This is a genomic window from Streptomyces flavofungini (assembly GCF_014650815.1).
GTDB classification, from domain to species: domain Bacteria; phylum Actinomycetota; class Actinomycetes; order Streptomycetales; family Streptomycetaceae; genus Streptomyces; species Streptomyces flavofungini.
The window spans coordinates 57,672-171,581 of the sequence record NZ_BMVR01000001.1; the positions used below are offsets into that span (position 1 = coordinate 57,672).

Consider the following 113,910-nt stretch of genomic DNA (forward strand, 5'->3'; position numbering starts at 1 on the left):
TCCAGCCCTGCTGGGGCGACGGCAGCGCGGTGCCCTCGTCGTCGACGGGGACCAGGGTCAGCCAGTCACCGGCGCGCTCGGAGCGCCAGCCGGCGGGGACGGCGCGGCGGGCGGTCGCGTACACCGTGCCGGCCTGTGCGAGCGCGGACAGCCGGTCCGGGGTCTCGTAGAAGTGTCTGTCGGCCAGACAGTAGACCTCGTACCGCTTGTCCATGGGTCCCCTCCCCGCGCTGTGTCGCGATGAGACTTCCAGGACACCCCGGGGGCCGGACAGTCACGTCTGTCATCGACTCACCGTGCGGAACTCATGCGTAAAGTCACGTTCGAGCGGACTTCGAGCATGTGATGGCGGTCCGGTGTACGGGGCCCGCGCAGGGCCGTGAGTGCCGGGTGCCGCACGGCGGGCGCGGGGCGGTGTCGGCGGGTTCTAGTCTTCCGGCGGGAACACCACCTCCCCGCTGCCGAGCAGCGTGATGGTGATGGCCTCGACCGGGCAGCTCTCGGCCGCCTCCAGGATCTTCTCGGCGGCGTCCGTCTCGGGGTGCGTGGGGTGCGACTGGCGGGCGGTGTCGAGGGTGAAGCCGTCCGGCGCGGTGCCCACGCACATCCCGGAGCCGATGCACACCGACCGGTCGACCTCGACGTGCCAGCGGTCGCCCATCAGGCACCGCCCCCGTCACCGGGGGCCTGGTACCCGGTGGGCAGGTGGATCATCTTGTGCTCGAAGTACTCGCCGTAGCCCTCGGGCCCGAACTCCCGCCCCAGACCGGAGTTCTTGTAGCCGCCGAACGGGCCGAGCATGTCGAGGCTGAAGGCGTTCACGGAGTACGTGCCGGTGCGCACCCGGCGCGCCACGTCGATGCCGCGCTCGACGTCGGCGGTCCACACGCTGCCGCTGAGGCCGTACTCGGAGTCGTTGGCGATGCGGACGGCCTCGTCCTCGTCGCCGTACGGCAGCAGACAGATGACGGGGCCGAAGATCTCCTCGCGGGCGATGCGCATGGAGTTGTCGACACCGCCGAAGAGCGTCGGCTCCACGTACCAGCCCTGGTCGAGCCCCGCCGGACGGCCGCCCCCGGCCAGGATCTTGGCGCCCTCCTCCTGCCCGATCCGGATGTAGTCGAGCGAGCGGCGCTGCTGCCGTTCGGCCACCAGCGGGCCGAGTTCGGTCCCGGGGTCCATCGGGTCACCGACCTTCAGGGCGGACGCGGCGGTGGCGAAGGCGTCGGCGAACTCGTCGTAGCGCGAGCGCGGGAGCAGGATGCGGGTCTGGGCCACGCACGCCTGGCCGTTGATCATCCACGCGAACGGCACGATCCCGGCGACGGCGCCCGCGAGGTCGGCGTCGGGGAGGATCACGGCGGCCGACTTGCCGCCGAGTTCCAGGGTGACGCGGGTGAGGTTGCGGGCGCAGACCTCCATCACCCTCTTCCCGGCGGCGACGGAGCCGGTGAAGGACACCTTGTCGACGCCCGGGTGCCCGACCAGGTACTCACTGACCTCGCGGTCGGCCGAGAGGATCGAGAGCACGCCGTCCGGGAGCCCCGCCGCAGCGGCGATCTCGGCGAGGATGTACGCGTCGAGCGGCGCCTCCGGCGAGGTCTTCAGGATCACCGGGCACCCGGCGAGCAGCGCGGGCGCGAGCTTGGCGGCGGCGGTGAACTGCGGGACGTTCCACGGCACCACGGCCGCGACGACGCCGACAGGCTCGCGCCGCACCAGGATCTTCCCGAGCACCCCGTCCCGCGCCTCCTCGTACGTGAAGCCGCGCGCGGTGGTGATCGCCGCGTCCCACACCATCATCGCCGACAGCGCCTGCACCATCACGGACGCGGTGTACGGGGTGCCGTTCTCGGAGCTGATGACGCGCGCGATGTCCTCGTGCCGCGCCGCGACCCCGTCCTTGATCCGCGCGACGACCTCGATCCGCTCGGCCAACGTCATGCGCGGCCAGGGCCCGTTGTCGAAGGCCTCGCGCGCGACGGCCACGGCCCGGTCGACATCGGCGGGCGCGGCGTGCGGCACCCGCGCGAACACCTCACCGCTGTGCGGCGAGACCACCTCGATGACGTCCGTGCCGAGCGGGTCGACCAACTCCCCGCCGATGAACAGCTGTCCGTGTTCCACGAGCTCGCTCATGACTGCCTGCCTCCTGCGAATGCTGCGGCTGCTGCTTGCGGCTGCCGAGGCCGCCGCGTGCGACTCCTGCGGCTGCTTGCGACTGCTGCGGCTGCTTGCGACTGCTGCTACGGCTCGGACGCCTTGCCGAGCAGTTTCTGACGCTGTTTCAGAACTGATACCAGTTCTAGTTATAGTGGGCAATGGCCGCGCGCCCGCGCCGAGTCGGGCTCGGCGGAGGCGGCGGGGCGAGGCACCCGGCGGCGAGGGGGAGCGGATGGCGCAGGCGAGCGAGGCGCGGGTGATCGCGCACGGCGGTGGCGTGTGGAGCATGCGGGTGCCCATCCCGGACAATCCGCTCGGGTACACCCTCGTGCACCTCATGGAGACCGACCGCGGGCCCGTCCTGATCGACACCGGCTGGGACGACCCGGGCTCGTGGGACACGCTGGTCGCGGGGATCGCCGCGTGCGGGGCCGAGGTCGGGGACGTGCACGGGGTGCTGATCACGCATCACCACCCCGACCACCACGGGCTTTCCGCGAAGGTGCGGGAGGCCTCGGGAGCGTGGATCGCCCTGCACGACGCCGACGCGGACGTCGTGCGGCGCACCCGTGAGCACGCGCCCGCGCGCTGGTACGGGTACATGGCCGACAAGCTCGCCGCCGCGGGCGCGCCCGCCGAGCACGTGGCCCCGCTGCTCGCCGCCCGGGACGCGGGCCGCACCCCGCGGCTCCCCGGCCTCGCCCCCGCCCTGCCCGACCGGTCCATCGTCCCCGGCGAACTCCTGCCCCTGGCCGGGCGCCGCCTGCGCGCCATCTGGACCCCGGGCCACACCCCCGGCCACGTCTGCCTGCACCTGGAGGAGGCCCACCCGGCCGGGCTCCCCGGGCACGGCCGCCTCTTCTCCGGCGACCACCTGCTGCCCGGCATCACTCCGCACATCGGCCTGTACGAGGATCCCGACGACGCCACCGCCGTCGCCCCTTCGCCGAGTTCCCGACCTCGCCCGAGCGGAGGCGACCCCCTCGGCGACTATCTGGACTCCCTGGAGCGGGTCGGACGGCTCGGCGTCGCGGAGGTGCTGCCCGCCCATCAGCACGCCTTCACCGAAGCCCGCCCCCGCGTACGGGAGTTGCTGACCCACCACGAGGAGCGCCTCACCCAGCTCCGCACCCTGCTCACCGAGCCCCGCACCCCCTGGCAGCTCGCCGAGCACATGCAGTGGAACAGGCCCTGGGCCGACATCCCCTACGGCTCACGGAACATCGCGGTGTCGGAGGCGGAGGCGCACCTGCGGCGCCTGGTGAAGCTGGGGCGGGCGGAGGCCGTGGCGGGGAGTGATCCGGTGACGTACGTGGCGTGCGGGGCGTAGCCCCTGACCGACTCGGCCACCGTCTCAGCCGGGCCCGGAGGACGGGGTCACCAGACCTCGTCGCCCCGCAGCACCGCGTCCGCGCCCCCGTCGATGAACACCACCTGCCCGGTGACGTGCGTGTTCTCCGGTGCGGTCAGGTGCTCGACCAGCGGCGCGACCTGTTCGGGGTCCGCGTAGCCGTGCAGGGGCATCGGTACGGCGCGGTCGGCGACGGCGCGCATCTCGGGGTTCTCGATGATCGCGCGGCTGAGGGGGGTGCGGATGATGCCGGGGGCGATGACGTTGAGGGGGATCCCGGCGCCCGCCCAGGCGTCGGTGATCGCGGCCCGGCGCACCCAGCGGACCAGGGCGCGCTTCGCGGAGGCGTACACGAGCCCGCCCTCGCCGCGGTCGACGGCGGCCTGCGCGGCGGCCACGGCGGCGTCCTCGTCGTCCGCGAGGACGGCGGCGACGATCGCCGGGTCCGTCTCGTGCACGGCGGCCACCGACGACACGGCGAGCGCGCGCGGGTCGCGGCCCGCGGCGAGCAGCGGCCGCAGGCCCGCCAGCGTGGCGATGGCGCCGAAGCCGTTGACCCGCACGGTGACGGGGTCGTACGCGCCGACCCCCGCGCACGCCACCACCGCGTCGAGCCGCCCGCCGCCCAGCTCGGCGGCGGCGTCGGCGAGCAGGGCCCGCCCGTCGGCGGTCGCCAGGTCGGCCTGGATGTCGACGCCGTCGGTGTCCTTGAGGTCGGCGCCGATGACGCGGTGGCCCCGGCCGGTGAGGCGGCGGGCGACGGCCCGGCCGATGCCGGACGCGGCGCCGGTCACGAGGCAGACCCGGGCACCGTCCCGCCCGCCCGGCCGTGCGTCACGTTCCGTCGCAGTGCCCGCCATCCGTGCTCCCCCTCAACTCCCGTACCCAGAGGCCCGAGCCAACGTAACGCCGCCCCGGCGGCCCCTGCCAGACCGCGCCGGGAGCACGGGCCCGGCTCCGGCGCGCGCCGGAGCGAGGGCGCCGGGACCCCGTGCCGGGCCCCGGGGCGAGGGCTACGGGCCGGTACAGTGGGCGGGTCGTCTCATGCGTGTACGAGGGGAAGCCGGTGGAAGTCCGGCGCTGACCCCGCAGCCGTGAAGCCGCGTGGCAGTCCGCCGCGGCAAGCCGGAACGCCTCGTACGCCGCATGACCGGCTCGCGTCATCGGAACGTGCCGATGGCCGGCACCGTCGAGGTATACGGAGCCGGAGCCGCCCGGTGCCCCTCCGTGCCGTGCTGCCCGGCCCCCCGCAGGGAGAGGCACCCGCCGCATCATGAACGTTCGCCGCAGCGCAGCTGCCCTGGCCGTGGCCGTCGCCGCCCTCGGCACCGCCGCCGCCCCGGCCGCCTTCGCCGACGACGACTCGCCGTCGGCGAAAGCCACCGGGGCGCCGCTCCCGTCCGGCCTGTACGGCAAGAAGGACCCGCAGTTCGACGGCGTGTTCCGGCAGTCGTACGCGCTGCTCGCGCAGAAGACGGTGGGCGTCACCCCGGCCGCGAAGGCCGTGGACTGGCTCACCGGCCAGCAGTGCACGAGCGGCGGCTTCGCGGCGTACCGCGCGGACGCGAGCGAGCCGTGCGGGTCCAAGACGCAGGTCGACTCGAACTCCACCGCCGCCGCGATCCAGGCGCTGCACGCCGTCGGCAACGAGTCGAACACGGTGAAGAAGGGCCTGGGCTGGCTGAAGTCGGTCCAGAACCAGGACGGCGGCTGGGGCTACAACCCGGGCCTGCCCAGCGACGCCAACTCCACCGGCATCGTCGTCGGCGCCCTCGCCGCCGTCGGCGAGAAGCCCGCGTCCGTGAAGTCCCAGAAGGGCAAGTCGCCGCTCGACGCGCTGACGAAGCTCGCCATGGACTGCGGCAAGGACGGCGGCGCGTTCGGCCTCGCCGACGCCAAGTCGGGCAAGCTCGCGCCGAACGCCGACGCGACCGCGGCCGGAGTGCTCGGCGGCCTCGGCCAGGGCCTCGTGCCCGCGAAGGGCAAGAAGGCCGACGCGGCGCCGAAGTGCGCAAAGCCGGACACGGCCAAGCAGGCCGCCGACAACGGCACCGGCTATCTGCTGAAGACCCTCGCCAAGACCGGCCACCTCACCTCCGCCATGCCCGGCGCCAAGGACCAGCCGGACGTCGGCAACACCGCCGACGCGGTGGTCGCGCTCGCCGCGGCGGGCCAGCAGGAGCAGGCGAAGAAGTCCGCCGAGTGGCTGTCGGAGAACTCCGCCGCCTGGGCCAAGGACAGCGGCCCCGCCGCCTACTCCCAGCTCGTCTTCGCCGCCCTCGCCGCCGACATGGACGTACGCGACTTCGGCGGCGCCGACCTCGTCAAGCAGCTCAACGCGCAGGGCCCGACGCCGAAGGCGATCTCGGAGACGACCGCCGCGGCCAAGGAGAAGGACGAGAAGGACGACGACGGGTCCGGCGTCAGCGTCTGGTGGATCGTCGGCGTCGGCCTGGTCGCGGGCGCGGGCATCGGCTTCCTGCTCTCCGGCCGCAAGAAGAAGAACCAGCTGTGAGCCGGCGCCACCCGGGGCGCGGCCGCCTCACGGTGGCCGCCCTGCTCACCGCGCTCCTCGCCCTGCCCGCCGCGCTCCTCGCCGGGAGCCCCGCCCACGCCGCCGACTACCGCTACTGGTCGTTCTGGCAGCGGGGCGAGGGCGGCGCGTGGGTGTACGCGACGCAGGGGCCCTCCATCGCCCGGCCCGACGACGGCGACGTGGAGGGCTTCCGGTTCGCCGTGTCCGCGAACTCCGGCAGCGCCGAGAAGCCGCGCGGCGCCGCGGACTTCGACACGATCTGCGCGGACACGCCCGCGCGGGACGGCCAAAAGCGCGTCGCGCTCGTCATCGACTTCGGCACGCGGGACGACGCCCCGGGTGGCGAGCAGCCCCCGAAGCGGCGTACGGCGTGCGCGCGCGTCGCCTCCGACGGGACCAGCGCCGAGGCGCTCGCCGCCGTCGCCGGGCAGCTGCGCTACAACAGCTCCGCGCTGCTCTGCGCCATCTCCGGCTACCCGAAGCAGGGGTGCGGCGAGCAGGTCTCCGGCAAGAAGTCGGACGACGCGGGCAGCGCCCGGCAGGACGGGGACGACGGCGGTCCCTCCGTCGGGCTGCTCGCCGGGATCGCGGCGATCGTCGCGCTCGGTGCCGCCGCCGTCTGGCAGGCCCGCCGCCGCCGTGGCTGACGCGGCCCCCGACCGGCTCCTCCCGCGCCGCCTGGCGCCCCAGGCGCACCGCTCCAACGCGCTGCACCCGGGCGCCTGGTGGCTGTGGGCGCTCGGCCTCGCCACGGCCGCGTCCCGCACCACCAACCCGCTGCTCATCGGGCTGCTCATCGGCGTCGCCGGGTACGTCGTCGCGGCCCGCCGCACGTCCGCGCCCTGGGCCCGCTCCTACGGCGCGTTCGTGAAACTCGCGCTCGTCGTCATCGGCATCCGCCTGGTCTTCGCGATCGTCCTCGGCTCGCCGATCCCCGGCACGCACCTCATCGTGACCCTGCCGGAAGTCCCGCTGCCCGACTGGGCGCAGGGCGTGCGCATCGGCGGCCGGGTCACCGCGGAGGGCGTGGTGTTCGCGCTGTACGACGGGGTGCGCCTCGCGGGCCTGCTGATCTGCGTGGGCGCGGCCAACGCCCTCGCCAGCCCGGCCCGCCTCCTGAAGTCCCTGCCGGGGGCGCTGTACGAGGCCGGGGTGGCCGTCGTCGTCGCGATGACGTTCGCCCCGAACCTGATCTCCGACGTCCAACGCCTGCGCGCCGCGCGCCGCCTGCGCGGCCGCCCCGACAAGGGCGTACGGGGACTGCTCCAGGTGGGCCTGCCCGTCCTCGAAGGCGCCCTCGAACGGTCCGTCGCCCTGGCCGCCGCGATGGACGCGCGCGGCTTCGGCCGCACCGCCGCCGTGCCCGCCCGGGTGCGCAGGACCACCGCCGTTCTGACGCTCGGCGGCCTGATGGGCGTCTGCGCGGGGGCGTACGGGCTGCTCACCGCGGACGGCTCGACGTACGGCCTGCCGGTGCTCGGCGCCGGGCTCGCCGCCGCGCTCGGGGGGCTCTGGCTCGGCGGGCGCCGCTCGGTGCGGACCCGCTACCGGCCGGACCGGTGGGGGGCGCGGGCCTGGCTGGTCGCCGGTTCGGGGGCCGCGGTCGCCGCCCTGATGATCGCCGCGAACTCCGCCGCCGCGGACGCCCTGCACCCCGGGGTGATCCCGCTGATCGCCCCCACCCTGCCCCTGCTGCCCGCCGCGGCGGTCCTCATCGGCCTGCTCCCGGCGTTCGTGGCACCGGTCCCCCCGCCCGCCGAGGCACCCGTGCCCGCCCGCGCCACCCGCACCGCCCGTACTGCCGCCGAGGAGAAGGCCTCATGACCATGACCCGGTCCATGATCCGGTTCGAGGACGTCTCCGTACGGTACGAGGGCACCGCCGCGCCCACCGTGCAGGGCGTCGACCTGAGCGTCCCCGAGGGCGAGCTGGTGCTGCTCGTCGGCCCCTCCGGTGTCGGCAAGTCGACACTGCTCGGTACGGTCAGCGGGCTCGTGCCGCACTTCACCGGCGGCACCCTGCGCGGCCGGGTGACCGTCGCGGGCCGCGACACCCGCACCCACAAGCCCCGCGAACTGGCCGACGTGGTCGGCACGGTGGGCCAGGACCCGCTCGCCCACTTCGTGACCGACACCGTCGAGGACGAGCTGGCGTACGGCATGGAGTCCCTCGGCCTCGCCCCCGACGTCATGCGCCGCCGCGTCGAGGAGACCCTCGACCTGCTCGGCCTCGCCGACCTGCGCGACCGCCCCATCACCACCCTCTCCGGCGGCCAGCAGCAACGCGTCGCCATCGGCTCCGTCCTCACCCCGCACCCCCGCGTCCTCGTCCTCGACGAACCCACGTCGGCCCTCGACCCCGCCGCCGCCGAGGAGGTCCTCGCCGTCCTCCAGCGCCTCGTCCACGACCTCGGCACCACGGTCCTGATGGCCGAGCACCGCCTGGAACGGGTCGTCCAGTACGCCGACCAGGTCCTCCTCCTCCCGGCGCCGGGCGAGCCACCGCTCCTCGGCGACCCGGCGGAGGTCATGGCGGTCTCCCCGGTGTACCCGCCGGTGGTGGGGCTCGGGCGGCTCGCGGGGGTGGCGCCGTTGCCGCTGACGGTGCGGGACGCCCGGCGGCGGACGGGTGGGCTGCGGGAGCGGTTGGCGGGGATGGCGCCTTCAGGGGTGGTGCCTCCGGGGGGTGAGCCTGCCGGGGTGGCGCCTGCCGAGGTGGCCGATGAGGGGCGTGCCGTCGTGGCTCCGGGGGCTCGTGCGGCCGAGGTGGACGCGCCCGGGCGCGTCTCGCGTTGGCGTCGTCACAGGGGTAAGCGCCATGAGGCCGAGGCCACGACGCCGGGTGCCGCGAGCCCGGCGGTCGCGCGGCCGGAGGGGACGGCGCCGGCCGCCGGTACGCCCGCCGCACGCGTCGCCGGGCTCGCCGTGCTGCGGGGCCGGGTCGAGGCCCTGCGCCGGGTCGACCTCGCCGTCTCCCCCGGTGCGACCGTCGCCCTGATGGGCCGCAACGGCGCGGGCAAGTCCACCCTCCTGTCCACCCTGGTCGGCCTGCTGCCGCCGACGTCCGGAACCGTGCGGGTCGGGGGTGCCGCGCCGCACCGCATGCCGCCGCGCGAGCTGATCCGGCACGTCGGCCTCGTACCGCAGGAGCCGCGCGATCTCCTGTACGCGGACACGGTGACGGCGGAGTGCGCCGCCGCCGACCGCGACGCGGACGCGGCGCCGGGCACCTGCCGGGACCTGGTCGCCGATCTGGTCCCCGGCATCGCGGACGACACGCACCCCCGCGACCTGTCCGAGGGCCAGCGCCTTGCCCTCGCCCTCGCGATCGTCCTGACCACGCGCCCGCCCCTGCTCCTCCTCGACGAGCCCACCCGCGGCCTGGACTACGCGGCCAAGGCCCGCCTGGTCACGATCCTGCGCGGCCTCGCGGCCCGGGGCCACGCGATCGTCCTGGCCACCCACGACGTGGAACTCGCCGCCGAGCTGGCCCACCGGGTGGTGATCCTCGCCGACGGCGAGGTGGTGGCCGACGGCCCGACGGCGGACGTCGTGGTGTCGTCCCCGTCGTTCGCCCCACAGGTCACCAAGGTCCTCGCTCCGCAGCGGTGGCTCACGGTGACGCAGGTACGGGAGGCACTGGAGGCGGCCGATGAGTAGGGCCCCGAAGGAGCACGGGGCGGGTCGTGACGCGGCTCCGCCGCATGGGCGCGCCCGGCCACCGGCGACCCGCGGCGGACAGCCGGTCCGGCAGGACGGGCAGGTCCGCCCCGTGCGGCTGGGGCGACGGTCCATCGCCGCGCTGGCCCTGGTGAGTGCCGTCGGAGTCGTCGCCTTCGGGTGGCCCCTGCTCGCCGGGTCGGACTCGGGCCTCAGCGCGCACGCGAAGGACGCACCGTGGCTGTTCGCGGCGCTCCTGCCGCTCCTCCTCGGCGTGGTCGTGGCGACGATCGCCGACGTCGGCCTGGACGCGAAGGCCATCGCGATGCTCGGCGTGCTGGCCGCGGCGGGGGCGGCCCTGCGGCCGCTGGGCGCGGGCACGGCCGGGATCGAGCCGATGTTCTTCCTGATGGTGCTGAGCGGGCGGGTCCTCGGGCCGGGGTTCGGCTTCGTGCTCGGGGCGGTGTCGATGTTCGCGTCGGCGCTGCTCACGGGCGGCGTGGGCCCGTGGATGCCGTTCCAGATGCTGGCCATGGGGTGGGTGTGCATGGGGGCGGGCCTGCTGCCGGGCGCCGACTCTTCCCCAGGCTCTCGGCTGCGCCCGAGCAGGGGCCCCCTTCGCGGACGGGGCGAGCTGTACCTCCTCGGGGTGTACGGGGCGGTGTCCTCCGTCCTGTACGGCACCGTGATGAACCTGCAGGGCTGGCCCTACATCGGCGGCCTGGCCACCGGCGTCTCCTTCGTCCCCGGCGACCCCGTCGGCGAGAACCTCGCCCGTTTCCTCGCGTACTGCCTGGCCACCTCCCTCGGCTGGGACCTGCCGCGCGCCGTCGTCACGGTCGTCCTCAGCGTCACGCTCGGCCCGGCCGTCCTGAAGGCGCTGCGCCGGGCCACCCGGCGGGCCGCGTTCGAGACGGCGGTCACATTCGAGCCTCCGCGGCGGTGAGCGGTCTTGCGCGTTCTGTGAGGAAACAGCGGGGTGGCCCGTGAGGCGGCCCACAGGACTTTGGTCCTCTACTACCGGGGGTCGGGGTCGCGTCACCTTGTCACGTACGCGCCAATCGCCGCGCTGACCTGCGGATTGAGAGCCAGATCACACGGGGGCCCTCCGGCACGGGTGCGACTGCCACTAGTAAGAGGGGTCATTGCGGCGGCGTAACAGCCCTGCTTCTCTGGATGAGTCGCACGGCGCCGACGAGCCCACCCGGGCCGCGGCGCCGAGGCATTCCCCCCACGGTCCGCGTGACCGCGGCGTGCCCCGCGACCGCCCTGTTCCCCACCGGAAGGTCCTCTGTGTCCGTCTCGCTCCTCCGCCGCATCGCTTCCCCGAAGAAGGCCCTCGCCGCCGGCGCCGTCGCGGCTGCCGCCACCGGCATGGTCTTCGCTGCGGCCCCCGCCCAGGCCGCTCCGGCGGCTGCGAACTCCGACTCGGCCAAGGCCGTGGCTCAGCGGATGATCGCCGACAGCGCGCAGTTCCAGTGCTTCGACCGCATCGTCGCCCACGAGAGTGGCTGGGACGTCAACGCCCAGAACGCCTCCTCCGGCGCCTACGGCCTGGTCCAGGCCCTGCCCGGCTCCAAGATGGCCTCGGCCGGCGCCGACTGGAAGACCAACCCCGAGACCCAGATCAAGTGGGGCCACGACTACATGAAGGACCGCTACGGCAGCCCGTGTGGCGCGTGGGACCACTGGCAGGCGAACGGCTGGTACTGAGCCTGGCCCCTGGGCCTTGACCGGTGAACGAGGGCGGCACCCCGCGCGGGTGCCGCCCTTCGCCGTACCCCGGCCCGGCTCACCCCCGATCGGCGCTCCGCGCCTCGTCCTCAATCGCCGGACAGGCTCTCCCCCACCCACCCGTCCAGACTTCCCCCGTCCCGAGCAACAGCCCGGCACCATCAGCCCGAACCCCTCACCCCAAGCACCACACCAGCCAGCCCTGCGGCGCCTCCCCGGCCCGCCCCGGCGAAGTACCAGCCCGTCCGGCGTTCGCGGACGAGGCCGTTCAGGCCGACAAGCGGGGGTCCAGGGGGCGGCGGCCCCCTGGACCCGGGAAGGGGCGGGACCGGGGCGCACCCCGCGAGGGCCCTACAGCCGCTGCAGAATCGTCGCCGTGGCCACCGCGCCCCCCGCGCACATGCACACCAACGCGAACTCCTTGTCCGCCCGTTCCAGTTCGTGGAGGGCGGTGGTCAGCAGCCGCGCCCCGGTCGCCCCGACCGGATGCCCCAGCGCGATCGCGCCCCCGTTGACGTTCACCTTCTCCAGATCCTGGTCGAAGACCTGCGCCCAGCTCAGCACCACAGCGGCGAACGCCTCGTTGATCTCGACCAGATCGATGTCCGCCAAGGACATCCCGGCCTTCCCGAGCACGGCCCGCGTGGCGTCGATGGGCCCGTCGAGATGGAAGTGCGGATCGGCCCCGACGAGGGCCTGGGCGACGACCCGTGCCCGGGGCCGCAACCGCAGGGCCCGGGCCATCCGCTTGGAGGTCCACAGCAGCGCGGCCGCCCCGTCGGAGATCTGGGAGGAGTTCCCGGCGGTGTGCACGGCGGTGGGCATGACGGGCTTGAGCCCGGCGAGCGCGTCCATGGAGGTGTCGCGCAGCCCTTCGTCCCGGTCGACGAGCCGCCACATCCCCTGCCCGGCGGCCTGCTCGGCCTCGTTGGTGGGGACCTGCACGGCGAACGTCTCGCGTTTGAACCGCTCCTCGGCCCAGGCGACTTGGGCCCGTTCCTGCGAGATGAGGCCGAGGGAGTCCACGTTCTCCCGGCTGAGCCCCCGCTTGCGGGCGATGCGCTCGGCCGCCTCGAACTGGTTGGGCAGGTCGATGTTCCACTCGTCGGGGAAGGGCTTGCCGGGCCCGTGCTTGGACGCGGCCCCGAGCGGCACCCGCGACATGGACTCGACGCCGCAGCTGATGCCGACGTCGATGACCCCGGCGGCGACCATGTTGGCGACGAGGTGCGCGGCCTGCTGGGACGACCCGCACTGGCAGTTGACGGTCGTCGCCCCGGTCTCGTACGGCAGGCCCATGGTGAGCCACGCGGTGCGCGCGGGGTTCGCGGACTGCTCGCCCGCCTGGGTGACGGCGCCGCCGACGATCTGCTCGACGCAGTCGGCGGGGATCCCGGTGCGCCCGAGCAGCTCCCGGTAGGTCTCGCCGAGGAGGTAGGCGGGGTGGAGGCTCGCGAGCGCACCTCCGCGCTTGCCGATCGGCGTGCGTACGGCTTCGACGATGACAGGTTCAGCAACCATGGGCCGTCCTCTCCCTCCACGTCCCGCGGGGCGTCCCGGCATCCCGCACACGAGAACTAGTACGCGTTCTAGTTCTACCGACCAGTCTGCTGAGCCCGACCCCACCCCCGCAAGGGTCGTGCACGCACCGCGCGCACAACCGGAGCCGGAAGGGATCCCGTCACGGGCCTTGCGACTTGTAGAACCCGTTACTACGTTGCGACGCATCTCCTGATGGACCGTCAGACATCACCGCAGTCGTGAGCGTCCCGAAACACCTGGAGCTGCCGATGCCCTGTCCAGCGCTGCCCGACGGGTTCGACTTCACCGATCCCGATGTGCTGCAAGACCGCGTGCCCTTCCCGGAGTTCGCGCGGCTGCGGCAGTCGGAGCCGGTGCGCTGGATCGCACAGCGGCCCGGCATCGCCGGTTTCGGGGACGCGGGGTACTGGGCCGTGACCCGGCACGCCGACGTCAAGTACGTGTCCACGCACCCGGAGTTGTTCTCCTCGAACCTCAACACCGCTGTCATCCGCTTCAACGAGTCGATCAGCCGCGACCAGATCGACGTCCAGAAGCTGATCATGCTGAACATGGACCCGCCCGAGCACACCCGGGTCCGCCAGATCGTGCAGCGCGGCTTCACGCCGCGCGCCATCCGCTCCCTGGAGGACGCGCTGCGCAGCCGCGCGCACCGGATCGTCACCACCGCCCTGGAGAACGCCGCCGACGACGGCTCGTTCGACTTCGTCACGCAGGTCGCCGTCGAGCTCCCGCTGCAGGCCATCGCGGAGCTGATCGGCGTACCGCAGGAGGACCGCTCGAAGATCTTCGACTGGTCCAACAAGATGGCGGCGTACGACGATCCGGAGTACGCGATCACCGAGGAGGTCGGCGCCGAGGCCGCCATGGAGATCGTGTCGTACGCGATGAACCTGGCCGCCACCCGCAAGGAGTGCCCCGCCAAGGACATCGTCAGCCAGCTGGTCGCGGCGGAGGACGAAGGCAACCTGTCGTCCGACGAGTTCGGGTTCTTCGTGATCCTGCTGGCCGTCGCGGGCAACGAGACCACCCGCAACGCGATCACGCACGGCATGCACGCCTTCCTCACCCACCCCGACCAGTGGGAGCTGTTCAAGCGCGAGCGGCCGGTGACGACCGCCGAGGAGATCGTGCGGTGGGGCACGCCCGTGGTGTCGTTCCAGCGCACCGCGACGCAGGACACCGAACTGGGGGACGCGCGGATCAAGAAGGGCGACCGCGTCGGAATCTTCTATTCCTCCGCCAATCACGATCCCGAAGTCTTCGCGGACCCGGACGTGTTCACCATCACGCGCGATCCGAACCCGCACCTCGGCTTCGGCGGCGGGGGCCCGCACTTCTGCCTCGGCAAGTCCCTCGCCGTGCTTGAGATCAACCTGATCTTCAACGCGATCGCCGAGGCGATGCCCACGCTCCGCCTGGTCGGCGACCCCCGCCGACTGCGCTCGGCGTGGCTCAACGGAGTCAAGGAACTCCAGGTCAGCACCCGCTGATCCCGCTGACGGGAGGCAGGGGCAACCCCTACGCCCCGCCCCTGCCTCTCCGGGGGAAACGGACCGAAGAAATCCGCCAAATGTTCACTTGATCGGCTTTCACCGCCAACGTTTTCGTCGAACACAGCGTCTTGGGAGGTGTACCTCACCGCTGCGACCCTCCAAGACTTCGAACGGAAACGGTGACCGTGGTCTCTGCCGACCTCTCGATCCTCCCGACCGGCAGTACACCCACCGAACGGAAGAATCCCTTCCGCCGCGCCGTCCGTTCCTTCTACCGCCGCCACCGGATACCGGTCCTCGCCACCGCCCCCACCCTGCCCCTGTACGCGGTGTGGGCGGCGTTCCTCGCCACCGGCGGCGGCGACCTGGCCGCCCAGCAGGCCTGGGCCGGATTCGCGTCCGAGCACGGCTCGGCGGCGTACAACCTCTTCTGGTACGGCGGCATGCACACCGCCAACTACAGCCTGATATCCCCGTACCTGATGGCCGCGATCGGCGTGAAGACCGTCACGGTCCTGTCCGGCGTCGCGGGGGCCTGGCTGGTCGCCGTGCTCATCGAGCGCTCCGGCGTGCGCCGCCCGCTGTGGCCCGCGGTCCTCGCCTCCCTCGCCGTCTGGTGCAACGTCGCCTCCGGGCGCACCACGTTCGCGCTCGGCCTCGCCTTCGGGCTCGGCGCGGTCCTCGCGGTGCTGTGCGGGCGGCGGCTCGCGGTCGCGGTGGTGTGCGCGGCGCTCGCCACCATGGCCTCGCCGGTGGCGGGCCTGTTCCTGCTCGTCGTGGGGTCGGGCTACTTCTTCGTACGGGAGTGGGGCCGCGCCGCCGCGCTGCTCGCGCCGCCGGTCGTGGTGGTCGGCGTGACGACCGTGCTCTTCCCGTTCAAGGGCGAGCACCTGATGTGGGCGGACCGGATCTTCCCGCCCGTGTTCTTCAGCCTGGTCCTGGTGGTGGCGGGCCCCCGGGAGTGGCGGGTGCTGCGGTGGGCGGCGGGGGTGTACGCGGCGGGGACCGTCCTGACGTATCTGATCCCCTCCCCCATCGGCACGAACGTGGAGCGGCTCGCCGAACTCGTCGCGCCCGCCCTGCTGCTCGCCGCGCTGCTGACCCCGGCGCTGCCCGTGATGCGGCGGATGGCGCTGGTGACGGCCCTGGTCCTGTCGACGGCGTGGGTCGCCCAGAAGACCGCCGACGACCTGGAGGTGTCCACGATCGTCCCGGCGTGGGCGACGGACACCCAGGCCGTCGTCCGCGAACTGGAGCGGCTCGGCGCCGACCGCGGCCGGGTCGAGGTGGTACCGGCCCGCAACCACCGCGAGGCCACCGCGCTCGCGCCGTACGTGAACATGGCCCGCGGCTGGAACCGCCAGCTCGACATCGAGCGCGGCCGCCTGTTCTACGACGGCTCGTTCTCCGCCGCGACCTACCGCGCCTGGCTCGACCGGTGGGCGGTCGGCTTCGTCGTGCTGCCCTCCGGCCGCCCCGACGGGCCCGCGCTCGACGAGGCCGCGCTGGTCAAGAGCGGCCCGAAGTGGCTGGAGCCGGTGTGGAAGGACGAGCACTGGCGGATCTTCCGGGTGCGCAACGCCGTGCCGATGGCGTCGGCGCCCGCGTCCGTGGTCCGCTCCACCAGCACCGACGTCGTGGTGCGGGTGCCGGAGCGGGGCGCGGTGACCGTGCGGATCGTGTACTCGCCGTGGCTGCGGGCCGAGGGTGCCTGCCTGAAGCCGAACGGCGAGTTCACGGAGCTGACGGTCGAGACGCCCGGGACGTACCGGATCAGCTCGGGGTACGGTCGGCCGTCGCGTCCTTCGACATGCTGACCGGGCCGTCCGGCTCGCCGGGGCCGCCAGGGTCGTCTGGGACATCCGAAGGCTCCCCGGCCTTCGGCTCCGGCACGGCCTGAGCGGGCGCCGCCACGGCCTCGGCTCCCACGGCCGCGGGCACGGGCACGGGGCCCTTCCCGAATCTCGCCGCGAGCCCCTTCACCAGCCCCGTCCCGCCCGTGCGAACCTGCCGCACGCGCGGCCCCTGCAGCAGATACGTCAGCCCGAACCCGGCGCCGACGACGGCCGCGCCGCCCACCGCGTCGAGGATCCAGTGGTTGCCGGTGCCGACGATCGCGCACACCGTGAAGAACGGGTGCAGCAGGCCGAGGGCCTTCATCCACCACTTGGGCGCGAGGATCGCGATGGTCAGACCGCACCACAGGGACCAGCCGAAGTGCAGCGAGGGCATCGCCGCGTACTGGTTGGTGAGCTTCGTCAGCGTGCCGTAGTCCGGCTGCGTGAAGTCCTGCACGCCGTGGATGGTGTCGATGAAGTTGAGGTCCTCCATCAGCCGCGGCGGCGCGAGCGGATAGCCCCAGAAGCCGACGAGCGCGAGGATCGTGGCGAAGCCGAGCGCGGAGCGCGCCCAGCGGTACTGGGCGGGACGGCGCAGGTACAGGATCGCGAGGACGCTCAGCGGCACCACGAAGTGGAACGACGTGTAGTAGAAGTTGAAGAAGCTCTCCATCCACGGCGTGCGCGCCGTCAGATGGTTGAACCAGTGCTCGATGTCGATGTGCAGGAACTGCTCGATGGAGTGGATCTGCTCGCCGTGCGACTCGGCCCGCTCCCGGCCGCCGGAGATGGTGCCGCCGGTCGCGGCGAGGCGGGTCTGCTGGTACGCGGAGTAGCCGACGCGGATGAGGAGCAGTTCGAGGAGCAGGTTCGGGCGGGTGAGCACGCGCCGCCAGAACGGGAACAGCGGCACCCACGTCCACTTCGCCGGTACGGGATCGGCGTACGAGGTGGGGATCGGCTTCTGGTACTCGGGCGCCGTGCGGGACAGGAACGGCACGATCAGCGCGGAGGCGAGCGCGGCGAGCAGGACGACGTTGTCGCGCAGCGGGTCCAGGACCGACATGTTCGGCAGCATCATCTTCGACGGCAGCGTCATCACCAGGACGACGGCGATGGGCCACACGTACCGGTCCGACGCGCGCTTGCCGACGCGGCCGACGACCGCGAGCAGCAGCCACAGGAGCTGGTGCTGCCAGCTCGTCGGGGACACGGCGATGGCGACGCAGCCGGTGAGCGCGACGGCGAGCAGCAACTGCCCGTCGCGCGCGTACCTCACGGCGCGGCGCAGCCCGAGGAAGGCGACGGCGGCGCTCAGGCCCAGGAAGAGCCCTATTTCGAGCGGTCCCTCCAGGCCGAGGCGGAGCAGCGCGCCGTGCAGCGACTGGTTGGCGTTGGCGTCCGGGTTGGCGCCGAGGCCCGCGCCCGCCAGGTGGTGGATCCAGTACGTCCACGAGTCGTGCGGCATGGCCGCCCAGGCGACCGCGGTGGCGGCGGCGAAGGCGGCGCCCGAGGACAGGGCGGCCTTCTTGCGGCCGGTGAACCACAGCAGCGGGGCGAACAGGAGCACGGTGGGCTGCAGGGCGGCGGCGAGGCCGATGAGGACGCCGCTGGCCCGCTCCCCCCGCACGGCGAAGCAGCCGAGCAGCACGAGCAGGACGGGGATGATGCTGGTCTGGCCCAGGTGCAGGGTGTTGCGCACCGGCAGCGACAGCATCAGGAGGGAGATCGCGAGGGGGGCCGCGAGCAGCGAGGTGCGGCGCGAGACCGGCTGCGGCAGCGCGCGGGCGGCGACCAGGCCGAGGACCACGACCAGGCCGAGGGTGCCGAACGTCCAGGCCCAGCCGAGGGCGTCCTCGGCGAAGCGGGCGAACGGCTTGAGGACGAGCCCGGCGAAGGGGGTGCCGGTGAACTTGTCCGCGTCGTACAGCGAACCGTTCACGTGCAGCACGCCGTTCGGCCCGACCCAGGTCTCCCAGTCGGTCAGGCGGTCGCCCTTGGGGGTGCGCAGGACGACGGCCGCCTGCCGCACGGCGAGGACGGCGGCGATCAGCCAGAGGGCGACGCGGACCGCTCCGATACGCCCGTCGGGTGTCCCGGGTGCGCCCGGGACCAAGGCATTCCCCGGCCCCCTGTGCTCAACATTCGCCACGCCCTGTCGGCCCTCCCGCCCCATCCGTCATCCTCGATCAAAGTGCCAGGAGATTCCTGATCTCACCCAAAGAGGCTCGCATGCCCCTGAGTGAGACGCGCGCAACCCTCATTTCACCTGGCAGCCACACCCGCTTTCTACCGGCTTTTGGGCCTCGGTGCCCAACCGCCCCGCGGCGGCGCCGGGCGCCGGCAGTCGTTTTCGGGGCGGGTGCCGGGGCCGCCGGGCGTGGCCGCACCCGGCCTCCGGCGCCGATTCGGGCAGGGACGGCGGGTACCCCCCTGGCCGGTTCCCCCGCCCGGACGCGACAAGGATCACATCAGGCCCCGGCCGTCCCCGCCGGAAGTACCCCCGTTTGGCCTGAATACAGCGCGATTGCGGACGCCGCGCGATCACTCCGCCACCCCCCGTAATGATGGTTACTGCACCTAAGGTCACCGGGTCCTTGTCGTCCACGAAAGGCAGGCGAGCGAGCCCTTGCCGACCGCGCAACACGTCGGACCCCGCCCCGCCGCGGCCCCCGCCCCCACCGGGCCGGACCCCGCCCCCACGGGCGCCCGCCACGCCCTCGCCGGGAGCCCCGCGGAAGCCACCGTCACCGACCCGGCGCTGGTCAAGCGCGCCGTGAAGGCCGCCGCGCTCGGCAACGCGATGGAGTGGTTCGACTTCGGGGTCTACAGCTACATCGCGGTCACCCTCGGCAAGGTCTTCTTCCCCTCCGGCAACCCCACGGCCCAGCTGCTCTCCACCTTCGGCGCCTTCGCCGCGGCCTTCCTGATCCGCCCGCTCGGCGGCATGGTCTTCGGCCCCCTCGGCGACCGCGTGGGCCGCCAGAAGGTGCTCGCCCTCACCATGATCATGATGGCGGCGGGCACGTTCGCGATCGGCCTGATCCCCTCGTACGCCACCATCGGCGTCTGGGCGCCGATCCTGCTGCTCGCGGCCCGCCTGGTCCAGGGCTTCTCCACCGGCGGCGAGTACGCGGGCGCGTCCACGTTCATCGCCGAGTACGCGCCCGACAAGAAGCGCGGGTTCCTCGGGAGCTGGCTGGAGTTCGGCACCCTCGCCGGATACATCGGCGGCGCGGGCCTCGTCACCCTGATGACGGCCCTGCTCTCCAGCGACGACCTGCAGTCCTGGGGCTGGCGCATCCCGTTCCTCATCGCCGGGCCCATGGGCCTCATCGGCCTCTACCTCCGCACGCGCCTGGAGGAGACCCCGGCGTTCGCCGCGCAGCTGGCCAAGGCCCATGAGGACGAGAAGTCCCGGCCCAAGGTGCGGGTCCGGGACCTGGTGACCGGCCAGTGGCGCGCCCTGCTCCTGTGCGTGGGCCTCGTCCTGGTCTTCAACGTCACCGACTACATGCTCCTGTCCTACATGCCGAGCTACCTCACCAGCGAGCTGAAGTACGACGAGACGCACGGCCTCCTCGTCGTCCTCGTCGTCATGGCCCTGATGATGTGCGCCCAGCCGTTCGTCGGCGCGCTCACCGACCGGGTCGGCCGCCGCCCTGTCATCGCCGTGGGCTGCGCGGGCTTCTTCCTGCTCTCCGTCCCCGCGCTCCTGCTCATCCGCGACGGCGCCCTGTGGGCCATCGGCCTCGGCATGGCCGCCCTCGGCCTGCTCCTGGTCTGCTTCACCGCGTCCATGCCGGCCACCCTCCCCGCCCTCTTCCCCACCCCCGTCCGCTACGGCTCCCTCTCCATCGGCTTCAACATCTCCGTCTCGGTCTTCGGCGGCACGACTCCGCTGGCCGTCACGGCCCTCATCGGCGCCACCGGGAACGTGATGATGCCCGCGTACTACATGATGGCCGCGGCCGTCGTCGGCGGCGTCGCCGTCTGGTACCTGACGGAGTCCGCGGGGAGGCCGCTGCCGGGGTCGCCTCCGGCGGTGGAGCCCGCCGACGCGCACGTCAGCCCGTCCGGCGTTTGAGGACGAGGCGCGCAGCGCCGGTCGGGGGCGGACCGTCCCACCCGAAGGGGACACCCAACCCCGGGGTCCAGGGGCAGAGTCCCGGTTTCGGGAAGGGGCGGGGCTGGGGAATGCTCAGCGCAGCGCCACCGACCCAAGGAGCACGCCCACATGAGCACCGGCCCCGACCGCTGGACGACCGTCGACGACTACTTCACCGACCTCCTCGCCCCGGCTGACCCCGCCCTCAGCGCCGCCCTGCACGACAGCGACGCCGCCAACCTCCCGCACATCAACGTGGCCCCCAACCAGGGCAAACTCCTCCACCTCCTGGCCCAACTCCAGGGCGCCCACCGCATCCTGGAGATCGGCACCCTGGGCGGCTACAGCACGATCTGGCTGGCCCGGGCGCTCCCCGCCGACGGCCACCTCATCACCCTGGAGTACAGCCCGGCCCACGCCGAGGTGGCCCGCGCGAACCTCGCCCGCGCCGGCCTGGACAAGATCACCGAGGTCCGCACGGGCCCGGCCCTGGACTCGCTGGCGGCCCTGCACGCCGAGGGCCAGGCCCCCTTGGACCTGGTCTTCATCGACGCGGACAAGGCCAACAACGCGAACTACCTGGAGTGGTCCCTGAAGCTGACCCGCCCGGGCAGCCTGATCATCATCGACAACGTGGTCCGCGGCGGCGCCGTCACCGACGCGGCCAGCGAGGACCCCAGCATCCGCGGCACCCGCGCCGCCCTGGACCTGATCGCGAGCCACCCGAAGCTGGACGGCACGGCCGTGCAGACGGTCGGCACGAAGGGCTACGACGGCTTCGCCCTGGCCCGCGTACAGGACTGACGCCCGCGGCGACCGCCACCACGGGCCACCGCCGGGCCACCACCCACCACCCGCACGGCGGGCTCAATCCTCGTGGAAGAACCCCACGTTGACGCTCCGAGGCCCCGACCGATCCTGCACGACGACCTCACCGGAGCCGCCCCGGGGCAACGGCGTCGTCCCTCCGTACGCGAGGGGCACCGCCGTCCCCCCGGCCAGGATCCGCACCTCGGACGCCGGATCGGGCTGGGAGCCGCGCACCCAGGTCACCGTCCAGGCGCCGTCGACGCGACAGCGGAACTCCAGGTGCGTACGGGAGATGAACAGCCAGTCCTGCGGCGGCGCGAGCCGGCACACATTGCGGTCGCGCCCCACGCGGAGCACCGCGCCGGGTTCGCTCGGCTCCTCCGCGAGCAGCATCCCCGCGGTCGCTCCCGCGTCCGCGTCCGACACTCCCGACACCATCGCCATGGTGAGTTCAAGCACCTCGGTACCCCCTGACCCGACCGTCCGGACAACCGGCCGCATCCTAGCCCCGCGGCCTCGCGGCCCCATGGCCCCGCGCCCCCCGAACGCCCCACTCCCCACCCCTCCGCTCCCTCTGCCACCATGGTCGTATGACTGAACGGAAGCCACCGGGAGTCAACTTCGAGTCCTGGATCGACAAGCAGATCCGCGAGGCGGAGGAGCGGGGCGACTTCGCGGCCCTCCCCGGACGCGGCAAGCCCCTGCCGGAGGATCCCGGCGCCGCCTACGACGAACTGTGGTGGGTCAAGCGGAAGCTGGCCCGCGAGGGCATGGGCGCCCTGTCCCCGACCCTCGCCCTCCGCAAGGAGGCCGAGGACGTCCTCGCGGCCGCCGCCGAGGCTCCCTCGGAAACCATGGCCCGCCGCCTGGTCACCGAACTCAACGCCAAGATCACCGAAGCCCTCCGCACCCCGCCTCCCGGACCTCCGCTCGGCCTGCGCCCCTTCGACGTGGACGAGGTGGCCCGGGACTGGCGCGAACGGCACGGGGACTGAGCGCCGACGAGGGGCGGGCGTCGTCCGCGCGCGGGCGTGCGCGACGATGGTGCCCATGAGCATCGTGAAGATCAACGTCCTGACCGTGCCCGCGGAACAGCGGGAAACCCTGGAGAAGCGCTTCGCGTCCCGCGCCGGCGCCGTCGAGAGCTCGGACGGCTTCGAGTGGTTCGAGCTCCTCCGCCCCGTCGAGGGCACCGACGACTACCTGGTGTACACGCGGTGGCGCGACGAGGAGTCGTTCCAGGCGTGGATGGAAGGCCCCATGAAGTCGGCCCACCAGGGCGGCGGCGACCGCCCGAAGCCCGCCGCCAGCGGCTCCTCGGTGTGGTCGTTCGAGGTCGTCCAGCAGGCCGCACCCAAGAACGCGTAGTCCGCGGCATCCGGCAGCACCGCCCTCGCCCTGTCGGCCCAGGCACCACGGCCTGGGCCCACAGCGACGTACGACGACCTGACCGCGCGGGAATGGGCGCTGATCGCCAAGGATCCTGACGCGCACGAAGGCGAGCGCTGTGTCGTGTACGGGGTGGTGCCGCAGGGGGAGTTGAAGAACGGCGGCACGTACCCGGACCTGGGAGAATGGTGAGTGGCAGTGCGGAGCAGCAGATCTTGTGTGCCGGCTGGACGGGGTGGGCGATGACGTCCTGGAGCGTGGCCCCCGAGCCCGTCGGCTCGGCGGCGGCCGGCGCGCTGTGGCGCGCGTACTACACCGAGGTCAGCGACCGGTGGTACGAGCTGCACGAGGGGCGTCGTACGGACCCCGCCGAGCTGGAGCGCGGCATCGCGTCGGAGACCGGCGCGGGGCTCGCGGCGCCCACCGGAGTCCTCCTCCTCGCCCGCTACGACGGCGAACCCGCGGGCACGGCCGGAGTACGCCTCCTCGACCCCGCCACCGCCGAACTCACCCGCGTCTTCGTCACCCCCGGCCTGCGCGGCAAGGGCGGCGGCCCCGTCCTCCTGGCCGCCGCCGAGGACGCCGCCCACGGCCTGGGCGCCACCCGCATCCTCCTCGACACCCGCAACGACCTGGTCGAGGCGCGGGCCCTGTACGCCCGGCACGGGTACGTGGAGGGGGCGCCCCACAACGCGGACGTGTACGCGGAGCACTGGTTCCGCAAGGACCTGCGCCCCCGGACCGCGTGACCGCCCCGCCCCGCCCCACCCGCCCGCGCCCTACCCGGCCCTCGGGCCGAGCGGCCGCTCCGCGTCCGACCCGCACATCTCCGCCCCCAACTCCGCCACCAGCTGCATGAGATCGGTGGGCCGCCCGGGCCCCCACCAGTCCCCGAGGAGCTCGGCGAGCGCCTCCTCCCGGGCCGCGGCCAGCTTCGCGGCGGCCTCCCGCCCGGAGTCGGAGAGCCGCAGCCCGAGCCCTTCGCGCAGGGCGAGCCGGCGTTCCTCCAACTGCCGGGAGGCCTGGGTGACGACGGTCAGGGGGATCATGCTGCGCTCGGCGAGCGCGGCGGGTTCGACATGCCCGTGCCGAGCGATCCGCAGCAGCATCCAGCTGGCGGCGGGCAGCAGGTCGTACCCGGCGCGTTCGGTGATCCGGACGTACACCTCGCGCCGCCCCTCCCGCGTCCCGAGCACGGAGAGCGCGCGGGCCACCTCGTCGTAGGAGGACCGTTCGACGGGGTTGCTGGCGAGGGTCTGGGTGGGGTCGGGCGCGGTGACGGCCCCGCGCAGCCGGTCCTCGCGGAGGAACCAGGCGAGGACGAAGGCGACGAGGGCGACGGGCGCGGCGTACAGGAAGACGTCGGTGATGGCGGCGGAGTAGGCGTGCAGCACCCCGGGCCGCAGCCCGGCGGGCAGTTCGGCGATGCCGCGCGGGTCGGCCTTGAGGGAGTCGGCGGTGACACCGGGCGGCAGCTCCTGCCCGCGCAGCGCGTCGGTGAGCTTGTCGCCGAGCCGGCTGGTGAACACGGTCCCGAAGACGGCGACGCCGAACGACGCGCCGATGGACCGGAAGAACGTGGCGCCGGAGGTGGCGACGCCGAGGTCTTCGTAGCCGACGGCGTTCTGCACGATGAGGACGAGGACCTGCATGACGAGGCCGAGGCCGAGGCCGAAGACGAAGAAGTAGGCGCTCATCTCGCCGGTGGGGCTGTTCTCGTTGAGCTGGTGCAGCAGGAGGAGGCCGAGGGTGGTGACGGCGGTGCCCGCGATGGGGAACACCCGCCACCGTCCGGTGCGGCTGACGATCTGCCCGGAGACGGTCGTGGCGATGAGCAGTCCGGCGACCATGGGCAGCATGTGGACGCCGGACATGGTCGGCGAGACGCCCTGGACGACCTGGAGGAACGTCGGCAGGTAGGTCATGGCGCCGAACATCGCGAAGCCGACGACGAAGCTGATGACGGCGGACAGCGTGAAGGTACGGATCCGGAACAGCTTCAGCGGGATCACCGGCTCCGCGGCCGTGCGCTCGACGGCCACGAACCAGCCGCCGAGCACCGCGCCGAGCACGGCGAGCCCGATGATCTGCGGCGAGCCCCAGTCCCAGGTCGTACCGCCGAGGGAGGCGACGAGGACGAGGCAGGTGGCGACGGAGGCGATGAGGAAGGTGCCCAGGTAGTCGATGGTGTGCCGGGCGCGGCTCGCCGGGATGTGCAGCGCGGCGGCGATGACGACGAGGGCGACGACGCCGATGGGCAGGTTGACGTAGAAGACCCAGCGCCAGCTCAGGTGCTCGGTGAAGAGTCCGCCGAGGAGCGGCCCGAGCACGCTGGTCGCGCCGAAGACGGCGCCGAACAGGCCCTGGTACTTGCCGCGTTCGCGGGGCGGGACGAGGTCGCCGACGATCGCCATGGACAGGACCATGAGCCCGCCGCCGCCGAGGCCCTGGAGCGCCCGGAACCCGATGAGCTGCGGCATGTTCTGGGCGACACCGCACAGCGCCGAGCCGATCAGGAAGATCACGATGGCGCTCTGGAAGAGCTTCTTGCGGCCGTACTGGTCGCCGAGCTTGCCCCACAGCGGGGTGGCGGCCGTCGCGGCCAGCAGGTACGCGGTGACGACCCACGACAGGTGGTCCAGGCCGCCGAGGTCGCTGACGATGGTCGGCAGCGCGGTGGAGACGATGGTCTGGTCGAGGGCGGCGAGGAGCATGCCGAGGAGCAGCGCGCCGATGGATACCAGTACGCCGCCGCCCACGTGCTCCGGAGGTCCGGCAGGGGGCCGCGGCCCGGCCGGGCGGGTGCTCACGTCCTGCGTCATGGACACCTCCTGCGGTGCTTCCACCTTCCATCGTGGTCCGAGTCATCCGTTATGGCCTGTCGAGCCGAGTGGCTGCATACTCCTTCAGAGCTCTGCGGGGCCGGCGAGGGAGGGGAGCACGCGATGAGCGAGGCGAACGGACGGGCCGGACGATCTTGGGAGCCCGAGGGAGCGGGGGGCGCGGCGAGCGCGGGCGGGGCGGTGTGTCCGGGCTGCGGCACACCCCGGCCACCGCGGGCCGCACCCTCCTGCGGCTGCGCCCGCGAGGCCGCGGACGCCGCCCTGGAGACCCGCTCGGCGGAGGCGGCCGCCGCGGAGGACTTCGATCCGATACGCATCCGCCCCTATGTGACGCTGCCGGAGCCGTCGGCCCCCTTACCGGCCCTGACGTCGGCACCGCTGCCACCCGAGTTGCCCGCGGCCACGCGGGCCGCGCCCGCGCGGCCCCCGGCCCGGCCCGAGGGAATCGTGCGCCGGGGCCGGGCGGCACTGTTCGCCGGGGCGGGCCTGGTGGTCGCGGCGGCCGCGGTGTTCACGGGCGGGGTGCTGTCGGGGGACGCGGGTGACGGCGCCGGAGGGGACGGCAGCGGCGGTACGGACCGCGCGTTACCGGACCTGGCGGACGGCACACCGGACAAGCCCTCCAGGGAGCCCGCCCCGCGCCGGGCCACCAGGGCCGCACCCGCGCCGGCCACCCCGCGCAGCACCCCGACCCGCACCCCGTCGGCCGCGGCACCGCGCTCGGTACCGGTACGCAAGTCCCCACCCCCGTCCCCCTCGCGCACCACGGCCCGCGCCACGGGTTCGGTGGGTCCGCCCCCGTCCCGCAGACCGTCGGCCGCACCCATCCTGCACAGCGGCGACCAGGGCCCCCAGGTAACGGAACTCCAGCTCCGATTACGCCAGTTGTACCTCTACACGGGCCCCCCGGACGGCCACTACACGCCCCCGGTGACCGACGCGGTGACCCGCTACCAACGGGCCCGAGGCATCGACTCCGACCCCCAGGGCGCCTACGGCCCGGCAACAAGGAAGTCCCTGGAGTCCGAGACAAGCTCCCCTTAGGTCCGGGCAGGGCATCTCTCTCACTAGAACGAAAGCTCTATACAGCCCGCGTCAGCAGAAACCCGCACCTGCGTCAGGTCGTCCACCCACACAGTCGGCCCGTACTCCCCCGCCCGGGGGCCGACCCCCACCACTCGCATCCCCGCAGCGCGCCCCGCGGCGATCCCGGCCCCCGAGTCCTCGAAGACCACACAGTCGGCAGGATCGAACCCCAGCTCGGCGGCCCCCTTGAGGAACCCCTCGGGGTCGGGCTTGCTGGCCCCCACGTTCTCGGCGGTCACCCGCACCGCAGGAAGCGCGAGCCCCGCAGCGGCCATCCGCGCGGTGGAGAGCCCCACGTCGGCGGACGTGACGAGCGCGTGCGGCACCCCGGCCAGGGAGGCCATGAACTCCGGCGCCCCCGGTATGGGTACGACGCCGTCCATGTCGGCGGTCTCCCGCGCCAGCATCTCGCGGTTCTCCGCGTAGTTCTCGGCCATGGGCCGCCCGGGGAGCAGCAGCGCCATGGAGGCGTAACCCTGCCGCCCGTGCACGACGTTCATGACCTCGTCGGCGTCGAGCCCGTGCTTGGCGGCCCACTCGCGCCAGCAGCGTTCGACGACGGCGTCGGAGTTGACGAGAGTGCCGTCCATGTCGAGGAGGAGGGCTCGGGCGGTCAGTACGTTCGCAGCCGTCATCGGCGTACTCCAAGGGAAGGGCCCGCACACGGAAGAGGAAGACAAGGCGGCTCCGCCCGCCGGTCAGGGAAACGGGCGAAGCCACTTTGTTCCACCACGGTACAAAACAAGGTCGCCAAGCGCCAACACCGCAGGTCAGCACCCTTCCAGGCCCCCCGCACCGCACCCGCGCTACGCGATCGCCTCGTACAGGCTCCACACACCCAGCCCCAGCATCAGCACCGCCGCGATCTTCGTGATGAGGGCCAGCGGCACCCGCTTCATCAGGGCCTTGCCGCCCACGATCCCGAGACCCGCGACCGCCCACAGGGCGAGCACCGCGCCGAGGCCCACGGACAGCGGGTCGTCGTACCGCGCCGCCATGTTGGCCGTCATGATCTGCGTGAGGTCGCCGAACTCCGCGACCAGGATGAGCATGAAGCCCGCCCCCGAGACCCGCCAGAAGCTCTGGTCCTTGGGCGCCTTGACCGCCCCGTCCCCGTCGGCCCCGTCCTTCGTCATGAGGAGCATGGCCGCGCCGCCGAGGAAGAGGACGCCGGTGAGGGCGTGCACCAGTTGCTGCGGCAGGAGCGTGAGCACGCTGCCCGCCGCCACGGCGAGCACCACGTGCACGGCGAAGGCGGCGGCGACGCCCGCGAAGACGTACGAGGCGCGGTAGCGGGTGCCGAGGACGAGCCCGGCCAGCGCTGTCTTGTCGGGCAGTTCGGCAAGGAAGACGACGCCGAAGACAAGCGCCGTCACGCTGAAGCTGATCAAGGTTCCTCAATCGGTCGGGCCGCCCCACCGAGAGTTCCGCAGCCTTCGCGTACGACACCTCGGCACGGCAGCGCTCGGTGACGTACACGGAGGTGGACGTCTGGCACTGCTGGCCGAAGGTCTCGCTGGCCGCCCACCACGTGGGCTGCCTCCGGGCGCCGGCTCATCCATCGACCCGCGCGCGAGGCGCTCCACCAGGTGCGGTGGTCGGGTGACGGGCGAGCAGTATGTCGACGGTCCGGCGAAGAGCTACTCCCCTTCTGCTCCAGCCATCGTACGCGACCCCCGCACCACCCCGGCCAGGGACTTTCGGCCCGGGCCCACCGTGACCGGAGCCACATCCGCTCCGTCGCCCACCCCGGCAATCCCCCGCGAACCGGAGCACCCCGCGCAGGGCAATTCACCCCGAAGCACCAACTTCCGCCCCGGCGCGCCTCCATGACGGGGCGCCAGAACCCTTGATGTTTACAGGTGATTGACGCGACCCTGTCACCCGGTGCACACCTCGGGGCAACCCGAGCGCGCCAGCATGGCCGCCCCACCGGTCAACGTCCCCCCACGTCAAGGGAGTTCACATGCCCGCAATCTACGCGCGTCACCGCCTCGCCACCCTGGGCGCCGTCGCCGCCCTGGCCTCCGCCGCGACCCTGCTCTCCGGCTCCCCCGCCCAGGCCGCCCCGCCCACCCCGGTCAGCGCCGCCACCGCCCGCACCTACCTCGGCCAGCTCACCGTGGCCCCCGAGGGCTCCTCCGACGGCTACAGCCGCGACAAGTTCCCGCACTGGTCCACCCAGTCCGGCGCCTGCAACACCCGCGAGGTCGTCCTCAAGCGCGACGGCGAGAACGTCCAGCAGGACGGCAGCTGCGCGGCCGTCTCCGGCACCTGGAAGTCCCCCTACGACGGCGGCACCTGGACCGCCGCGTCCGACGTCGACATCGACCACGTCGTCCCGCTCTCCGAGGCCTGGAAGTCCGGCGCCAGCGGCTGGACCACCGCCCGCCGCGAGGGCTTCGCCAACGACCTGGGCCAGCCCCAGCTCATCGCCGTCACCGACAACGTCAACCAGGCCAAGGGCGACAAGGACCCGGCGGAGTGGCTGCCGCCCACCGCCTCGTACCACTGCTTCTACGCCCGGATGTGGGTGGACGTGAAGCAGAACTACGGCCTCACCGTCGACTCCGCGGAGAAGAGCGCGCTCAGCTCGATCCTGAACGGCTGCTGATCCGCCGCGGCGGATCCTGAGCACGCCGAGGCCGGTCCGCTTGCGCGGAACCGTCCCGCCCGCCTCCGTCGTTCCGTACCGTACGGGGCGACGGAGGAGGGTGATCACTGTGGCGCGGCTGCGTCTGGGTCCACTGCTGAGGTACGTCGACGGCGCGCGGGCGACCGTCTGGGTCGAGGCCGACCGGCCCTGCACGGCCGAGGTGCGCTGCGCCGACGGCACGCGCGGCACGGCCAGGACCTTCCAGGTCGCCGGGCACCACTACGCCCTGGTGCAGGTCACGGGGTTGCGCCCGGGCACCGAGACGGCGTACGAGGTCACCCTCGACGAGAGCCCGGTGTGGCCGCCGCCCGACTCGCCGTTCCCGGCGAGCACGATCCGCACCCCCGGCGGGGACGGCGCGGACGCCGACGCCCTGCGGGTCACCTTCGGCTCCTGCCGCTGGGCCGCGCCGCCCGCGAAGACGTCCCACCTGCACGACCTGGGCCACCGGAGCGGCTCCGGCACCGGCAAGGAACACGACCCGGTGGGCCCCGACGCCCTGGACACCCTCGCGGCCCGCCTCGCCGCCGACCCCGCCGCCGAGCGCCCCGACGTGCTGCTGCTCCTCGGCGACCAGGTGTACGCGGACGAGGTCTCCCAGGCCACCCGGCGCTGGCTCGCCGCCCGCCGCGACCTCTCCGAGCCCCCGGGCGACCAGGTCGCGGACTACGAGGAGTACACCCACCTCTACTACGAGTCCTGGCTCGATCCCGAGGTGCGCTGGCTGCTGTCCACCGTCCCCAGCTGCATGATCTTCGACGACCACGACGTCATCGACGACTGGAACACCAGCGCCTCCTGGCTCGCCGAGATGCGGGCCACGCCCTGGTGGCGCGAGCGCATCCTCAGCGGCCTGATGTCGTACTGGGTCCATCAGCACCTGGGCAATCTGCCGCCCGAGGAACTGGAGCGCGACGAGTTGTTCGCGGCCGTGCGCGCCACGCCCGACGGCACCGACGCGCTGCGCGCCCACGCCGCCACCGCCGACGCCGAACCGGCGAGCGCCCGCTGGAGCTACCGGCGGGACTTCGGCCGCGTACGCCTGCTGATGGTCGACACCCGCGCCGCCCGCGTCCTCGACGAGGACAACCGCGCCATGCTCGACCCCGGCGAGGCCGCCTGGCTCCGCGAGCAGGCCCTGGAGGGCGGCTGCGACCACCTCCTCATCGGGACGTCCCTGCCGTGGCTGCTCCCCCACCTCATCCACGACGCCGAGGGCTGGAACGCCGCCCTGTGCCGCGGCGAGCGCGGCCCGCGCTGGGCCCGCTTCGGCGAGGACCTGCGCAGACGCGCCGACCTCGAACACTGGGCCGCCTTCCCCACGTCCTTCGACGCGCTGGCCGCCCTGATCGCCGAAGCCGGTTCCCTCACGGACGCGCCCGCGACGGTGTGCGTGCTGTCCGGCGACGTCCATCACGCGTACGTCGCCGAGCCCACCTGGCCCGCGGGCGGCGGCCCCGACGCCCGCGTCCTGCAGCTCACCTGCTCGCCGGTGCACAACTCCATCCCCGCCTCCATACGGGTCGGCTTCCGCTTCGGCTGGAGCCGCGTCGGCCGGGCCCTCGGCCGCCGCTTCGCACGGCACGGGCGGCTCCCCCGCGCGGCCGTGAGCTGGCGCAGAACGGGCGGCCCCTGGTTCGGCAACCACCTGATGACGCTGACGCTGCGCGGGCGCGCGGCGGAGCTGCGCCTGGACCAGGCGCGGGCGGAGAAGGGCGGCGGGGAGCGGCTGGAGACGGTGGAGCGGACGACGCTCACCCCGTGAGGTCCCGAGGTCCCGAGGTCCGTGTGCGCCTTCTGTGACCTGTGTGGTCCATGTGACCTGTGAGGGCTGTGAGGCCGTTGGGGCCGTGCGTCCTGTGTGTGCGGTTGCGGTGGGTACGGGTGTGACGGGGCGAACCTCCCACGGGTAGCGGTGATGTCCGCCTTGGCCGTGACTCGGGCCACAACCGGATGGCGATCCTCCGAAGCGGGCTTCGGCAACGGTGTTCCCGGCGGCATGATGAGCCGGTCCTCGCCCCGCCCGTACCGGGAGTCACGCTCTTGTCTGCTGCTGCGACCGTCGACCACTCCATAGCCGTCGTCGGCGCGGGGCCGCGCGGCACCAGCGTCCTGGAGCGCCTGTGCGCCTCGGCCGCCGAGCTGCTGCCGCCGGGGACACGGCTGACGGTGCACCTGGTCGATCCGGCGCCGCCGGGGCCCGGGCGGGTGTGGCGCACCGCCCAGTCGCCGGAGCTCCTGATGAACACCGTCGCCTCCCAGGTGACGCTGTTCACCGACGCGAGCGTCGACTGCGCGGGGCCGATCCGGCCGGGCCCGAGCCTGTACGAGTGGGCCGCGCGCGGGCACCTGCCGGGGCTCGGGCCCGACGACTACCCGACGCGCGCCGACTACGGCCGCTATCTGGAGTGGTTCTTCGCCGAGACGGTGCGCGCCGCACCCGGCTCCGTCCGCGTCCGTACGCACGCGGCCCGCGCGATCCGCCTCGACGGCATCGATGACCTCGATGCCCTCGACGACACGGACGGCACGGACGGCACCGGCGGGGGCACGCAGACCCTCGTACTCGACGACTCCCGGGAGATATCCGGGCTCGGCGCCGTCGTCCTCGCGCAGGGCCACCTGCCCGAGACCGCCGACCGGGACCGCGCGGAACTGTCCGCGTACGCCGACCGGCACGGCCTGCGCCACATCCCGCCCGCCAACCCGGCCGACGTCGACCTCACCGTGATCGCCCCCGGCGAGCCGGTCCTGCTGCGCGGGCTCGGCCTGAACTTCTTCGACCACATGGCGCTCCTGACGTCGGGGCGCGGCGGGCGCTTCGTGCCCGGCGAGCGGGGCGGGCTGCGCTATGTGGCGTCCGGCAACGAGCCGCGCCTGTACGCCGGTTCGCGGCGGGGCGTGCCGTACCAGGCGCGCGGCGACAACGCCAAGGGCCCCTACGGGCGGCACCGGCCCGCCGTGCTCACCCCGGAGGCGATCGCGCGCTTCCGCAAGCGCGCCGACAGCGGGGACGCGCCGGACTTCCTGGCCGAGGTGTGGCCGCTGGTCGCCAAGGAGGTGGAGACCGTCCACTACGAGGCGCGGCTCACGGCGGCCGGGGCGGCGGGGCGGGCCGCCGCCTTCCGCGAGCGTTTCCTCGACACCGCGCACGGCAGCGCCGAGGAGTCCCTGGTCCTGGACGAGTTCGGGTTCACCGCCGACGGGCGATGGTCCTGGGAGCGGCTCGCGCGCCCGTACGCGGGGCAGGTCTTCCGCTCGCCCGGGGACTTCCGCTCCTGGCTGCTCGGGCAGTTGCGCGAGGACGCCGCGCAGGCCGCGCTCGGCAATGTCGCCGGGCCGCTCAAGGCCGCCCTGGACGTCCTGCGCGACCTGCGCAACGAACTGCGGCTCGTCGTCGACCACGGGGGCCTGGCGGGCGCCTCCCGGCGGGCCCATCTGGACGGCTGGTACACGCCGTTCAACGCGTTCCTGTCCATCGGCCCGCCCCGGCGGCGCATCGAGGAGCTGACGGCGCTCGTCGAGGCGGGGGTGGTGGAGGTGCTGGGGCCCCGGCTGGAGGTGCGGGGCGTGGAGGTGGGGGCGGATAGGGCCGGTACGGCGGACGGGGCTGACGTGGCGACCGGGACGACTGGGACGGCCGGGACGGCTCGGACGACGGGGACGACGGGGACGACCGGGGCCTTCTACGCGCACTCCCCCGACGTGCCCGGGTCCGGGGTGCGCGTGACCACCCTGGTCGAGGCGCGGCTGCCCGAGCCGGACCTGCGGCGCACCGGGGACGCGCTGCTCGCGGGGCTGCTGCGGTCCGGGCAGTGCCGCCCGCACACGGTCGACGGCCACGAGACGGGCGGCCTCGACGTCACCCCCCGCCCGTACCGCGTGCTCGACCGCCGGGGCCGGGCGCACCCGCGGCGGTTCGCCTTCGGGGTGCCGACGGAGGGCGTGCACTGGGTGACGGCGGCCGGGGCGCGGCCGGGGGTGGACTCGGTGACGCTGTCCGACGCGGACGCGGTGGCGCGGGCGGCGCTGCGGGCGGCGACGGGGACGGGGGCGGGGGCGAGGGCGGGGACGTCGGCCTCGACCGGGGCGGCGACCGTGCCGGCCGCGGCGGCGACAGTTCAGGACGGGCCGACGAACCCCCGGGACACCTGCGACGGCTGGATACAGCCGATTCTCACGAAACACTCAGATGTTGAAGTTGCAAGTACTAATTAGGCGGACCTAATCTTGGGGCTTCGATCGGTTCCCGTCCCCAAACCGAGTCATGACCGAAGGAGTCCCCCACCATGACTGGACGTCTCAACAGCGCCCAGCCCTATGCCCTCGGCCTGTTCCGCATCGTCGTCGGCCTGCTCTTCGCCTGCCACGGCGCCGCCTCGCTCTTCGGCGTCCTCGGCGGCACGGACGGCGGCGGCGGTACCGTCGACGCGGGCACCTGGCCGGGCTGGTACGCGGCCGTCATCCAGCTCGTCGGCGGCAGCCTGGTCCTGCTGGGCCTCGGCACCCGCGGCGCCGCGCTCGTCTCGTCCGGCTCGATGGCCTACGCGTACTTCAAGGTCCACCAGCCGGAGTCCCTGTGGCCGATACAGAACGGCGGCGAGGCCTCCGCGATGTTCTGCTGGGTCTTCCTGCTGCTCGTCTTCACGGGCTCCGGCGCGTTCAGCCTCGACCGCGTGATCGCGGCGGCCCGCGGTGAGCGGGGCGCGAAGGCGACGGCGGACGCGGAGCGCACGCCCGTCGCGGCCTGACCCGCGGCACCTCATCGCGGCCTGACCCGCAGTCCGCATGAGCGGCGCCCCCTTCTCCGTACGTGGTTCCCGGTACGGAGGAGGGGGCGCCTTCATGTCCGCTCAGGCGCGCGGCGCGAACGGCACCGTGAAGCAGGCCACCCGGTCCCCCGCGCCGCCCTGCTCCCGGTGGAGCACCACCGACGACGCCCCACCCGGCCGGAAGCCCCACGAGTGGACCGCCGCCGCCTTCCCCGAACCATCCGGCTGCGCGGTGAAGTCCAGCCACACTTCGTTGGCCGGATTGAGGTAGGCCGGATTCTTCGAGGGCTGCACGGGGTCCGGCCGGTGCTGGTAGTGGCCGCCCGCCGCGGCCGGGTCCGGGCCGCACGGCTTCTGGTGCACGTGCGCGCCGTACGCGTGGCCCGGCTTCAGGCCCCGCACCCGCAGGGCGACCCGGGTGCCGGACCGTTCGTGGCGCTGCGTCACCTCGATCCGGGCGCCCGGCGGCACCAGTTGCCGGTCGTAAGTGAGCGCGGGCGACAGCATCTTGGACGGCGCGAACCGTCCCTTCGCGCGCACGCAGTCGCCGCTCCCGTCCGGTACGCCGCCGCTCGCGGCGAGCACGGCGGCCGCCACGGCCGCCGTGAGTATCCCTGCCACCATTGTCGAGTTCTCCCCTTCTCCTACATGTCGACTTGTCTGCGATTGAGCGCCCGTTATGCACACTCCTGCTCCGTTCGTACGGGACTTCACGGGCGCGCGCCGCGTCGAGAAGGGCAGCCGGGTGAACGTGATGTAGCGAACATCTGAGCCCCCAATGGATCTACGGCTCAGGGTGCGGCGTACGCTGTACAGCTGTTATCAGGCCGCCACCCGCCGCTCCCGCGAACATCGCGGCGAAGAGTTGCCGACTGGGGAGTAACAACGGGGGAGTTTCGGTGTTGGAGAGTGTGGGGGCGCTGACCGGCAGCCCATGGATCTACGCGGTCGTGGCCCTCTCCGTCCTGTTCGACGTCTTTCTGCCGCTGCTGCCGAGCGGCGTGCTCGTCATCACCGCGGCGACCGCGGCGGCCGCCGCCGGTTCCGGCACCGGGCGGGTCCCACAGGACGTGCCGGACATCCTGCTGCTCATGCTCTGCGCCGCGACGGCATCCGTGCTCGGCGATCTCGTCGCGTACCGCCTGGCCTGGCGCGGCGGTGAACGCCTCGACCGCGCCATCGCCCGCTCCCGGCGCCTGACCAGCGCGCAGGAACGACTCGGCACGGCGCTCGCGCGCGGCGGCGGCGTGCTCGTCGTCATCGCCCGGTTCGCACCCGCGGGCCGCTCGATCGTCTCGCTCGGCGCGGGCGCGGCCCACCGCCGGGTGCGCGAGTTCCTGCCCTGGTCGGTCCTCGCGGGCGTGGCCTGGGCGGGTTACAGCGTGGGCCTCGGCTACTTCGGCGGCCAGTGGCTGGGCGCGACCTGGCTCGCCACCGGCGTCTCGGTCCTCGCGCTGGCGCTTGCCGGGGCGGGGGCGGCGTTCCTGGTGCGGCGGCCGCGGGAGTCCCCGGCGGGCTGAGGCCCGCCGACCCCTGCGCCCCGGCCGGAGACGGCGGGCGCCCGCCGTCTCCGGCCCTGACGGCCGCTACGACGCCGCGCGCGCTCCGCGTACCTCGATGTGGGCGAGCAGGTCGGCGGTCGCCGCGGCGACGGCGTCGACGGCCTGTTCGAAGACCTCGCGGTTGTGGGCGGCCGGGGCGCGGAACCCGGAGACCTTGCGCACGTACTGGAGCGCGGCGGCCCGGATCTCGTCGTCGGTGGCCTTCTCGGGGAGGGCGGGCGGGCGGAGGGTCTTGATGCTGCGGCACATGCCTCCAGCTTCGCGCGTACGCGGCTCTGACGTGAACCGATCACGGAAAACTCCCGCCGCGCCACCGCCGCGCGCCCACCGAAGCCGCACGACCGCCGGAATCCGCCATCGTGCGACCAGGACGGCCGACACACCACCGCACCACTCGCCCCACTAATTCGAACAGGAGTACCATTGCGGGGTGCCCGCAACCCCTTCGTATGAGTTCCCGAGCGACCTCCTCGCCGGTCAGGAGGAGCTGCACCAGGTCAGATCCGAGCTGCACGCCCTGCTGCGGCGGCTGCCCTGGTCGGTCGAGCCCCTGGACGGCTTCAGCGACGACAACGGCTGGCGCAAGGTCGAGCGCCCCGCGTCGCCCGGCTGGACGCCGGACGAGCAGGCCGAGGTCGAGAAGCTGCGCGCGCGGGAGCGGGAGCTCACGGTGTTCGTGAGCTGCCACCGCTTCTGGGAACAGGTTTCGGGCCCGGACGCGGTGGATACTCGGATGCTGCTCAAGCACGCACACGAACACGCCGACGAACCCGCCCACGAAGCGGCGCCCACGACCTCCGCCGAGGAGCATTGACAGGCGGTGGCGGCGGGCGTTGACTCCCGGTACGAGGGCCGGACGAGCCCTCGTACGACCCCGTGACAGCGGGCCCGCGCTCCGGAGCCGCCCCTGCCCCGCGCCCGCGTGGCCCGCCACCGATCGCACCTGATCACCGATCTTCATCAGGTGACGCCATTCGAATCCGGCTGCCCGCGTCCAGCGTGCGGAGGTTCAGCCATGAACATACTCATCATCGCCGTACTGGCCGTCCTGATCGTCCTGGGCTTCAAGCAGCCCCTGCTATGGGTGGCCGCCGCAGTGCTCGTCTACTTCCTCGTCCGCCATCACACCGGCGGCTCCGCCCGGCCGGGACCCACGAGCGGCGGGGTCGGCGCGAGCGGCTCCGGGGGCGCGGGCGGTGGAGCCGGTGGCGGCTCGGGCGGAGGCGGCTCCGGCGGAGGCGGCGGCATCCCCTCCACGTACCGCGACTACCGCATCCGGCGGGACCGCCAGGAGCGTTGGGACCGCAGGTACCGGCGCACGCATCCGGCGGCGCAGCAGCGTCGCAAGTAGCGTCCGCGGCACCGGCTCCCGGCCACCCCCGGCGTCCGGGCCGACCACTCACCGGTCCGGGTGACTAGGGGCTTAGCGCGGCGGTCCGTGGGGAGGGTGCGCATGCACCGCGCACCGAACCAGCCCCAGGAGCCGCCCGCATGCGCCGAGAAGCAACCCCCCGAGAGCCCCGTGAGCCCCGTGAGCCACGAGAGGCCGGGGCGCGAGCCGGGCAGAGCGGCCCCGCGCGGGCCGGTCGCCCCCGGCGGACCGACGCCGACCCTCGCACGCGCGTGTCCGTACCGGGCCCACGCCTGTCCGGACCGGGCCCGCACCTGTCCCTGCCCGGCCTGCGCGCGCTCGCGGCCCTCCCCCTGGTGATGCTCACCGTCCTCGCCGTCGGCTGCGCGCCGAGCGGCGAGGACGAGCCCGGCCTCGCGCCCGGCGACACGATCAAGGCGGCGCAACAGCAGCTCACCGACACCTGTCTGACCCGCAAGGGCCTGACCCCGCCGCGCGGCGACCGCCCCCCGTCCGCCGCCGAGCAACAGCGGGTGACGCGGGCCCTGTTCGGGACCGGCCGTACGGAGCTGGCCCTGACCCTGCCCACCGGCCACTCGGTGCGCGCCCACACCGACGGCTGTCTCGCCTCGGCCCAACGCACCCTCTACGGTGACCAGCGGCGCTGGTTCCGCGTCTCCACGGTCGTCAACAACCTCAAGCCGGAGGCCGCCTTCCGCGACCAGCCGCTCACCGAGATCCGCAGCCGCCACCGCACCGACCTCGCCGAGTGGCGCCGCCTGCGCACCCGGGCCCTGATCAACGCGAAGGCCCACCTTCAGTCGGAGTCGCGCCGGGCCGCCGCGCGGTAGTCCCGGGGCGTGCGGCCGGTCGCATCGCGGAAGTGCCGGCGGAAGCTCGCCGAGGAGCCGAACCCCACGCGCGCGGCGATCTGTTCGATCGTCGCTTCGTCCTGTTCCAAGAGGTGCCGCGCCCGGTCGAGGCGTACGCGCAGCAGGTACTGGAGCGGGCTGAGGCCGGTGTGCGCGCGGAACCTGCGGTCGAGCGTGCGGGGGCTGAGGCGGGCGTGCGCGGCGATGTCGGCGAGGGTGAGGGGCCGGTGCGAGGACGCCTGGAGCCACCGGACGGTCGGCTCCAGGCCGCCGGTCTCGGCGAGGGCACGGGCCAGCTCGGCGCGCGCGGCCCCGGCGTCGTCGTACACGGGCAGGACGAGGTGCCGGGCGGTCGCGGCGGCCACCTCGGCGCCGTGGTCCTCCTCGACGAGCCGCAGCCACAGGTCGAGCCCGCCGAGGAACCCCGCCGAGGTGCGGAACGGCCCGTCCACGACGAGGGTCCCCGCCGGGTCGACCGCCACCCGCGGGTGGCGCGCGGCCAGTTCGGGGACGTGGCTCCACTCGGTCGTCGCCCGGCGGCCGTCGAGCACCCCGGCCGCGGCGAGCGTGAACGCGCCGGTGCCCACGGCGAACACCCGGCTCCCCCGGTCGACCGCCGCGCGCAGGGCATCCGCCACTCCCGGCGGCGGCTCGGCCCGGAACCCGTCGTGCCCGGCCACCAGCACGGTCCCGGCCCCGTCGAGCCCGTCGAGACCCCGGTCCGCGGTGACGGTCAGCGGGGCGGGCCGGGCGGTGGTGACGGTGCGCGGGACCGCGCAGACCCGCAGCTCGTACGCGGCCCCGGAGGCACTGCGGGCGACGGCGTCCAGGACCAGGCCGGGGGTGGTGAGCTGGTGGGCGGGGACGCCGTCGAGGACGAGCAGCGCGATGACTGACATGCCCGGCATTATCCGCATCCGCTGGAAGCCACCGAACGCACCGAACGCTCGACGTCAGCTCAGCGCCGCGAGGCGATCGTCTTCTCGATCCACTTCTTGTACGCGGGTACGGAGGCGTAGATCCCGGGGCCGCCCGCGCAGCGCCGGTCGACGGCCGCGTCGCCGTCGCCGGAGGTGGCGCCGACGAGCTGCCAGCGCCCGCCGACGCGCTGGACCTGCGGCCCGCCGGAGTCGCCGTTGCACGCCATGGCGTCGCGGACCAGGCTCTGCGTGCACAGCTCGGTCCTGCCCTTGATGTCGAGGCACTTGCCGGCCGCGGCCCTGCGGGTGTCGAGCTCCTGGAGGCGCTCGGAGAACTTCCACTTCTCCAGGTCGGTGCTGTCGACCGTCGTGCCGAAGCCGAGGATCCGGGTGTGCGCGCCGACCTTCGGGGCGCGGTCGGCGACGGGGATCGGGGCGTACCGGGTGACGGGGCGGTCGAGGCGGAGCAGGGCTATGTCGTCGTGGGAGCGCTTGTCGCCGCTGATGTCGTAGGCGGGGTGGACGACCTTCTCGACGATGGTGCGCACCGTGCCGCCGGAGCTCAGCCGGTCGCTGCCGACGCGGACCTTCCCGGTCGGGCGGGCCACGAAGTCGTCCTGGGCGCAGTGGGCCGCGGTGACGACCCACCGCGGGTCGATGAGGGTGCCGCCGCACACGCCCTTCAGCTTGGTGCCGTCCTCCTGCTCCAGGGTCATCGGGACGGACACCATGAACGGGTACGCCTTGGTGGCGTCCTTGCCGCCGACGATGGCCTGGGCGCTGCCGGTGAGGCCGGTGGCGCACAGGGCGGTGGCGGCGCCGACGGCCCCGAGGCCGCCGAGCACGCGCCGTGCCGTACGGGACGGGCGGGAGGCCCGGGGTGACCGGGCCGGGGTGGCGGGAGTGGCGGGAGTAGACATGGAGGTGCCCTTCACCTGATGCATGGATGGCGAACTGAACGGGCGGTCGGACCAGGCGTCGCCGTGGTCCCCGCCGCGTGTTCCTCCATGCTCCGTGGGACCGGGGGCCGGGAAAAAGCGGTCCGCTGCCACCCTGGGCTAAATTCTGGCCATGACCGTGGTCGCGCTGTTCGCGCTCGACGGGGTGCCCGCGCCCCAGCTCAGCACCCCGGCGCTGCTGTTCGGCGCGGCCTCGCGCACGTTCTACCGCCGCCCGCCGTACGAGCTGCGGGTGTGCGCCGCGCAGGGCACGATCGCCACCGCTCCGCCCGGCCCACTCCGCATCACGCCGGAGCGGGGCCTGGACGGCTTGGCGGACGCGGGGACGGTGCTCGTGACGGGGTACGGCGACTGCCCGGGCCCGCCTCCCCCCGACGTGCTCGACGCACTGCGCGCCGCCGCCGACCGCGGCGCCCGGGTCGCGACGATCGGCACCGGCACCTTCGCCCTCGCGGCAACCGGCCTCCTCGACGGCCGCCGCGCCACGACGGCCTGGTCCCACGCGCCCGAACTGGCCCGCCGCCACCCCCGGATCGAGGTCGAACTCGCCGACTGGCCGGTCGCCGACGGCCAGTTCCTCACCTCCGCGGGCGTGCTCGGCGGCAAGGACGTCTGCGTACGGATCATCGAAGAGGACCACGGCAAGGAGGCCGCGCTGGAGGCCGACCGCCAACTCTTCCTGATGCTCCCGAACCCGTCCGACGCCCTGAGAGCCACATCCCCCACACCCCACGCACCCCACGCACCCCACGCACCCGCCACCGAACCACCGTCCGAGAACTCACCGCCCCCCGAACCCACCCCACTCACCCCCCTCACCCCCACCACGACCTGGCTGGAGTCCAACCTCCACCGCCCCCTGACGCTCACGGACATCGCGGCCCACGCGAACACCAGCGTCCGCAGCCTCAACCGGAGCTTCCGCGTCCACACGGGCCTCACCCCGCTCCAGTACCTCCTGCGTGCCCGCGTACGCCACGCCCAGTGGCTCCTGGAACACACCGACACCCCCGTGGAGCAGATCCCGACCCGCACCGGCCTCGGCACCCCCGCGAACCTCCGCCACCACTTCCAACGCCTCAACGGCACCACGCCCACCGCGTACCGAACGGCGTTCCGCACCCTGGTGGCCCTGTTCGCCCCACCGCCCGCACCGAAGTAGCACCCACCGCGGCGTCCGTACGGCGCTTCACGGTTCCCGCCCGATCACACTCCCCGCGCCGCTACGCTCCGGGCCCTCAACACCCGCCCCCGGGGGGACCCATGCGCCGCTCGACCATCTTCATCCCCGCCTCCACCCTCACCATCGCCGCAGGCATCACCGGCCTCGTCCTCTGGCTGAACCACTCCTCGTACGAGGACCGCGTCGAGAACTGCGCCCAAGCACTGGAGAAGCAGCACGCCGAGGGCGGCGAGGGCCGACCGGACCCGTGCGACCGGGTCAAGAAGAACGACTACACCGCACTCGTCGCCGACGCCGAAGGCCCCCAGCCCTGATCGCCTGGGGGCCTGCGTACGGGGTGGGCGCCCTGCACGTTCGATCTGCGTCCGTACCACGGCAGAGCCATCGCTCCTGACGTCAGGCGTTGACTCGCTCCTGCAGACGGACGGTCACGGTGTCCCCTTCCTCCTTGCCGATCGCCTTGCGCACTTCCGCCTTCACGGGCAGCTTGTGCGTCCCGTCCCCCAGGGCCATGAACGAACTTTGGAACGGATGACCGTCGATCGTGCCCCGGATCTTCACCAGGCCGCGGGTGCCGAAGAACTTGGCCGACTCGGGCCACACGACGTAGGTCCAGCCGCCCTTGTCCGGGCTCTTCTGCAGGGTTGCGGTGAACTGCTTGTCCATCACGGATACCGCCTGTTCAGGAGTACTCGATGGTCTTCTGCCGGTCGGTGACGGGAATCCCGACCGCGGCCACCTGTGTGATGCGGGTGGTCTTGCTCATCCCGTGCCTCCGCTTCCTCGGTATTCGCAAGGTAAGACGGAGGCAGGCGGGGAAACTCATCGTCCGAACGCCGAAGACCCCCGGCCCTGATCGGCTGGGGGTCTTCGTTCCGGGTGGGCGCGGACGGTTTCGAACCGCCGACATCTGCCTTGTAAGGGCAGCGCTCTACCCCTGAGCTACGCGCCCGGAATGTTCCGACAGCCTACCTTGCCGGTGGGGCGGCCCCGCAAACCCCTGTCGGGGGTGGGGACAGAGGTCCCCGGTGGTGCGGGGGCTAGCCCCACCTCGGATTCGGTGGTGGTCCGGATCCCCTTGGCGCGCGCGGCTTCGTACGGTCGTCCTGTGCTTGCGGCAGGGGCTGTGGGCCGGTGGAACAAAGGGAGAGAGTCATGGCCGTCCGCAGTCGTCGTCCGCGGCAGGAGCCGAGTTCGCGGGGGATCCGGGTGCTGGTCGCGGTGGGGACGACGGCCGCTGCCGTCGGGCTCGTCGCGGCGTGCGGGGCGGATGCCTCGGACGACTCCGATCCGGAGCAGCGGTCGTTCGCGCTGTCGGGGCGGACCCTCACGGTGGATTCGGACGACTCGGCCGTGGAGTTGGCCGTCAGCGGGGACGCGGACGCCGAGGACGTGCGCGTGACCCGGTGGTTCGACGGGCGGACCGTGCTCGGGAAGAGCCCGAAGGTCACGTGGAAGATGGACGGGGACCGGCTCATCTTCCGGGTCAAGTGCAGCGGTGTCATCAGCAACTGCTCCGCCAGGCATCGCGTCGTCGTGCCCCGCGGCACCGCCGTGAACGTGCTCAACAAGGATGGTTCGGTGACGGCCACCGGGTTCCGGGAGCCGCTGAAGGTGCGTACGGCCGACGGGTCCGTGAACCTGCGCGACGTCAGCGGACCGCTCGACCTGCGCAGCGGCGACGGGTCCGTCCGCGCCGTCGGCGTCACCTCGAAGCGCGTCACCGCCAGCTCCCAGGACGGCTCCGTGCGCCTCGACCTGTCCGCCGCCCCCGACCGGCTCCGGGCCCGCAGCCAGGACGGGTCCGTGGACATCGCCCTGCCGGTGCGGGAGGGGGGCAAGGGCGGTGGGGCCGCCGCCTATCGGGTCGACACGAAGACGGTCGACGGTGGCACCGACGTCAGCGTTCCCCGTGACGCCCGCAGCCCGCACCACGTGTCCGTGCGGAGCGCCGACGGCAACGTCACAGTGCGCAGCGCGAACTGACCGGCCCGTGTGTTCGTCCCTAACCGGTGGGAGAATGAACCGGGCAGGGCGAACAGCACGGGAGAGGGACAGTGACGGCGACACCTCCGCGGCCGTACCCAAGGGACAGATGGACGTCGTCGGCGGTGTCCGCCGCGGATGCCGTCGCCTCGCGCTGCGGCGCCGCGGCCGGTGCCCGTGGGCGGCAGCGGCAGTCGCGGCCGGGCGGGCGCGCCGTCCGCGACACCCTCGCCCTCGTCCTCCTGCCCCTCCCCCTGCTCGCCGCCACCCTCCCCGCGGCCTTCGCCGGAGGCGGTACGCGGCGCTGGTTCGGCGGCCGCGGCGAGAGCGTACGGGCCGAGGCGCAGGCCGCGAAGGACGCCGCCGCGGCCGCGTTCTACGAGCTGGACAGCGCCCAACGCGACCTGCGGATCTCCATCGAGACGATCGCGGCCGTGGACTCCTCCCCGGCCGCCCGCAAGGCCGCCGCCGACTTCGAGGCGTTCGGGCGGCGCATCGACGAGGTGAGCCACCAGTACATCACCGCCGTCGACGCGCACGACCTCGACCGCGACGACCTGGAGGCGTCCGCCGCCGCCCGGGCCCGCGCCGAGCTGACGCAGGCCAAGGACGCGCTCGGCAACGCCAAGACCGACCTGGACCGGTTCTCGCAGGGCCTCTCCCCGCTGCTCGACAAGGCCGAGACCCAACTGGCGCGCCTGGCCCCGGCCGTGGAGCGCGCCCGGCAGACGCTGCTCGCCGCGAGCAACGCCCTGGACGCGGTGCGGACCGCGGGCCTGAAGGCCGACGACCTGGCGGGCCGCCTCGCCGCGCTCGCCCCCGAACTGACCAAGCTGAACCAGGGCGCCGGGCAGCACGGCGTCGCCGACACCCTGCAGCGCGCCGACCGTGTCGTGCGGGACGCCGAAGCCGTGCGCGCCGAGGCCGAGCGGCTGCCGGAGCGGGCCCGCGAGATCGACCGGCGGCTGGTGTCGCTGCGGACCCGCGCGCAGGCCCTGACCACCCGCAGCGAGCAGGTCCAGCCGATCCTCAGCGAGCTGCGGCGCCGGTTCACGGCCGCCTGCTGGCAGGACCTGCAGCGGGTTCCGCAACAGGCCGACGAGAACGTGCGGCAGGCCGAGAGCAGGCTGAAAGAGGCCCAGCGGGCCCGCGAGGACCAGCGCTGGCCGGACGCCACGGCCCTGCTCTCCACCGTACGGGCGCTCCTGAACTCCACCGACGAGGCCGTGTCCGCCGCCGGTGACCGGCTGCGCCGCCTGAACGCCGTGTCGAAGGACCCGCAGGCGGAGATCGACCGCACCCGCTTCGCCGTCCGCGACGCCCAGCGCCTGGCCATGGCGGGCCGCCAGAAGCCCGACCCGCAGCACGCCCGCCCCCTCGACGACTCGGTGGCCCGCCTGGACCGCGCGATCGCCGCCCTGGAGGGCCGCCACCCCGACTACTGGCACTTCCTCACCGAGATGGAGGGGGTACGGACGACGGTGGCGCGGGTGGTCGCGCAGATCCGGGAGGAGCGGGGCCAGGGGGCCTAGGGCCTGGCCCCGGGCCCCGTTGTGCCGGGAACCCGCTGGACAGTGGGCTTCTTGTTGGCGGTCGGGCGTCCCCGGGCGGATCCTGGAAGTACGAAGGACGGGCCGCCGCGCGCATCAGGGAGGCGGACATGGCCACGCACATGCTTCACCCGGGCCCCCGGTCCAAGGACCACCGGCACCACGTCACCCTCGACGAGCACCTGCCCGTCGACCACCGGCTGAGCCGGGTCTACCGCTTCGGCGCCGGACTGATGGGTCTGGTCCTGCTCGCGTTCGGCATCCTCGGCCTGATCGACAAGATCGGCTTCTTCGACACCCGCGGCGACACCGTCGCGGGCCTGAACACCAACGGGGCGCTGAGCGTCCTGTCGATCGGCGTCGGGCTGCTGCTCTTCGCCGGGATGGTGATCGGCGGCAACTTCGCGTCGACGCTGAACATGGTCCTCGGCATCGCGTTCATCCTCAGCGGCTTCGTGAATCTCGCCCTCCTGGAGACCAGCCTCAACTTCCTCGCGTTCCGCATCCAGAACGTGCTGTTCAGCTTTGTGGTGGGCGTGCTGCTGATGTTCTTCGGGATGTACGGACGCGTCAGCGCGACGCTGCCGCACGACAACCCGTACTGGAAGGCCCGGCATCCGGACCGAGGCTGATACGCCTGGTGAGTGCGTACGCCTGGGGCGCTGAAGTGCGCCTGGGGCGCTGAAGTACGTCGGGGTGGTGGAGTACGTCGGGGTGGTGGAGTACGTCGGGGTGGTGGAGTGTGCCCAGGGCTGGAGTGCGCCGGGGGCACCGAGCTCCCTCGGGGGCGCAGACGCGCGCCGGAGGCGCTGTGCGAGCCTGGGGCCATGGTCGACTTCATGCGGGATCTGCGGGCGCGGCGGCTCGTCGCCATCGTGCGCGGCACGGACGCGGAGGCCTCGTTCCGTACGGTCATGACGCTCGTCGCGTCCGGTGTGCCCCTGGTCGAGGTGTCCCTGAGCGGCACCGACGCGCTGGGCGTGCTACGGCGGGCGCGGGCCGAGCTCGGGCCGGAGGCGTGGCTGGGCGCGGGCACGGTGCTCACGGCGGACGACGCGGGGCGGGCGGTCGACGCGGGCGCGAACCTCGTGGTGACGCCGGGCCTCGGGCCGGGCGTGGACGCCGCCGTCGGGCGGGGGCTGCCCGTGCTCGCGGGGGTCCTCACACCGACGGACGTGATCGCGGCCCAGGCCGCGGGCGCGACCGCCCTCAAGATCTTTCCGGCGTCGGCGGTGGGCGGGCCCGCCTATCTGAAGGCGTTGCGCGGGCCGTTCCCCGACCTGCCGTTCGTGCCGGTCGGCGGCGTGGACGCGGCGGCCGCGGCCGCGTATCTGGCGCTCGGCGCGGTCGGCGTCGGCGTCGGCTCACCACTGGTCGGTGACGCGGCGGACGGCGGGGACCTGGGGGCGCTGCGGGCGCGGGCGGCGCGGTTCGTGGCGGTGTGCGGGTGAGCGCCGACCGGGGGCGGGCGGACGTCGCCGACCGGGGGCAGGCGGACGTCGCCGACCGGGGGCAGGCGGACGTCGCCGACCGGGGGCAGGCGGACGTCGCCGACCGGGGGCAGGCGGACGTCGCCGACCGGGGGCAGGCGGACGTTCTCACCTTCGGCGAGAGCATGGTCGCCCTGCGCGGGGACGGGCCGCTGAAGCTGGGCGGGACGATGGCCGTGTCGGTCGCCGGGGCCGAGTCGAACGTCGCCATCGGCCTGGCGCGGCTCGGGCACACCGTCCGGTGGACGGGGGCCGTCGGTGCCGACGAGGCCGGGGAGTTGGTGCTGCGCACGCTGCGGGCCGAGGGGGTGGACGTCTCCGGCGCGGGGCGGGACGCGGGGGCGCCCACCGGGCTGCTGCTCTTCGAGCCGCGGCTGCCCGAGGTGACGCGGGTGCACTACTACCGGGCCGGGTCGGCCGGGTCGCGGCTCGGACCCGACGCCGTGGAGCGGGCCTTCGGGGACGGCGCGCCGCCTCGGGTGCTGCATCTGAGCGGGATCACCCCGGCGTTGGGGGCGAGGCCGCGGGCCGCGTGCGAGCGGGCGCTGCGGCTTGCGCGGGAGCACTCCGCGCAGGTGTGCCTCGACGTCAACTTCCGGTCCCGGCTGTGGAGTCGCGAGGACGCGGGGGCTGTGCTGCGGGACTGGGTCCCGTACGTCGACGTCCTCGTCGCCTCCGACGACGAGGTGCCGCTGTGCCTGCCGCCCGCCGAGGACGCTTCGCGTGAACTCGCCGACCAGGCGGAGGTGTTGCTCGGCCTCGGGGTCCGCGAGGTCGTCGTCAAGCTCGGTTCTCTTGGGGCCACCGCCTACACCGAGGGCGGGGAACTCCACTGTCCCGCGCGGGTGGTGCGGGCTGTGGACGCCGTGGGGGCGGGGGACGCCTTTGTCGCCGGGTACCTGTCCGCGTTGCTCGACGGGGCGGACGTGGCCGGGCGGCTCGGGCGGGGGGTCACCACGGGGGCGTTCGCCGTGGCCTCTCGGGGGGATTGGGAGGGGGCACCCACTCGGGGGGAGTTGGAGATGCTGGAGGGCGGGGACGGGGCCGTGCTGCGCTAGAGGCGGGGGCATCGGCCCCGGCGCGGGCGCGTCGGCCCCGGTCCGGCGCATCAGCCCCGGTCCAGCCCGTCAGCCGCAGCAGCCGCCCCCGCAGCAGCCGCCTCCGCCTGCGGCGGGTGCCGGTGCTTGTGCCGAGGCCGTGCCCGCCACCGCCACCGTCGAGAGGAGCTTCACCGTGTCCTCGTGGCCGGAGGGGCAGGTGGCCGGGGCGGCGGAGTCCGCCATGGGGCGGGTCAGCTCGAAGGTGGTGTCGCAGGGGCGGCAGCGGTACTCGTAGCGGGGCATGGGGACAGGGTACGGGGGTGGGGCGCCGTGACGGGGAGGGGTCGCCCGGCACCGGGGTCCGCCCCCTGCCCACAGAGCGGACCAGGGCCTGTCCGACGGGTCGCCGCGCCGCCGCGCCGCCGCGCCGCCCCGTCGGACAGGCCCCAGAGGGCCTATGCCGCCGCCGACCGCCCCAGGAACCGGCGCAGGATCTCCTCGCCTGCCGCGATGCCCCGCTCCGGGAGCACCGTCAGGCCCGGGGCCGTCCAGCCCTTGTCGGCGAGTTCGCCGTGGGAGGGGCGCCAGGAGTGGGTGGCGGCCTGGAGGAGGTCGGCGTCCAGGAGGGAGTCACCGGCGGCGAGGGTCTCGGGGGCGTCGGTGCGGCGGGCGACCTCGCGCATGGCCGCGCTCTTGGTGAGCGGGCGCGGCACGGCGTAGATCTTGCGGCCCTGGAGGGAGACGGTCCAGCCGCGGGTCTCGGCCCACTCCCCCAGTTCCTTGACCCAGCCGGACGGCAGCAGGGCGCGGTCCACGACGAGGTAGGCGAACAGGTCCTCGGCGACGCGTTCCTTGAGCAGCCAGGACGGGTCGGCGGTGCGCACCAGGTGGGCGCGGACCTCGTCGAGGGGTGCGCACTCGGCGGCCAGGCGGCGGTCGACGGCGGCGCGCCACGCCGGGTCCGACTCGCCGTCGACCAGCAGGTGCCCGCCGTTGGCGCAGATCGCGAACTCCGGTACGGGGCCGGGGAGATGGATGCGGTGGTACTGCTCGCGGGTGCGGGTCGTCGTGGGCACGAAGACGGTGCGTACGGCGAGCTCCGCGAGGAGTCCGGCGGCGGTCTCCGTGACGTACGACAGGGGCTTGCCCTCGTAAACCTCGACGCAGAGCAGGCGCGGCGCCTCGGCGTCGGGCATGCGCAGGTCGAGGGCGGCGGCGGAGTAGATGAGGGTGCGGTCGAGGTCGCTGGCGACCAGTGGGCGGGGGCCGCCGGGGGCGGGGGTGCGGAGGGTGCTCATGCGCCGGCCACCGCCTTGCCGTCGGCGCCGGTCGCGCCGCGGGTGTACTTGGGGTGGATCAACCCCACGCAGGTGTACGGGAGTTCGGCGACCTCCTCGACGGGTACGCCGCGCTGCTCGGCGAGCAGCCGGACGTGGTCGAGGTCGGCGCCCGCGCCCCGGCGGGCGAGGATCTTCCACGGGACGCGGCGCAGCAGCACCCGGGTGGTCTCGCCGACGCCGGGCTTGACGAGGTTCACGTCGTGGATGCCGTACTCCTCACTGATGCGCTCGACGGCGGCCCAGCCCTCCCAGGTGGGCGCGCGGTCCGCGGCGAGGAGCTCCTTGACCTGGACGTCCACGGCGTCGGCCACCTCGTCGAAGCGGGCGGCGACCGCGGCCACGAAGTCGGCGGAGACGTCGGCGTCCGCGAGGTCGCGGTAGAACTTCGCGCCGTGGAAGTCGTCGGGACCGACCAGGTCGGCGCGGAGCACCGTACGCGATATCAGCCCGGACACCGTGGAGTTGAGGCACGCGGACGGGATGAGGAAGTCCTCGCGGGTGCCGTAGGTGCGCACGCAGGAGCCGGGGTCGGCGAGCACGGCCACCGCCGGGTCGAAGCCCGGGGCGCCGCCCGCCGCCTCGAACTCCTCGATGGCGGCGGCGAGTTCACGGGTGATGGCGCCCTTTCCGGTCCAGCCGTCGACGAAGACGACGTCCGCCGGGTCGTGGTGGGCGGCCAGCCAGCGCAGCGCGTTGGCGTCGATGCCGCGGCCGCGCACGATCGACACGGCGTAGTGCGGCAGGTCGAGGCCGCGCCGGTGCTGGGCCCAGCGGCGCATCAGGACGCCGACGGGGGTGCCCGCGCGGGCCAGGGACACGAGGACGGGGCGGCCGGTGCCGTCCGCGCGGGGAGTGGGGGTCCCCGCGCGCTTTCGGCTGGGGAACTCGGCGAGGACGGTCTCGGTGACCGTGCCGACGGCCTGCGCGATCCGGGCCGCGGAGGTGTCGAGCGCGGCCCGGAACAGCTCCTGGTAGCGCGGGCTCGGCTGGTACTCCACCGGCAGCGACTCGGCGTAGTGCGCGCCGCCGCTCTGGATGGCCTCCTCGCGCTCCTCGGTGGGCGCCTCCAGCGTGACGTCCGACAGGTCCTGGAGCAGCCAGCCGACGTCATCGGGCGCGTAGGAGGAGAAGGCGGGGCCTCGGAGGGGGTCGGGCAGCACGGCGGGGGGCCTTTCGGGGGTGGTGCGGTGCGGGGTGGTCGGGGTGGTGCTGTCGGCGGCGGGGGCGGCGGAGCCTTCGGCCTCGGCGTCGGGCGCGTACGAGGGTACGTACGACGGGACCACCGCCAGCAGCACCCGCCCGGTGTGCGCGGAGAGCTGGGCCAGCAGGCCGTCGGCCGCGTGCAGCCGGTCCGTGTCCGCGACCGAGTCCACGACGGCCACGATCGCGTCGAAGCCGCCGCCCGCCACGTTGTACGCGTAGCGCGGGCCCGGGCCGTCGGCCGGGTCGTCGTGCGCCGGGAAGACCAGGCGGGTGCGGATGGCGTAGCCGGGGTCGTCCACGGCGAGGACGGGTGAGCGGGTGGTCGTGGAGTACCGGACCTCGACGCCCGCGGCGCCCACGCCGACGCCCACGCCGTCCGCGGCGCCGTCACCGGCCCCCGCCGCGCCCCCGCCCAGCCTCCGCTCCAGCGCCACGCCCAGGGCCAGCGGCGCGTACATCAGCTCTTCGAAGCCCAGCACCAGCACCCGGCGGGCCTCCTGTGGCAGCGCGGCCGCGACCCGCTCCGCCATGCCCGGCAGCTCCGCCTCCAGGCGGGCCCGGTGCGCGGCCGTGAAGCCGTGCCGGCCGCCGTCGGGCACCTCCGCGGGCCAGCCCAGGTCGACGCGCGTGACGGGCGCCCGCTCCCCGCCCGGCGCGGGCTCCGGCGGCACCTCCGCCTCGTACCGGGCGACCAGCGCCTGCCCCTTCTCCAGGACGCCGGCGGGCAGCCGGACCGTGCCGGAGGCGAGGGCGATCAGGTCGACGCGGGCGCCGAGGTCGCGGGCGAAGGCGTCGAGGCGGTCGCGGTCCGCGGGGGCGCGCATGTCGACGAGGGCGACGATGACGTACCGCTGGCGCGGGAAGCGCTCGTGCAGGGCGCGGATGGTGTTCAGGACGGTGTTGCCGGTGGAGAACTCGTCGTCGACGAGGACCAGCGTCCCGTCGCCCGCGAGCAGCCGGGGATCCGCCGGGAGCAGCAGGTGGGACGTGGCGTGCGAGTGGGACTCCTCGAAGCCGCCCGCGCGCTCGACACCGGCGACGGGGCGGCGGGTGGAGTGCAGGTAGGGGGCGAGGGCGAGGCCGTCGGCGACGCTGTGGCCGAGTCCGGTCGCCGTCTCGGCGTAGCCGAGGACGACGGCGCGGGCCGCCTCGTCGGCGCCGAGCAGGTCGCGGACGCGGACGCCGAGGTCGTACCCGGAGCGCCAGATCACCGACGGGTGCTGCGGCACGTGCTTGCCGAGGACGTTCGACACGAGCAGGTGCGCCCGCTTGGGGTTGCGGCGCAGGGCGAGCCCGAGCAGTTCCTTCAGCGGGCCCGGCCCGGCGGCGCCGTCCCCACCGCTTCCTCCGGTTCCGCCCTCGACCAGCTCGACCCCGAGCCGCTCAGCGACCCACGTACCCGACCACACCACGTCTTCCGTCTTCCTTGCCTTGATCACGTTCTCGGTCACGCGGGCAGCCCCGCGCTGAGCAGCTCCACGAAGCCGACGTCCTCGCGCGCGACGCCGAAGACCTCCGCGCGGCGCAGGGTCCGCTCGGCCCAGGCGCGGTGCGGCTTCACCTCGTTCATCTTGTTCGTGTACGCGGACCGCATGACGCCGCCGCCGTCCCGCTCCGGGCGCAGGATGTCCTGGGCGTCGCTGAACTCCTCGTGGCTGACGACGGACAGGGCGTGCACGGGCAGGACGTGCGAGGGGTGGATGCAGGTCTTGCCGAGCAGGCCGTTGGCCCGGTCCAGCTCGATCTCGCGCAGGAGGCCGTCCAGGTCGTGCTCGATGAGGGCCTGGCGCAGCTCCTCGGCGCGGACCTGGAGGAAGGGGCTCTGCCGCAGCTGCGGCTTGAACATCCGCTCCTGGACGCGGAAGTACTCCCAGACCGGCCCGGTGACGGTGAAGCCGGTGCCGTCGGCCCGGCCCAGGTGGTTGACCACGTCGGCGATGACGGACGCGACGATCTGGACGTCGTACGCCGTCATGTGCGGGGGTCTGCGCAGGGCGTACGCCGAGCAGAAGTCGGTGACGCCGAGGCGCAGCGCGAGCACCCGGTCGCGGTACTTGTCGACGGTGCGGGAGATGCCCGCGAGGACGTCGCCGCGGCTCTCCAGGTACAGGAGCTGGGGCGATTCAAGGACCGGCATCGCGAACAGGCGGCGCCCGGTGGCGGCCTCGGCGGCCGTGAGGGACTCCAGGAACGGAACCCCGCGCTCCTCGGTGAACTTCGGCAGTACGAATCCGGACAGCAGCCGGATCGCGGGCCCGAGCCTGCGGGCCAGGTCAGGGATCTGCTCCGCGGCACGGACCCGGATGAAGAGCAGCGGCGGCTCGACGTCCGGGCGCCCGGCGAGATCCACGAAGTGCCGGATCAGATTCTCCTCGGCGGCCGCGACGTCGGCGTCGCCGATCGAGTCCTCCAGGCAGATGACCATCGAGATCACGCCACGGCTGGATTGCTTGAGGATGTCGTCCGCGAGCCTCGGCCTGGTGGCCGGGCTGTACAACGTGGCGCCCAGCGCCACCGCGAGGAGCTGCGGCGGGGAGTCCGCGGTGAAGGCACACGGCTCCCGATGGAAGAGGCGCTGTCGTACCTCTGGGGCTATGTGCCCGAAATGACGCATGGGGTTCCCCTGGGATTCTCCTGATATCGCCCGTATCGCCGACGCGATCCGACGTATCGCCGACGCGACCCGAAGTGATGTGGCCGGTAATAGTACGTAGGAGCGGGTGTCGGAGGTTCCCTCCGGGCATGAAATTCAGGTAACCCGGCCATGTCGCACACGAGTGCCCCACACCGGCACAGGCAGGTGTCATAGGCCACAAGACGGGCAGGACACGGGCAGGACGGTGCCGGAGCGGGCACGTGTCCGAAAGCGTACGCCCGGGCGGCGGGGTCCGCGGCCGGGCGGGGACAGGGCGGCGCCGGGCCGGGGACCCGCGTTGTCCGGCCGAGGACCAGGAAGGCAGGATGACCGCATGACGCACGCGATGTTGAAGGGGTCGAACGTCCCGCTCGATGCCACCGCCGTCCGCGCCGTGCTGCGCTGGACGCCGCGCCAGGGCGCCCCCGACGTCGACGCGTCGGCGCTGCTGCTCGGCACCGAGGGACGGGTGCGCTCCGACGAGGACTTCGTCTTCTACAACCAGCCGCGCCACCCCTCCGGCAAGGTCTGGCGCCTGGGCAAGAAGCGGGTCGCCGAGGGCCTGACGGACACCGTCCAGACCGACCTGGCGGGCCTGGACCCGGCGGTCGGCCGGGTGCTGCTCGTCGCGTCCGCCGACGACGTGCCCTTCGAGCACGTCCGCGCGCTGCGGATCCTGCTGTACGACGCCTCACCGGCCGCGGGGGACGGCGAGCCGCTCGCGTACTTCGACATCACGCCGGAGACGGGCGCCGAGACCGCGCTGATCTGCGGGGAGCTGTACCGCCGCGGCGAGGGCTGGAAATTCCGCGCCCTCGGCGAGGGCTACTCCAACGGCCTGGTGGGCCTCGCCACCGACTTCGGCATCTCCGTGGACGAGTCGGAGGCCGTGCCCGAGCCGACGCCCGACGCGTCCCTGCCGCAGACGCAGCGCCTGGGCACGACGGGCCCCGCCCCGGTACCCCCGGCGCACACCGTCCCGCCGCCCGCCCCGGTGCACGCCCAGCCCCCGGCCCCGTACCCGGCCGCGCCCCCGCCGTCACCCCAGCCCGCGTACGGCTACCCGCCCGAGCCGCCGCGCTACCCGGCGCCGCAGCCCGCCTACGGCTACCCGCAGCCCGCGCCCACCCAGCCCCCCGTACCGGCGTACGGCTACCCGCATCCGGTCGCGCCCGCGCCGGTGCCCGACCCGAACTTCCGGCTGCCCCCGCAGGGGCCGCAGTTCCTGCCCCGCTGAGCCGGTCGGCACCCGCCCCGCCGGGCCGCTCGCGCGGGGCGGCTCAGGTGCCGCCCACCTTGGTCTTGTAGCCGCGGCCCCACTGCAGCCCCCAGCCGTACAGCCGGTCCAGCTCGGCCTGGAAGCCGTACACGTACCGCACCTCGCGGCGCACGATCAGCTCGTCCTTGATGTTCTCGATCGTCAGGACCGCGCAGGAGCGGGCCTGCGGGGCGCGTTCCTCCAGGTCGATCTCGACGCGCGGGCCGTTGCTGGGGTAGAGCGTCACCTTGGCGTGGGTGCGGTCGAAGGCGGGCGTCTGGTCGTAGATGTAGACGAACACCAGCAGGCGCTTGATCGACTCGCGGTGGTCGAGGTTGATGTAGACCGTCTCACCGGAGCCCGAGCCGAACCGGTCGTCGCCGCTGCCCTTCACGTACGGCGGGGAGTTGAGGCTCCCGAAGAAGTTGCCGAGGGGCTGCACCACGCCCTTGCTGCCGTCCGTCAGCTCGTACAGACAGCCCAGGTCGAGGTCCACGTTGACCATGCTCTGCGTGTGCGCCTGCACCGGCTCGGGCTGGAACATCTTCAGCGGGTGCCGCAGCAGGCTCTCGCCCGCACGTTTCTTGCCGACGAGGTCGGACGTCCGCATCTGCCAGGTCAGGGTGACCCGCAGATTGCCCGTGGCCGCGCCCTGTTTGGTCAGCGAGACCGTCGGATGCCGTTTGGTCAGCTCGATGGAGTTGGTCGCGGCGCTGCCCGATGCGAAATCCATCGAACGCCCCGGCCGCAGACCGTCCCAGAAGGACATGCCACCCCCAGAAGAAAATGCCCCGCGCTTCGGTACGTACGTCGTGGGGCGGCCCCCGGGTCTCGCCTCAACTACCGCCCCGCACAAGAGCGTTCCTCACCGAAGCGGGCCCCACACGTCCGGATCCCGAAGTCGGCCCACCGTACGTCACCCCGGGTACGCCGATGGCGGCGCCCCCCGGGTGGGGGACGCCGCCATCGCGGTGTTCGAGCGGGGTGGCGCTAGACGCCGGACGGGACTTCCGTCTTCTCGTCCGAGCCCGTGCCCTCCTCGGCCGCGAGCCGCTTGTTGCGGCGCACGGACGACCAGAACGAGGCAGCGATGAGGATCACGCCGACCGAGCCGGTGATGAGCTCGTGGATCTCGTACTGGATGGTGATGAGCAGGATCGCGGCGAGGGCGCCGATGGCGTAGTGCGCGCCGTGCTCCAGGAAGACGTAGTCGTCGAGGGTGCCCTGGCGGACCAGGTAGACCGTGAGCGACCGGACGTACATCGCGCCGATGCCGAGGCCGAGCGCCATCAGGACGATGTCGTTGGTGACGGCGAAGGCGCCGATGACCCCGTCGAAGGAGAAGGACGCGTCCAGGACCTCCAGGTAGAGGAACATGAAGAACGCGGCCTTGCCCGCGAGCTGGACGGCCGAGACCTGCTTGCCGCTGCGCTTGGCCTCTTCCTCCTGCTCGTGCTCGCGCTCCTCCTCTTCCTCGAGCTTGTTCTCGAAGAAGCCGGAGAGTCCGCCCACCACCAGATAGGTGATGAGACCCGCGATACCGGAGATCAGGACCGTCTGCGCCTTGTCCGCATGAGCGCCGCCGTGCTGGTGCGCCTGGGTCGCGAAGGTCATCGCGGTGACGAGCAGCACGATCAGCGCGATGCAGACCGAGAGCATGTCGATCTTGCCGAGCTTGGCGAGCGGCCGCTCCAGCCAGCCCAGCCACTTGATGTCCCGGTCCTCGAAGACGAAGTCGAGGAAGATCATCAGCAGGAACATGCCACCGAAGGCGGCGATCGACGGGTGCGCGTCGGTCACGAACTGCTGGTACTGGTCCTTGTCGTTCAGGGCGAGCTTGACCGCTTCGATCGGGCCCATCTTCGCGCTGACGGCGACGATCACGACGGGGAAGACGAGGCGCATGCCGAAGACGGCGATCAGCACGCCGATGGTGAGGAAGATCTTCTGCCAGAAGGCATTCATCTTCTTCAGGATTCCGGCGTTGACCACCGCGTTGTCGAAGGACAGCGAGATCTCGAGGACGGACAGGATCGCCACGATCCCGAAGCCCGTCCACCCCCCGTAGAGCACCGCTGCGACCAAGCCGAGCGCAGTAACTGCGAACGACCAGCCGAAGGTTTTCAGAACCACTGGCTACCCAATCGTGTGTGTACGGGTCTCCCCCGCGCCGTCCCCGGCTCGGGCTTCGCGGAGCCGTCGCCAAGGGGATGCCCCCGGGCTCCCCGTTCGGCTGCCGGGTGGACCGTCAGCCGTTTGGGGAACCCGGGGAGAGTCCTTTAGGAAACATTGACTCCGAAGTCTAGAGCGATGCCCCGCAGGCCGGACGCGTACCCCTGCCCGACCGCGCGGAACTTCCACTCGCCGCCGTATCGATACACCTCGCCGAAGATCATCGCGGTCTCCGTGGAGGCGTCCTCGCTGAGGTCATAGCGGGCGAGCTCCTGGCCGTCGGCCTGGTTCACCACCCGGATGAAGGCGTTGCTGACTTGACCGAATGTCTGCCCCCGGTTGTCCGCGTCGTGGATGGAGACCGGGAAGACGATCTTGTCGCAGTGCGCCGGGACCTTGGTGAGGTCGAGGATCAGGGACTCGTCGTCGCCCTCCCCCTCGCCGGTGAGGTTGTCGCCGGTGTGTTCGACGGAGCCGTCCGGGCTCGTCAGGTTGTTGTAGAAGACGAACCACTCGTCGCCGAGGACCCGGCCCGACTGGCACAGCAGCGCGCTGGCGTCCAGGTCGAACGGGGCTCCGGTGGTGGAGCGAGCGTCCCAGCCGAGGCCGACCATCACCTTGGTGAGATCGGGTGCGGCCTTGGACAGGGAGACATTGCCTCCCTTGGCGAGCGTGACGCCCATGATGCTGGTCCTCCCCGAGGTGCTGCCTGTGGCTGCCGCGTGCCCCGGCGCGAGGGCCGGGACACGGCGGCCGTGCGGTGCCGAGCGCGTCCGGCGCCGCACCTGTCGAGTGCGGCGCCGGACGGCTTGGCTGGGTACTGCTCGGCTCAGACGTTGACGCCGAAGTCCTGCGCGATGCCACGCAGGCCCGAGGCGTACCCCTGGCCGACGGCGCGGAACTTCCACTCGGCGCCGTTGCGGTACAGCTCGCCGAAGACCATGGCCGTCTCCGTGGACGCGTCCTCGGAGAGGTCGTAGCGCGCGATCTCCGCGCCACCGGCCTGGTTCACCACGCGGATGAACGCGTTGCGGACCTGGCCGAAGGACTGCTGGCGGTTCTCGGCGTCGTAGATCGAGACCGGGAAGACGATCTTCTCGATGTCGGCCGGCACCGCGGCGAGGTTGACCTTGATCGCCTCGTCGTCGCCCTCGCCCTCACCGGTGGTGTTGTCACCGGTGTGCTCGACGGAGCCGTCGGGGCTCTTCAGGTTGTTGAAGAACACGAAGTTCTGGTCGCTGCTGACCTTGCCGTCGGCCTGGGTCAGGATGGCGCTGGCGTCGAGGTCGAAGTCCGTACCGGTGGTGGTGCGGACGTCCCAGCCGAGGCCGACCAGAACTGCGGTCAGGCCCGGCGCCTCCTTGCTCAGCGATACGTTGCCGCCCTTGCTGAGGCTGACTCCCACGAGTCCTCCCTAAATAGTGTCCAGGGGCGGGGAGCCCCAGTCGTGCTTGCCATCGGATCAACGTGTGGATCCTAGTGACCGGTTCCCGGTGGCCACAGGCTTCCACACGGGTGTTCTCAGAGGTTCTCGAGCGCCTTCACGTAGTCGTTCAGGTCCCGCGCGTCGGGCAGGCCGTTGACCACGGTCCAGCGCACCACGCCGTCCTTGTCGATGATGAAGGTGCCGCGCACCGCGCAGCCCTTGTCCTCGTCGAAGACGCCGTACGCCCGCGAGGTCTCGCCGTGCGGCCAGAAGTCCGACAGGAGCGGGTACTCCAGGCCCTCCTGCTCGGCGAAGACGCGCAGGGTGTGGATGGAGTCGTTGGAGACCGCGAGCAGCTGGGTGTCGTCGTTGACGAACTTCGGCAGCTCGTCGCGCAGGGCGCAGAGCTCACCCGTGCACACCCCCGTGAACGCGAACGGGTAGAAGAGCAGCACCACGTTCTTCTGCCCCCGGAAGTCCGCGAGCCGCACCGTGCGCCCGTGGTTGTCCTTCAGCTCGAATTCAGGGGCCTTCCCGCCCACCTCAAGAGCCACGAATACCCACTTCCCTTCCACGAAGCCGTTCGGGTGACCCCAGCGTACGCATCGGGTGGCCGGGGGTGCGGGGCGGGCGTGGAGCGCGCGGCCGGGGCGCGCGGGGCGGGCGGATACGCGTGAGGCCCCCGACGGTGGCGTCGGGGGCCTCACAGGGCTGCTGCGGGCCGGGGCCCGGGAGCCGGCTAGCGCTTCTTGGCCGCTCCCTTGGGCGTGATCAGCCGCGAGCCGTTCCAGTCCTTGCCCGCGTTGATGCTCTTGGTCTGGGACAGACCCGCGGTGGTGGCGGCTTCACCGATCTCGCTGGGCTCGACGTATCCGTCGCGCCCGGTCTTCGGTGTGAGGAGGAGGATCGAACCGCCTTCCTCCATGTACGCGAGGGCATCGACCAGCGCATCGGTCAGGTCCCCGTCGTCCTCACGGAACCAGAGCACCACGGCATCTGCCACGTCGTCGTAGTCCTCATCGACGAGCTCGGTGCCGGTGGCCTGTTCGATGGCCTCGCGGAGCTCCTGATCGGCGTCGTCGTCGTAGCCGATCTCCTGGACCACCTGGTCGGGCTGGAAACCAAGCCTTACGGCAAGGTTTGTCTCCGCGTGGTCCGCGGTCGCGCTCACGGATTGCCTCCTGATCTTGTTCTTGGGAATGCCTTCGGCCCCGCGCGTGCGCGGGGCATTGGCCGTAGTCCACACGGGCGGGACGGATCGCGCAAGTACCCGGCCGTCGAGACCGCCTAAACGGTGACGTTCCCGACCGTGTCACCGCAACTGCGGCCGCATCCGGAAGGGGCCGGACGGCTCCGCGGAGCCGTTGGGCGGGATGGGCGTATCGTTGCGATTTGGTCGAGCCTACCCCAGGGACAGCGGCCGACGTCTCGGTTACCTGGGGGTAGAGATGACGTATCCATCGCCGGGGTAGACGATGGTGAACGTCGTACGGACCGGTACGCCCGGACGCCGTACGGACAGCACGACGGGCGGGACGCACCCCTGCCACCACCGACGACAGAGTTCTGAGCAGAGCCCAGGCAGAGCACCATTCCGATCGCGCGCACCGCGCGACAACACAGCGAAGGAACAGCGTGGCTTCCGGATCCGATCGCAACCCGATCATCATTGGCGGCCTTCCCAGCCAGGTCCCGGATTTCGATCCAGAAGAGACCCAGGAATGGCTCGACTCCCTCGATGCGGCCGTCGACGAGCGCGGCCGCGAGCGGGCCCGCTATCTGATGCTCCGACTGATCGAACGCGCCCGCGAGAAGCGCGTCGCCGTGCCCGAGATGCGCAGCACGGACTACGTCAACACGATCGCCACCAAGGACGAGCCGTTCTTCCCCGGCAACGAGGAGATCGAGCGCAAGGTCCTGAACGCGACCCGCTGGAACGCGGCCGTGATGGTGTCCCGCGCGCAGCGCCCGGGCATCGGGGTCGGCGGCCACATCGCCACCTTCGCCTCCTCGGCGTCGCTGTACGACGTGGGCTTCAACCACTTCTTCCGCGGCAAGGACGAGGGCGACGGCGGCGACCAGATCTTCTTCCAGGGGCACGCGTCGCCCGGCATCTACGCCCGCGCCTTCCTCCTGGACCGGCTCTCCGAGCAGCAGCTCGACGCGTTCCGGCAGGAGAAGTCCAAGGCGCCGTACGGCCTTTCGTCGTATCCGCACCCGCGGTTGATGCCGGACTTCTGGGAGTTCCCGACGGTCTCCATGGGCCTCGGCCCGCTCGGCGCGATCTTCCAGGCGCGGATGAACCGCTACATGGCGGCGCGCGACATCGCCGACACCTCCAAGTCGCACGTCTGGGCGTTCCTCGGCGACGGCGAGATGGACGAGCCGGAGTCGCTCGGCCAGCTGTCCATCGCCGCGCGCGAGGGGCTCGACAACCTCACCTTCGTCGTCAACTGCAACCTGCAGCGCCTGGACGGCCCGGTACGCGGCAACGGCAAGATCATCCAGGAGCTGGAGTCGCAGTTCCGCGGCGCCGGCTGGAACGTCATCAAGCTGGTGTGGGACCGCAGTTGGGACCCGCTGCTCGCGCAGGACCGGGACGGCATCCTGGTCAACAGGCTGAACACCACGCCCGACGGCCAGTTCCAGACGTACGCCACCGAGACCGGCTCCTACATCCGCGACCACTTCTTCGGTGACGACCAGCGGCTGCGGGCGATGGTCGAGGGCATGACCGACGACCAGATCCTGCACCTGGGCCGCGGCGGTCACGACCACAAGAAGATCTTCGCGGCGTTCGCCGCGGCCAAGGCCCACAAGGGCCAGCCGACGGTGATCCTCGCCCAGACCGTCAAGGGCTGGACGCTCGGCCCGAACTTCGAGGGCCGCAACGCGACCCACCAGATGAAGAAGCTGACGGTCGACGACCTCAAGGGCTTCCGCGACCGGCTGCACCTGCCGATCACGGACAAGCAGCTGGAGGACGGCGCGCCGCCGTACTACCACCCGGGCCGGAACTCGGAAGAGATCCAGTACATGCACGACCGCCGCAAGGGTCTCGGCGGCTACGTCCCGACCCGCGTGGTGCGCTCGAAGCCTCTGCAACTCCCCGAGGACAAGACGTACGCGACCGCGAAGAAGGGTTCGGGTCAGCAGTCGATCGCCACCACCATGGCGTTCGTCCGCATCCTGAAGGACCTCATGCGGGACAAGGAAATCGGCAAACGCTTCGTGCTGATCGCCCCCGACGAGTACCGCACCTTCGGCATGGACGCGTTCTTCCCGAGCGCGAAGATCTACAACCCGCTCGGCCAGCAGTACGAGGCCGTGGACCGCGAACTGCTCCTCGCCTACAAGGAGTCGCCGACGGGCCAGATGCTGCACGACGGCATCTCGGAGGCGGGCTGCACGGCGTCCCTCATCGCCGCCGGTTCGGCCTACGCCACGCACGGCGAGCCCCTGATCCCGGTGTACGTCTTCTACTCGATGTTCGGTTTCCAGCGCACCGGCGACCAGTTCTGGCAGATGGCCGACCAGCTGGCGCGCGGATTCGTCCTCGGCGCGACCGCGGGACGCACGACCCTGACCGGCGAGGGCCTGCAGCACGCGGACGGCCACTCACAGTTGCTCGCCTCGACCAACCCGGGCTGTGTCGCCTACGACCCGGCCTTCGGCTACGAGATCGCGCACATCGTCAAGGACGGCCTGCGCCGGATGTACGGCCCCGACAGCGAGGACGTCTTCTACTACCTCACCGTCTACAACGAGCCGATCCAGCACCCGGCCGAGCCCGCCGATGTGGACGTCGACGGCATCCTCAAGGGCATCTACCGCTTCAAGTCCGGTGAGCAGGGCGCCATTCCGGCCCAGATCCTCGCTTCCGGCGTGGCGGTGCCGTGGGCGGTCGAGGCCCAGCAGATCCTCGCCGCGGAGTGGAACGTCAAGGCGGACGTCTGGTCGGCGACCTCCTGGAACGAACTGCGCCGCGAGGCCGTCGAGGTGGAGCGGCACAACCTGCTGCACCCCGAGGAGGAGCAGCGCGTCCCCTATGTGACGCGGAAGCTCACCGGCGCCGAGGGGCCGTTCGTGGCCGTCTCCGACTGGATGCGGTCCGTGCCCGACCAGATCTCCCGCTGGGTGCCGGGCACCTACCAGTCGCTCGGCGCGGACGGCTTCGGCTTCGCGGACACGCGTGGCGCCGCCCGCCGCTTCTTCCACATCGACGCCCAGTCGACCGTGGTCGGCGTGCTCACCGAGCTGGCCCGGGAGGGCAAGATCGACCGCTCCGTCCTGAAGCAGGCGATCGACCGCTACCAGCTCCTGGACGTCGCGGCGGCCGACCCGGGCGCCGCCGGGGGCGACGCCTGACGCCGGTCGCGGTGACCGGATCGGCCTGATCGGCCGCTACGGTCCACGCAACCGGTACGACTGGTACATAAACACCTCATCAGTGCGAAGGGCGGTGGGCCATGGGCCCGCCGCCCTTCGGGCTTTCTACGATGCGGTCATGAAGGAACAGTCGGCACAGGTCCGTTGGGAGCGCCGGACGCAGCGTCCGCTGCTCGCGCTCGCCGTGGCCTTCGCGGTCGCCTACGCCGTGCCCATAGTCAGGCCCGAGGCGGGTGAGTCCGTGACGCGCGCCTGCACCGCGGTGGAGTGGTGCGTCTGGGGCTCGTTCGCCGTCGACTACCTGGTGCGGCTCGCGCTCACCGGTCACCGGGCCCGGTTCGTGCGCACGCACTGGCTCGACCTGTGCGCCGTGGTCCTGCCGATGATCCAGCCGCTGCGGCTGCTGCGGCTCGTCTCCACCCTGCTCCTGGTCGGGCGGCGGGCCCGGATGGCGTCGCAGATCAAGCTGACGATGTATGTGGTGGGCGCCGTGGTCGGGCTGCTGATGTTCGGCTCGCTGGCCGTGCTCTCGGTGGAGCGGGAGTCGCCGGACGGCAACATCAAGACGCTCGGGGACGCCGTGTGGTGGTCGTTCACCACGATGACCACCGTGGGCTACGGCGATCACGCGCCGACGACCGGGCTCGGCCGGGTCCTCGCGGTCGGCCTGATGCTGTCGGGCATCGCGCTGCTCGGTGTCGTCACCGCCAACATCGCGGCCTGGTTCATCGCCCGCTTCGAGAAGGACGACGCCGAGGAGCGCCGCCAGACCGCCGCGATCGAGACCCTGACCGCGGAGGTCATCGCCCTGCGCGCCCAGGTCAGCGCCCTGTCCGGGGTGCCGGTGACGGCCACCGCGCCCCGCCAGGCCACCGCGCCCGAGGACGCCGTCGGCGGGGCGGGGCCGCCGCTCAGCTCTCCCAGATCTTGAACGCCCGCACCTTGTACGGCGACTCGGGCGCCCACGTGCCGTTGCCCGGATAGGTGTTGAACTCCCCCGTCTCGGCGCACTCCGCCGACTGGTACGTCGTGACGGGCCGGCCGGTGCGGTTGGCGATGGCCTGCGCGCTGCCCCCCTCCGGCAGCGCGACACAGCTCTCGATGTCCGTACCGGCCAGCTCGTACGTGTGCCGCTGGCCCTTGAAGCCCGCCTTCTCCCAGAGGCAGAGCTCCCCCGGGCCGCAGCCGCCGAGCCGTGGTGGTCCGGCGGCCCCGGCGTGTGCGGGTGTCAGGACCACGGCGGCCAGGGCGGCCGTGGTCAGCGCCAGGACGGCCGTGGCTCCGGCCGTGGTGGCGGGCAAGGTGGATCGCATGGTCGCACGCATGTGCATCAACCCCCGTGTCGTCACGCTCATTTGCCGTCACTCTCGACCGTGGGACACGGGGCCGGAAAGGGGTTCTCGCACCGCTCACCCTGATAGGCGAAAGCCCCCGGAGCGAACCCGGAGGGGCTTCCCCTGAGACGGCCGCGCGCGGCGTGAGCCGGGCCCCCGGCAGCCGGCTCGCGGACGCACCGGCGTGGGTATGGTGAGCCGGCCGAACGGGCGGGAGAAAAGGGGTGCGGGGCGTGACCGGTCCGGGCTTGCGCGAACGAATGAAGCAGCGCACGCGGGACGCTCTGCTGCGCGCGGCGCTGGAACTGTTCACCACCAAGGGGTACGAGGAGACGACCGTCGACGAGATCGTCGAGGCCGTGGACGTCTCCCAGCGCACGTTCTTCCGGCACTTCGCGGGCAAGCAGGAAGCCGCCTTCGCCATGCAGGAGATGGTGGAGGCGCGGTTCATGCGGGCGCTGCGCGAACGGCCCGCCGACGAGGCCCCGTTCGCGGCGCTGCGCGGGGCCGTGCTCGGCTCCTGGGACGCGGTGGGCGAGTCCATCGAGGCGGTCGTCCCGGTCGAACTCCACATGCGCACCTACCGGATGATCGAGTCGACCCCCGCGCTCCTCGCCGTCCATCTGCGCCGCTCCATCGAGATGGAGGGGCAGATCGCACAGGTGATCGCCGAGCGCGAGGGCCTGGACCTCGCCACCGATCCGCGCCCGCGCGTCGCGGTGGCCGCGTTCAGTGGCGTCATGCGGGTCACCGGGCGGCTGTGGGGCGCGGGCGAGGACATCAGCGTCGACTCGATCCGCGCGATCACGGAGTCCAACCTCGACCACCTGGGCCCGGCGCTCTCCGAGGACTGGCGCAAGGACTGACGTACGCGCTGACGCACACGGGGTGACCGGGGCCGAAGCGCACCCCGGATCGGCGTACCCCGCAGGCCGATTTCCCCACCGGCGCGGCTACGTTGAGTGGCCCCGGCGCACTCCGGGTGACCGCGCGCCGCACGCGCTCCGTGCGCACACCCCATGCACAGAGTGTGACGAATACGCAAGAGAAGTGTCCGGTTCGCCACAATTACCCCTCTGGAAACGTGATCTGCCTCACCCCGTGCACGGGAGGCTTCGCGCTTCTCCTAGGGTGTCCCGCAGTGACTTCCTTCGACTCATCCCCCCAACTCGGCGTCTGGCGCGCACTGCTCGCGCTCACCGTGGTCTTCGTCATGCTCGCGACCACCGGCTGGACCGCGGTGCGCCAGCACAGAGGCGCCGGCTCGCCGCTCGAAGCCACCATGGCCGCCTGGGACCGGGGCCGCATCGACGGCCGTGACCTGCCCGACTCCGGCGCCCCGGCCGCCCGGCTCGCGCGGTTCTTCGCGTCGCTCACCGCGCAGCAGCGCACGCGCCTCGCCGCCCGCTACCCCCTCGCCGTCGGCAACATGAACGGCGTCCCCGTACAACTGCGTTACCGCGCGAACCGCGTGGCTCTGCAGCAGGCGCGCGCGATCGAGAAGAAGCGCGTCCACGACGACCGCCTCTCACCCGTGGGCAAGCAGGAGGCGGAGCGCAGGATGAAGCGGTTCGGCGTGATGATGCGCCCGGACCGGCAGGTCCTCGCCTTCGACCCGATGGGCTCGGGGCGCATGGCCGAGGTCTACGGAGACCTCGACCGGGCCGGACGGGTGTCGGTCGTCGTGCCCGGAGTCGACACGAACGTCCTCACCTTCGAACGCACCCAGCGCAAGTACGCGGCGCCCGTCGGCATGGCGAAGGCGCTGTACCGCGCGGAGCGCACGGCCGCCCCCCGCGCGCGTACCGCCGTGATCGCCTGGGCCGACTACACCGCGCCCGTCGGCCTCGGCGTGGACGCGGCCACCTCGATGCGCGCCGACGACGGGGCGGTCCGCCTCGACTCGCTGGTGAGCGCGCTGCCCGGCCGGGCCGCGGTGGCGCTGTACTGCCACAGCTACGGCTCCGTGGTGTGCGGAGTCGCGGCCAACCGACTCCCCCGGCGGGTCACCGACATCGCGGTCGCGGGCAGCCCCGGCATGCGCGCCGACCGCGCCACCGGCCTCGGCACCCGGGCGCGGATCTGGGCCGCACGGGACAGCGACGACTGGATCCAGGATGTGCCGCACATGGAAGTCGGCGGGCTCGGCCACGGCGCCGACCCCGTCTCCGCGGGCTTCGGCGCGCGCGTGGTGTCCGCCGACCGCGCCCGGGGCCACACCGGTTACTTCGAGCCGGGCACGGACAGCCTCCGCAACTTCGCCCAGATCGGCGTCGGCGCGTACGACAAGGTGCGCTGCGCCAGCAAGTCCGTGGCCTGCCAGGAAGGTATGTCCGGTACGACAGCGGCCTGACGCGCGTAGAAATCGACGAAACAGCGGCCCGCCGCAGGAGAGACGGAGAAGCGCGTGCCGCATACGATGAGCCGCATGGGTGATGTACTGGCCGGATTTCACGCCGCCTGGGAGTTCGAGTCCGACTCCGTGCTCATCCGCTTCGAACGGGGGATCCGTACGCCGAAGCTGTTCCAGGCTCTCGGTGAGCGCCGTATCCCTCATGAGGCGATCGCGGGGGTCACTCTCACACCGGGCAAACGCGGGACGACCGTCCTGCACGCCGTCCCGAGACCGGGCGCCGACCCGCTCATGGAGGCGGCCGCGGGACAGCTCAAGGACGGCTCCGATCCGTACCGCCTGGTGCTCCCGGCGGAGCGCGAGACGCTCGCCGAGTACTACGCGGACGAGCTGCGCGCCGCCCTCCCGGCGGACGACCCGGGCCCGGCGGAGCGGCATCTGGTGGCCGCGCCCGAGGCGCCGCTGCAGTTCAAGGCGTACGACGGGAAGGCGTCCTTCGACGGCAAGGCGGTGGCCTTCCGCTGGTTCTGGACCGGGGCCTCGTCGGCCAAGTGGAAGGCCGGTGACCAGAGTTTCCTGGTCACCGACCTGAGCGGGGTCGAGTGGCGGTCGCCGGAGGTCTTCGAGGGCCATCTGCGGCTGCTGCGCCGCGAGTCGCCGATCGCTCAGCCCGCGCAGGCGGACCAGGATCCGGCGGCCGTCGTGTTCGGGCTCGGGTACGGGCCGGTGCACGAGTCGCTGCCGTTCGCCGCGTCCGTCCTCGCCGCTGTGCGGGCCTCGGGGCCCGCGCCCGCCGTGATCCCCGCCGCCGCGCCCGCCGTCCGGCGTGATCCCGCCGATATCGCCGACCGTATTCGCCACCTCGGCGAGTTGCACCAGGCCGGTCTGCTGACCGACGACGAGTTCACGGCCAAGAAGGCCGAGCTGCTGGCTGAGCTTTAGCCGGCCCCTGGGCCTTGGGGTGCCCACCGGGCTGGGGGCCGGTCTGGTTCGGCGGATGCGGCTACATCGTGGCTGGTCGCGCAGTGCCCCGCGCCCCTTTGGGGCGCGTCCTGCGGGCGCGGCCTGCGAGGCGCCCCTGGACTACTCGCGGCCTGCCGACGCGAACGTCATGTCCGCGTAGCGGTTCCCTGATACCCGGGCCGCGATCGGCTCCAGGAGAGCCAGGTCGGCGGGTGTCAGCTCGACCCTCGTCGCCGCCGTGTTCTCCTCCAGGCGGGTGCGCTTGCGGGTGCCGGGGATGGGGACCACCGGCAGGCCGTGGCTGCCGGACCGCTGCTGCACCCAGGCCAGGGCTGTCTGGGCCGGGGTCGCCCCGTGCGCGGCGGCCACCGTGCGGATCGGGTCCAGGAGGGCCGCGTTCGCCTCGGCGTTGGCGCCGGTGAAGCGGGGCTGCTGGCGGCGGAAGTCGCCCTCGGTCAGCTCCTTGTCGGCGCTGACGAAGGAGCCGGTCAGGAAGCCGCGGCCGAGCGGGGAGTACGGGACGAGGGTCACGCCGAGCTCGGCGGCGGCCGGGACCACGGCGCGCTCGATGTCGCGGCTGAACAGCGACCACTCCGACTGCAGGGCCGCGATCGGGTGCACGGCGTGCGCGGCACGCAGCTCGTCACCGGTGACCTCGCTGAGCCCGAGCTGCTTGACCTTGCCCGCGGCGACCAGCTCCGCCAGCACGCCGACCGTCTCCTCGATCGGCACCTTCGGGTCGCGGCGGTGCAGGTAGTAGAGGTCGATCACGTCCACGCCGAGGCGGCTCAGGCTGGCGTCGACGCAGGCGCGGAGGTACTCCGGCGCGTTGTTGATGATCCGCTTCGTCGAGTCGGCCGGGTCGATGGCCAGGGCGCACTTCGTGGCGATGACGACCTCGTCGCGGTGCGCCGCGAAGAACGGCGCGAGGAACTTCTCGTTCTCGCCGCTCGCGTACGCGTCGGCGGTGTCGTAGAGCGTGACGCCCAGGTCGAGTGCCCGCTCCAACGTGGCCCGGGCCTCGTCGGCGTCCGTGGGGCCGTACGCGAAGCTCATGCCCATGCAGCCGAGCCCCTGGACACCGACCTCGGGGCCCGCCGTGCCGAGCCGTGCGGTGGTGATCTTCACTGGTTCCGTGCCTCCGCTGAGGGTCTGGAGTAGCCGTTGTTCCGGAACAGCCGGGGTTCAGGAGCAGCCGGGCTTCAGGAGTAGATGTCGATCTTGTGGTCGAGGACGGCGAGCGTGCCCTGGAGCTCCGCGATCCGGGCCCGGACGTCGTGGCGGGTGCGCTCCAGGAGCTCCCGGCGCTGCGCGAAGGTCTGCTCGCCCTCGCGCACCAGCTCCGCGTACCGCACCATGTCGGCGACCGGCATGCCGGTCAGGCGCAGCTTGCCGACCAGGGTGAGCCAGTCCAGATCGCGGTTGCGGTAGCGGCGCTGGCCCGTGTGGGAGCGGTCGATGTGCGGCATCAGGCCGATCCGCTCGTACCAGCGCAGGGTGTGCGCGGTCAGTCCGGTCACCGCGACGACCTCGCTGATCGTGTAGTGGTCCTGCCCGTCCGGGCGCGGATGGGCGGGCGGGGGCGGGCAGATCTCGGGCCCGCCCTGGTCGCGGGCGGGGGCGGGGGTGGGTGCGGGGGTGGTCTCCATCACCGTCATGGCCCCCACGCTAGAACCCTTGAGCGCACTCCAAGCAAGGGCATTCGAGAAGATCGCCGGACGCGGGGGAAATCCGCGGGACGGCGCCGGGGTCCGCTGACTACCGTGCGGCCCATGAATCTCGTACGACGCGCCGCGGCGGCGGACGCCGAAGAAGTCATACGCCTGCGCCAGGTCATGATCGACTCCGTGTTCACCCTGGACGGCACCCTGCCCACCACGTCCGTCACCGACTGGCACGCCGCATCCATCCCCACCGTCCGCGAGCGCCTCGCCCACCCCGAGGGGAACTTCGCCGCGTTCGTCGTCGACCACCCCGAGCGGCCCGGCGGCCTCGCCGCGCTCGCCGTGGGCACCCTGGAGTACCGCATCGGGCGCGCGGGCAATCCGCACGGCCTCGCGGGCTATCTCTTCAGCGTCGCCACCGACCCCGGCACGCGCCGCCGGGGCTACTCCCGCGCCTGCGTGGAGGCGCTGCTCGACTGGTTCCGGGAGCGGGGCGCCGGGCAGGTCGACCTCACCGCGTCGCCCGAGGCCGAGCCGCTGTACGCGTCCCTCGGGTTCGTCCGCAAGCCCGACCCCTACATGCAGCTCAAACTCAAGGACGCTTAGGCTCGTACGCATGCAGAGCCTGGCGTTGATCGAGAACTGGCCGGTCCCGACCGCTGCCGCCGCCGTCGTCCGCGCGGACGGCACCGTCGCCGGGACGCGCGGGCCCACCGGGCAGCCCTTCGCCCTCGCCTCCGTCACCAAGCCGCTCGCGGCGTACGCGGCGCTCGTCGCGTACGAGGAGGGGGCGATCGAGCTGGACGAGCCCGCCGGGCCCGAGGGGGCCACCGTGCGGCATCTGCTCGCGCACACCAGCGGGCTCGCCTTCGACGCGCACGACGTCGTGGCCGCGCCCGGGGCGCGGCGGCTCTACTCCAACTCCGGGTTCGAGGTGCTCGGCGAGCACATCGCCAAGGCGACCGAGATTCCCTTCGAGGACTATCTGCGGCAGGCCGTGCTCGAACCGCTCGGGATGTCGTCCACCTTCCTCGCGGGTGCCGGGTCGCCCGCGAAGGACGGGGTGTCGACCGTGGCCGACCTCGTGCGGTTCGCCGCCGAGGTGCAGCTGCCCCGGCTGCTGGATCCGCGGACCGTGGCCGAGGCCATGTCCGTGGCCTACCCCGGACTCAAGGGGGTGCTTCCCGGGTACGGGCATCAGAATCCCAACGACTGGGGGCTCGGGTTCGAGATCCGGGACGGGAAGTCGCCGCACTGGACGGGGAGTTCCTCCTCGGCTCGGACCTTTGGGCACTTCGGGCAGGCGGGCACGTTCCTGTGGATCGACCCGGACGCGGGGGCGGCGTGCGTCGCCCTGACGGACCGGGCGTTCGGGCCGTGGGCCGTGGAGGTGTGGCCCGCGTTCACCGACGCGGTGCTGGCCGAGCTCTAGCGGCGCCTCAGCTCATCTCCCACACCAGCAGCTCCGCCCTGCCCCCGTACGCCACCACGTCCAACCCCTGCTCCCCCGTCACCCGGGCCGCGTCCCCCATGCCCAACTCCTCGTCCGCCAGGGCCACTTCGCCGTGGACCACATGGACGTAGACCGACGGGGCGTCGGGCAGGGCCGTGCGTTCGCCGGGGGTCAGGCGGCGGACGTGGAGGAGGGCGCCCGCGGCGGGGACCGCGTAGGGCGTGGAGTCGGCGATTCCGTGGACGATGGCGTAGGACGGGGGGCCGCCGGGGGCACGGGGGGACAGCCACATCTGGAGGAAGGTCAGGGGCTCGGGGCCCGCGTTGCGCTCGACGTGGCGGACCCCCGCGCCCGCGCTGAGGTGCTGGACGTCGCCGCGGCGGACGACGGACTCGTGGCCCTCGGAGTCGCGGTGGGTCAGCTCGCCCGCGACGACCCAGGTGACGATCTCGGTGTGGCTGTGCGGATGCTCGTCGAACCCGGCGCCGGGCGCCAAGTGCTCCTCGTTGCAGGCGAGGAGTGCGCCGAAGCGGAGGTTGTCGGGCTCGTAGTAGGGCCCGAAGGAGAAGGCGTGGAAGGAGTCGATCCCCGCCATGGGGTCGCCCCCGGGATACCGCTCACCGGAACGCCGTACTTCAATCACGCCCCCACCGTAGACCCGGCCCCGCACGCCGCCGTCCCGATAAGGCAGTCTTGTCCCCGTGCCCGAACCTGAAGCGAACTCAGCCCACCAGGGCGCCGGTGCCGACGCCCGGCGCGCCGGCCGCGCCCACGCGCACACCGCGACCCTGAAGCGCCTGGAGAAGTCGTCCGGCAGCCTCGCGGCGCAGGCGATCGCGCGCATGGACGAGACGCTGTCCTGGTACCGGGCCATGCCACCGGAGAACCGCTCCTGGATCGGCCTGGTCGCCCAGGCCGGTATCGCCGCGTTCACCGAGTGGTTCCGGCACCCCGACGCCCCGCAGGCGATCTCGACGGACGTCTTCGGCACCGCGCCGCGCGAGCTGACCCGGGCGATCACGCTGCGCCAGACCGTGGAGATGGTGCGGACCACCATCGAGGTGATGGAGTCCGCGATCGACGAGGTGGCGGCCCCGGGCGACGAGGGCGTGCTGCGCGAGGCGCTGCTCGTCTACGCCCGCGAGATCGCCTTCGCCACCGCGCAGGTGTACGCACAGGCCGCCGAGGCACGCGGTGCCTGGGACGCGCGCCTGGAGTCGCTGGTGGTGAACGCCGTGCTCTCCGGGGAGGCCGATGAGGGTGCCGTCTCCCGTGCGGCGGCGCTTGGCTGGAACTCGCCGGACCACGTCTGCGTGGTCCTCGGCACCGCGCCCGACGGCGACAGCGAACTCACCGTCGAGGCGATCCGGCGCGCGGCACGGCACGCCAAGCTCCAGGTCCTCACCGGTGTACTCGGGACCCGCCTGGTCGTCATCGCGGGCGGCAACGACAACCCCCTGGCGGTCGCCAAGGCGCTGATCGGGCCGTACGCGGCCGGGCCCGTGGTGGCCGGGCCCATCGTGCCGGACCTGCTTGCCGCCACCCGCTCCGCGCAGGCCGCCGCCGCGGGCCTGAAGGCGTGCGGGGCCTGGCAGGACGCGCCGCGCCCCGTCCTCGCGGACGATCTGCTGCCCGAGCGGGCGATCGCGGGCGATCCAGCGGCGCGCGAACAGCTGGTGGAGGAGATCTACAGACCGCTGGAGGAGGCCGGTTCGGCGCTCCTGGAGACCCTCAGCGTCTACCTGGAACAGGCGAGCAGCCTGGAGGGCGCCGCGCGGATGCTCTTTGTGCATCCCAACACCGTGCGCTACCGGCTTCGACGTGTGACTGACGTCACCGGCTGGTCACCCTCGGATGTGCGCTCGGCGTTCACTCTGCGCATCGCGCTGATCCTGGGACGTCTCGCCGACGGTGATCCCCAGCCTTAAGTCTTTGTCGGGGCTCTACAATTCCCCCAGCGGTTCTTCGTCCCTGTCCCCACGGGCGGTTCGTACTGTCCACAAGAGAGAGTGTGAGAGTGCTCGTACTCGTCGCTCCCGGCCAAGGCGCTCAGACGCCCGGCTTCCTGACCCCCTGGCTGGACCTCCCCGGTGCCGCCGACCGGCTCGCTGCCTGGTCGGACGCCATCGGGCTCGACCTCGTCCACTACGGCACGCAGGCCGACGCGGACGAGATCCGGGACACCGCGGTGGCGCAGCCGCTGCTCGTGGCCGCCGGTCTGGTCTCCGCCGCGGCACTGGGTGACATCACGCCGGGCGCCGTCGCCGGGCACAGCGTCGGCGAGATCACCGCCGCCGCGTACGCCGGTGTGCTCACCGAGGACGACGCCCTGCGCTTCGTGCGCAAGCGCGGCCTGGCCATGGCCGAGGCCGCCGCGGCAACGGAGACCGGCATGGCGGCGCTGCTCGGCGGCGACCCCGCCGTGACCGTGCCGCACCTGGAGAAGCTGGGCCTGACCCCGGCGAACGTGAACGGCGCGGGCCAGATCGTGGCCGCGGGCACCGCGGCCCAGCTCGCCGCCCTCGCGGAGGACAAGCCCGAGGGCGTCCGCAAGGTCGTCGCCCTCAAGGTGGCGGGCGCGTTCCACACGGAGCACATGGCACCCGCCGTGGCGACGCTGGCGGAGGCCGCAGCAGGCCTCACCGTCGCCGACCCCCGGTTCACCTACCTCTCGAACCGCGACGGCAAGACGGTCACCGGCGGCGCCGACGTGGTCGCCCGCCTGGTCGGCCAGGTCGCCAACCCGGTCCGCTGGGACCTGTGCATGGAGACCTTCACGGAGCTCGGCGTGACGGCGCTGATCGAGATGTGCCCCGGTGGCACCCTGACCGGTCTGGCCAAGCGCGCGCTGCCGGGCGTCAAGACGCTCGCGGTGAAGACCCCCGACGACCTCGACGCGGCCCGCACGCTCGTCGCCGAGCATTCCTGAGCGAGACAAGGAGCCGTAGCGCATGTCGAAGATCAAGCCCAGCCAGGGCGCCCCGTACGCGCGGATCATGGGCGTCGGCGGCTACCGGCCCACCCGTGTCGTACCGAACGAGGTCATCCTCGAGACGATCGACTCGTCCGACGAGTGGATCCGTTCCCGCTCCGGCATCCAGACCCGGCACTGGGCCTCCGACGAGGAGACCGTCGCGGCGATGTCGATCGAGGCGTCCGGCAAGGCCATCGCGGACGCGGGCATCACGCCCGAGCAGATCGGCGCCGTGATCGTCTCCACCGTCTCGCACTTCAAGCAGACCCCGGCGATCGCCACCGAGATCGCGGACAGGCTCGGCACCGGCAAGCCCGCCGCGTTCGACATCTCCGCGGGCTGCGCCGGCTTCGGCTACGGCCTGACCCTCGCCAAGGGCCTGGTCGTCGAGGGCTCCGCCGAGTACGTCCTGGTCATCGGCGTGGAGCGACTGAGCGACCTCACCGACCTGCACGACCGGGCCACGGCGTTCCTGTTCGGTGACGGCGCGGGCGCGGTGATCGTGGGCCCCTCCAAGGAGCCGAAGATCGGCCCGACGGTCTGGGGCTCGGAGGGCGACAAGTCCGACACGATCAAGCAGACCGAGTCGTGGGAGGCGTACCGCAACGGCGCCCCCGACAAGTTCCCTGCCATTACGCAGGAGGGCCAGGCGGTGTTCCGCTGGGCCGTGTTCGAGATGGCGAAGGTCGCCCAGCAGGCGCTGGACGCGGCCGGAATCACCGCGGACGACCTGGATGTCTTCATTCCGCATCAGGCCAACGAGCGGATCATCGACTCGATGGTGAAGACTCTGAAACTGCCGGAGCACGTCATGGTCGCCCGTGACGTGCGCACCACCGGCAACACCTCGGCCGCCTCGATTCCGCTCGCGATGGAGCGGCTTCTGGCGACCGGTGAGGCGAAGAGCGGCGACACGGCGCTCGTCATCGGCTTCGGGGCGGGTCTCGTGTACGCCGCCACGGTCGTTACCCTCCCCTAGGCACCCGCTGCGGATCTTCGGATCCACGCGGTTGCCGTCACACCCTCTGGATACATACGAAGGAGCGCCAAACATGGCCGCCACTGAGAAGGAGATCGTCGACGGTCTCGCGGAGATCGTCAACGAGATCGCCGGCATCCCGGTCGAGGACGTCCAGCTGGACAAGTCCTTCACCGACGACCTGGACGTCGACTCGCTGTCCATGGTCGAGGTCGTCGTCGCCGCCGAAGAGCGCTTCGACGTCAAGATCCCGGACGACGACGTCAAGAACCTCAAGACGGTCGGCGACGCGACCAAGTACATCCTCGAGCACCAGGGCTGACACCCGGTACGAGCCTGACGACCGCAGGCTCGTACCGGCCCGGCTCATGCCAGCCGCCACCCGGCGGTGGCGCCGCCGCATCCGCATCTGAACCAAATCGTGGAGAGAGAAATCCAGTGAACTCGACCAATCGCACCGTGGTCGTCACCGGTATCGGCGCAACCACACCGCTGGGTGGCGACGCGGCATCGACCTGGGAGGGTCTGCTCGCCGGCCGTTCCGGGATCAGCCTCATCGAGGAGGACTGGGCGGCCGAGCTGCCGGTCCGCATCGCCGGGCGGATCGCCGTGGAGCCGACGGAGACCATCCCGCGCCCGCAGGCCCGCAAGCTCGACCGTTCGGCGCAGTTCGCGCTGGTCGCGGCCGACGAGGCCTGGAAGGACGCGGGTTTCACCGCGAAGGCCGGTGAGGACACGGCCGTCGACCCCGACCGCCTCGGCGCGGTCATCGCCTCCGGCATCGGCGGCGTGACGACCCTCCTCGACCAGTACGACGTGCTGAAGGAGAAGGGCGTACGCCGCGTCTCCCCGCACACGGTTCCCATGCTGATGCCCAACTCGCCCGCGGCGAACGTCGGCATCACCCTGAACGCCCGCGCCGGGGTGCACACCCCGGTCTCGGCCTGCGCGTCCGGCGCGGAGGCCATCGGCTACGCGATCGAGATGATCCGCACCGGCCGCGCCGACATCGTCGTCGCCGGCGGCACGGAGGCGGCCATCCACCCGCTGCCGATCGCCGCGTTCGGCAACATGATGGCGATGTCGAAGAACAACGACGACCCGCAGGGCGCCTCCCGCCCCTACGACCGCGACCGCAACGGCTTCGTGCTCGGCGAGGGCGCGGGCGTGGTCGTCCTGGAGTCCGAGGAGCACGCCAAGGCGCGCGGCGCCCGGATCTACGCGGAGGCAGTCGGCCAGGGCATCTCGGCCGACGCCCACCACATCACGCAGCCCGAGCCGTCCGGCAACGGCATCGCGGCGGCGCTGCAGCACCTGGTCGACAACACCGGCCTGAAGCCCGCCGAGATCGTGCACATCAACGCGCACGCCACCTCGACCCCGCAGGGCGACGTCGGTGAGATCAAGGCGCTGCGCCAGGCCTTCGGCGACGACGTCGACCACATGGCGATCGCCTCGACGAAGTCGATGACCGGTCACCTCCTGGGCGGCGCCGGTGGCGTGGAGACCGTCGCGACGGTCCTCGCGCTGTACCACCGGATGGCCCCGCCCACGATCAACGTCGAGAACCTCGACCCCGAGGTCGACGCGGACATCATCCGCGGCGAGCCCCGCCCGCTGCCCGAGGGCACGATCGCGGCGCTGAACGACTCGTTCGGCTTCGGCGGCCACAACGTGGTCCTCGCCTTCCGCACTGTGTGATGCGGCTGAACCGCCGCCGCGCTCGCGGACCCCATCGCTCGCCGCTGGGGTTCCTCAATTGATGGCCGCGGTGTTCGTCGCACAGAAGAAGGCCCGCCCGGACTCTCCGGGCGGGCCTTCTTCACGTGTACGCGCTCTCACACGACCTGGTGCAGCCAGCGCACCGGTGCGCCCTCGCCCGCGTACCGGAACGGTTCCAGCTCGTCGTCCCAGGGCTTGCCGAGGAGCTTGGCCAGTTCGGCGGCCAGGTCGCTCTCGCCGCGCTGGGAGCGGGCGAGGGCGGCGCGCAGGCGGTCCTCGGGGATCAGGATGTCGCCGTGGATGCCGGTGACGGCGTGGAAGATGCCGAGCTGGGGGGTGGCGCTGTAGCGCTCGCCCTCGGCGGACGCGCTGGGTTCGGCCGTGACCTCGAAGCGCAGCAGGTCCCAGCCGCGCAGCGCGGAGGCGAGCTTGGAGGCGGTGCCGGCCGAGGCCTGCCAGGAGAACTCGGATCTCCAGGTGCCGGGCGCCGCGGGCTGTCGAATCCAGTCGAGGCTGACGCGTGCGCCGAGTACGCCCGCGACGGCCCACTCGACGTGCGGGCACAGCGCGCGGGGTGCGGAGTGCACGTACAGAACTCCACGTGTCGTCACCGGGACCTCCAGTGTGGGACGAGGTACGCCTTCCCCAGCGGCCTCGCGCCCGTGCCGAGCGATATTCCCCGAAAGCGGGGAAAGTCAAAAAAGGGGACAGATGTGACGTGATGTAATTTAGCGGAACCGAGGAAATCAGGTGCCACTGGGTGGCGAGGCTACCGTGTGGCGAGGCAAGGAGTGTGACGTACCGTCGGTCCGCATGCCGGGAACCCCTTGGGTTTCACCCGCTGGGAGGCCCGGAAACCCCCGGTTGGGTGTCCCGGGACCACGCACGGGACATATCAGCACTCGACGGGACGCAACCTGAACGGCCCGCGCGACGTCACGTTGGACGACAGAGGGGACGAGGATGCGGAATTCAAGGCACCGCGCACGGGCCGCCGTCGCCCTCGCGACGGCGGCTCTCACCGGTTTCGCCACACTCACCGCGTGCGACGCCTCGGGCGGCGACTCCGCGGCGCCCGGCGGTTCGGCGGCCCAGGACAGAGCGGCCCCCAAGCGGGCCCCGGCCTGGGACACCAGCCCTCGCTCCCTCGCCGCCGTCGGCGACTCCATCACCCGCGGCTTCGACGCCTGTTCGGTGCTCTCCGACTGCCCTGAGGTGTCCTGGGCGACGGGCAGCGACGACGGGGTGCGCAGCCTCGCGCAGCGGCTGCTCGGCAAGCAGCGCGCGGAGACGCACAGTTGGAACTACGCCAAGACCGGCGCGAGGATGGCCGACCTCCCCGAGCAGATGGCCCGCGCCGCCGCGCGGAAGCCCGAGCTGGTCACGGTGATGGCGGGCGCGAACGACGCGTGCCGGTCGTCGGCCGACGAGATGACCTCCGTCGCGGAGTTCCGCGCCGACTTCGAGGACTCCTTGCGCACGCTGCGCCGCTCCCAGCCGAAGACGCAGGTGTACGTGGCGAGCGTGCCGGACCTGAAGCGGCTCTGGTCGACCGGGCGCACCAACCAGCTCGGCAAGCAGGTGTGGAAGCTCGGCATCTGCAAGTCGATGCTGGCCGACGCGGACGACATGGACCGGGCCGCCACCGAGCGGCGGCAGTCGGTGCAGGACCGCGTGGTGGCGTACAACAAGGTGCTCAAGGACGTCTGCGCGCAGGATCAGCGCTGCCGGTACGACGGCGGGGCGGTCTTCGGCTTCCACTTCGACGGGGAGCAGCTGAGCCACTGGGACTGGTTCCACCCCAGCAAGGACGGGCAGTCGCGCCTCGCCGAGATGGCCCACAAGGGGGTCACGGCCGCCCGGCCGCGCAGCTAGCCACCACCTCCACCTCGATCAGGGCCTCCGGCTTGAACAGCCGCGGGACCGACACCGTGGTGCTCGTGGGCGGGGTCCCGGTCAGGTAGGTGCGGCGGACGGCGGCGTAGCCCGGCAGGTCGTCCATGTCCGTCAGGAACGTGCGGATGTTGATGATGTCGGCGAGCGTCGCGCCGTGCGCCCGCAGGAGCGCGCTGAGGGCCGCGAAGACGCCGTGGGTCTGCTCGGCGATGCCGTCGCCCGCGGCTATCTGCCCGGAGAGGTACAACAGGGCGCCGCCGTCGGCGAGTTGGACGCGGGCGACCTGGGAGTAGGGGCCGAGGGGCTGGGGTGCTGTGGCGGGGTTGTCGAGGGTGACGTGCATGGGTCCGGGCTCCTGAAGTCGGGATTCGGGCAGGCTTGAGGGCGGGCCGTGGGTGCTGGCCCGTGGGTGACTGGTGGCGCGTGGGGGGGGCCGGTGACGGGTGGGGGGCGGTGATGAGTGGCTGGTGGTGGGTCAGGGGCGGGGCTTGCGGGTGTCGCGGATGTGGGTGACGGCCGCGGCGATGTCCTCGTGGGCCACGGCCGGGTCCGCCGCCGCTGCCTCGTAGTGGCCGCGGACCGCCTCCATCGCGGGCAGCCACGTCGTGCTCGTGGCCAGGGCCACGTCCTTCGCGGCGAGGTCGCTGCCGAAGTGCACGTCGGTGGCGAAGGCACGGGCGACGGCGCCCGCGAGCGGCCCCCGCGCCAGCACGTCCCGCGCCAGCTCCGCGTCCAGGCCGAGCGCGTCGGCCAGCGCCATCGACTCCGCGACCAGGGCGACGCCGCCGAGCACGGCCGTGTTCACGACGACCTTGAGCGCGGCGCCCGAGCCGAGCGGCCCGGTCCGGGTCACCGTGCCGAGGTGGGCGAGCAGCGGCTGCACGGCGGTGGCGTCCCCGCCCGCGAGGATCCCGAGCCGCCCCGCCGCGGCCTTGTCCGTGCTGCCCGCCACGGGCGCGTCGACCAGCGTGACGCCGTCCGGCACCCGCTCCCCCAGCTCCCGCACGGCCTCGGGCCCGACCGTCGACATCTCCACCCAGTGGACGCCGCCGCGCCCCCGCAGCACCGGCACGATCCCGTCGGCGACGTACCGCAGCGCGTCGGGGCCCGCCAGCATCGTGATGACGACGTCGGCGTCCCGCACGGCGTCCGCGGGCGAGGCGGCGAGGCGTGCGCCCGCCGCGACGAGGGGCGCCGCCTTCGCGGCGGTGCGGTTCCACACGGTCAGCGGGTGTCCGGCGGCGAGGACGCGGTGGGCCATGGGGGCGCCCATGTGGCCGAGGCCGAGGAACGCGACACGCCGGCGCGGGGCCTGGGCGGGCCGGGCCGGCCGGCCGGGCTGTTCCGTGCCGGGTGCTGCGGCGGATTCCGTGCGGGGTTCCGCGCTCTGGTCCCTGTTCCGTTCCCTGTTCCGTTCCATGCGTACGACGCTAGGCCCGGGCGGGTGATGCCACAAGCGAATGCCTAGCATGGGAGATATGCATGATCCGCATGGCTTGAGTGACTCGGCGAGTGACGCGGCGGCCGATGTGTCGACCGTCTGGCTGCGCGCCTTCGTGGCGGTGGCACGGCACGGCTCCTTCACCGTGGCCGCGCGGCGCCTCGGCTGGACGCAGTCCGCGGTGTCCCGTCAGATCGCCTCCCTGGAGGGCGCGTTCGGCGGCGCCCCGCTGTTCGACCGGTTGCCGCGCGGGGTGCGACCGACGGCGCACGGGCGGGCCGCGCTGCCGCACGCGGAGGCGGCTCTGCGTCAACTGGCGCTCCTGCGACGGGAGTTGGCGGAGCTGGACGACGTGGCGGGCGGGCTGCTGCGGTTCGGGGCGTTCGCGACGGCGGACGCGGCGCTGGTGCCGCGGGCCATCGCGCTGTTCCGTACCCGCCACCCCGGGGTGACCCTCGCCCGCGAGGAGGGGTTCACCGGGCCGCTGCTCGGGCGCCTCGCGGAGGGCGAGTTGGACCTGGCGGTCGTGTCGACCACGGGCGGCCCGCTCCCCGAGGACGCGTACGCGTTGCACCATCTGCTCGACGAGACGCTCTACGTGGCCGTGCCCGCCGGCCACCCGCTGGCGGCCGAGCCCCGCGTCGGCCTGGACCGGCTCGCCGACGAGGACTGGATCTCGGGCAGCCCCGAACCGGCGGGCACCCTCCTCGACGCGGCGCTGCGGCACGGCTTCCGGCCCCGGATCGCCCATGTGGTCGGCGAGTGGACGGCCAAGCAGGGGTACGTCGCCGCGGGCCTCGGCGTGACCCTGGTCCCGGCGCTCGCCGCGCAGGGGGCACGGCCGGACATCACCCTGGTGCCGGTGCGCGACGAAGGGGTACCCGCGCGGGCGGTGTACGCGGCGACGGCGCGGGGCCGGACGGCGCCGCCCGCGGTGGCCCCGTTCCTGGCGGCGCTGCGGGAGGCGTGCGCGGACTCGACGTAGCAGCACAGCGGAGAGCTCCGCGAGGCACCGGGGAAAGCTCCGTGTGCAGGCATGGCGCCGACCACCCCCGTCCCGCGATACTTCGGCCACCTCACCTGCAACGGAAGGACTCTCGTGGCTTCGTCCCCCTCCCCCGGGATATCAGGTCGGCGGCTCGGTGTGTACGGCGTGTTCGGCGCCGTGCTCCTCGCCGGAACGTTCGTGCCGCCCGCGTCGGCCGCCGACACCGTCCGGGCCGACGCGCCCACCGTCGAGGAGCAGCGCCTCGACCGCGCGGCGCCCCAGGAGATCCTGCGGCGCGCCGGGTTCGACCGGGTGGCGCCCGGCTTCGCGCGGGACCTCGGCCGCGTCCGCTCCTACGAACAGGCGGAGCGGCTCGCCGTACGGCAGGGGCAGGCGCTGTGGCGACGGGCCGTGGACCGGGCGCAGGGGCGCGGGCCGCAGGGCGGGGACCTGAGCCGGGACGACGACCGGCCGCTGTACTGGGCGCGGCTCGGGATGACGCGGGCGCTGCGGGCCTGGGAGCCGCGCGGGTTCGAGCTGGGCGACGCCCGGCGGCAGCGGCTCCTGGGGAAGCTGGAGACGACGTCCCGGGGCCAGGACACGATCAGCTACCCCAAGGGGCACCGGATGAAGCGGGTCCTGGTGACCGGCTTCGACCCGTTCACGCTCGACCGCGACACCCGCATCAGCAACCCGTCCGGCGCCTCCGCGCTCGCCCTCGACGGCACCGTCGTCCGGACCGCCGAGGGCCCCGTCCGCATCGAGACGGCCGTCTTCCCGGTCCGCTGGACGGACTTCGCCGAGGGCGAGGTGGAGCGGGTCCTGCGGCGGCAGCTCCCGCGCGTCGACCTGTTCACGACCGTGAGCCAGGGCCGGGTCGGCAAGTTCGACATCGAGCGGACCAACGGGGCCTGGCGGGGCGGGTTCGGGGACAACGAGAACCTGTCGAGCACCGGTGTCGTACCGGTCACCGACCCCGCCTCGCAGCCGCAGTGGACGACGACGACCCTCCCGTACAAAGACATCGTCGCGGCGGACACCGGGCGCTTCCCCGTGTACGACAACACGGCCGTGACCGAGATCCCGGCGGGCGGCACCACGCCCGTGCAGCGGCCGGACGGGCCCACGGAGGGGTCGGCGGCACGGGCGGGCGGCGGCGGGGACTACCTGTCCAACGAGATCGCGTACCGGGCGACGCTGCTGCGCGACCGGCTCGGGCTGCACGACCGGCTGCCGGGCGGCCATGTGCACACGCCCGTGCTGCAGTTCGGCGCCGGGAACACCGACCCGGCGACCGGCACGGTCACGGACGCGGAGTTCGTCCGCAACCGGGTCGACATCATCGGGCAGGTGCGGCAGATCGTGGTGACGGCCGTGGTGGCTAACGGGCGGTAGGCGCGCCCCGGCCGTCCGGCCGAGGGGTTCCGCCGGCGTCGGTGCCGTCATCGGCGTCATCGTCGTCGGCGCCCGTGTCCTCGCCCATGAGATCCCGCGCCATCAGCGTCGCCCCGGCGACCGCGCCCGGCATCAGGAACACGGCGACGAACGGCACCAGGAAGAAGACCGCGAGCGGGGCGCCGAAGCCCCACGCCAGGGACTTGCGGGCCCGGAGCAGGGCCAGGCGGTCGCGCAGCCGCACCCCGCGGCGCTGCAGCGCGACCGCCGTCAGCTCCTCCACCAGGAAGAAGCCGGTGACGAAGAAGCCCATCACGGGGATCACGGTCTGGCCGACGACCGGCAGGAAGCCGAGGCCGAAGAGCAGCACGCCCCAGATCACGGCCCGCACGACGATGCGGAGGCTGTCGCGGACGGAGATCAGCAGTTCGCGCCAGAGCGGCAGGCCCGACTCGGGCGCGAAGCCCGCCACGGAGATGTCGACCTGTTCGGAGAGGGACTCGTAGAACGGCTCGCCGATCACGAGGGTCACCGCGGTGAACGTCACCACGGAGAGCAGCAGCGCGAGGGCGAAGAGCAGCACCGTCAGGAAACCGCGGAGCAGGCCCGGCCACGGGTCCGACCAGTCGTCGGCGAACGGCGTCGCCCACGACACGAGATCCGTGCCCCACACGGCGAGCGCGACGAGCGCGCCCGCGTACAGCACGAGGGTGATCAGTCCCGGCAGCAGTCCCCATCCGAACTGCTTGCCGTGCTGGGCGACCCAGCGCTGCCCCTTCACCAGATAGCCGAATCCACGACCCAGTTCACGCATGCGGCACACCTTATCCGGCCCGCCGTCGCGGACCCGGGCCGGTGCGGGTGGGGTGGCTGTTTCGTGAATACCCCCTTGTTGCGCGCGATTTCACCCTGTAGACCTCCCCTACTGATCTCTCGACGGATCACCGACCGATCCACCCGACCGCTCTCCCGGGTCGGCGTACGACCCACGCTTCGGAGGTACGTATGGGGATATCCCGCCCATCAAGACCCGTGCTCCTGACCGCATCGGCCGCCGCGGGCACGCTCCTGTTCACCGCGCTCACGCCCGGCGGTGCGAGCGCAGATCCCGCGCCGCGGCCGGTGATCCGCGACGAGGCCCCGCTGGACTCGCCCGACCGGGCCGCGCGGGCCCCGGAGAGCGCCGCGGACCGCGCGCTCGACGCGTCCAACGGCGCCGCCCGCACCGGCGAGGGCCGCGGCTATCCGCGCGAACAGCACCTCGGCGCGGTGCCGAAGAACCCGGCCGACAAGTCCATCAAGCTGGGCCTCACCCCGTACCACGCCATCGCCCCCAGGCTGAACAAGATCCAGGGCATCGGCGACCGGGTCAGTGTGGAGATAGCCGGGCGGTCGGCCGGGGGGCACGACCTGTATCTGGTGACGGTCACCGCGCCCGAGTCGGCGCGCGAGACCGCCCGGCAGGAGAAGATGCGCGACCGCATCGAGAACGCGCCCAAGGCCGCCGCCAAGGACAAGGCGCTCAAGTCGGCGTACAAGGCGCCGGTGTTCATCAACAACAACATCCACGGCAACGAGTGGGAGGGCACCGACGCGGCCCTGAAGCTCATCGAGAAGCTGGCGAAGGCCAAGGACACCAAGACCCGCGACCTGCTCGCCCGGCACCGCCTCTACTTCAACGTCACGATGAACCCCGACGGGCGGATCGCCGGCACCCGCGAGAACGCAGGCGGCTTCGATCTGAACCGGGACTTCATCACCGGAACCCAGTCCGAGACGCGCGCGGTGCGGCAGATCGCCATCGACAAGCAGCCCGCGATGATGATCGACCTGCACGGGTACGTGAACGGTACGCTCATCGAGCCGACCACCCCGCCGCACGGCGAGAACTACGAGTACGACCTGTTCCTGAAGAACAGCTACGCCAACGCCCTCGGCATGGAGAAGGCCGTCAACGGCCTCGGCTACACCGCGGCGAAGGACGGCGTGAAGCCCGCGATCATCCCCTTCCGCGACCAGGAAGAGGGCTGGGACGACTGGCCGCCGATCTTCACCCCGCAGTACATGCCGTTCCACGGCGCGGTCGCGGCGCACACCATCGAGTTCCCGATGCAGGTCAACAACGAGGAGTACGACTCCCAGCCCGCCGCCGAGCTGCGCCGCCGTGCCGCCATCAACGTGGACATCGCGGGCGCGGCCATGAAGGCGACGCTCGACTACGCGCGCGGCCACCGCACGTCGCTGATCGCCGACCAGATCGAGGTGTTCCGGCGCGGGGCCGCGGGCGAGAAGTCGGTGGAGATCTCCGAGGAGACCGTGCCGGGCGTGCCGGGCATCGGCCCGGAGGACGTCTACACGACCGAGTTCCCGCGTGCGTACGTCATCCCGGCGGGCAAGCGTCAGCGCTCCGCCGCCGCCACGTCCCGCCTGGTGGACCATCTCCTCGCCAACGACGTCCGCGTGCGGCGCGCCACCCGGGACTTCCGGCTCGGCAACGCCTCGTACGCGAAGGGCTCGTACGTCGTCGACATGCACCAGCCCAAGCGGGGCATCGCCAATGTGATCCTCGCGGACGGGCGGGACATCAGCGACAAGGTGTCGGCGATGTACGACATCTCCGGCTGGAGCCTGGGCCGCCTGTGGGGCGCGTCCGTGCACGCCGCCCGCAAGGGCGACCCGGCCGCGGTGCCGTCGCGCGCGGTGCAGTCGGCCACCCGGGTCGGCCATGTCGCGCCGCGCGGGAACCTGCGGCTGCGCCTGGACGACCCCCGCGAGGTGGCCGCCCTCAACTCCCTTACCGCTGCGGGGGTTTCGGCACGCCGGGCCGCCGACGGCAGTGTCATCGTCCCGGGTTCGGCGCGGCGGGCCGCTCGGGCCGCCGCCAAGAAGTACGACGTGGCGTTCTCCGCGACCGAGGCGCGGGGCAAGGACGTGGTGCGCCGCACGCGGGTCGCCGCGGCCGTGACGCCCGGGGAGCTCCTCGCGCTGCGGGAGATGAACTTCGACGTGGTGCCCGTCTCCACGGCCGTCCTCAACGACGGCTTCGACTGGCGCAAGGCCGACGTCCTGTTCGCCTCCTCCGGCCTCGACCGGAGCGAGCTGAAGCCCGCCGCGCGCAAGCGGCTCGACGCGTTCCTCGCCGGGGGCGGGGGGCTTGTCGGGCGGGGTGCCGGGGGTGCCGCGCTGAACGAGGCCGCGAAGCTGCTCCCCGTCACCGCCGTCCAGGGCAACGGCGACGCCAACGGCGTCGTCCGCGTCCGCAACGCCGACGGCCCCGTAGCCGGTTCCGGCTCCGGCTCCGGCCACAGCTTCGTCTACGCCCCCATGTGGTTCACGGGCCTCGGCGACGGCGTCCGCGTCGAACAGGCCTACGCGGGCGGCAAGCCGCTCGTCTCCGGCCACTGGCGCGCCGACTCCGCCGGTGCGGGCGGTCCGGCCGACGCGGCCGGGGAGGCGTCCGTGGTCAGCGGTTCGCGTGGCTCGACCAAGGTCGTCCTCTTCGGCACTGAGCCGTTGTTCCGGGGGCACCCGAAGGGGGTGTTCGCCGAGGTGGGGCGGGCGTTGTTCGGGGTGCGGTAGCCCTCGCGGGGGCGCCCCAGGCCCGCCCCTTCCCGTAACCGGGGCTCCGCCCCGGACCCCGCTCCTCAAACGCCGGAGGGGCTACAGACAGCCCCTCCGGCGTTTGGGGAAGGACTCAGGCGACCTTCAGGTCCACCTTGATGTTGCCGCGGGTGGCGTTGGAGTAGGGGCAGACCTCGTGGGCCTTCTCCAGCAGGGCCTTGGCCGTGGCGGCGTCCACGTTCGGGATGGAGGCGATGAGTTCGACCTCGAGGCCGAAGCCGCCCGCGCCGTTGGCGCCGATGCCGACCTTCGCGGTGACGGTGGAGCCGGAGATGTCGGCCTTCTCGCGGCGGGCGACCACACCGAGGGCGCCCTGGAAGCAGGCGCTGTAGCCGGCGGCGAAGAGCTGCTCGGGGTTGGTGCCCGCGCCGCTGCCGCCCATCTCCTTCGGCGGGTTCACGACGACGTCGAGCTTGCCGTCGTCGCTGGCGACCCGGCCGTCACGGCCGTTCTCCGCGGTGGCCACGGCGGTGTACTTGACGTCGATGTTCTGGATGGACATAACTGCCGATCCCTCCTGAGGTGTGCCGTGTCGCGCGCCCGCCCGACCCGGCGATTGTGGAATTAGGTTATCGGATGACGGAAGAGGGGCCACCGCGTCCGTGCGGGGTCACGCGTCGAGGGAGACGACCATCTTTCCGGTGTTCTCGCCGCGCAGCATGCCGAGGAACGCCTCGGCGCCGCTCTCGATCCCCCGCGAGAAGGTCTCGTTGTACTTGAGCTCGCCCGACCGCACCCAGGCACCGACCTCGCGCACGAACTGGCCCTGAAGGTCCTGGTGGTCCTGGACGAGCATGCCCTGGACCCGGAGGCGCTTACCGATGATCATGGCCATGTTGCGCGGGCCCGGCGTCGGCTCCGTGTCGTTGTAGCCCGCGATCATGCCGCAGATCGTGATGCGGCCGTGCACGTTCATGCGGCTGATGGCGGCTTCCAGGTGCTCGCCGCCGACGTTGTCGAAGTAGACGTCGACGCCGTCGGGGGCGGCCTCCTTGAGCTGGTCGACGACCGGGCGCTCGTCGCGGTAGTTGAACGCCGCGTCGAAGCCGTACTCCTCGGTCAGGAGCTTCACCTTCTCGTCCGAGCCCGCCGAGCCGATCACGCGGGCCGCGCCCTTGAGCCGGGCGATCTGACCGACCTCACTGCCGACGGCGCCGGCCGCGCCGGAGACGAAGACCGTGTCGCCCTCCTTGAAGGACGCCACGTCCAGCAGGCCCGCGTACGCCGTCAGGCCCGTCATGCCGAGCACGCCGAGGTACGCCGACAGCGGCGCCGCCTCCGGGTCCACCTTCGTCGCGTACGACACGGGCACCGACGCGTACTCCCGCCAGCCCGCGAAGTGCAGCACGTGGTCGCCCGCCGCGAAGCCGTCCGCGTTCGACGCCACGACGACGCCGACCGCGCCGCCGTCCATCGGCTGGTCCAGCTGGAACGGCGGGATGTACGACTTCACGTCGTTCATGCGGCCGCGCATGTACGGGTCGACCGAGAAGTACAGGTTCCGGACCAGGACGCGACCCTCGGCGGGGGCCTCGACCGGGACCTCGCGGAGCGCGAAGTCCTCGGGGACCGGCCAGCCGTGCGGGCGACGCACGAGGTGCCAGGCGCGGCCGGTGGCCGGGAGCTGCTCGGGGGCTGCGGACATGAGGGGTGTCCTCCTCAGGCTGGGGAAGCGGCGACGGGCTGCGCGCGGTGGGCGCGTGCCTTCATACTTCAGGCCCTGATGCTTCAGGTTCTGAAATAAGCATGCGCTTCGATATTTCATGTTGTCAAGTAAATGGGTAACCTGGAGGCATGGCCACCCAGAATCCGGACACCCCCGCCGACGCCCCCCGCATCGATCCGCTGACCCTTGAGGTCGTGGAGCTGATCGGCGCCGTCGTGGCGCGCTACTACGAGGAGTACGACGTCGCCGCGGGCAAGCACGCCCTGACCGGCGCGCAGGCGCGGGTGCTCGGGCTGCTCTCCCTCGAGCCCATGCCGATGCGGCGCATCGCGCAGAAGCTGAAGTGCGAGCCGTCGAACGTGACCGGCATCGTGGACCGGCTCGAGGCCCGCGGCCTCGTCGAGCGGCGCCCCGACCCCGCCGACCGGCGCGTGAAGCTGGCCGCGCCGACCGAGGAGGGGCTCAGCACCGCGCGCAGCCTGCGGGAGTCCCTGGACTTCGCCCGGGAGCCGCTGGCCGAGCTCTCACACACGGAGCGGGAGTCGCTGCGCGGGCTGCTGCGGCGAATGCTGGGCACCTGAGCTTTGCGTACGCCAACGGCGCTACGTGCACCACCACAGGAACCGGTCGCACGTCTCCGACGGGCTCGGGTCCGGGTCCGGGTCGCTCGGGGGCTTCGTGGTGGACGGCTTCGGGCCGGGGTTCTGCGGGCTCGTGGTCGGGTTGCCCGAGGTCGGGTCCGGGTCCGGGCCGCCGGAGGTGCCGCTGCCGCCGGTCGCCGTACTGGTGCCGCCGTCGCCCGCACCGTCGCCGCCGGAGCCCTGAGCGTCCCCGTCGGCGTCCTCGCCCTCGTCGTTCTCGGCGCCCTTGCCGTCCTTCTCGCCCTTGCCGTCCCTGCCGTCCTTGCCCTTCTTCTTCGCGGCCTCCGACGCGGACGCCGACGGCGAACCGTCCGTCGGCTCCCCCACCGGCTCCACGGACGCGTTCGACCCCTGCGCGCCGTCCGTGTCCCCGGAGTCGCCGGACTCCCCCGCCGACTCGCCCCGGTCCCGCGCCGACGTCGCCTTCGAGTCGTCCGACGCGGACTCGGTGCCCAGCTCGGCCAGACTCAGGCCGCCCGCGGCGAGCGCGACGCCCGCGGCGATCAGGATGACCTTGCGGCGCCTGCGGCGGTGCTGGGCGGCCTTGCGGGCCCGCTCCCGGCGGCGGCCGCGGCTCCGGACCCGGCCGCCGGGCGACCGTTCCTCGTCCGCCTCGGCCAGGTCGGCGTCGGGTTCGTCCTGGGCGGCGACCGCCTCCGCGTACTCCCGGCAGGCTTCGGCCGGGGTGCCGCACCCCGGGCAGGCGAGGGCGCCGTTGAGGTGCCGGTGGCACGCGTGGCAGTAGTCCATGAGGCATGGAGGCTAGGTCCCACGCCGGTACGGAGGAAGTTGAAGCTGTGAATGTTGTGTGCGGAGTCGAACCTTCCGGCGTGTCCGCACGTCAGGGCGTGCCCGGCACCGTACGGCACGGCAGGCTTCGCCCGAATTGCCGCACGTGGGGGCCCGGCCGGGCGGCCGCCGTCAGGCCCGCCCCAGCTCCCCCCGCAGCCGTCGCGCCCGCAGCACCAGTTCCAGCTCGAAGCGGCGGTCGGGGTCGTCGACCTCGTCGCCCCACAGCTCCCTGATCTGGCGCAGGCGGTAGCGGACAGTTTGCGGATGCACACCAAGGCGGGCGGCCACCTCGGGGGCGCCGCCGCGGGTTTCCAGCCAGGCGAGCAGGGTCTCGGCGAGGCGGCGGCCATGGGCGGGGCCGCAGTGGTTGAGCGGGGCGAGGCAGCGGCGGGACAGGTCCTCGATGAGCTCCTCGGGCTGGAGCAGGACCAGCGCCTCGGTGTGCTCGGTGCAGTACAGGACCTCACCGGAGGGCAGCAGTCCACGCCCCATCAGGGCGACCGCGGCCTCCGCCCAGCGCAGCGACTTGGCCGCGTCGGCGAGCGGCACGGGCGGGCCGATGGCGCCGGACCAGCCGGTCATGGCGCGGCGCAGGAGCTCGGGGCGGCCCGCGGCGTCCGGGTCGGGCACGACCATGCGGGGCTGCTCGGCCTCCATGTCGAGCAGGACGCCCTCGCCGACGGCGGGGGCCACGGCCTCGCGGGCGGGGCGCAGCAGCACGCCGACGGCGACGCGTTCGGGCAGCTGCCAGCCGACGCGGGCGGCCCGCTCGTCCAGGCCGTTCTCGGCGCCGAGCGCGGAGGCGGCGGACGTGTCGGGGCGGCGCTCGGACAGCAGCAGCTCCATGAGTTTGCGCTGCAGCCGCAGGCGTTCTCCGGCCTGCCGGGCGGCGGCCTCCGCGTAGCCGCGCACCGACTGGTCGACCAGGCCGTCCAGGTACTCGAAGCCGGATTCGGCCAGTTCGTACATCGCCGGGGGCGGGATCTCGGTCTGCTGACCGATTTCGGCCAGGCGGCGCCAGGCGAGCCGGACGCCGAGGCGGTAGATGGCCTGGAGCGAGTCGAGACTGCGGCCGTGCAGGCCCTCGCCGCGGCCGAATTCCTGGAAGACCTCCGGGTGGTAGCGCGGCCGGCCCTCCCGGGTGGCGAGCTGCTGGACGAAGCCCTCCAGGGCGCGGCGGATCCCGATGAGCGCCATCGGCTCGCCGGAGTCATCGAGAACGACCGGAAGACCGGGGTACTCTGCCCGGATTTCGCGCAGAATGTCCTGCGCGAGGATGGGCACTTCCTCCAAGGCGAGCGCGGCGAATCTGCGCACCTGGAGCGGCGGGACGTCGCGCCAGGCGGAGCGCTGCTGCGCGGAGCCCGGGCTTCCGGGAACGCCGTCCGGGAAGTTCCCGGGCGCGCTCTCGGAGACGCTTTCGGAGATGGCGGCCACGTCGGTCACTGGTCCCGCTCGGGCGACTCGTAGTGCACGAGCGGCCGGTTCGGCTGGTCGGGCGTGGCGTTCAGGAGCGCGACGATTCCCAGGGCGGCGCCCACGGCGAGAGCCGCGGCGACCGCGACGGTCAGCGTGGCGGCGAGCAGTCGGTGCATACAGGGTCAGCCTCTCTGCTGGAGGTCGTCCCCACCCCGCTCCGCAGGAGGACAGTGTCAACAACGCATTGACACTGCGTCAAGGGTCCGCCTACGTTCGCGGCTCATACGGACCAGTAACTCCGTGGAAACAGCGCCGCAGCATTTCGGGCAATCCGGCGGCAGCAGCACCGCACCAGTCCCACAACTCGTCGGTAATCCAGCACAGTTGACCGACCGACCCCTGTTCGCCCTCACGGCAGGAGCGCCGGATGCGCCGTACAGCTTCGCCCTTGTCCCTGGTCCTGCTCGGCCTGGGCGCTTTTCTGCTCGTCCTGGCCCCGATGCTGGCCTGGTACGTCGAGCCACGGGCCAAACGCACGCCCATTGATGTCGATCAGATAACGGTCTTCAAGGGGACCGGCAGCTATTTCGACACCGGGAAGATCAAAACCGTCCGCGACCAGGACCTGACCATCACCCGGCAGGTGCGCGGCGACGTCGCCGACAGCGAGAAGTCGGGGCGGGCGATCTGGGACGTGTCGACGTCCGTCGACCCCGACAAGTCGCTGCCCGCGGCCGATCCGCACGATTCGCTCCAGTGGACCCTGGAGCGCTGGGTGACCGACCGGAAGACCAACGCACCGGTGCACTGCTGCGGCGAGAAGCCGTACTTCGAGGGGGAGGCGTACCTGAAGTTCCCCTTCGACGTCCAAAAGCGCACCTACCAGTGGTGGGACAGCACCCTCGGCGCGACCGTGCCGCTGGCCTACCAGGGCAAGAAGAAGATCCAGGGCTACGAGGGACTGCGCTTCACCGGCACCGTGCAGGCCACCAGGACCGGCACCCGCCAGGTCCCCGGCCGCCTCGTCGGCCAGCCCAGGCGCAGCCAGGTCATGGCCGAGGAGTGGTACGCCAACCACGGCATCGAACTGGTCGCCGACCAGCGCACGGGCCGGATCATCTACGCGGCGATCGGCCCCCGCAAGACGCTGCGCGCGCCCGGCGGCAAGAAGGACGTGACCGTGCTGCTCGACAGCGAGCGGATCGGGTTCACCAAGAAGACCCAGCAGGCCCAGGTGGACCTGGCGGACGACGACAGCTCGCGGCTGAAGCTGGTCGGCGAGACGCTGCCGCTGCTGTCCGTGATCCTCGGCGGGGTGCTCGCGATCCTGGGCGGGGTGCTCGTGCTGCGTGGCCGGGAAAAGCGGGCGAACGGTTCGGGGAGGGACGGTGAAGGACCGGATTCGATGGGTCCACATTCCGATACGTCCCCAAATTCCCTGCAACCCACCACGATGTGATGAGACGTCAGCGTCAAGAAGGGCCGAAATTGTCACCCCGGTGAGTAGCCGCACCGTTAGGTGCGGCGAAAACTATCCATCCCACCCAGACACAGTCCCCGCACAGTCCCAGCACATCGACTGCGCATCCGCACCGGTGTTCCGTCCCTCCGAACACCGGAGTCCCGCCCCGCACCGCCGGGACCGACCCGGTCCCGGCAGCACCCTCCGCTCCACCCGCTCCACCGGATCCATTCGCGCCACCCGTACGACCGGGCCCCACCCCGGATCCACCCGAACTCCCCCACAGTTCCGCACCCCGAGACGAGTTGGAGCACCCATGCCCCAGCACGTGCCGTCGTCGCTGCGCCAGGTCGCACCGCGGCCCGCGTGGCCCCTTCCGGCGCTCCCCCCACAGCCGCGCCGGATCGCCTTCCTCGCCCGCCGCGACCTGGGAAACCCGGCCGCAGGCGGCTCCGAACTCCTCGTCGACCGACTGGCCGACGGGCTGACCGCGCAGGGCCACCAGGTCACGCTGCTGTGCGGCGGACCTGCCGCCTACCGCGACTACCGCGTGGTGTCGGCGGGCGGCGACCTGGGCCACTACCTGCGCGCCCGGTCGGCGTTCACGCGCCAGATCGGCGACACCGACCTGCTGGTCGAGGTGTGCAACGGCATGCCCTACCTCGCCCCGCTGTGGCACCGCGGCCCCACCCTCTGCCTGGTCAACCACGTCCACACCGAGCTGTGGGCGATGCGCTTCCAAGGCCCCCTCGCCCCGGCCGCGCGCCTCGGGCGGCGCCTGGAGCACTGGTCGCTCTCGGGCGCCCAGCGCGGCAACCTGCTGGTCGCCGTGTCGCCGTCGACCGCGACGGCGCTGCAGGACCTGGGCGTCGACCCCGACCGCATCCGCGTCGTGCACAACGGCGTGGCGGAGCCCGGGCCGCTGCACGAGCGCTCGGACGAACCGCTGTTCCTGGCCATGGGCCGGCTCGTCGAGTACAAGCGCGTCGATCTGCTGCTGCGGCTGTGGGAGCGGGTCCGCCCGGTCACCGGCGGCCGTCTGGTGATCGTCGGCGACGGCCCGGAGCGGCAGCGCCTGGAGCGTCTCGCGGGCCCCGGCGTGCAGTTCACCGGCCATGTCTCGGAGGCCGAGAAGCACCGGCTGCTGTGCGAGTCGTGGCTGCTCCTGCACCCCTCGGCCGTCGAGGGCTGGGGCCTGGTCGTCACCGAGGCCGCGGCGCGCGCGACGCCCGCGATCGGCTTCGACGTACCCGGCGTACGCGACTCCATAGAGGACGGGGTGACCGGGCTGCTCGCGCACGGCGAGAGCGCGTTCGCCGCGGCCTGGTGCACGCTCGCGCTCAGCGCCGAGCGGCGCCGGTCCTTCGGCAAGGCCGCGGCGGAGCGCGCCGCGCACTTCCGCTGGTCGAACACGGTGCGCCAGTTCCGTGCGGTGGCCGCGGAGGCCGTCGCCGCGCACCAGCCGCCGTCGGTGAAGGGGTCTGCGTGAGGGACCCGTCGCTGCGCCGCTCCGTGACCCTGTTCCGGGCCTTCCTGCGGGAGCAGCAGGAGCCGGAGAAGTGCTACGCGCTGCTCGCCCGGGACGCCGCCGACCAGGTCGAGCGGCACCTTCCGGTCAAGGACCGGGTGGTCGTCGACGTGGGCGGCGGCGGCGGCTACTTCACCGAGGAGTTCCGCAGGCGCGGCGCGCAGGCCTACCTCTTCGAGCCCGACCCGCACGAACTCGGCGCGAAGCCGCCCGAGGGCTCCGTGGTGGCCGACGGCTATCTGCTGCCGCTCGCCGACGGCGTCGCCGACGTCACGTTCTCCTCGAACGTCCTGGAGCACGTCGACGACCCGGGCACCTTCCTCAGCGAGATGGTCCGGGTCACCCGGCCCGGCGGTCTCATCTACGTGGCGTTCACCAACTGGTACTCCCCCTGGGGCGGCCACGAGTGGGCGCCCCTGCACTACTTCGGCGCCGAGCGGGCCCGCGCCCGCTACGAGCGCCGCACCGGAAAACCCGCCAAGCACAAGCTCGGCGAGAACCTCTTCGCCCACCACGTCGGACCCACGCTCAGACAGGTGCGGGCCCGCGACGACGTCGCCGTCGTCTCGGCCCGCTCCCGCTACTGGCCGTTCTGGGCCGAAACGGTCGCGAAGGTCCCGGGCGTGCGCGAAGTCGCCACCTGGAACCTCCTCCTCATCCTCAGGCGGTGTCCATGACCACCACGGTCCAGTCCCCACCCCCGGCGGCCCTGAAGCCGACGGCGCCCGCGCCCGAACCCGGGCGCGGCCCGCGCTCACGGCGCTGGCTCGCCGGGTTCTGGGCTGTGGTGTTCGTGTGCTTCCTCGCCGTGAAACCGGGGCGGATGACGTTCGACACCAAGCTCGGTGTCGCCGTCGACCCCTGGCAGTTCCTGTCCGACCTCGGCCAGCTCTGGCACGACCGGGGCGGCTTCGGCGGCATCCAGGACCAGTACATCGGCTACGCCTTCCCGATGCTGCCGTTCTACGCCCTGGCCGACCTCCTGCAGCTGCCGGTGTGGCTGGCCGAGCGGCTCTGGATGTCGGTGATCGTCGCGGTCGCCTTCTGGGGCGCGCTGCGGCTCGCGGAGCGGCTGAACATCGGCAGCAGCGGCTCGCGGCTGCTGGGTGCGGTCGTGTACGCGCTGTGGCCGACGTTCACCGTCGTGGTCGGGTCGACGTCGGCGGCGGCACTGCCCGGGGCGTTCCTGCCGTGGGTGCTGATCCCGCTGACCAACGACCGCGTGACCGCGCGGATCGCGGCGTTCCGCTCGGCGCTCTTCATCCCCTTCATGGGCGGCGTGAACGCGGCGTCGACGCTGGCCTCGCTGCTGCCCGTGGCCCTGTATCTGCTGTCGCGGCCGAACGGGCCGCGCAAGCGCAAACTCATCACCTGGTGGGTGCCCGGCGTCATCCTGGCCACCGCCTGGTGGGTGGTGCCGCTGCTCCTGCTCGGCTTCTACGGCGAGAACTTCCTGCCGTACGTGGAGAACTCGGCGACCACGACCGGCACCATGTCGGCCACCGAGACGCTGCGCGGCGCCGGGAACTGGGTGGCGTACCTCCACTTCGGCGAGGCCTGGCTGCCCGCCGGGTGGACCGTCGCGACGTCCGTGATCGCCGTCGTCTGCTCGGCGTTCGCCGCGGCCCTCGGCCTCGCCGGGCTGGCCCGGCGCGACCTGCCGGAGCGGCGCTGGCTGGTGCTCACCGTGCTCTCGGTCGCGCTCGTCACCCTCGCCGGGTACGGCGGCGTGTTCGGCGCGCCCTTCCACGGCACCGTGCAGGACTGGCTGGACGGCGGGCTCGTACCGTTCCGCAACATCTACAAGTTCCAGACCGGGCTCGCGCTCGCCCTGGCCTTCGGCCTCGCGCATCTGGTGGGCGTGGCGGCGCAGGCGCGCGGGGCGCGGCCGGTGCGGGGGCGGCGGTACGCGCCGCTCGTGGCCGCGGTGCTGGTGATTCCCGGGCTCGCCTGGCCGTACCTCAACGGCTCGATCCTGCAGCCGGGTTCGTTCCAGAAGCTGCCGAACTACTGGGACACGACGGCCGACTGGCTGGACAAGTACTCCCCGGACTCGCGCGCCCTGGTCGTGCCCGCGACCGCGCACGGCATCTACACCTGGGGCTCCCCCATCGACCAGCCGCTCGACGTGCTCGCCGACTCCCGCTGGGCCCAGCGCGACTACGTGCCGTTCGGCGCCAAGGGCAACCGGCGCGCCATGGACGCCGTCGAGCAGGCCCTGATGACCGGCGGCCAAGTCCCGGGCCTGCGCGACTACTTGACGCGCGCGGGGCTCTACTACGTCGTCGTACGCAACGACCTCGACCCCGACCAGATCGGCTACGTCCCGACGGCGACCGTCAAGCGCACCCTGGAGCAGTCCGGGTTCAAGCGGGTCACCGGGTTCGGGCCGACCGAGACCGGCGGGCGGATCGCCGACGACACGCCCGTGCAGGTCGAGGGCCTGTACCCGCGCCAGCGCGCGGTCGAGATCTACGCGCCCGGCGAGGGCGCCCAGCGCCCCGGCCAGGCGGGCCTGAAGCCGGTGGCCAACACGGCCGTCGTCAGCGGCGGCCCCGAGGCGCTGCTCCCGCTGTCCGCCGACCCGGACATGAAGGACCGCCCGGCCGTCCTGACCGGCGACAACCACCCGGGCCTCGGCTCGCCGCCCGCCCTGCAGGCGGTCGGTGACGGGCTGCGCCGCACCGACACGCGCTTCGGCCTGGTCAACACCAACACGTCGTACCCGTACACCAAGGACGAGAAGAACGCGCCGGACGCGCTCCAGGACGGCGGCGCGAAGCCCCGGCAGATCCTGCCGACCAAGGGCGTCAAGCACCAGACCGTGGCGGAGCTGCGCGGCGCCAAGTCCGTGACGGCCTCGTCCTACGGCAACTGGCTGTTCCACCTGCCGCAGTTCGACCCGGTGAACGCCTTCGACGGCAACCCCGACACCGCCTGGACGGAAGGCAACCCGGGCAGCCCGGACGACGAGTGGATCAAGGCGGAGTTCACCAAGAAGACCGCCATCCCGTCGTCGTTCAAGGTGACGCCGCTGCCGCAGCAGGGCGTGCGGTCCGCGCCGACGAAGGTGCTGGTGGAGACCGAGCAGGGCAAGAAGGTCTCGTACCTGCGGCCCAACGGCCAGACGCAGCGCGTCAAGGCCGAGCCGGGCGACTCCGCGTGGCTGAAGCTGACCATCCTCGACGCGCAGGTCGCCCACAAGGGCCTGACCGGCGCCGGGTTCGCGGAGATCAGCATCCCCAAGGTGCAGATCACCAAGCTCCTGCGGATGCCCGCCGACACCGCGGGCACCGACGGCGAGGACGCCGACGCCACGACGTACTCCATGCACCGCTCGGCCGACCAGTCCGGTCTGTCGCCGGTGACCTCCGAGGCCGGGCTGCACCGCCGCTTCACCACCACCGCCGACGGCAGCTACCAGGTCAAGGCGAGCGCGGTCGCCGTCCCCGGCTCGGAACTCGACGACCTCCTCTACAAGGTGGCGCCGGACCAGCGCGAGCAGATCATCGCCAGCGCCGACTCGACGTCCGACCTCGGCGGCGGGCTCTCGCCCCGCAACCTGACCGACGGCGACCTGACGACCGCGTGGATCGCCGGTGACCGGCCGGTCATCCATCTGCGGTGGCCCGGCAAGGTGCCCGTCGGCGAGATCGTCCTGCCGCCCGCGGGCGGACTGTCCACCCGGCCGGAGAAGATCGAGATCAGCTCTCCGGACGGTGCGGCGACCGCCGGTGTCGACGAGAACGGCAACGCCCGCTTCGCACCGATCACCACCGACCGCCTCGACATCACCATCACGAAGACGGCGCCGCTCACCCTGCACAACCCGGTGGCGGACGAGAAGCTGCAGCTGCCCGTCGGCCTCACCGAGGCCTACATCCCGGCGCTCGACAAGTTCCGCACCAAGCAGCCCGACCCGGATCGCACCTTCGCGCTCGCGTGCGGCGCGGGCCCGGCGGTCTCCGTCGACGGCAAGCTGTACGCGACGAGCGCCAAGGGCACCGTGCGGGACCTGGTGGACCGGCGGCCCGTCGACCTGACGCTGTGCGACGACAACAAGAAGAAGTCGTCGGTGGACCTCGCCGCCGGACAGCACCGCGTGGAGGCCGGTGACGGGGGCCCGCTCGCCGTCACCGATGTGTCCCTCACCCGCGGCACCCCGGGCACCCTCGTCACCAAGGCCCGCGAACTGAAGATCAAGGACTGGCTCGGCGACCGCCGCGAGGTGGCCGTCGGCGACGGCGCCGCCCAGTACCTGTCGACCTACGAGAACGTCAACGACGGCTGGAAGGCCACCCTGAACGGCAAGGAGCTGCGCTCGGTGCGGCTCGACGGCTGGCAGCAGGGCTGGCTGGTCCCGGCCGGCGAGGGCGGCACGGTCAAGCTCACCTACGAGCCGTCCACGGCGTACGAGGCCGGGCTCATCGGCGGCGGCGTGGGCGTCCTCGCCCTGGTGGCGCTGGTGTTCGTGCGGCGCCGCGAGCCGAACCCGGACGGCCCCGGCGTGACACCGCCCGGGCCCGGTCCGGTGCTCGGCACGGTCGCGCTGACGCTGGTGGCCGTGGTCGTCGCGGGCTGGTTCGCCGTGCTCGTGCCCGTGCTCGCGGTGATCGCCTGGCGCAAGCACACGCTGCTCGTGCCGCTCGCGTTCCTGGCGATGGCCGGGGCCGGTGTCGCCGCGGCGACCGGTGCGGGCGAGGCCGCCGCGGCGGACGAGGGCGCCTTCGGGCACACGGCTCAAGTCCTGGCGTTCATCGCGCTGTTCGCGGCGTTGGTGAGTGTGCGGGAGCGGGCCGAGGCGCCGGGTGCCGTGGTGGGCGTCGCGGGTCCGGGGGGTGCCGGGGGTGTGGGCAGTCCAGTGCGCCCGGGGGGTCCGGCGGGGTCCGGCGGTCCGGCAGGCCCCGGGGGCTTCGGCAGCCCCGCGGGCCCGGGTGCCCCGGCAGGGTTCGGTGCCGCGGGCGGAGCCACCCCCGCGCCGCCCCGGCCGCAGGGCGACCCCGACGCGGTGACCATGCCGCTGGGGCCCGACCGGGACCTGGGTTCGCCGACGGCGCCACCGCTGCCGCACCGCAGGCGCGGGGACGGCCCCGACGGCGGGGACGGCGCGACCGAGGCCTCCGCGCCCGGCGTCGGATCGCCGGCAGAACCCGGCGCGTCCCCGGACGTCCCGCCGTACGCGGCCGGACCGACCCTCTCGGCCCGCGGCCCGGACCCGTTCCGCAAGGACGCGCCCGAGCCCGTGGACGACACCCGTCCGGACGAGGACACCCCGACGGACGAGGGCACCCCCGGCCGGGGTACCCGCTCCGGAGAGGACCCGCGCCCGGGAGAGGACAACGCACCATGACCGCCCTGGAACACCCGGCCCGGCGTGCGGACGGCCCCGGCCGTCCGCCGCGCCGGGTGCCGTTCCCCGTCGTCGACGAGGTCGCCCGGCACTGCCTGCAGGAGGAGGAGCCGGAGACCGTCCACATCGAGGTGCACCTGCCGGGCACGCCGGACGCCGAGCGGCTGAAAGCGGCGTTCGGCGAGGCGCTGCGGCGCCACCCGCGCATCCTGGTGCGGGAGGCGCGCGGCCCTTGGTACCGGCGCCGCTACGAGTGGGAGCTCACCGACGGGCCGGACGTGGAGGTGGTCACGTTCCCGGCGCCGGTCCCCGACGCCCTGAAGCGGGCCCGTGAGCGCGCCCTGTGCGACGCGCCGCCGCTGCACGCGTCCCCGCCGATCCGGCTTGAGGTCGTCGCCGACGCGGACGCGGCCTCCAGCGTGCTGTTCCTGACCATCAACCACACCGCGCTCGACGGCCCCGCCTGTCTGCGGGTGCTGGCCACCGCCGCCGAGCTGTACGGCGGCCGGGACAACGCGCCCGCCGCGCCCCCGACCCGTACCCCCGTGGCCGCCGACGCGTCCGGGACGCCCGCGCAAGGCCCCTCGGGGCTGCCCTCCCCGTGGGCCCCGCCCGCGCGCGTCGCCCACGGCGCGCCCGAGCGGCCCCCGGCGGCCCGGCCGGGCGGGGCCGCGCCGGTGCCCGGCACCGGTCTGTCCGGCAACGGCATGCTCGTCGCCGAGCTGCCCGTGCCGCGCCGCCCCAAGGGCGCGCCGTACACCGTCAACGACCAGCTGATGGTCGCGACCGCGCTGATGATCGCGCACTGGAACCACGAACACGGCGCGAAGCCACGGCCGTTGCGCATCACGATGCCCGTGGACGACCGGCCGCGCGACATGACGATGCCCATCGGCAACGGCACGCGGCTCGTCGAAGTGCCGTTCGGCGCGGGCGAGTTGGCGCCCGAGGACGGTGGCGGGCGGCTGGGCCCCGACGAGCTGGGACCCGAGCGGATCCATGCCCTGCTGCGCCGCACCTCCGACCGCACCCGCGCCCTCAAGGCCCTGTCCCGGCCGCAGCTCGGCCACGGCGCCGCCCTGCTCACCGCGCCGGTCCTGCCGGTGACGATGCGGGCCGCCGTCACCCGGGGCCTGCGCAGGGCCGCCGGGCCGTGGACGTCGACGACCCTGCTCAGCAACATCGGGCGGGTGCCGTACGCCCTCGACTTCGGGGACGCCGGCGCGGCGACCGCCGTGTGGTTCTCCGCGCCCGCCCGCATGCCGCGCGGCCTGACCGTGACGACCGCGTCCACCGCGGGCCGGCTGCACCTGGCCCTGCGCTGGTCGCGGACGCTGCTCAGCCACGGCGACGGCGCCCACCTCCGCGACCTCTTCGAGCACTATCTCCGTGCCACGCAGGACCTCCACCCGACCCCGGAGGACGGCGGCTCATGACGACCACCAGCGCCACCCCGCACCAGGAAGGGACCGAACGGCCTTACGAACTGCGGGACTTCTACGAGAACCCGGACGTGCCCGTGGCCTCGGGCGACGCCCGCAGCCTGCGCCAGGCCCGGATGCTCGCCGCCGCCCTCGGCCCCGCGACAGCCGGTGCCGGAGTCGTCCTCGACATCGGCTGCGGCGACGGCAGCGCCGCCCGCGTCGCCGCGCCGCTGCTCGCCGGGCACCGCGTCATCGGCGTCGACTGGTCCCAGGACGCGCTGCGCCGCGCCAGCGGCCACCTGCCGTACGTCGTGCGCGGTGAACTCACCGACGGCGGCCTGCCGTTCGCCGACGGATCGGCGGACGCGGTGCTGTTCAGCGAGGTCATCGAGCACCTCGTGGACCCCGACAGCGCGCTCGACGAGCTGCGCCGCGTGCTGCGGCCCGGCGGCCATCTGATGCTGTCCACGCCCAACCTCGCCGCCTGGTACAACCGCGGGCTGCTGCTCGCGGGCGTGCAGCCGGTGTTCTCCGAGGTGAGCCTGCGCGGCATCCACGGCCGCCCCGGGCGGGAGGTCGTGGGCCACCTGCGGCTCTACACCGCCCGCGCGCTGCGGGAGTTCGTGGCCGCGTCGGGCTTCGACGTCGTACGGCTCGCGGGCGCGCCCTTCCACGGTGTGCCGCGGCCACTGCGCGCCCTGGACAGACTCGCCTGCGCCGTGCCGGGCGCCGCCTCCATCCTGCTCCTGCACGCCCGAAAGGCGTAGCCGTGTGGTGGGGTGTGGCCGCGGCGCTGCTCGCGAACCTGCTCTACAGCACCGGCTTCGTCCTGGAGAAGCGGGCCCTGACCTCGATGCCGTCGGTCAGCGTCCGCAACCCGGCCCGGCTGCTCCGCCAGGTGATCTCCAGCCCGCTGTGGATCGGCGGTTCGCTGGCGCTGGCCGCGGGCTTCGGCGCGCAGCTCGTCGTCTACCGGACGCTGCCGATCGCGGCGGCCCAGGGCATCTTCGTCTCCGGGCTCGTGCTGCTCCTGCTCCTGTCGGCGAAGCTGCTCGGCGAGCGCACCTCGGGGCGCGAGCGGTACGCGGTCGGCGCGATCCTCGCCGCGCTCCTGATGGTCGTGCTCTCCCTGAAGGAGGGCACGGACACGGTCGGCCGCGACGCGCCCGCGCCGCTCGTCCTCACGGTCTGCCTGCCGTCGCTCGCGGCGGGCCTGTGGCTGTACGCCTCGGCCGAGCGCCGCACCCGCAGCAAGCACCGCCAGCCGACGACGGGCGTGGAGTACGGCGTCGCCGTCGGCCTGCTGTACGGCGTCAGCTCGCTGGCCATCAAGGGCGTGTCCAGCCATCTGCCCACGGACGGGCACGGCGGCCTCGGCGGCGCCCTGGTCGACCTGCTGCGCTCCCCGTACCCCTATCTCCTGCTCTTCACCGGCGCGTTCGGCCTGATCATGTCGCAGGCGGCGCTCCAGCGGTGCCGGGCCTCACTGATCGTTCCGGTGTGTACGACGGTGACGTCGCTGTTCACCGCCGTGCTCGGGACGCTCGCGTTCGGCGAGGCACTGCCCCACGACCCGGTGCGGCTGACGCTGCGGGTCGCGGGGACGGTGCTCGCGGTGGCGGTGCTCCTGGTCATGCCCAAGCACGACGACCCCGCACCCGCGGCACCCGTCAGAACCGACCTGCCACCCAAGGAGTTGACGCCCTGATGAACCCCGACGACCCGCTGCTGAAGATCCTCGCCTGCCCCCTCGACAAGGGCCCGCTGATCCTGCTCTCCCCGGAGAGCGCCCTCCCTGCCGACCCGCCCCCGGACCCGGCGCCACTGCCCGAACAGGCCCTCTACAACCCGCGCCTGCACCGCCGCTACCCGATCGTGGACGGCATCCCGCAGCTCCTGCCGTCCTCCGGTGAACAGGTCTCGGAGGACGAGCACGAGCGGCTCCTCAAGCTGATCTCGCCGTGACGCCCGCCGCCCGCAAGACCCTCGCCGCCCGCGTCGCGCCCCGGCTCCCCACTCGCGCGGTGGCCGCCCTGGCCCGGCTCGTCTATCCGCGCTTCGAGCCCGAGCTGGCCCGCCTCGGCGAGCTGTGCCCGCCCGACTGCGGCACGGCCGTGGACGTCGGCGGCTGGTACGGGCCCTGGTCGCGGCGGCTCGCCCGGCGGGCCCGGCGCGTGGTGACCGTCGAGCCGGTACCGCATCTGGCGCGGCTGCTCACGGCGGCCACGCCCGGCAACGTCCGGGTGATCCAGGCGGCGGCGGGCGCGGAGCCCGGCACCGCCCGGCTGTGGCTGCCGCACGACGACCGGGGCGACCGGGGGGTGTCCTCGCTGGTCCGCAGGGACGGCGTGCACGGCACCGCGCTCGACGTGCCGTGCGTGGCGCTCGACGGGCTCGGCCTGCACGACGTGCACTTCATCAAGATCGACGTGGACGGCCACGAACTGCCCGTCCTGCGCGGCGCCCGCGCACTCCTGGACCGGGACCGCCCGGCGCTCTTCGTCGAGCTGGAGGCCCGCATCCAGCCGATCGCCCCGGTCGTCGACCACCTCACCCACACCCACGGCTACCGCGGCTGGGTCCTGCCCGACGACATCTGGCTGCCCCTGGACGCCTTCGACCTGGAGGCGCACCAGCGCGCCACCTCGTACGTCGTGGCGCAGGGACTGCTGCGGCGCGCGCTGACGCCGCGGCGGCCGCGGTACGTGAACTCGGTGCTCTTCCTGCCGGACGGGCGGCGTCCGGGCGGGCGGGCCGTGCGGGACCATGGGGTGCATGTGCGCTAGCTCCGCCGCCGGGCCCGGGCCCTCCCGTCCGCCCGGCCCGTTCACGCCGCTCGACTTCCAGCTGGTGCTGCTGCGCCGCATGGCCGACCACAATCCGGACCTCGTCGAGGACGCCCGGCACGAGCTCGGGGTGTCCATCGCCGACATGCGCGAGGCCAACCGCCGCTGGCAGGCGATGCTGCACGCGCGCAAGGGGCGCGCGGCGGTCTCCCGGTATCGCTCCGTCCTCGGCGCCCCCGAGACGACCGCCCCCCGGAAGATCGGCGACCTGGAGTGCGAGGCACTGCTGTGGCCGGTGCCGCTCTGGCCCGACCTGCGCTTCGAGGTGCTGCTCGGGCCGAACGCGGCGGTGTGGAACGAGTGGCTGATCCGCGCCCCCGGCGCTCCCGGGCCCGCCCTGCGCACCGTCGCCGACCTCACGCCCTGGTCGTGCACGGTGGACGAGGCCGCCCGCGCGTTCGCGCCCGCGCGGCCGATGGAGGGGACGGCGCCGACGCGGTGGCGGCTCGCGTTCTGTGCGCCGGAGGCGGCGACGGGCGAGCGGCGGCGCTGTGTCGCGGAGTTCACATGGGGGCTGTTGCAGCGGGTGTCGTTCCCGGACGGGTGAGGCGGGGCCCGGCCGCCCGCTCCCTGGGCCACTGGCCGACTGGCCGACTGGCCGACTGGCCGACTGCCTTACTGGGCCGCCTTGACGATCAGTTCCGTGACCCGGGGCAGCGAGTCCGGGTGCACGCCGAGGAAGAGATTGGGCTCGACGAGTTCGAGCTCCATGACGTGCGGACCGTCGTCCGGATCGTCCCCGTCCACCAGGTCCACGCGTGCGTACAGCAGCTCGGGCGAGCCGGGTATCGCCGCCAACGCCCGCTCGGCGACGTCGAGTTCGGCGGCGGTGGGCCGCCAGGGCCGCAGGTCGGGGTGGGGCACCTTGTCGGCGTCGTACGCGGTGCCGGGCGCCAGCACCGCGCCCTTCTGAATGGCGTGCAGGAACTCCCCGCCGACGAAGACGAGCGCGCGCTCGCCGGTGACGTCGATGCGCCGCATATAGGGCTGCACCATGGCGGTGAAGCCCTCCTCGTGCAGGCGGGCGATGTGCGCGCGGGCGGCGTCCCGCTCGTCCGCGCCGTACCTGGCGGCGTACCGCGCACCGGCCCCGGAGGTGGGCTTGACGACGAACTCCCGGTCGGCGGGAGGCAGTTCGTCGTGTTCGCCGGGCGCACGGTAGACGGTCCGCACGGTGGGGACACCGGCGGCGGCCAGCTCGCCCAGGTACCGCTTGTCGGTGTTCCAGCGCACGACGGCCGCGGGGTTGGCGAGGCGCGTGAGCGCGGCGCACCGGTCGGCCCAGGCCACGTACTCGTCGGTGCGCCAGCTGTAGTCCCAGGTGGAACGGATCACCACGAGGTCGAATCCGGCCCAGTCGACGTCCGGGTCGTCCCATCCGACGATCCGGGCCTCGGCCCCCGCCCCGTCGAGGGCCCGCGCGAGGACCGGCAGGTCGCGGTCGTGCACGGGCCGCGGGCGACAGGTGACGAGCGCGATGCGGGGACCTGCCACGGGGACTCCTTTGTCGTACACACTTCGTACGCGTGCCGCGTACGCGATCAGGGCCCCCGCAGGCTAACAACCGCGCGCCACCCGCCTCAGAGAATAAAGACGCTCTGAGCGGCCTCCGCGCCGTACGTCTCGCCGGGGTGCACGAGCCACGCGACCCACACCCTGTGACGAGCGTGCGGAGGCAACCACACCCCGGTCGCGCGCCGTCCACACTCCCCTCACACTCCCCCCGGTTCCGTCGGATCCCGGCCGTCCCCGGCGGCCCAACCACGGGGCAGGCGCAAGGAGTTCGTATGATGCGCCCATGGCAAGCACGGGGGAACTGGTCGCCGGCCGCTACCGCATCGAGGCGCGGCTCGGCCGCGGCGGCATGGGCACCGTGTGGCGCGCCCGGGACGAACTCCTCGGGCGGGCCGTCGCGGTCAAGGAACTGCACGTCGACGACGCGCTGACGCCCGAGGACGCGCAGCGCCAGCAGGAGCGGACGCTGCACGAGGCCCGGTCGGTGGCGCAGGTGAAGCACCCGGGCATCCTCGTGCTGCACGACGTGGTGCGGTACGAGGAGCGGCCCTGGCTGGTGATGGAGCTGGTCGACGGCTGGTCGCTCGCCGACCGGATCGCGGTCGAGGGGCCGCTGCCGCCCGCGGCGGCGGGCCGGATCGGCCTCGCGCTCCTCGCCGCGCTGCGGGCCGCGCACACGGCGGGGGTGCTGCACCGCGACCTGAAGCCCGCGAACGTGCTCCTGGAGGCGGAGACCGGCCGCGTCGTCCTGTCCGACTTCGGCATCGCCCAGGTCGCGGGCCAGACCAGGCTGACGCAGACCGGGGCGTTCGTGGGCTCCCCCGAGTACACCGCCCCGGAACGCATGTCCGGCCAACGCTCCGGCCCTCCGTCCGACCTGTGGTCCCTGGGCGCCCTCCTGTGCGCAGCCGTGGCAGGCGAGTCCCCCTTCCACCGCGACTCGGTGGCCGAAGTGCTCCACGCGGTGGTCCTGGACGACATCACCCTCCCCGAGGCCCTGGGCCCCCTCCTCCCCACCGCCCGCGGCCTCCTCGACCGCGACCCGGAACACCGCCTCACCACCACCACAGCGGAACAGTCCCTCCGGACGGCCCTGAACGAGTCGGCAACGCCCACGCCCGAGCCAACCTCCGCCGAGGGCACCCCACTTGCCCCCCAGCCCGGGGGCGACTGGTCCGCCCAGAGGGCGGAACGGGCGGGCGCGGGCGGACCCCGCGTCGCCGGGCACCCTGTTCCCCGCACCCCGGTCCCGGTCACCAAACCCGATACGCCCACCGCGCCGACCCGCCGCTCACGCACCGCCGTCGCCCTCGGCACCGCGGCCGCCGTCCTGGCCACCGGCGGCATAGCCACCGCGGCCTGGCTCCTCACGTCGAACGGCAACGACGGGGACGGACACGGCAGGCGGACAGCAGAGGCCGCCGACGAGAAGACCCTGAAGCCGTCCGGCAAGAACCCCCCGCCCGGCTCCGGCGAGTCGGCGGACGCCGACGGCGGACACGGCGACGACGCCGACGCGAAGTCACCTCCGCCCAAGTCCCCCAAGTCCCCCGACGCGGCCAAGGACAACGCCCCCGCGGGCTACCGCACGGTCCCCGACCCCGCGGGCTTCACCCTCACCGTCCCCGACGGCTTCACCCGCTCCTCGGAACCGCCCCGCGTCTACTACTACTCCGCCGCGAAGAGGTTCCGCATCGGCGTCCACCCCCAGCCGAAGACCCCCGCCGGCCCCTTGGCGGTGATGCACAAGGCCCACCGGGAAGGCCCCGCGCGCTACCCCGGCTACCGCGGCGGCTCCGTCACCCGCACCACCCACAACGGCAGCCCCGCGGCCCTGTGGACCTTCACCTGGAACGGCGCCGACGACGACGGGGGTCCCCGCGTCACGTACGACCTGAGCTGGAACGAGAACGGCAGGATGCACGACGTGTGGGTCTCTTCGCCCGCGGCGAACCGGGCGCTGGGCAAGCAGTACTTCGACCAGGCACTGGCGTCCTTCACACCGGCCCACTAGCACGCGAGCGGACGCATCGGCCCGCCCTCAGACCGCCGGGAGGACGGCCGCACACGGGGACATACGAACAGGGGAGCAGTTGTTCCCTGGAACAGGTGGTCGTTGCCGCAGGGATTGCGTGCGGTGCGTGTGATTGACGATGCTTACGGTGCGCAAGCGACGGGCTGCAGACCGTAGTTGGCGCGGTCCCATTCGTACACGCACCACCATGTCCCAAGGAGAAGCGCCACCATGAACCTGCTCACCGACATCCTCGCCGGCGTCGTCCACTTCGTCGGCTGGCTGGTCTGACGGCCGCGTAGCCGACAGCGGTAACGAGCCGCGGCGCCGCCTCCCCTCGTCCCACGGGGAGGCGGCGCCGCCATGTCCGGCCCACGCGGGGCTCGGGGTTCAGCGCGTCGTACCGCCCGCGCGCTCCGGATAGAACGCGCGCGGCGCGCCCCGCGCGTCCCGCGCCTTCACAAGCAGCCCCGCCGGGTACTCGATCAGCCAGTAGCTCGCCGTGCCCGCGCCGACCGCCACCGCGACGACGATCAACGTCCCGGCGGCGAAGCCGAGTTGACCGCCCGGCAGCACCCCCCGCTGGTCCAGTTCCAGCAGCACCGGCTCGTGCCAGATGTAGAGGCTGTAGCTGATGAGGCCGACGCCGGTCACCCAGCGGGCCCGCAGCAGCCCGTGCCACCGCACGCGGCGGCCGTCGCGCTCGCGCAGGTGCAGGGTCGCGAAGAGCAGCACGAACCACAGCAGCGCGGCCAGCGGGTGGTAGTAGGTGTGCGGGACGTTCTCCGGGTCCGCGGTGTACGACAGCGCGTACAGACCGCCGAGGGCGGCGAGCGCCAGCGGCGTCGTGACCCGCGCGTCCACCCGGCCCCGCTCCCCCAGCGCCACGAGCAGCACGGCGAGCGCCATGCCCGCCGCGAAGCCGCCGAAGCGGGCCTGCGGGCCGAAGTACACGGGCCAGTTCGTGTACGGCACGTCCAGGACGTGGTGCGCGACCGCGATCCACAGCACCGGCGCCACGAACAGCGCCCCGCAGCCCGACAGGCACAGCGCCACCCGGGCCCGGCGCGTGGCCAGGCGGCGGCAGGCCCGGATCGCGAGCGGCCCGAGGGCCACCAGGGCCAGGTAGAAGGCGACTTCGAGGGAGAGCGACCAGGTGGGGCCGAGGGTGTAGAAGATCCGGTCGCGGTCGAAGACGTGCGTGAAGGTGAGATGGCCGAGCAGGTCGCGCCAGTCGCCGGGCAGCGTCGGATTGCGGCTCGACCAGACGACGAGGACCGCCAGGAAGTACAGCGGCAGGATGCGGACGGCCCGCCGGAAGAGGAAGTCCCGGCCGGACCGCACCCCGCTCCCCCGCGCCGTGGGGCCGTCGATGGCGGCCCGCGCGTACGACAGCGTCAGCAGGTACGCCGACATCACGAAGAACAGGTCGATGACCTCCAAGGAGATCAGCGCGCCGAGGTAGGGGTTGTCGACCGGCGGGTGCGCCCCGGCGGCGTCGTACGTGTAGTACTGCTGCCACACGTGGAAGACGACGGTGCTCAGGGCGGCGAGGCCGCGCAGGCCCTGGAGTTCGACGGCGCGGGCGCGGGCGGGCTTGTCCGTACGGGGCTCGGGGACGGGCTCGGCGGGGAGCGGGGGCTCCTTGGTGAGCGTGACCGAAGGGGTCGCGGTGGACGTGCTCATGAGGCCTCCGCGTCCGCCGTCGCGGCGCGCGGCGTGACCCGCCACTGCCGCTCCCCCAGCGCCTCCTTCAGATGCGCCTGCCGGGCCACGAGATTCTTGAAGTGGGTGTAGAAGACCGTGGTGACGAGGAGATAGCGCCAGAACCAGGCCTTCCTGCGGCGCAGTTCGGGCACCGCGAGCCGCCACGCGAAGGCGGCCTGCACCACCCCGGCGGACAGCGTGAGAGCCGCGGCGAGCAGGCACACCGGCACCGCCCAGTCGAGCTTGTCCGCGCCGCCCGCCCGCCACGCCGCGTGCAGCAGCACCGGCAGGATCTGCAGGGTCAGCCAGGGCTGCGCCTCGCGCCACCCCAACAGCACCCACAGGCCCGTCTTCTGACGGGGTGTGAACCGCTCCGACCGCAGGGCCGCGCGCAGATGCCGCAGCGACACCTGGAGCCAGCCCTGCGCCCAGCGCGAGCGCTGGTTCCACAGCGGCCGCAGCGTCGTCGGGGCCAGTTCGCGCGAGATGAGGGTGCGGTCCATGGCGATGCGGGCGCCCGCGCCGAGGGCCCGGAGGGTGGAGTCGATGTCCTCGGTGAGCATGGAGCCGTGCATCCGGGTGCGGGCGAGGACATCGGTGCGCCAGAAGCCGTTGGAGCCGCCGAACACCCCGAAGCCGTACAGGCGGGTGCGGCCCGGGTGGCTCACGGCGTAGATGGCCTCGAACTCGACGGCGACCATCCGCGCCACCCACGAACTGTCGCCGTTGCGGACCACGCAGTGCCCCTGGACGACGTCGTAGCCGTTCGACAGCCAGTCCCAGGCGTGCCGGAACGCGTCCGGCGCCGGGTGGTGGTCGGCGTCGAAGACGCCCACGAACTCGCCGCGCACCCGCGTCACGGCCGCGTTCAGGTTCTGCGCCTTGGACGTGGAGCCCGCGACGGGCAGCAGCACGAGCCGCGGATCGCGGCGCGCCACCTCGCGCAGGGTGTCCTCGACGGGCAGCGGGTGCGGGGTGTTGTAGGCGAGGACGATCTCCAACTCGCCCGGGTACTCCAGGCGCAGGAAGGACTCGACGGTGTCGACGATCGTCGCCGCCTCGTTCGGCAGGTACGCCGCGACGACCGCGCTCGCGGGCGGGTACGGCTGCGCGGCGGCGGCCGGACGCGGCGGCGCGTCGAGCGCGAACAGGCACTCCAGGACGATGAGCAGCGCCGACGCCACGAGCCCCGCGACCACGACCCAGTAGGCGTACGCGGCCACGTCCCAGCCGAGTCGGTCGTACGCCTGCTGGTACAGGAGAAACGGTACGCCGACGCCGAGGAGCAGCATCAGGACGGGCGAGAGGAGCGGGGTGAGCGCGGAGCGCAGGGCGGCGAGGCCCACGCGGGCGCGGGCGTGCCGGGGCCCGTCCTGCGCCCTCGCCCGCATCCACGGCTCCCAGCGCACCGGCCGCAGATCACGGTGGCGCAGGGCCTCGTCGGTGGCCTCGCGGGCGGCCGCCTCGTGGCCGCCCGCGTCCTCGTACGCGGTGAGCGGGGTGAAGCCGATCGCCGGGGTGAGCCGGACGTTCTCGTCCGCGACGACGAACCGGGTGCCCGCGACCGACGCCGCGAACGCCGCGAGGTCCTGCCGGGCGCTCTCCTCGTCCACGCCGGGCATCAGGACCAGCAGATGCCCGTCGTCGTCCCAGCCCAGCCGGTCGCAGACGCTCCCCAGGCCGCCCCGGGCTCCCGCCCCCGCCCTGGCGGGGGCGGTGCCGCCCGCGACCTGCGCGAGCCGCTCGGCGACCTCCCGGTGCACGCGCGGCCCGAGCCGCTTCTCCAGGGCGGGCATCTCGGCGACCCCGACGACGGCGAGGACACCGCCGCGCCGCGCGGCCGCCGGGCGGCGCAGCTCGCGGTCGAGCTCGTCCATGAAGTGCGGCCCGGAGTAGAGCCCCGTCCGCGGATCGCGCAGGAGCTGCTCCACCGGTACGGGGACGCGGTGCAGCTTCGCCGCGATGCGCGCCGACAGTTCGACGGGCGCGCAGCCGCTCGGCAGGCAGTCGTCGGCGCCCCGCCGCAGCAGGTCGGCGACCGCGGCGGGCTCGCGCGCCGCCGCGCCCACCAGGACCAGCGGCAGCACCTGCCCGGCCGGCTGCGACCGCACCTCCGTGATGACGTCGCCCCCGCAGCGCCGCCCGCCGGGACCGTCGTCGAGCGCGACGATGGCGTCCGGCGGGGTCTGGCGTATGTGCGGGTGTATGGCGCCGGGGACGGTGTGGTCGACCTCGTAGCCGCTCGACTCCAGGGTGCGGGTGAGCTGTTCGCGGCCGGGGCCCGGGGCGGCGACGGCGAGGATACGGCCGGGGGCATGGGGGAGTGGGGCGGTGGATAAGTTGGTGGTGCCCGAGGGCGTGGCCGGTGTGGGGGCGGTAGGGGTTGAGGTCGGAGTGGATCCGGATGAAGAGTGCGAAGTGAGCAAAGTGTGTGGTCCCATCCTGTTTCGGATTGTGGGGGGAGGACCGGTTGAGTCGACCGGAGCACGGGCGGCGGACTGCCGCCCACCGGCTACCGGGTGTTGACTTGTCGATCGCCGAACGGCCCCGCACACCAGGGACAAACGGCCACTTCAGCCTCAACGATCACTGTGACACCGCACCTTCGGCGGCGTAACGCTCTCATTAAGTCGCCGTGCACACACCGAGGAGTACGACCCGTGGATTCCGAGCCCCTCTTCCCCGCCCTGACCACGCCGGGCCCCGCCCCCGCCGTGACCTTCGGCGACCGCGCCCTGACCTACGCCGACCTGGCCGCCACCACGACCGCCCTCGCCGCCCGCCTCACCGCGGCGGGCGCGACCCGCGTGGCCGTCTGGGCCACGCCCACCCTGGAGACGGCGGTGGCCGTGGTGGCGGCTCTGCGGGCCGGGGTGCCCGCGGTGCCGCTGAACCCGAAGTCGGGGGCGGCGGAGCTGGGCCACATCGTGGCGGACAGCGCGCCGTCGCTGGTGCTCGCGGGGGCGGGGGACGGGTTGCCGGGGGTTCTTGAGGGTGTGGGGCGGCTGGATGTGGAGGTCCCTGCGGGCGGCGCGGGCGGGGGCTCGGCGGGCGTGGACGGCGCGGGCTCGGCGGGCGCGGGCTCGGCGGACGCGGGCTCGGCGGGCGCGGGCTCGGCGGACGCGGACGCCGCGGGCGCTGCCGCCGCCCCGGTCCTGGACCCCTCCTCCCCCGCCCTCATCGTCTACACCTCCGGCACCACCGGCCCCCCGAAGGGCGCCGTCCTGTCCCGCCGGGCGATCTCCACCACCCTGGACGCCCTGGAGGACGCCTGGCAGTGGACCGACGCCGACGTCCTCGTGCACGGCCTGCCCCTCTTCCACGTGCACGGCCTGATCCTCGGCGTCCTCGGCCCGCTGCGGCGCGGCGGCTCGGTGCGGCACCTGGGCAGGTTCAGCACCGAGGGTGTGGCCCGGGAGCTGGCCGCCGGGGGGACCATGCTGTTCGGGGTGCCGACGATGTACCACCGGATCGCCGAGGCGCTGCCCGCCGAGCCGGAGCTGGTGAAGGCCCTGTCCGGGGCGCGACTCCTCGTCTCGGGCTCGGCGGCGCTGCCCGTCCACGACCACGAGCGCATCGCGTCCGCGACGGGGCGGCGGGTCGTCGAGCGGTACGGCATGACGGAGACGCTGATGAACACCAGCGTCCGCGCGGACGGCGAACCGCGCGCGGGCACCGTCGGCGTACCGCTGCCCGGCGTCGAACTCCGCCTCGTCGACGAGGCCGAGGCCGAGATCCCGCTTGCCGCGGGGCCCGAGGCGGTCGGCGAGATCCAGGTCCGCGGCCCGAACCTCTTCACCTCCTACCTCAACCGGCCCGACGCGACCGAGGCCGCCTTCGCCTCCGGCGGCTGGTTCCGCACCGGGGACATGGCGGTGCGGGACGCCGACGGGTACGTGCGCATCGTCGGGCGCAAGGCCACCGACCTCATCAAGAGCGGGGGCTACAAGATCGGCGCCGGTGAGATCGAGAACGCGCTCCTGGAACACCCCGCCGTCCGCGAGGCCGCCGTCACCGGGGAGCCCGACCCCGACCTCGGCGAGCGTGTCGTCGCCTGGATCGCCCCCGCCGACCCCGCCCTTCCCCCGACCCTCGACGACCTGGCGACCCACGTCGCCGCCCGCCTCGCGCCCCACAAGCGGCCGCGGGTCCTGCACCTCGTGGACGCGCTGCCGCGCAATGACATGGGGAAGATCCTCAAGCGGGCGCTGGGGAAGGGCTGAGGCCGGGGGCCCTGCGGGGCTTTCCCCCGTCCCGCCCCTTCCCGAAACCGGGGGCTGCCGCCCCCTGGGCCCCCGCTTGTCGACGCTCCGCGCCTCGTCCTCAAACTCCCCCAAGCTCTCAAGGAGCAGGGGGACCCCCACGACGGGCTAGAGACAGCCCCTCCGGCGTTTGAGGAGCGGGGTCCGGGGCGGCGCCCCGGTTTCGGAGAAGGGGCGGGACCGGAGCCCCCGCGAGGGCTACCGCACCCCCACCCCCCGCACCACCTCCTGCGACACCGACCCGCCCCGGTCGTCCCGCACCGACGCCCGGAAGGAGATCGCCTCCGCGGCGCCGGGGACCTTCAGCTTGCCCGTCCAGGCGGGCGAGCGGCCGTCCCGGGACAGGCGGACGTCCTGCCAGGACTTGCCGTCGTCGTAGGAGACCGAGAGGGCCGCGGCCCCGATGCGCCCCGTGCCGACGGCGCCCTGAACATACTCGGCGGAGATGCCGACCGGCACGGTCCGCCCGCCCCGGACGTCGCCGGACAGGTCCGTGGGGACGTCGAAGCCGAGGTTCAGCAACGGCAGGAACGTCTTGCGGTCGTCGGGCGTGCGGGCCGAGCGAAAGGTCCACTCGGAGTGGGCCTTGGTGGCGAGGCGCCAGCGGGCGGGGTCCATGGTGGTGTCGGTGACGAGCTTGTAGGGGCGCTCCTCGGGGGCCGCGCCCGTGACGTAGACGCCGGAGCTGGTGCGGCGGTCGACCAGTGTGCCGTCGGCGTAGACGGCGGTGGTCTGGGTCAGGGAGTCGTCGTTCCAGACGTCGCCGAAGCCGGTGTGGTCGGGGCCGGAATCGCCCCAGCCGGGGGCGTTGAAGTCCAGGTTGTCGCCGCTGCGTTGCTGGCCCCAGCCGAGGCCGGTGCCGAGCCAGGGGTGCCAGACCGGCTTGAACCAGTCGCGGGGGGTGCGCTTGCCGGGGCGGTAGTCGACCAGGCCGCTGCGCTGTTCCACGGCGTCGGGGCCGTAGTGCAGGGACTCGTGCCAGTGGCGGCCCTTGCCCGCGGCGACGTAGTCGGTGCGGGTGGCGGGGTAGGAGATCCGCTCGGGAAAGCCCAGGCCGATCTCGAACGTGTCGGTGAGGGAGTAGCGGAACTCGCCGCCCGGCTCGGTGCGGCGGGTGGGGGCGTGGAACTTGGTGGGGATCACGGCCAGTTCGCGTGCCGAAGGGCTGTACGTCAGGTCGCGGGACGGAATCGCGCCCTCGTGGCCGTCCTCCAGGTCGTACACGTACGGGGTGTAGGGGGTCGACTCGGACTCCACCGAGCGGCCCCGCCGCGCCGCGTCCCGCAGCTTCGCGCCGTCCGCCGCGTTCACCGTCGCGATCCGCAGCGGCCGGTCCGCGTTGTCGTCCGTGCCGAACCAGGCGTTCAGCCGGCCGGGCACGTCGTCCGTCACGAACAGCGCCTTCGCGCCCGCGTCCTGCGCGGCCTGCGCGAGCTGCGAGGGGGTCAGTTGGCCGGTCCCGCCCTTGCGGGTCACCACAACTGCCTTGCCCCGTACGTTCTTTCCCTCGTACGCGGACGGCGAGCCGTCACCCGCGTCGACCAGTTTCAGGCGCGAGCGGCCCGTGCCCAGGGTGGAGCCGGGCTGCGCCACGGCCTCGCCGATGCCCTCGACGTCCAGGAGCGGCTTGCCGAGGCGCCACACCGTGCGGTACTCGAAGCGCCCCTCGGCCACCTTCGCCGTCGGCGCCGCGAACACGCTGTCGTACTTCACCGGCACCTGCACGGCGCCCTGGTAGGCGGAGCCGTTCGCCGTGCGGTCGTACTCCATGACGAGTTGGCGGGTCTCGGCACTGCGCGGCACCTTGGCTTTGATCTCGCGCAACGTGCGGGCGTCCAGGGTTATCTCACGGTCTCTGTTCAGGGTGATCTCGGGGGCCGCCAGGAAGCCGAGGCCCAGGGAGTCCTCGCCGTGTGCGCCGCGTACGTCCAGGAACGAGGACAGGGCGTACGTCGCGGGCTTCAGGCGGAGCTTCAGCTCGCCGGACTCCCCTACCGTCGCCGGGTACGGGTCCGCGCCCTTCGTCAGCGGCTGGACCACCAGGTCCGCGGGCGTCGCGGCGCCGTCGCGGTCCTTGACCTTGACGGTGAGCGTGTACCGCTCCTCCTCCTTGACCAGGCCGAACGCCGTCCGGGCGACCTCCTTGCCGGCCGCGCTCGCCACGACCGCGCCGCTGGTGGCACCGACGGGGGCCTTCGCTCCGTCGCCGGTCACGGTCGTGGACTCCGTGCCGTGCGCGGGGACGGTGAGCTTCGTGTCGGCGAGGGTGACCACGCCGTCGGCGGCGCCGCGCGTCGCCAGTGTCAACTCCACGGGTGCGGCGGACGAGTTGGTGTAGGTCACCGTCCTCGACACCGGCTTGTCGTCCTCGTACGGCCAGCGGTGGAAGCCGAAGTCGGCGCCGCCCGTCGCGGTGACCTTCGCGCCGATCGCCGACGGCACGTCCACCCGTCCGGCGCCCAGCTCGTACACGGACGCGTCCAGCGCCCGGGAGCTGGACATCAGGGCGTCCTTGAGCTGCTGTCCGGTCCAGTCGGGGTGCTGCTCGGCGAGCAGCGCGGCGACGCCCGCGATGTGCGGGGTCGCCATCGACGTACCGCTCATGGAGGTGTAGTAGCCCTCCCCGGCGGTGAGTTGGGAGCGGGCCGCGAGGATGTCGACGCCGGGGGCGGACAGGTCGGGCTTGAGGGCGTTGTCGCCGAAGCGGGGGCCCTGGCTGGTGAAGTACGCGGCCTCATCGGCGGAGTCGACGGCGCCGACGGTCAGCGCGGAGTCGGCCGCGCCGGGCGAGCCGATCGACTGGGGCGCGCCGGTGTTGCCCGCCGCGATCACGAAGAGCGCGCCGGTGTCCTTGGTGAGGGTGTTGACGGCGGTGGCCATCGGGTCGGTGCCGTCGCTGGCCTCGGTCGAACCGAGGCTCATGGACACGATCTTGGCGTCCACGTCCTTCGCGGCCCACTCCATGCCCGCGATGATCTCCGACTCGCTGCCGAAGCCCTCGTCGCTGAGCACCTTGCCGACGGCGAGGTCCGCGCCGGGCGCGACCCCCTTCTCCTTGCCGTCGGACGCGGCGCCGCTGCCGCCCACCGTGGCGGTGACATGGGTGCCGTGGCCGCCGCGGTCGGCGACCTCCTGGCCCGGGATGAAGCTCTTCGTCGCGCCGATCCGGTCCTTCAGGTCGG

At 73.0% G+C, this 113,910-nt stretch carries 102 protein-coding genes, 1 tRNA gene and 1 riboswitch (2 of these 104 running past the window's edge); of the genes, 60 read left to right on the forward strand and 43 right to left on the reverse strand.

Annotation, left to right across the window (positions count from 1 at the left end; all coding sequences use genetic code 11):
* The 3 genes from lanKC to IE274_RS00240 all read right to left on the reverse strand — a co-directional run.
* Positions 1 to 214, reverse strand: the start of a protein-coding gene (gene lanKC, locus IE274_RS00230; RefSeq protein ID WP_190113474.1) for a class III lanthionine synthetase LanKC. Its footprint begins 2,612 nt before the window's first position; the window shows 214 of its 2,826 coding nt (coding positions 1-214); it begins with the start codon at positions 212 to 214; its stop codon lies off the left edge, out of view.
* A 213-nt stretch (positions 215 to 427) separates the two neighbouring features.
* On the reverse strand, positions 428 to 661 hold the full coding sequence (locus tag IE274_RS00235) for a ferredoxin (protein WP_190113475.1): 234 nt from the start codon (positions 659 to 661) through the stop codon (positions 428 to 430).
* Complete coding sequence (locus tag IE274_RS00240) at positions 661 to 2,139, reverse strand: aldehyde dehydrogenase (RefSeq protein ID WP_190113476.1); 1,479 nt, start codon at positions 2,137 to 2,139, stop codon at positions 661 to 663. The genes IE274_RS00235 and IE274_RS00240 overlap by 1 nt, the downstream gene beginning before the upstream one ends.
* A gap of 256 nt (positions 2,140 to 2,395) precedes the next feature.
* Between IE274_RS00240 and IE274_RS00245 the strand changes: the two genes are divergently transcribed.
* Positions 2,396 to 3,493: a Strvi_7410 family MBL fold metallo-hydrolase gene (locus IE274_RS00245; protein ID WP_190113477.1), complete on the forward strand. Its 1,098-nt coding sequence runs from the start codon at positions 2,396 to 2,398 to the stop codon at positions 3,491 to 3,493.
* Positions 3,494 to 3,540: 47 nt separating this feature from the next.
* On the opposite strand, the gene IE274_RS00250 is transcribed toward IE274_RS00245, so the two are convergent.
* Positions 3,541 to 4,374 carry an SDR family oxidoreductase gene (locus IE274_RS00250; protein WP_190113478.1) on the reverse strand — a complete coding sequence of 278 codons (834 nt, stop codon included), beginning with the start codon at positions 4,372 to 4,374 and terminating at the stop codon, positions 3,541 to 3,543.
* A 197-nt stretch (positions 4,375 to 4,571) separates the two neighbouring features.
* Positions 4,572 to 4,649: riboswitch (cobalamin riboswitch) on the forward strand.
* Between the two features lie 138 nt (positions 4,650 to 4,787).
* Here IE274_RS00250 and IE274_RS00255 point away from each other — a divergent pair.
* The 6 genes from IE274_RS00255 (at position 4,788) to IE274_RS00280 (ending at position 11,422) form a co-directional block, all read left to right on the forward strand.
* Positions 4,788 to 6,029: an SCO2321 family membrane protein gene (locus IE274_RS00255; protein WP_190113479.1), complete on the forward strand. Its 1,242-nt coding sequence runs from the start codon at positions 4,788 to 4,790 to the stop codon at positions 6,027 to 6,029.
* Positions 6,026 to 6,697 (forward strand): SCO2322 family protein, encoded by a 672-nt coding sequence (locus IE274_RS00260; RefSeq protein WP_190113480.1) that lies wholly within the window; start codon positions 6,026 to 6,028, stop codon positions 6,695 to 6,697. The genes IE274_RS00255 and IE274_RS00260 overlap by 4 nt, the downstream gene beginning before the upstream one ends.
* A complete protein-coding gene (locus IE274_RS00265) occupies positions 6,657 to 7,874 on the forward strand; it encodes an energy-coupling factor transporter transmembrane component T (RefSeq protein ID WP_190113481.1) in 1,218 nt (405 codons plus the stop codon). Before IE274_RS00260 ends, IE274_RS00265 begins: the two co-directional genes overlap by 41 nt.
* Before the next feature lie 14 nt (positions 7,875 to 7,888).
* Positions 7,889 to 9,709 (forward strand): ABC transporter ATP-binding protein, encoded by a 1,821-nt coding sequence (locus IE274_RS00270; RefSeq protein WP_190114049.1) that lies wholly within the window; start codon positions 7,889 to 7,891, stop codon positions 9,707 to 9,709.
* Positions 9,702 to 10,655 (forward strand): ECF transporter S component, encoded by a 954-nt coding sequence (locus tag IE274_RS00275; protein ID WP_229909059.1) that lies wholly within the window; start codon positions 9,702 to 9,704, stop codon positions 10,653 to 10,655. Before IE274_RS00270 ends, IE274_RS00275 begins: the two co-directional genes overlap by 8 nt.
* 347 nt (positions 10,656 to 11,002) lie before the next feature.
* Positions 11,003 to 11,422: an aggregation-promoting factor C-terminal-like domain-containing protein gene (locus IE274_RS00280; RefSeq protein WP_190113482.1), complete on the forward strand. Its 420-nt coding sequence runs from the start codon at positions 11,003 to 11,005 to the stop codon at positions 11,420 to 11,422.
* 372 nt (positions 11,423 to 11,794) lie between these two features.
* Here IE274_RS00280 and IE274_RS00285 read toward each other — a convergent pair whose 3' ends face one another.
* Positions 11,795 to 12,964 carry a steroid 3-ketoacyl-CoA thiolase gene (locus tag IE274_RS00285; RefSeq protein WP_190113483.1) on the reverse strand — a complete coding sequence of 390 codons (1,170 nt, stop codon included), beginning with the start codon at positions 12,962 to 12,964 and terminating at the stop codon, positions 11,795 to 11,797.
* 269 nt (positions 12,965 to 13,233) lie between these two features.
* On the opposite strand from IE274_RS00285, the gene IE274_RS00290 reads away from it, so the two are divergent.
* Positions 13,234 to 14,478, forward strand: a complete 1,245-nt coding sequence (locus tag IE274_RS00290; RefSeq protein WP_190114051.1) for a cytochrome P450 — start codon at positions 13,234 to 13,236, stop codon at positions 14,476 to 14,478.
* 188 nt (positions 14,479 to 14,666) lie between these two features.
* Positions 14,667 to 16,298, forward strand: a complete 1,632-nt coding sequence (locus IE274_RS00295; RefSeq protein WP_372447233.1) for a DUF8823 domain-containing protein — start codon at positions 14,667 to 14,669, stop codon at positions 16,296 to 16,298.
* Here IE274_RS00295 and IE274_RS00300 read toward each other — a convergent pair.
* The gene (locus IE274_RS00300; RefSeq protein WP_372447229.1) at positions 16,255 to 18,471 is read right to left on the reverse strand and encodes a bifunctional glycosyltransferase 87/phosphatase PAP2 family protein; all 2,217 of its coding nucleotides are present in this window, start codon (positions 18,469 to 18,471) and stop codon (positions 16,255 to 16,257) included. The genes IE274_RS00295 and IE274_RS00300 overlap by 44 nt on opposite strands.
* A gap of 477 nt (positions 18,472 to 18,948) precedes the next feature.
* Between IE274_RS00300 and proP the strand changes: the two genes are divergently transcribed.
* Together proP and IE274_RS00310 are read left to right on the forward strand one after the other, a co-directional pair.
* On the forward strand, positions 18,949 to 20,406 hold the full coding sequence (proP, locus tag IE274_RS00305; protein WP_190113486.1) for a glycine betaine/L-proline transporter ProP: 1,458 nt from the start codon (positions 18,949 to 18,951) through the stop codon (positions 20,404 to 20,406).
* A gap of 150 nt (positions 20,407 to 20,556) precedes the next feature.
* Positions 20,557 to 21,231, forward strand: coding sequence for an O-methyltransferase (locus tag IE274_RS00310; RefSeq protein WP_190113487.1), 675 nt, complete (start codon positions 20,557 to 20,559; stop codon positions 21,229 to 21,231).
* A 63-nt stretch (positions 21,232 to 21,294) separates the two neighbouring features.
* On the opposite strand, the gene IE274_RS00315 is transcribed toward IE274_RS00310, so the two are convergent.
* On the reverse strand, positions 21,295 to 21,696 hold the full coding sequence (locus tag IE274_RS00315) for a hypothetical protein (protein WP_190113488.1): 402 nt from the start codon (positions 21,694 to 21,696) through the stop codon (positions 21,295 to 21,297).
* Between the two features lie 131 nt (positions 21,697 to 21,827).
* Between IE274_RS00315 and IE274_RS00320 the strand changes: the two genes are divergently transcribed.
* The 3 genes from IE274_RS00320 (at position 21,828) to IE274_RS00330 (ending at position 23,375) form a co-directional block, all read left to right on the forward strand.
* A complete protein-coding gene (locus tag IE274_RS00320) occupies positions 21,828 to 22,232 on the forward strand; it encodes a DnaJ family domain-containing protein (protein ID WP_190113489.1) in 405 nt (134 codons plus the stop codon).
* Positions 22,233 to 22,287: 55 nt separating this feature from the next.
* A complete protein-coding gene (locus IE274_RS00325; RefSeq protein WP_190113490.1) occupies positions 22,288 to 22,605 on the forward strand; it encodes an antibiotic biosynthesis monooxygenase family protein in 318 nt (105 codons plus the stop codon).
* 263 nt (positions 22,606 to 22,868) lie between these two features.
* Positions 22,869 to 23,375: a GNAT family N-acetyltransferase gene (locus IE274_RS00330; protein WP_190113491.1), complete on the forward strand. Its 507-nt coding sequence runs from the start codon at positions 22,869 to 22,871 to the stop codon at positions 23,373 to 23,375.
* A gap of 30 nt (positions 23,376 to 23,405) precedes the next feature.
* Here IE274_RS00330 and IE274_RS00335 read toward each other — a convergent pair whose 3' ends face one another.
* Positions 23,406 to 25,448, reverse strand: a complete 2,043-nt coding sequence (locus IE274_RS00335; protein ID WP_268255547.1) for an MDR family MFS transporter — start codon at positions 25,446 to 25,448, stop codon at positions 23,406 to 23,408.
* A 123-nt stretch (positions 25,449 to 25,571) separates the two neighbouring features.
* On the opposite strand from IE274_RS00335, the gene IE274_RS00340 reads away from it, so the two are divergent.
* Positions 25,572 to 26,513: a peptidoglycan-binding domain-containing protein gene (locus tag IE274_RS00340; RefSeq protein WP_190113492.1), complete on the forward strand. Its 942-nt coding sequence runs from the start codon at positions 25,572 to 25,574 to the stop codon at positions 26,511 to 26,513.
* Positions 26,514 to 26,536: 23 nt separating this feature from the next.
* Here the strand turns inward: IE274_RS00340 and IE274_RS00345 are convergent, their stop codons facing one another.
* Both IE274_RS00345 and IE274_RS00350 read right to left on the reverse strand, forming a co-directional pair.
* A complete protein-coding gene (locus IE274_RS00345) occupies positions 26,537 to 27,190 on the reverse strand; it encodes an HAD-IA family hydrolase (protein WP_190113493.1) in 654 nt (217 codons plus the stop codon).
* Positions 27,191 to 27,361: 171 nt separating this feature from the next.
* Positions 27,362 to 27,946 (reverse strand): TMEM165/GDT1 family protein, encoded by a 585-nt coding sequence (locus IE274_RS00350; protein WP_190113494.1) that lies wholly within the window; start codon positions 27,944 to 27,946, stop codon positions 27,362 to 27,364.
* 575 nt (positions 27,947 to 28,521) lie between these two features.
* On the opposite strand from IE274_RS00350, the gene IE274_RS00355 reads away from it, so the two are divergent.
* From IE274_RS00355 to IE274_RS00370, 4 genes are all read left to right on the forward strand, one after another.
* Positions 28,522 to 29,169 carry an HNH endonuclease family protein gene (locus tag IE274_RS00355; protein WP_190113495.1) on the forward strand — a complete coding sequence of 216 codons (648 nt, stop codon included), beginning with the start codon at positions 28,522 to 28,524 and terminating at the stop codon, positions 29,167 to 29,169.
* 109 nt (positions 29,170 to 29,278) lie between these two features.
* A complete protein-coding gene (locus tag IE274_RS00360) occupies positions 29,279 to 30,976 on the forward strand; it encodes an alkaline phosphatase D family protein (RefSeq protein ID WP_190114053.1) in 1,698 nt (565 codons plus the stop codon).
* A gap of 278 nt (positions 30,977 to 31,254) precedes the next feature.
* Positions 31,255 to 33,429, forward strand: coding sequence for an FAD/NAD(P)-binding protein (locus tag IE274_RS00365; protein ID WP_229909061.1), 2,175 nt, complete (start codon positions 31,255 to 31,257; stop codon positions 33,427 to 33,429).
* Positions 33,430 to 33,500: 71 nt separating this feature from the next.
* Positions 33,501 to 33,962, forward strand: a complete 462-nt coding sequence (locus IE274_RS00370) for a DoxX family protein (RefSeq protein ID WP_190113497.1) — start codon at positions 33,501 to 33,503, stop codon at positions 33,960 to 33,962.
* A 102-nt stretch (positions 33,963 to 34,064) separates the two neighbouring features.
* Here IE274_RS00370 and IE274_RS00375 read toward each other — a convergent pair whose 3' ends face one another.
* A complete protein-coding gene (locus tag IE274_RS00375) occupies positions 34,065 to 34,607 on the reverse strand; it encodes a superoxide dismutase family protein (RefSeq protein ID WP_190113498.1) in 543 nt (180 codons plus the stop codon).
* Positions 34,608 to 34,882: 275 nt separating this feature from the next.
* Between IE274_RS00375 and IE274_RS00380 the strand changes: the two genes are divergently transcribed.
* The gene (locus IE274_RS00380; protein ID WP_190113499.1) at positions 34,883 to 35,503 is read left to right on the forward strand and encodes a DedA family protein; all 621 of its coding nucleotides are present in this window, start codon (positions 34,883 to 34,885) and stop codon (positions 35,501 to 35,503) included.
* A gap of 66 nt (positions 35,504 to 35,569) precedes the next feature.
* Here the strand turns inward: IE274_RS00380 and IE274_RS00385 are convergent, their stop codons facing one another.
* A complete protein-coding gene (locus IE274_RS00385; RefSeq protein WP_190113500.1) occupies positions 35,570 to 35,794 on the reverse strand; it encodes a DUF2277 family protein in 225 nt (74 codons plus the stop codon).
* Positions 35,795 to 35,975: 181 nt separating this feature from the next.
* On the opposite strand from IE274_RS00385, the gene IE274_RS00390 reads away from it, so the two are divergent.
* The 3 genes from IE274_RS00390 to IE274_RS00400 all read left to right on the forward strand — a co-directional run bounded on the left by IE274_RS00390 (position 35,976) and on the right by IE274_RS00400 (position 37,747).
* Positions 35,976 to 36,359 (forward strand): DUF8825 domain-containing protein, encoded by a 384-nt coding sequence (locus tag IE274_RS00390; protein WP_190113501.1) that lies wholly within the window; start codon positions 35,976 to 35,978, stop codon positions 36,357 to 36,359.
* A gap of 201 nt (positions 36,360 to 36,560) precedes the next feature.
* Positions 36,561 to 36,896 carry a hypothetical protein gene (locus IE274_RS00395; protein WP_190113502.1) on the forward strand — a complete coding sequence of 112 codons (336 nt, stop codon included), beginning with the start codon at positions 36,561 to 36,563 and terminating at the stop codon, positions 36,894 to 36,896.
* Between the two features lie 272 nt (positions 36,897 to 37,168).
* Positions 37,169 to 37,747: a hypothetical protein gene (locus IE274_RS00400; protein ID WP_229909062.1), complete on the forward strand. Its 579-nt coding sequence runs from the start codon at positions 37,169 to 37,171 to the stop codon at positions 37,745 to 37,747.
* Here IE274_RS00400 and IE274_RS00405 read toward each other — a convergent pair.
* Entirely contained in the window at positions 37,714 to 38,667 is a 954-nt protein-coding gene (locus IE274_RS00405) for a GlxA family transcriptional regulator (RefSeq protein ID WP_190113503.1), read from the reverse strand. The two genes, IE274_RS00400 and IE274_RS00405, sit on opposite strands and share 34 nt — an antisense overlap.
* Positions 38,668 to 38,726: 59 nt before the next feature.
* On the reverse strand, positions 38,727 to 39,608 hold the full coding sequence (locus tag IE274_RS00410) for a S1 family peptidase (RefSeq protein WP_190113504.1): 882 nt from the start codon (positions 39,606 to 39,608) through the stop codon (positions 38,727 to 38,729).
* A gap of 151 nt (positions 39,609 to 39,759) precedes the next feature.
* Between IE274_RS00410 and IE274_RS00415 the strand changes: the two genes are divergently transcribed.
* Together IE274_RS00415 and IE274_RS00420 are read left to right on the forward strand one after the other, a co-directional pair.
* Complete coding sequence (locus tag IE274_RS00415) at positions 39,760 to 40,809, forward strand: GlxA family transcriptional regulator (protein ID WP_229909063.1); 1,050 nt, start codon at positions 39,760 to 39,762, stop codon at positions 40,807 to 40,809.
* Between the two features lie 101 nt (positions 40,810 to 40,910).
* A complete protein-coding gene (locus IE274_RS00420) occupies positions 40,911 to 41,144 on the forward strand; it encodes a hypothetical protein (protein WP_190113505.1) in 234 nt (77 codons plus the stop codon).
* 82 nt (positions 41,145 to 41,226) lie between these two features.
* On the opposite strand, the gene IE274_RS00425 is transcribed toward IE274_RS00420, so the two are convergent.
* Together IE274_RS00425 and IE274_RS00430 are read right to left on the reverse strand one after the other, a co-directional pair.
* Positions 41,227 to 41,496, reverse strand: coding sequence for a DUF1905 domain-containing protein (locus IE274_RS00425; RefSeq protein WP_190114056.1), 270 nt, complete (start codon positions 41,494 to 41,496; stop codon positions 41,227 to 41,229).
* A gap of 214 nt (positions 41,497 to 41,710) precedes the next feature.
* A tRNA-Val gene (locus tag IE274_RS00430) sits at positions 41,711 to 41,782 on the reverse strand.
* 203 nt (positions 41,783 to 41,985) lie between these two features.
* Between IE274_RS00430 and IE274_RS00435 the strand changes: the two genes are divergently transcribed.
* The 5 genes from IE274_RS00435 (at position 41,986) to IE274_RS00455 (ending at position 46,914) form a co-directional block, all read left to right on the forward strand.
* Entirely contained in the window at positions 41,986 to 42,816 is an 831-nt protein-coding gene (locus tag IE274_RS00435) for a DUF4097 family beta strand repeat-containing protein (protein ID WP_190113506.1), read from the forward strand.
* Positions 42,817 to 42,887: 71 nt separating this feature from the next.
* Entirely contained in the window at positions 42,888 to 44,348 is a 1,461-nt protein-coding gene (locus IE274_RS00440) for a coiled-coil domain-containing protein (RefSeq protein WP_372447228.1), read from the forward strand.
* A 128-nt stretch (positions 44,349 to 44,476) separates the two neighbouring features.
* Complete coding sequence (locus IE274_RS00445) at positions 44,477 to 44,998, forward strand: DUF4383 domain-containing protein (RefSeq protein WP_190113508.1); 522 nt, start codon at positions 44,477 to 44,479, stop codon at positions 44,996 to 44,998.
* A 195-nt stretch (positions 44,999 to 45,193) separates the two neighbouring features.
* Entirely contained in the window at positions 45,194 to 45,817 is a 624-nt protein-coding gene (locus IE274_RS00450; RefSeq protein WP_190113509.1) for a bifunctional 4-hydroxy-2-oxoglutarate aldolase/2-dehydro-3-deoxy-phosphogluconate aldolase, read from the forward strand.
* Complete coding sequence (locus IE274_RS00455; protein ID WP_268255548.1) at positions 45,814 to 46,914, forward strand: sugar kinase; 1,101 nt, start codon at positions 45,814 to 45,816, stop codon at positions 46,912 to 46,914. Before IE274_RS00450 ends, IE274_RS00455 begins: the two co-directional genes overlap by 4 nt.
* A gap of 69 nt (positions 46,915 to 46,983) precedes the next feature.
* Here IE274_RS00455 and IE274_RS00460 read toward each other — a convergent pair whose 3' ends face one another.
* The 4 genes from IE274_RS00460 to IE274_RS00475 all read right to left on the reverse strand — a co-directional run bounded on the left by IE274_RS00460 (position 46,984) and on the right by IE274_RS00475 (position 52,053).
* A complete protein-coding gene (locus IE274_RS00460) occupies positions 46,984 to 47,199 on the reverse strand; it encodes an FmdB family zinc ribbon protein (protein WP_190113510.1) in 216 nt (71 codons plus the stop codon).
* A 152-nt stretch (positions 47,200 to 47,351) separates the two neighbouring features.
* Positions 47,352 to 48,194 (reverse strand): HAD family hydrolase, encoded by an 843-nt coding sequence (locus IE274_RS00465; protein ID WP_190113511.1) that lies wholly within the window; start codon positions 48,192 to 48,194, stop codon positions 47,352 to 47,354.
* Positions 48,191 to 50,890, reverse strand: coding sequence for a phosphoribosyltransferase (locus IE274_RS00470; protein WP_190113512.1), 2,700 nt, complete (start codon positions 50,888 to 50,890; stop codon positions 48,191 to 48,193). The genes IE274_RS00465 and IE274_RS00470 overlap by 4 nt, the downstream gene beginning before the upstream one ends.
* Entirely contained in the window at positions 50,887 to 52,053 is a 1,167-nt protein-coding gene (locus IE274_RS00475; RefSeq protein ID WP_190113513.1) for an HpcH/HpaI aldolase/citrate lyase family protein, read from the reverse strand. Before IE274_RS00475 ends, IE274_RS00470 begins: the two co-directional genes overlap by 4 nt.
* Before the next feature lie 355 nt (positions 52,054 to 52,408).
* Here IE274_RS00475 and IE274_RS00480 point away from each other — a divergent pair, with 355 nt between their 5' ends.
* The gene (locus IE274_RS00480) at positions 52,409 to 53,311 is read left to right on the forward strand and encodes a TerD family protein (RefSeq protein WP_190113514.1); all 903 of its coding nucleotides are present in this window, start codon (positions 52,409 to 52,411) and stop codon (positions 53,309 to 53,311) included.
* Positions 53,312 to 53,354: 43 nt separating this feature from the next.
* Here the strand turns inward: IE274_RS00480 and IE274_RS00485 are convergent, their stop codons facing one another.
* From IE274_RS00485 to IE274_RS00510, 6 genes are all read right to left on the reverse strand, one after another.
* Positions 53,355 to 54,101 (reverse strand): TerD family protein, encoded by a 747-nt coding sequence (locus IE274_RS00485; RefSeq protein ID WP_190113515.1) that lies wholly within the window; start codon positions 54,099 to 54,101, stop codon positions 53,355 to 53,357.
* A 221-nt stretch (positions 54,102 to 54,322) separates the two neighbouring features.
* On the reverse strand, positions 54,323 to 55,465 hold the full coding sequence (locus IE274_RS00490; protein ID WP_190113516.1) for a DUF475 domain-containing protein: 1,143 nt from the start codon (positions 55,463 to 55,465) through the stop codon (positions 54,323 to 54,325).
* 146 nt (positions 55,466 to 55,611) lie between these two features.
* A complete protein-coding gene (locus tag IE274_RS00495) occupies positions 55,612 to 56,187 on the reverse strand; it encodes a TerD family protein (protein WP_190113517.1) in 576 nt (191 codons plus the stop codon).
* 146 nt (positions 56,188 to 56,333) lie between these two features.
* Positions 56,334 to 56,909 (reverse strand): TerD family protein, encoded by a 576-nt coding sequence (locus tag IE274_RS00500; RefSeq protein ID WP_190113518.1) that lies wholly within the window; start codon positions 56,907 to 56,909, stop codon positions 56,334 to 56,336.
* A gap of 116 nt (positions 56,910 to 57,025) precedes the next feature.
* Positions 57,026 to 57,484, reverse strand: coding sequence for a peroxiredoxin (locus tag IE274_RS00505; RefSeq protein ID WP_190113519.1), 459 nt, complete (start codon positions 57,482 to 57,484; stop codon positions 57,026 to 57,028).
* Between the two features lie 185 nt (positions 57,485 to 57,669).
* Positions 57,670 to 58,101 (reverse strand): DUF3052 domain-containing protein, encoded by a 432-nt coding sequence (locus IE274_RS00510; RefSeq protein WP_190113520.1) that lies wholly within the window; start codon positions 58,099 to 58,101, stop codon positions 57,670 to 57,672.
* Positions 58,102 to 58,565: 464 nt separating this feature from the next.
* Between IE274_RS00510 and aceE the strand changes: the two genes are divergently transcribed.
* Together aceE and IE274_RS00520 are read left to right on the forward strand one after the other, a co-directional pair.
* On the forward strand, positions 58,566 to 61,298 hold the full coding sequence (gene aceE / locus IE274_RS00515) for a pyruvate dehydrogenase (acetyl-transferring), homodimeric type (RefSeq protein ID WP_190113521.1): 2,733 nt from the start codon (positions 58,566 to 58,568) through the stop codon (positions 61,296 to 61,298).
* A 139-nt stretch (positions 61,299 to 61,437) separates the two neighbouring features.
* A complete protein-coding gene (locus tag IE274_RS00520; RefSeq protein WP_190113522.1) occupies positions 61,438 to 62,250 on the forward strand; it encodes a potassium channel family protein in 813 nt (270 codons plus the stop codon).
* On the opposite strand, the gene IE274_RS00525 is transcribed toward IE274_RS00520, so the two are convergent.
* The gene (locus tag IE274_RS00525; protein WP_229909064.1) at positions 62,231 to 62,632 is read right to left on the reverse strand and encodes a peptidase inhibitor family I36 protein; all 402 of its coding nucleotides are present in this window, start codon (positions 62,630 to 62,632) and stop codon (positions 62,231 to 62,233) included. The genes IE274_RS00520 and IE274_RS00525 overlap by 20 nt on opposite strands.
* A 281-nt stretch (positions 62,633 to 62,913) precedes the next feature.
* Here IE274_RS00525 and IE274_RS00530 point away from each other — a divergent pair, with 281 nt between their 5' ends.
* The 3 genes from IE274_RS00530 (at position 62,914) to IE274_RS00540 (ending at position 65,948) form a co-directional block, all read left to right on the forward strand.
* Positions 62,914 to 63,519, forward strand: a complete 606-nt coding sequence (locus tag IE274_RS00530) for a TetR/AcrR family transcriptional regulator (protein WP_190113524.1) — start codon at positions 62,914 to 62,916, stop codon at positions 63,517 to 63,519.
* Between the two features lie 275 nt (positions 63,520 to 63,794).
* The gene (locus tag IE274_RS00535) at positions 63,795 to 65,006 is read left to right on the forward strand and encodes an alpha/beta hydrolase (protein WP_190113525.1); all 1,212 of its coding nucleotides are present in this window, start codon (positions 63,795 to 63,797) and stop codon (positions 65,004 to 65,006) included.
* Between the two features lie 75 nt (positions 65,007 to 65,081).
* Positions 65,082 to 65,948, forward strand: coding sequence for a DUF4429 domain-containing protein (locus IE274_RS00540; protein ID WP_190113526.1), 867 nt, complete (start codon positions 65,082 to 65,084; stop codon positions 65,946 to 65,948).
* Between the two features lie 141 nt (positions 65,949 to 66,089).
* Here IE274_RS00540 and IE274_RS00545 read toward each other — a convergent pair whose 3' ends face one another.
* Together IE274_RS00545 and IE274_RS00550 are read right to left on the reverse strand one after the other, a co-directional pair.
* Positions 66,090 to 67,097, reverse strand: coding sequence for an aldo/keto reductase (locus tag IE274_RS00545; RefSeq protein WP_190113527.1), 1,008 nt, complete (start codon positions 67,095 to 67,097; stop codon positions 66,090 to 66,092).
* A gap of 74 nt (positions 67,098 to 67,171) precedes the next feature.
* A complete protein-coding gene (locus IE274_RS00550; RefSeq protein ID WP_190113528.1) occupies positions 67,172 to 67,627 on the reverse strand; it encodes a MerR family transcriptional regulator in 456 nt (151 codons plus the stop codon).
* A gap of 114 nt (positions 67,628 to 67,741) precedes the next feature.
* Here IE274_RS00550 and IE274_RS00555 point away from each other — a divergent pair, with 114 nt between their 5' ends.
* Positions 67,742 to 68,239, forward strand: coding sequence for a GNAT family N-acetyltransferase (locus tag IE274_RS00555; protein WP_190113529.1), 498 nt, complete (start codon positions 67,742 to 67,744; stop codon positions 68,237 to 68,239).
* Between the two features lie 10 nt (positions 68,240 to 68,249).
* The gene (locus tag IE274_RS00560; RefSeq protein WP_190113530.1) at positions 68,250 to 69,065 is read left to right on the forward strand and encodes a serine hydrolase domain-containing protein; all 816 of its coding nucleotides are present in this window, start codon (positions 68,250 to 68,252) and stop codon (positions 69,063 to 69,065) included.
* Between the two features lie 7 nt (positions 69,066 to 69,072).
* Here the strand turns inward: IE274_RS00560 and IE274_RS00565 are convergent, their stop codons facing one another.
* Positions 69,073 to 69,729 (reverse strand): pirin family protein, encoded by a 657-nt coding sequence (locus tag IE274_RS00565; protein ID WP_443732146.1) that lies wholly within the window; start codon positions 69,727 to 69,729, stop codon positions 69,073 to 69,075.
* Between the two features lie 58 nt (positions 69,730 to 69,787).
* On the opposite strand from IE274_RS00565, the gene IE274_RS00570 reads away from it, so the two are divergent.
* The 5 genes from IE274_RS00570 to fabF all read left to right on the forward strand — a co-directional run bounded on the left by IE274_RS00570 (position 69,788) and on the right by fabF (position 74,740).
* Complete coding sequence (locus tag IE274_RS00570) at positions 69,788 to 71,014, forward strand: PucR family transcriptional regulator (protein WP_190113531.1); 1,227 nt, start codon at positions 69,788 to 69,790, stop codon at positions 71,012 to 71,014.
* Positions 71,015 to 71,103: 89 nt separating this feature from the next.
* Positions 71,104 to 72,015: an ACP S-malonyltransferase gene (locus tag IE274_RS00575; protein WP_190113532.1), complete on the forward strand. Its 912-nt coding sequence runs from the start codon at positions 71,104 to 71,106 to the stop codon at positions 72,013 to 72,015.
* A 22-nt stretch (positions 72,016 to 72,037) separates the two neighbouring features.
* A complete protein-coding gene (locus IE274_RS00580) occupies positions 72,038 to 73,039 on the forward strand; it encodes a ketoacyl-ACP synthase III (RefSeq protein WP_190113533.1) in 1,002 nt (333 codons plus the stop codon).
* A gap of 73 nt (positions 73,040 to 73,112) precedes the next feature.
* Positions 73,113 to 73,361 carry an acyl carrier protein gene (locus IE274_RS00585; RefSeq protein WP_190113534.1) on the forward strand — a complete coding sequence of 83 codons (249 nt, stop codon included), beginning with the start codon at positions 73,113 to 73,115 and terminating at the stop codon, positions 73,359 to 73,361.
* A 116-nt stretch (positions 73,362 to 73,477) separates the two neighbouring features.
* Positions 73,478 to 74,740 carry a beta-ketoacyl-ACP synthase II gene (fabF, locus tag IE274_RS00590; protein ID WP_190113535.1) on the forward strand — a complete coding sequence of 421 codons (1,263 nt, stop codon included), beginning with the start codon at positions 73,478 to 73,480 and terminating at the stop codon, positions 74,738 to 74,740.
* Positions 74,741 to 74,877: 137 nt separating this feature from the next.
* On the opposite strand, the gene IE274_RS00595 is transcribed toward fabF, so the two are convergent.
* Positions 74,878 to 75,372 (reverse strand): DUF3145 domain-containing protein, encoded by a 495-nt coding sequence (locus tag IE274_RS00595; protein ID WP_190113536.1) that lies wholly within the window; start codon positions 75,370 to 75,372, stop codon positions 74,878 to 74,880.
* 352 nt (positions 75,373 to 75,724) lie between these two features.
* Between IE274_RS00595 and IE274_RS00600 the strand changes: the two genes are divergently transcribed.
* Entirely contained in the window at positions 75,725 to 76,636 is a 912-nt protein-coding gene (locus IE274_RS00600; RefSeq protein WP_190113537.1) for an SGNH/GDSL hydrolase family protein, read from the forward strand.
* On the opposite strand, the gene IE274_RS00605 is transcribed toward IE274_RS00600, so the two are convergent.
* Positions 76,611 to 77,000, reverse strand: a complete 390-nt coding sequence (locus tag IE274_RS00605; RefSeq protein WP_190113538.1) for a RidA family protein — start codon at positions 76,998 to 77,000, stop codon at positions 76,611 to 76,613. The two genes, IE274_RS00600 and IE274_RS00605, sit on opposite strands and share 26 nt — an antisense overlap.
* 132 nt (positions 77,001 to 77,132) lie before the next feature.
* Complete coding sequence (locus IE274_RS00610; RefSeq protein ID WP_190113539.1) at positions 77,133 to 78,077, reverse strand: NAD(P)-dependent oxidoreductase; 945 nt, start codon at positions 78,075 to 78,077, stop codon at positions 77,133 to 77,135.
* A 49-nt stretch (positions 78,078 to 78,126) separates the two neighbouring features.
* Here IE274_RS00610 and IE274_RS00615 point away from each other — a divergent pair, with 49 nt between their 5' ends.
* Together IE274_RS00615 and IE274_RS00620 are read left to right on the forward strand one after the other, a co-directional pair.
* Entirely contained in the window at positions 78,127 to 79,083 is a 957-nt protein-coding gene (locus tag IE274_RS00615; protein ID WP_190113540.1) for a LysR family transcriptional regulator, read from the forward strand.
* Between the two features lie 114 nt (positions 79,084 to 79,197).
* Positions 79,198 to 80,481 (forward strand): pyroglutamyl-peptidase I, encoded by a 1,284-nt coding sequence (locus IE274_RS00620; protein WP_372447227.1) that lies wholly within the window; start codon positions 79,198 to 79,200, stop codon positions 80,479 to 80,481.
* On the opposite strand, the gene IE274_RS00625 is transcribed toward IE274_RS00620, so the two are convergent.
* Entirely contained in the window at positions 80,468 to 81,295 is an 828-nt protein-coding gene (locus tag IE274_RS00625; RefSeq protein ID WP_190113541.1) for an EI24 domain-containing protein, read from the reverse strand. The genes IE274_RS00620 and IE274_RS00625 overlap by 14 nt on opposite strands.
* Before the next feature lie 191 nt (positions 81,296 to 81,486).
* Between IE274_RS00625 and IE274_RS00630 the strand changes: the two genes are divergently transcribed.
* Positions 81,487 to 84,060 carry a M14 family zinc carboxypeptidase gene (locus IE274_RS00630; RefSeq protein WP_190113542.1) on the forward strand — a complete coding sequence of 858 codons (2,574 nt, stop codon included), beginning with the start codon at positions 81,487 to 81,489 and terminating at the stop codon, positions 84,058 to 84,060.
* Between the two features lie 115 nt (positions 84,061 to 84,175).
* Here the strand turns inward: IE274_RS00630 and IE274_RS00635 are convergent, their stop codons facing one another.
* Positions 84,176 to 84,604: an organic hydroperoxide resistance protein gene (locus IE274_RS00635; protein ID WP_190113543.1), complete on the reverse strand. Its 429-nt coding sequence runs from the start codon at positions 84,602 to 84,604 to the stop codon at positions 84,176 to 84,178.
* A gap of 108 nt (positions 84,605 to 84,712) precedes the next feature.
* A complete protein-coding gene (locus tag IE274_RS00640; protein ID WP_190113544.1) occupies positions 84,713 to 85,747 on the reverse strand; it encodes an NADP-dependent oxidoreductase in 1,035 nt (344 codons plus the stop codon).
* Between the two features lie 149 nt (positions 85,748 to 85,896).
* Between IE274_RS00640 and IE274_RS00645 the strand changes: the two genes are divergently transcribed.
* Entirely contained in the window at positions 85,897 to 86,349 is a 453-nt protein-coding gene (locus IE274_RS00645) for a MarR family winged helix-turn-helix transcriptional regulator (protein WP_190113545.1), read from the forward strand.
* A gap of 21 nt (positions 86,350 to 86,370) precedes the next feature.
* Here the strand turns inward: IE274_RS00645 and IE274_RS00650 are convergent, their stop codons facing one another.
* The 3 genes from IE274_RS00650 to IE274_RS00660 all read right to left on the reverse strand — a co-directional run bounded on the left by IE274_RS00650 (position 86,371) and on the right by IE274_RS00660 (position 88,796).
* The gene (locus tag IE274_RS00650; protein WP_190113546.1) at positions 86,371 to 87,159 is read right to left on the reverse strand and encodes an SCO2400 family protein; all 789 of its coding nucleotides are present in this window, start codon (positions 87,157 to 87,159) and stop codon (positions 86,371 to 86,373) included.
* 171 nt (positions 87,160 to 87,330) lie between these two features.
* Positions 87,331 to 88,518: a PucR family transcriptional regulator gene (locus IE274_RS00655; protein WP_229909153.1), complete on the reverse strand. Its 1,188-nt coding sequence runs from the start codon at positions 88,516 to 88,518 to the stop codon at positions 87,331 to 87,333.
* A 125-nt stretch (positions 88,519 to 88,643) separates the two neighbouring features.
* Positions 88,644 to 88,796: a hypothetical protein gene (locus tag IE274_RS00660; protein ID WP_190113547.1), complete on the reverse strand. Its 153-nt coding sequence runs from the start codon at positions 88,794 to 88,796 to the stop codon at positions 88,644 to 88,646.
* Positions 88,797 to 89,047: 251 nt separating this feature from the next.
* Here IE274_RS00660 and pgfA point away from each other — a divergent pair, with 251 nt between their 5' ends.
* The 10 genes from pgfA to IE274_RS00710 all read left to right on the forward strand — a co-directional run bounded on the left by pgfA (position 89,048) and on the right by IE274_RS00710 (position 101,777).
* Complete coding sequence (gene pgfA, locus IE274_RS00665; protein WP_190113548.1) at positions 89,048 to 90,079, forward strand: cell envelope lipid trafficking protein PgfA; 1,032 nt, start codon at positions 89,048 to 89,050, stop codon at positions 90,077 to 90,079.
* Between the two features lie 319 nt (positions 90,080 to 90,398).
* Positions 90,399 to 91,571, forward strand: coding sequence for a glycosyltransferase family 4 protein (locus IE274_RS00670; protein WP_190113549.1), 1,173 nt, complete (start codon positions 90,399 to 90,401; stop codon positions 91,569 to 91,571).
* Positions 91,568 to 92,287, forward strand: coding sequence for a class I SAM-dependent methyltransferase (locus IE274_RS00675; RefSeq protein WP_190113550.1), 720 nt, complete (start codon positions 91,568 to 91,570; stop codon positions 92,285 to 92,287). Before IE274_RS00670 ends, IE274_RS00675 begins: the two co-directional genes overlap by 4 nt.
* Positions 92,284 to 96,960 (forward strand): DUF3367 domain-containing protein, encoded by a 4,677-nt coding sequence (locus IE274_RS00680; RefSeq protein WP_190113551.1) that lies wholly within the window; start codon positions 92,284 to 92,286, stop codon positions 96,958 to 96,960. Before IE274_RS00675 ends, IE274_RS00680 begins: the two co-directional genes overlap by 4 nt.
* Positions 96,957 to 98,396: a condensation protein gene (locus IE274_RS00685; protein WP_190113552.1), complete on the forward strand. Its 1,440-nt coding sequence runs from the start codon at positions 96,957 to 96,959 to the stop codon at positions 98,394 to 98,396. Before IE274_RS00680 ends, IE274_RS00685 begins: the two co-directional genes overlap by 4 nt.
* Positions 98,393 to 99,151 carry a class I SAM-dependent methyltransferase gene (locus tag IE274_RS00690; protein WP_190113553.1) on the forward strand — a complete coding sequence of 253 codons (759 nt, stop codon included), beginning with the start codon at positions 98,393 to 98,395 and terminating at the stop codon, positions 99,149 to 99,151. The genes IE274_RS00685 and IE274_RS00690 overlap by 4 nt, the downstream gene beginning before the upstream one ends.
* 14 nt (positions 99,152 to 99,165) lie before the next feature.
* Positions 99,166 to 100,092, forward strand: a complete 927-nt coding sequence (locus tag IE274_RS00695) for a DMT family protein (protein WP_190114061.1) — start codon at positions 99,166 to 99,168, stop codon at positions 100,090 to 100,092.
* Positions 100,092 to 100,349: a Trm112 family protein gene (locus IE274_RS00700; protein WP_190113554.1), complete on the forward strand. Its 258-nt coding sequence runs from the start codon at positions 100,092 to 100,094 to the stop codon at positions 100,347 to 100,349. The genes IE274_RS00695 and IE274_RS00700 overlap by 1 nt, the downstream gene beginning before the upstream one ends.
* Complete coding sequence (locus tag IE274_RS00705) at positions 100,346 to 101,170, forward strand: FkbM family methyltransferase (RefSeq protein WP_190113555.1); 825 nt, start codon at positions 100,346 to 100,348, stop codon at positions 101,168 to 101,170. Before IE274_RS00700 ends, IE274_RS00705 begins: the two co-directional genes overlap by 4 nt.
* Positions 101,151 to 101,777 carry a hypothetical protein gene (locus IE274_RS00710; protein ID WP_190113556.1) on the forward strand — a complete coding sequence of 209 codons (627 nt, stop codon included), beginning with the start codon at positions 101,151 to 101,153 and terminating at the stop codon, positions 101,775 to 101,777. The genes IE274_RS00705 and IE274_RS00710 overlap by 20 nt, the downstream gene beginning before the upstream one ends.
* Before the next feature lie 68 nt (positions 101,778 to 101,845).
* On the opposite strand, the gene IE274_RS00715 is transcribed toward IE274_RS00710, so the two are convergent.
* On the reverse strand, positions 101,846 to 102,724 hold the full coding sequence (locus IE274_RS00715) for an ATP-grasp domain-containing protein (RefSeq protein WP_190113557.1): 879 nt from the start codon (positions 102,722 to 102,724) through the stop codon (positions 101,846 to 101,848).
* A gap of 304 nt (positions 102,725 to 103,028) precedes the next feature.
* Here IE274_RS00715 and IE274_RS00720 point away from each other — a divergent pair, with 304 nt between their 5' ends.
* Positions 103,029 to 104,759 carry a serine/threonine-protein kinase gene (locus IE274_RS00720; protein ID WP_190113558.1) on the forward strand — a complete coding sequence of 577 codons (1,731 nt, stop codon included), beginning with the start codon at positions 103,029 to 103,031 and terminating at the stop codon, positions 104,757 to 104,759.
* 390 nt (positions 104,760 to 105,149) lie between these two features.
* On the opposite strand, the gene IE274_RS00725 is transcribed toward IE274_RS00720, so the two are convergent.
* Both IE274_RS00725 and IE274_RS00730 read right to left on the reverse strand, forming a co-directional pair.
* The gene (locus tag IE274_RS00725) at positions 105,150 to 106,445 is read right to left on the reverse strand and encodes an acyltransferase family protein (RefSeq protein ID WP_190113559.1); all 1,296 of its coding nucleotides are present in this window, start codon (positions 106,443 to 106,445) and stop codon (positions 105,150 to 105,152) included.
* A complete protein-coding gene (locus IE274_RS00730; RefSeq protein ID WP_229909065.1) occupies positions 106,442 to 108,907 on the reverse strand; it encodes a glycosyltransferase in 2,466 nt (821 codons plus the stop codon). Before IE274_RS00730 ends, IE274_RS00725 begins: the two co-directional genes overlap by 4 nt.
* A 219-nt stretch (positions 108,908 to 109,126) precedes the next feature.
* Between IE274_RS00730 and IE274_RS00735 the strand changes: the two genes are divergently transcribed.
* Positions 109,127 to 110,689 (forward strand): acyl-CoA synthetase, encoded by a 1,563-nt coding sequence (locus tag IE274_RS00735; RefSeq protein WP_190113560.1) that lies wholly within the window; start codon positions 109,127 to 109,129, stop codon positions 110,687 to 110,689.
* Between the two features lie 237 nt (positions 110,690 to 110,926).
* On the opposite strand, the gene IE274_RS00740 is transcribed toward IE274_RS00735, so the two are convergent.
* Positions 110,927 to 113,910, reverse strand: partial view of a S8 family serine peptidase gene (locus IE274_RS00740; protein WP_190113561.1) — the 3' portion only. It continues 814 nt past the right edge of the window; 2,984 of the gene's 3,798 nt are visible here — the last part of the coding sequence; its start codon lies beyond the right edge, outside the window; its stop codon occupies positions 110,927 to 110,929.

Coding starts and splice junctions, on each gene's coding strand:
- IE274_RS00235 (WP_190113475.1), bottom strand. CDS start 661: ATGGGCGACCGCTGGCACGTCGAGGTCGACCGGTCGGTGTGCATCGGC.
- IE274_RS00240 (WP_190113476.1), bottom strand. CDS start 2,139: ATGAGCGAGCTCGTGGAACACGGACAGCTGTTCATCGGCGGGGAGTTG.
- IE274_RS00245 (WP_190113477.1), top strand. CDS start 2,396: ATGGCGCAGGCGAGCGAGGCGCGGGTGATCGCGCACGGCGGTGGCGTG.
- IE274_RS00250 (WP_190113478.1), bottom strand. CDS start 4,374: ATGGCGGGCACTGCGACGGAACGTGACGCACGGCCGGGCGGGCGGGAC.
- IE274_RS00255 (WP_190113479.1), top strand. CDS start 4,788: ATGAACGTTCGCCGCAGCGCAGCTGCCCTGGCCGTGGCCGTCGCCGCC.
- IE274_RS00270 (WP_190114049.1), top strand. CDS start 7,889: ATGATCCGGTTCGAGGACGTCTCCGTACGGTACGAGGGCACCGCCGCG.
- IE274_RS00275 (WP_229909059.1), top strand. CDS start 9,702: ATGAGTAGGGCCCCGAAGGAGCACGGGGCGGGTCGTGACGCGGCTCCG.
- IE274_RS00285 (WP_190113483.1), bottom strand. CDS start 12,964: ATGGTTGCTGAACCTGTCATCGTCGAAGCCGTACGCACGCCGATCGGC.
- IE274_RS00290 (WP_190114051.1), top strand. CDS start 13,234: ATGCCCTGTCCAGCGCTGCCCGACGGGTTCGACTTCACCGATCCCGAT.
- IE274_RS00310 (WP_190113487.1), top strand. CDS start 20,557: ATGAGCACCGGCCCCGACCGCTGGACGACCGTCGACGACTACTTCACC.
- IE274_RS00320 (WP_190113489.1), top strand. CDS start 21,828: ATGACTGAACGGAAGCCACCGGGAGTCAACTTCGAGTCCTGGATCGAC.
- IE274_RS00325 (WP_190113490.1), top strand. CDS start 22,288: ATGAGCATCGTGAAGATCAACGTCCTGACCGTGCCCGCGGAACAGCGG.
- IE274_RS00330 (WP_190113491.1), top strand. CDS start 22,869: ATGACGTCCTGGAGCGTGGCCCCCGAGCCCGTCGGCTCGGCGGCGGCC.
- IE274_RS00335 (WP_268255547.1), bottom strand. CDS start 25,448: ATGACGCAGGACGTGAGCACCCGCCCGGCCGGGCCGCGGCCCCCTGCC.
- IE274_RS00340 (WP_190113492.1), top strand. CDS start 25,572: ATGAGCGAGGCGAACGGACGGGCCGGACGATCTTGGGAGCCCGAGGGA.
- IE274_RS00345 (WP_190113493.1), bottom strand. CDS start 27,190: ATGACGGCTGCGAACGTACTGACCGCCCGAGCCCTCCTCCTCGACATG.
- IE274_RS00355 (WP_190113495.1), top strand. CDS start 28,522: ATGCCCGCAATCTACGCGCGTCACCGCCTCGCCACCCTGGGCGCCGTC.
- IE274_RS00370 (WP_190113497.1), top strand. CDS start 33,501: ATGACTGGACGTCTCAACAGCGCCCAGCCCTATGCCCTCGGCCTGTTC.
- IE274_RS00375 (WP_190113498.1), bottom strand. CDS start 34,607: ATGGTGGCAGGGATACTCACGGCGGCCGTGGCGGCCGCCGTGCTCGCC.
- IE274_RS00385 (WP_190113500.1), bottom strand. CDS start 35,794: ATGTGCCGCAGCATCAAGACCCTCCGCCCGCCCGCCCTCCCCGAGAAG.
- IE274_RS00395 (WP_190113502.1), top strand. CDS start 36,561: ATGAACATACTCATCATCGCCGTACTGGCCGTCCTGATCGTCCTGGGC.
- IE274_RS00405 (WP_190113503.1), bottom strand. CDS start 38,667: ATGTCAGTCATCGCGCTGCTCGTCCTCGACGGCGTCCCCGCCCACCAG.
- IE274_RS00410 (WP_190113504.1), bottom strand. CDS start 39,608: ATGTCTACTCCCGCCACTCCCGCCACCCCGGCCCGGTCACCCCGGGCC.
- IE274_RS00415 (WP_229909063.1), top strand. CDS start 39,760: ATGACCGTGGTCGCGCTGTTCGCGCTCGACGGGGTGCCCGCGCCCCAG.
- IE274_RS00420 (WP_190113505.1), top strand. CDS start 40,911: ATGCGCCGCTCGACCATCTTCATCCCCGCCTCCACCCTCACCATCGCC.
- IE274_RS00425 (WP_190114056.1), bottom strand. CDS start 41,496: ATGGACAAGCAGTTCACCGCAACCCTGCAGAAGAGCCCGGACAAGGGC.
- IE274_RS00435 (WP_190113506.1), top strand. CDS start 41,986: ATGGCCGTCCGCAGTCGTCGTCCGCGGCAGGAGCCGAGTTCGCGGGGG.
- IE274_RS00445 (WP_190113508.1), top strand. CDS start 44,477: ATGGCCACGCACATGCTTCACCCGGGCCCCCGGTCCAAGGACCACCGG.
- IE274_RS00450 (WP_190113509.1), top strand. CDS start 45,194: ATGGTCGACTTCATGCGGGATCTGCGGGCGCGGCGGCTCGTCGCCATC.
- IE274_RS00460 (WP_190113510.1), bottom strand. CDS start 47,199: ATGCCCCGCTACGAGTACCGCTGCCGCCCCTGCGACACCACCTTCGAG.
- IE274_RS00465 (WP_190113511.1), bottom strand. CDS start 48,194: ATGAGCACCCTCCGCACCCCCGCCCCCGGCGGCCCCCGCCCACTGGTC.
- IE274_RS00475 (WP_190113513.1), bottom strand. CDS start 52,053: ATGCGTCATTTCGGGCACATAGCCCCAGAGGTACGACAGCGCCTCTTC.
- IE274_RS00480 (WP_190113514.1), top strand. CDS start 52,409: ATGACGCACGCGATGTTGAAGGGGTCGAACGTCCCGCTCGATGCCACC.
- IE274_RS00485 (WP_190113515.1), bottom strand. CDS start 54,101: ATGTCCTTCTGGGACGGTCTGCGGCCGGGGCGTTCGATGGATTTCGCA.
- IE274_RS00495 (WP_190113517.1), bottom strand. CDS start 56,187: ATGGGCGTCACGCTCGCCAAGGGAGGCAATGTCTCCCTGTCCAAGGCC.
- IE274_RS00520 (WP_190113522.1), top strand. CDS start 61,438: ATGAAGGAACAGTCGGCACAGGTCCGTTGGGAGCGCCGGACGCAGCGT.
- IE274_RS00525 (WP_229909064.1), bottom strand. CDS start 62,632: ATGCGATCCACCTTGCCCGCCACCACGGCCGGAGCCACGGCCGTCCTG.
- IE274_RS00530 (WP_190113524.1), top strand. CDS start 62,914: ATGAAGCAGCGCACGCGGGACGCTCTGCTGCGCGCGGCGCTGGAACTG.
- IE274_RS00540 (WP_190113526.1), top strand. CDS start 65,082: ATGGGTGATGTACTGGCCGGATTTCACGCCGCCTGGGAGTTCGAGTCC.
- IE274_RS00550 (WP_190113528.1), bottom strand. CDS start 67,627: ATGACGGTGATGGAGACCACCCCCGCACCCACCCCCGCCCCCGCCCGC.
- IE274_RS00555 (WP_190113529.1), top strand. CDS start 67,742: ATGAATCTCGTACGACGCGCCGCGGCGGCGGACGCCGAAGAAGTCATA.
- IE274_RS00560 (WP_190113530.1), top strand. CDS start 68,250: ATGCAGAGCCTGGCGTTGATCGAGAACTGGCCGGTCCCGACCGCTGCC.
- IE274_RS00580 (WP_190113533.1), top strand. CDS start 72,038: ATGTCGAAGATCAAGCCCAGCCAGGGCGCCCCGTACGCGCGGATCATG.
- IE274_RS00585 (WP_190113534.1), top strand. CDS start 73,113: ATGGCCGCCACTGAGAAGGAGATCGTCGACGGTCTCGCGGAGATCGTC.
- IE274_RS00600 (WP_190113537.1), top strand. CDS start 75,725: ATGCGGAATTCAAGGCACCGCGCACGGGCCGCCGTCGCCCTCGCGACG.
- IE274_RS00605 (WP_190113538.1), bottom strand. CDS start 77,000: ATGCACGTCACCCTCGACAACCCCGCCACAGCACCCCAGCCCCTCGGC.
- IE274_RS00610 (WP_190113539.1), bottom strand. CDS start 78,077: ATGGAACGGAACAGGGAACGGAACAGGGACCAGAGCGCGGAACCCCGC.
- IE274_RS00615 (WP_190113540.1), top strand. CDS start 78,127: ATGGGAGATATGCATGATCCGCATGGCTTGAGTGACTCGGCGAGTGAC.
- IE274_RS00625 (WP_190113541.1), bottom strand. CDS start 81,295: ATGCGTGAACTGGGTCGTGGATTCGGCTATCTGGTGAAGGGGCAGCGC.
- IE274_RS00630 (WP_190113542.1), top strand. CDS start 81,487: ATGGGGATATCCCGCCCATCAAGACCCGTGCTCCTGACCGCATCGGCC.
- IE274_RS00635 (WP_190113543.1), bottom strand. CDS start 84,604: ATGTCCATCCAGAACATCGACGTCAAGTACACCGCCGTGGCCACCGCG.
- IE274_RS00640 (WP_190113544.1), bottom strand. CDS start 85,747: ATGTCCGCAGCCCCCGAGCAGCTCCCGGCCACCGGCCGCGCCTGGCAC.
- IE274_RS00645 (WP_190113545.1), top strand. CDS start 85,897: ATGGCCACCCAGAATCCGGACACCCCCGCCGACGCCCCCCGCATCGAT.
- IE274_RS00650 (WP_190113546.1), bottom strand. CDS start 87,159: ATGGACTACTGCCACGCGTGCCACCGGCACCTCAACGGCGCCCTCGCC.
- IE274_RS00660 (WP_190113547.1), bottom strand. CDS start 88,796: ATGCACCGACTGCTCGCCGCCACGCTGACCGTCGCGGTCGCCGCGGCT.
- pgfA (WP_190113548.1), top strand. CDS start 89,048: ATGCGCCGTACAGCTTCGCCCTTGTCCCTGGTCCTGCTCGGCCTGGGC.
- IE274_RS00670 (WP_190113549.1), top strand. CDS start 90,399: ATGCCCCAGCACGTGCCGTCGTCGCTGCGCCAGGTCGCACCGCGGCCC.
- IE274_RS00680 (WP_190113551.1), top strand. CDS start 92,284: ATGACCACCACGGTCCAGTCCCCACCCCCGGCGGCCCTGAAGCCGACG.
- IE274_RS00685 (WP_190113552.1), top strand. CDS start 96,957: ATGACCGCCCTGGAACACCCGGCCCGGCGTGCGGACGGCCCCGGCCGT.
- IE274_RS00690 (WP_190113553.1), top strand. CDS start 98,393: ATGACGACCACCAGCGCCACCCCGCACCAGGAAGGGACCGAACGGCCT.
- IE274_RS00700 (WP_190113554.1), top strand. CDS start 100,092: ATGAACCCCGACGACCCGCTGCTGAAGATCCTCGCCTGCCCCCTCGAC.
- IE274_RS00710 (WP_190113556.1), top strand. CDS start 101,151: ATGGGGTGCATGTGCGCTAGCTCCGCCGCCGGGCCCGGGCCCTCCCGT.
- IE274_RS00720 (WP_190113558.1), top strand. CDS start 103,029: ATGGCAAGCACGGGGGAACTGGTCGCCGGCCGCTACCGCATCGAGGCG.
- IE274_RS00725 (WP_190113559.1), bottom strand. CDS start 106,445: ATGAGCACGTCCACCGCGACCCCTTCGGTCACGCTCACCAAGGAGCCC.
- IE274_RS00730 (WP_229909065.1), bottom strand. CDS start 108,907: ATGGGACCACACACTTTGCTCACTTCGCACTCTTCATCCGGATCCACT.